Annotated in this window: 92 protein-coding genes, 1 tRNA gene and 3 pseudogenes (1 of these 96 running past the window's edge); 37 read left to right on the forward strand and 59 right to left on the reverse strand. The window is 71.6% G+C overall.

Annotated features, from left to right (window positions below):
- Positions 1-11: 11 nt before the first annotated feature.
- From ABZ386_RS16800 to ABZ386_RS16850, 11 genes are all read right to left on the reverse strand, one after another.
- The gene (locus ABZ386_RS16800; RefSeq protein WP_355723291.1) at positions 12-878 is read right to left on the reverse strand and encodes an alpha/beta hydrolase; all 867 of its coding nucleotides are present in this window, start codon (positions 876-878) and stop codon (positions 12-14) included.
- Between the two features lie 187 nt (positions 879-1,065).
- Entirely contained in the window at positions 1,066-2,250 is a 1,185-nt protein-coding gene (gene kynU / locus ABZ386_RS16805; protein WP_358964974.1) for a kynureninase, read from the reverse strand.
- The gene (locus ABZ386_RS16810; RefSeq protein ID WP_351339433.1) at positions 2,243-3,073 is read right to left on the reverse strand and encodes a tryptophan 2,3-dioxygenase family protein; all 831 of its coding nucleotides are present in this window, start codon (positions 3,071-3,073) and stop codon (positions 2,243-2,245) included. The genes kynU and ABZ386_RS16810 overlap by 8 nt, the downstream gene beginning before the upstream one ends.
- Positions 3,074-3,227: 154 nt before the next feature.
- On the reverse strand, positions 3,228-3,641 hold the full coding sequence (locus tag ABZ386_RS16815; RefSeq protein WP_114254436.1) for a DUF3151 domain-containing protein: 414 nt from the start codon (positions 3,639-3,641) through the stop codon (positions 3,228-3,230).
- A 183-nt stretch (positions 3,642-3,824) separates the two neighbouring features.
- Complete coding sequence (locus tag ABZ386_RS16820) at positions 3,825-5,291, reverse strand: MFS transporter (RefSeq protein ID WP_358964975.1); 1,467 nt, start codon at positions 5,289-5,291, stop codon at positions 3,825-3,827.
- Between the two features lie 67 nt (positions 5,292-5,358).
- Positions 5,359-6,381, reverse strand: a complete 1,023-nt coding sequence (gene fbaA, locus ABZ386_RS16825) for a class II fructose-bisphosphate aldolase (protein WP_351339427.1) — start codon at positions 6,379-6,381, stop codon at positions 5,359-5,361.
- Between the two features lie 148 nt (positions 6,382-6,529).
- Entirely contained in the window at positions 6,530-7,078 is a 549-nt protein-coding gene (gene pyrE, locus ABZ386_RS16830) for an orotate phosphoribosyltransferase (RefSeq protein WP_351339425.1), read from the reverse strand.
- 10 nt (positions 7,079-7,088) lie between these two features.
- Entirely contained in the window at positions 7,089-7,877 is a 789-nt protein-coding gene (locus tag ABZ386_RS16835; RefSeq protein WP_358964976.1) for an aldose 1-epimerase, read from the reverse strand.
- 112 nt (positions 7,878-7,989) lie between these two features.
- Positions 7,990-8,799 carry an SRPBCC domain-containing protein gene (locus ABZ386_RS16840; RefSeq protein ID WP_355723275.1) on the reverse strand — a complete coding sequence of 270 codons (810 nt, stop codon included), beginning with the start codon at positions 8,797-8,799 and terminating at the stop codon, positions 7,990-7,992.
- Positions 8,800-8,934: 135 nt separating this feature from the next.
- The gene (locus ABZ386_RS16845; protein ID WP_358964977.1) at positions 8,935-10,590 is read right to left on the reverse strand and encodes a polyamine aminopropyltransferase; all 1,656 of its coding nucleotides are present in this window, start codon (positions 10,588-10,590) and stop codon (positions 8,935-8,937) included.
- 120 nt (positions 10,591-10,710) lie between these two features.
- Positions 10,711-11,238 carry a DUF2617 family protein gene (locus tag ABZ386_RS16850; RefSeq protein WP_351339414.1) on the reverse strand — a complete coding sequence of 176 codons (528 nt, stop codon included), beginning with the start codon at positions 11,236-11,238 and terminating at the stop codon, positions 10,711-10,713.
- Between the two features lie 1,114 nt (positions 11,239-12,352).
- Here ABZ386_RS16850 and ABZ386_RS16855 point away from each other — a divergent pair.
- On the forward strand, positions 12,353-13,546 hold the full coding sequence (locus tag ABZ386_RS16855; RefSeq protein ID WP_358964978.1) for a pyridoxal phosphate-dependent aminotransferase: 1,194 nt from the start codon (positions 12,353-12,355) through the stop codon (positions 13,544-13,546).
- On the opposite strand, the gene ABZ386_RS16860 is transcribed toward ABZ386_RS16855, so the two are convergent.
- Both ABZ386_RS16860 and ABZ386_RS16865 read right to left on the reverse strand, forming a co-directional pair.
- Entirely contained in the window at positions 13,543-13,680 is a 138-nt protein-coding gene (locus ABZ386_RS16860; protein WP_358964979.1) for a DUF397 domain-containing protein, read from the reverse strand. The genes ABZ386_RS16855 and ABZ386_RS16860 overlap by 4 nt on opposite strands.
- Positions 13,637-14,551, reverse strand: coding sequence for a helix-turn-helix transcriptional regulator (locus ABZ386_RS16865; protein ID WP_351339911.1), 915 nt, complete (start codon positions 14,549-14,551; stop codon positions 13,637-13,639). Before ABZ386_RS16865 ends, ABZ386_RS16860 begins: the two co-directional genes overlap by 44 nt.
- A 176-nt stretch (positions 14,552-14,727) precedes the next feature.
- Between ABZ386_RS16865 and ABZ386_RS16870 the strand changes: the two are divergent.
- Positions 14,728-15,168: pseudogene (locus tag ABZ386_RS16870) on the forward strand (ATP-binding protein); the annotation flags it as partial.
- 45 nt (positions 15,169-15,213) lie between these two features.
- Here ABZ386_RS16870 and ABZ386_RS16875 read toward each other — a convergent pair.
- From ABZ386_RS16875 to clpB, 3 genes are all read right to left on the reverse strand, one after another.
- Entirely contained in the window at positions 15,214-16,422 is a 1,209-nt protein-coding gene (locus tag ABZ386_RS16875) for an NlpC/P60 family protein (RefSeq protein WP_358964980.1), read from the reverse strand.
- A 154-nt stretch (positions 16,423-16,576) separates the two neighbouring features.
- Complete coding sequence (locus tag ABZ386_RS16880) at positions 16,577-17,104, reverse strand: YbjN domain-containing protein (protein WP_114254409.1); 528 nt, start codon at positions 17,102-17,104, stop codon at positions 16,577-16,579.
- A 273-nt stretch (positions 17,105-17,377) separates the two neighbouring features.
- Positions 17,378-19,975, reverse strand: coding sequence for an ATP-dependent chaperone ClpB (clpB, locus tag ABZ386_RS16885; protein WP_351339403.1), 2,598 nt, complete (start codon positions 19,973-19,975; stop codon positions 17,378-17,380).
- A 103-nt stretch (positions 19,976-20,078) separates the two neighbouring features.
- Here clpB and ABZ386_RS16890 point away from each other — a divergent pair, with 103 nt between their 5' ends.
- Positions 20,079-20,495 (forward strand): TIGR03618 family F420-dependent PPOX class oxidoreductase, encoded by a 417-nt coding sequence (locus ABZ386_RS16890; RefSeq protein ID WP_114254407.1) that lies wholly within the window; start codon positions 20,079-20,081, stop codon positions 20,493-20,495.
- A gap of 177 nt (positions 20,496-20,672) precedes the next feature.
- Here ABZ386_RS16890 and ABZ386_RS16895 read toward each other — a convergent pair whose 3' ends face one another.
- Complete coding sequence (locus tag ABZ386_RS16895; RefSeq protein WP_037765134.1) at positions 20,673-21,008, reverse strand: hypothetical protein; 336 nt, start codon at positions 21,006-21,008, stop codon at positions 20,673-20,675.
- A gap of 369 nt (positions 21,009-21,377) precedes the next feature.
- Here ABZ386_RS16895 and ABZ386_RS16900 point away from each other — a divergent pair, with 369 nt between their 5' ends.
- Both ABZ386_RS16900 and ABZ386_RS16905 read left to right on the forward strand, forming a co-directional pair.
- On the forward strand, positions 21,378-22,319 hold the full coding sequence (locus ABZ386_RS16900) for a helix-turn-helix transcriptional regulator (protein WP_351339399.1): 942 nt from the start codon (positions 21,378-21,380) through the stop codon (positions 22,317-22,319).
- 17 nt (positions 22,320-22,336) lie between these two features.
- Positions 22,337-23,326 carry a helix-turn-helix transcriptional regulator gene (locus ABZ386_RS16905; protein WP_351339396.1) on the forward strand — a complete coding sequence of 330 codons (990 nt, stop codon included), beginning with the start codon at positions 22,337-22,339 and terminating at the stop codon, positions 23,324-23,326.
- On the opposite strand, the gene ABZ386_RS16910 is transcribed toward ABZ386_RS16905, so the two are convergent.
- Positions 23,289-24,326, reverse strand: a complete 1,038-nt coding sequence (locus ABZ386_RS16910) for a LuxR C-terminal-related transcriptional regulator (protein WP_351339393.1) — start codon at positions 24,324-24,326, stop codon at positions 23,289-23,291. The genes ABZ386_RS16905 and ABZ386_RS16910 overlap by 38 nt on opposite strands.
- Positions 24,327-24,560: 234 nt before the next feature.
- Between ABZ386_RS16910 and ABZ386_RS16915 the strand changes: the two genes are divergently transcribed.
- Positions 24,561-25,754 carry a DUF418 domain-containing protein gene (locus ABZ386_RS16915; protein WP_358964981.1) on the forward strand — a complete coding sequence of 398 codons (1,194 nt, stop codon included), beginning with the start codon at positions 24,561-24,563 and terminating at the stop codon, positions 25,752-25,754.
- A gap of 37 nt (positions 25,755-25,791) precedes the next feature.
- Here ABZ386_RS16915 and ABZ386_RS16920 read toward each other — a convergent pair whose 3' ends face one another.
- The 6 genes from ABZ386_RS16920 to ABZ386_RS16945 form a co-directional block, all read right to left on the reverse strand.
- Positions 25,792-26,913 carry a substrate-binding domain-containing protein gene (locus ABZ386_RS16920; protein WP_351339388.1) on the reverse strand — a complete coding sequence of 374 codons (1,122 nt, stop codon included), beginning with the start codon at positions 26,911-26,913 and terminating at the stop codon, positions 25,792-25,794.
- Between the two features lie 260 nt (positions 26,914-27,173).
- The gene (locus ABZ386_RS16925; protein WP_031116078.1) at positions 27,174-27,626 is read right to left on the reverse strand and encodes a helix-turn-helix domain-containing protein; all 453 of its coding nucleotides are present in this window, start codon (positions 27,624-27,626) and stop codon (positions 27,174-27,176) included.
- 5 nt (positions 27,627-27,631) lie between these two features.
- A complete protein-coding gene (gene dnaJ / locus ABZ386_RS16930) occupies positions 27,632-28,813 on the reverse strand; it encodes a molecular chaperone DnaJ (protein WP_114254401.1) in 1,182 nt (393 codons plus the stop codon).
- A 30-nt stretch (positions 28,814-28,843) separates the two neighbouring features.
- A complete protein-coding gene (gene grpE, locus ABZ386_RS16935) occupies positions 28,844-29,500 on the reverse strand; it encodes a nucleotide exchange factor GrpE (protein ID WP_351339384.1) in 657 nt (218 codons plus the stop codon).
- Positions 29,497-31,347: a molecular chaperone DnaK gene (gene dnaK, locus ABZ386_RS16940; protein ID WP_351339381.1), complete on the reverse strand. Its 1,851-nt coding sequence runs from the start codon at positions 31,345-31,347 to the stop codon at positions 29,497-29,499. The genes grpE and dnaK overlap by 4 nt, the downstream gene beginning before the upstream one ends.
- Positions 31,348-31,441: 94 nt before the next feature.
- Complete coding sequence (locus tag ABZ386_RS16945; protein WP_355716160.1) at positions 31,442-32,452, reverse strand: MraY family glycosyltransferase; 1,011 nt, start codon at positions 32,450-32,452, stop codon at positions 31,442-31,444.
- Between the two features lie 241 nt (positions 32,453-32,693).
- Between ABZ386_RS16945 and ABZ386_RS16950 the strand changes: the two genes are divergently transcribed.
- A complete protein-coding gene (locus tag ABZ386_RS16950) occupies positions 32,694-35,021 on the forward strand; it encodes a (Fe-S)-binding protein (RefSeq protein WP_358964982.1) in 2,328 nt (775 codons plus the stop codon).
- Between the two features lie 386 nt (positions 35,022-35,407).
- On the opposite strand, the gene ABZ386_RS16955 is transcribed toward ABZ386_RS16950, so the two are convergent.
- Positions 35,408-36,754: a hypothetical protein gene (locus ABZ386_RS16955; RefSeq protein ID WP_358964983.1), complete on the reverse strand. Its 1,347-nt coding sequence runs from the start codon at positions 36,752-36,754 to the stop codon at positions 35,408-35,410.
- A 540-nt stretch (positions 36,755-37,294) separates the two neighbouring features.
- Between ABZ386_RS16955 and ABZ386_RS16960 the strand changes: the two genes are divergently transcribed.
- The 8 genes from ABZ386_RS16960 (at position 37,295) to ABZ386_RS16995 (ending at position 47,738) form a co-directional block, all read left to right on the forward strand.
- Positions 37,295-38,554 (forward strand): nucleotide sugar dehydrogenase, encoded by a 1,260-nt coding sequence (locus ABZ386_RS16960; RefSeq protein WP_358964984.1) that lies wholly within the window; start codon positions 37,295-37,297, stop codon positions 38,552-38,554.
- 106 nt (positions 38,555-38,660) lie between these two features.
- Positions 38,661-38,834 (forward strand): hypothetical protein, encoded by a 174-nt coding sequence (locus ABZ386_RS16965; protein ID WP_351339367.1) that lies wholly within the window; start codon positions 38,661-38,663, stop codon positions 38,832-38,834.
- A complete protein-coding gene (locus ABZ386_RS16970; protein ID WP_358964985.1) occupies positions 38,831-40,195 on the forward strand; it encodes a glycosyltransferase in 1,365 nt (454 codons plus the stop codon). Before ABZ386_RS16965 ends, ABZ386_RS16970 begins: the two co-directional genes overlap by 4 nt.
- Positions 40,196-40,845: 650 nt before the next feature.
- Positions 40,846-42,249 (forward strand): FG-GAP-like repeat-containing protein, encoded by a 1,404-nt coding sequence (locus ABZ386_RS16975; RefSeq protein ID WP_358964986.1) that lies wholly within the window; start codon positions 40,846-40,848, stop codon positions 42,247-42,249.
- A gap of 35 nt (positions 42,250-42,284) precedes the next feature.
- A complete protein-coding gene (locus ABZ386_RS16980) occupies positions 42,285-43,709 on the forward strand; it encodes a hypothetical protein (protein ID WP_358964987.1) in 1,425 nt (474 codons plus the stop codon).
- A gap of 90 nt (positions 43,710-43,799) precedes the next feature.
- On the forward strand, positions 43,800-45,245 hold the full coding sequence (locus ABZ386_RS16985) for an FG-GAP-like repeat-containing protein (protein ID WP_358964988.1): 1,446 nt from the start codon (positions 43,800-43,802) through the stop codon (positions 45,243-45,245).
- A gap of 17 nt (positions 45,246-45,262) precedes the next feature.
- Positions 45,263-46,615: an FG-GAP and VCBS repeat-containing protein gene (locus ABZ386_RS16990; RefSeq protein ID WP_358964989.1), complete on the forward strand. Its 1,353-nt coding sequence runs from the start codon at positions 45,263-45,265 to the stop codon at positions 46,613-46,615.
- Positions 46,616-46,709: 94 nt separating this feature from the next.
- Positions 46,710-47,738, forward strand: coding sequence for a Yip1 family protein (locus ABZ386_RS16995; RefSeq protein ID WP_358964990.1), 1,029 nt, complete (start codon positions 46,710-46,712; stop codon positions 47,736-47,738).
- 61 nt (positions 47,739-47,799) lie between these two features.
- Here the strand turns inward: ABZ386_RS16995 and ABZ386_RS17000 are convergent, their stop codons facing one another.
- Together ABZ386_RS17000 and dcd are read right to left on the reverse strand one after the other, a co-directional pair.
- Positions 47,800-48,297, reverse strand: a complete 498-nt coding sequence (locus ABZ386_RS17000) for a phosphoribosyltransferase (RefSeq protein ID WP_356671256.1) — start codon at positions 48,295-48,297, stop codon at positions 47,800-47,802.
- An 11-nt stretch (positions 48,298-48,308) separates the two neighbouring features.
- Positions 48,309-48,884 (reverse strand): dCTP deaminase, encoded by a 576-nt coding sequence (gene dcd / locus ABZ386_RS17005; protein ID WP_114254385.1) that lies wholly within the window; start codon positions 48,882-48,884, stop codon positions 48,309-48,311.
- A gap of 539 nt (positions 48,885-49,423) precedes the next feature.
- Between dcd and ABZ386_RS17010 the strand changes: the two genes are divergently transcribed.
- A tRNA-Gly gene (locus ABZ386_RS17010) sits at positions 49,424-49,497 on the forward strand.
- 325 nt (positions 49,498-49,822) lie between these two features.
- Here the strand turns inward: ABZ386_RS17010 and ABZ386_RS17015 are convergent.
- The 3 genes and pseudogenes from ABZ386_RS17015 to ABZ386_RS17025 form a co-directional block, all read right to left on the reverse strand.
- Positions 49,823-50,263, reverse strand: a complete 441-nt coding sequence (locus ABZ386_RS17015) for a DUF5615 family PIN-like protein (RefSeq protein WP_355713460.1) — start codon at positions 50,261-50,263, stop codon at positions 49,823-49,825.
- Complete coding sequence (locus tag ABZ386_RS17020; RefSeq protein ID WP_356502838.1) at positions 50,263-50,904, reverse strand: DUF433 domain-containing protein; 642 nt, start codon at positions 50,902-50,904, stop codon at positions 50,263-50,265. The genes ABZ386_RS17015 and ABZ386_RS17020 overlap by 1 nt, the downstream gene beginning before the upstream one ends.
- Positions 50,905-51,112: 208 nt before the next feature.
- Positions 51,113-51,277: pseudogene (locus ABZ386_RS17025) on the reverse strand (site-specific integrase); the annotation flags it as partial.
- A gap of 183 nt (positions 51,278-51,460) precedes the next feature.
- Between ABZ386_RS17025 and ABZ386_RS17030 the strand changes: the two are divergent.
- Entirely contained in the window at positions 51,461-51,727 is a 267-nt protein-coding gene (locus ABZ386_RS17030; RefSeq protein WP_351339341.1) for a transposase, read from the forward strand.
- Positions 51,728-51,778: 51 nt separating this feature from the next.
- Here the strand turns inward: ABZ386_RS17030 and ABZ386_RS17035 are convergent, their stop codons facing one another.
- On the reverse strand, positions 51,779-52,612 hold the full coding sequence (locus tag ABZ386_RS17035) for an AraC family transcriptional regulator (RefSeq protein ID WP_358964991.1): 834 nt from the start codon (positions 52,610-52,612) through the stop codon (positions 51,779-51,781).
- Positions 52,613-52,661: 49 nt separating this feature from the next.
- Between ABZ386_RS17035 and ABZ386_RS17040 the strand changes: the two genes are divergently transcribed.
- Positions 52,662-53,045 (forward strand): cupin domain-containing protein, encoded by a 384-nt coding sequence (locus tag ABZ386_RS17040; protein ID WP_351339337.1) that lies wholly within the window; start codon positions 52,662-52,664, stop codon positions 53,043-53,045.
- Positions 53,046-53,549: 504 nt separating this feature from the next.
- Here the strand turns inward: ABZ386_RS17040 and ABZ386_RS17045 are convergent.
- The 3 genes and pseudogenes from ABZ386_RS17045 to ABZ386_RS17055 form a co-directional block, all read right to left on the reverse strand.
- Positions 53,550-54,926 carry a pyridoxal-dependent decarboxylase gene (locus ABZ386_RS17045; protein WP_351339334.1) on the reverse strand — a complete coding sequence of 459 codons (1,377 nt, stop codon included), beginning with the start codon at positions 54,924-54,926 and terminating at the stop codon, positions 53,550-53,552.
- 197 nt (positions 54,927-55,123) lie between these two features.
- Positions 55,124-55,267, reverse strand: coding sequence for a hypothetical protein (locus ABZ386_RS17050; protein ID WP_351339945.1), 144 nt, complete (start codon positions 55,265-55,267; stop codon positions 55,124-55,126).
- A gap of 724 nt (positions 55,268-55,991) precedes the next feature.
- Positions 55,992-56,816: pseudogene (locus tag ABZ386_RS17055) on the reverse strand (IS630 family transposase).
- Positions 56,817-57,079: 263 nt separating this feature from the next.
- On the opposite strand from ABZ386_RS17055, the gene ABZ386_RS17060 reads away from it, so the two are divergent.
- From ABZ386_RS17060 to ABZ386_RS17095, 8 genes are all read left to right on the forward strand, one after another.
- The gene (locus ABZ386_RS17060) at positions 57,080-57,625 is read left to right on the forward strand and encodes a metal transporter (protein WP_358964992.1); all 546 of its coding nucleotides are present in this window, start codon (positions 57,080-57,082) and stop codon (positions 57,623-57,625) included.
- Positions 57,626-57,754: 129 nt separating this feature from the next.
- Complete coding sequence (locus ABZ386_RS17065; RefSeq protein ID WP_356502832.1) at positions 57,755-58,888, forward strand: sensor histidine kinase; 1,134 nt, start codon at positions 57,755-57,757, stop codon at positions 58,886-58,888.
- The gene (locus ABZ386_RS17070) at positions 58,885-59,553 is read left to right on the forward strand and encodes a response regulator transcription factor (protein ID WP_351339326.1); all 669 of its coding nucleotides are present in this window, start codon (positions 58,885-58,887) and stop codon (positions 59,551-59,553) included. The genes ABZ386_RS17065 and ABZ386_RS17070 overlap by 4 nt, the downstream gene beginning before the upstream one ends.
- Positions 59,554-59,828: 275 nt before the next feature.
- Positions 59,829-60,710 carry an ABC transporter ATP-binding protein gene (locus ABZ386_RS17075; RefSeq protein ID WP_351339324.1) on the forward strand — a complete coding sequence of 294 codons (882 nt, stop codon included), beginning with the start codon at positions 59,829-59,831 and terminating at the stop codon, positions 60,708-60,710.
- Positions 60,692-61,732: an ABC transporter permease subunit gene (locus tag ABZ386_RS17080; RefSeq protein WP_351339321.1), complete on the forward strand. Its 1,041-nt coding sequence runs from the start codon at positions 60,692-60,694 to the stop codon at positions 61,730-61,732. Before ABZ386_RS17075 ends, ABZ386_RS17080 begins: the two co-directional genes overlap by 19 nt.
- Positions 61,733-62,286: 554 nt before the next feature.
- On the forward strand, positions 62,287-62,748 hold the full coding sequence (locus tag ABZ386_RS17085) for a hypothetical protein (RefSeq protein WP_358964993.1): 462 nt from the start codon (positions 62,287-62,289) through the stop codon (positions 62,746-62,748).
- Positions 62,678-63,052 (forward strand): transposase, encoded by a 375-nt coding sequence (locus tag ABZ386_RS17090; protein WP_351339904.1) that lies wholly within the window; start codon positions 62,678-62,680, stop codon positions 63,050-63,052. The genes ABZ386_RS17085 and ABZ386_RS17090 overlap by 71 nt, the downstream gene beginning before the upstream one ends.
- 34 nt (positions 63,053-63,086) lie before the next feature.
- Positions 63,087-63,353 carry a PLD nuclease N-terminal domain-containing protein gene (locus tag ABZ386_RS17095; protein WP_351339316.1) on the forward strand — a complete coding sequence of 89 codons (267 nt, stop codon included), beginning with the start codon at positions 63,087-63,089 and terminating at the stop codon, positions 63,351-63,353.
- A gap of 112 nt (positions 63,354-63,465) precedes the next feature.
- Here ABZ386_RS17095 and ABZ386_RS17100 read toward each other — a convergent pair whose 3' ends face one another.
- From ABZ386_RS17100 to ABZ386_RS17155, 12 genes are all read right to left on the reverse strand, one after another.
- On the reverse strand, positions 63,466-64,701 hold the full coding sequence (locus ABZ386_RS17100) for a histidine kinase (protein WP_355713478.1): 1,236 nt from the start codon (positions 64,699-64,701) through the stop codon (positions 63,466-63,468).
- 209 nt (positions 64,702-64,910) lie between these two features.
- Complete coding sequence (locus ABZ386_RS17105; RefSeq protein WP_358964994.1) at positions 64,911-65,915, reverse strand: YdcF family protein; 1,005 nt, start codon at positions 65,913-65,915, stop codon at positions 64,911-64,913.
- 104 nt (positions 65,916-66,019) lie between these two features.
- Complete coding sequence (locus ABZ386_RS17110; RefSeq protein WP_358964995.1) at positions 66,020-66,667, reverse strand: response regulator transcription factor; 648 nt, start codon at positions 66,665-66,667, stop codon at positions 66,020-66,022.
- Complete coding sequence (locus ABZ386_RS17115; protein ID WP_358964996.1) at positions 66,664-67,851, reverse strand: histidine kinase; 1,188 nt, start codon at positions 67,849-67,851, stop codon at positions 66,664-66,666. Before ABZ386_RS17115 ends, ABZ386_RS17110 begins: the two co-directional genes overlap by 4 nt.
- On the reverse strand, positions 67,851-68,540 hold the full coding sequence (locus ABZ386_RS17120; RefSeq protein ID WP_358964997.1) for an ABC transporter permease: 690 nt from the start codon (positions 68,538-68,540) through the stop codon (positions 67,851-67,853). The genes ABZ386_RS17115 and ABZ386_RS17120 overlap by 1 nt, the downstream gene beginning before the upstream one ends.
- A 29-nt stretch (positions 68,541-68,569) precedes the next feature.
- Positions 68,570-69,505 (reverse strand): ATP-binding cassette domain-containing protein, encoded by a 936-nt coding sequence (locus tag ABZ386_RS17125; RefSeq protein ID WP_356502819.1) that lies wholly within the window; start codon positions 69,503-69,505, stop codon positions 68,570-68,572.
- 484 nt (positions 69,506-69,989) lie between these two features.
- Entirely contained in the window at positions 69,990-70,772 is a 783-nt protein-coding gene (locus ABZ386_RS17130; RefSeq protein ID WP_351339296.1) for an NPP1 family protein, read from the reverse strand.
- Between the two features lie 359 nt (positions 70,773-71,131).
- The gene (locus ABZ386_RS17135) at positions 71,132-71,884 is read right to left on the reverse strand and encodes a hypothetical protein (protein ID WP_358964998.1); all 753 of its coding nucleotides are present in this window, start codon (positions 71,882-71,884) and stop codon (positions 71,132-71,134) included.
- 254 nt (positions 71,885-72,138) lie between these two features.
- A complete protein-coding gene (locus ABZ386_RS17140; RefSeq protein ID WP_351339291.1) occupies positions 72,139-72,537 on the reverse strand; it encodes a PIN domain-containing protein in 399 nt (132 codons plus the stop codon).
- On the reverse strand, positions 72,534-72,815 hold the full coding sequence (locus tag ABZ386_RS17145; protein ID WP_351339289.1) for a hypothetical protein: 282 nt from the start codon (positions 72,813-72,815) through the stop codon (positions 72,534-72,536). Before ABZ386_RS17145 ends, ABZ386_RS17140 begins: the two co-directional genes overlap by 4 nt.
- A 381-nt stretch (positions 72,816-73,196) precedes the next feature.
- Positions 73,197-74,333: a histidine kinase gene (locus ABZ386_RS17150; protein ID WP_351339287.1), complete on the reverse strand. Its 1,137-nt coding sequence runs from the start codon at positions 74,331-74,333 to the stop codon at positions 73,197-73,199.
- Positions 74,330-75,001, reverse strand: a complete 672-nt coding sequence (locus ABZ386_RS17155; protein WP_351339901.1) for a response regulator transcription factor — start codon at positions 74,999-75,001, stop codon at positions 74,330-74,332. The genes ABZ386_RS17150 and ABZ386_RS17155 overlap by 4 nt, the downstream gene beginning before the upstream one ends.
- Positions 75,002-75,389: 388 nt before the next feature.
- Here ABZ386_RS17155 and ABZ386_RS17160 point away from each other — a divergent pair, with 388 nt between their 5' ends.
- From ABZ386_RS17160 to ABZ386_RS17170, 3 genes are all read left to right on the forward strand, one after another.
- Complete coding sequence (locus tag ABZ386_RS17160) at positions 75,390-75,872, forward strand: hypothetical protein (protein WP_358964999.1); 483 nt, start codon at positions 75,390-75,392, stop codon at positions 75,870-75,872.
- A 142-nt stretch (positions 75,873-76,014) separates the two neighbouring features.
- The gene (locus ABZ386_RS17165; protein WP_356502811.1) at positions 76,015-77,301 is read left to right on the forward strand and encodes a DUF418 domain-containing protein; all 1,287 of its coding nucleotides are present in this window, start codon (positions 76,015-76,017) and stop codon (positions 77,299-77,301) included.
- A gap of 275 nt (positions 77,302-77,576) precedes the next feature.
- Entirely contained in the window at positions 77,577-78,944 is a 1,368-nt protein-coding gene (locus tag ABZ386_RS17170) for a cytochrome P450 (protein WP_358965000.1), read from the forward strand.
- Between the two features lie 58 nt (positions 78,945-79,002).
- Here ABZ386_RS17170 and ABZ386_RS17175 read toward each other — a convergent pair whose 3' ends face one another.
- Positions 79,003-81,492 (reverse strand): hypothetical protein, encoded by a 2,490-nt coding sequence (locus ABZ386_RS17175; protein ID WP_358965001.1) that lies wholly within the window; start codon positions 81,490-81,492, stop codon positions 79,003-79,005.
- Between the two features lie 327 nt (positions 81,493-81,819).
- Here ABZ386_RS17175 and ABZ386_RS17180 point away from each other — a divergent pair, with 327 nt between their 5' ends.
- Positions 81,820-85,578, forward strand: coding sequence for an FG-GAP-like repeat-containing protein (locus ABZ386_RS17180; protein ID WP_358965002.1), 3,759 nt, complete (start codon positions 81,820-81,822; stop codon positions 85,576-85,578).
- Here the strand turns inward: ABZ386_RS17180 and ABZ386_RS17185 are convergent.
- From ABZ386_RS17185 to ABZ386_RS17195, 3 genes are all read right to left on the reverse strand, one after another.
- Positions 85,560-86,828: an MFS transporter gene (locus ABZ386_RS17185; protein ID WP_356502805.1), complete on the reverse strand. Its 1,269-nt coding sequence runs from the start codon at positions 86,826-86,828 to the stop codon at positions 85,560-85,562. The genes ABZ386_RS17180 and ABZ386_RS17185 overlap by 19 nt on opposite strands.
- Positions 86,829-86,942: 114 nt before the next feature.
- Positions 86,943-89,324, reverse strand: a complete 2,382-nt coding sequence (locus ABZ386_RS17190; protein WP_358965003.1) for an ABC transporter permease — start codon at positions 89,322-89,324, stop codon at positions 86,943-86,945.
- The gene (locus tag ABZ386_RS17195; RefSeq protein WP_351339269.1) at positions 89,321-90,082 is read right to left on the reverse strand and encodes an ABC transporter ATP-binding protein; all 762 of its coding nucleotides are present in this window, start codon (positions 90,080-90,082) and stop codon (positions 89,321-89,323) included. The genes ABZ386_RS17190 and ABZ386_RS17195 overlap by 4 nt, the downstream gene beginning before the upstream one ends.
- A gap of 110 nt (positions 90,083-90,192) precedes the next feature.
- Here ABZ386_RS17195 and ABZ386_RS17200 point away from each other — a divergent pair, with 110 nt between their 5' ends.
- Complete coding sequence (locus tag ABZ386_RS17200; protein ID WP_355717211.1) at positions 90,193-91,383, forward strand: histidine kinase; 1,191 nt, start codon at positions 90,193-90,195, stop codon at positions 91,381-91,383.
- The gene (locus ABZ386_RS17205; RefSeq protein WP_351339265.1) at positions 91,359-92,018 is read left to right on the forward strand and encodes a response regulator transcription factor; all 660 of its coding nucleotides are present in this window, start codon (positions 91,359-91,361) and stop codon (positions 92,016-92,018) included. The genes ABZ386_RS17200 and ABZ386_RS17205 overlap by 25 nt, the downstream gene beginning before the upstream one ends.
- A 92-nt stretch (positions 92,019-92,110) precedes the next feature.
- Here the strand turns inward: ABZ386_RS17205 and ABZ386_RS17210 are convergent, their stop codons facing one another.
- Positions 92,111-92,449 (reverse strand): hypothetical protein, encoded by a 339-nt coding sequence (locus ABZ386_RS17210; RefSeq protein ID WP_114254340.1) that lies wholly within the window; start codon positions 92,447-92,449, stop codon positions 92,111-92,113.
- A 168-nt stretch (positions 92,450-92,617) separates the two neighbouring features.
- Between ABZ386_RS17210 and ABZ386_RS17215 the strand changes: the two genes are divergently transcribed.
- Together ABZ386_RS17215 and ABZ386_RS17220 are read left to right on the forward strand one after the other, a co-directional pair.
- Positions 92,618-92,773 (forward strand): DUF6131 family protein, encoded by a 156-nt coding sequence (locus ABZ386_RS17215; protein WP_351339262.1) that lies wholly within the window; start codon positions 92,618-92,620, stop codon positions 92,771-92,773.
- A 325-nt stretch (positions 92,774-93,098) separates the two neighbouring features.
- The gene (locus tag ABZ386_RS17220; RefSeq protein WP_355717206.1) at positions 93,099-94,814 is read left to right on the forward strand and encodes a SpoIIE family protein phosphatase; all 1,716 of its coding nucleotides are present in this window, start codon (positions 93,099-93,101) and stop codon (positions 94,812-94,814) included.
- 63 nt (positions 94,815-94,877) lie between these two features.
- Here the strand turns inward: ABZ386_RS17220 and ABZ386_RS17225 are convergent, their stop codons facing one another.
- A complete protein-coding gene (locus ABZ386_RS17225; protein ID WP_355717203.1) occupies positions 94,878-95,555 on the reverse strand; it encodes a hypothetical protein in 678 nt (225 codons plus the stop codon).
- Positions 95,556-96,062: 507 nt separating this feature from the next.
- On the opposite strand from ABZ386_RS17225, the gene ABZ386_RS17230 reads away from it, so the two are divergent.
- From ABZ386_RS17230 to ABZ386_RS17240, 3 genes are read left to right on the forward strand one after another with little or no spacing between them, the layout of a single operon-like run.
- Complete coding sequence (locus ABZ386_RS17230) at positions 96,063-96,575, forward strand: hypothetical protein (RefSeq protein ID WP_351339253.1); 513 nt, start codon at positions 96,063-96,065, stop codon at positions 96,573-96,575.
- 60 nt (positions 96,576-96,635) lie between these two features.
- Positions 96,636-97,277, forward strand: coding sequence for a DUF5994 family protein (locus tag ABZ386_RS17235; protein WP_356502797.1), 642 nt, complete (start codon positions 96,636-96,638; stop codon positions 97,275-97,277).
- A gap of 51 nt (positions 97,278-97,328) precedes the next feature.
- Positions 97,329-97,850 carry a DUF5994 family protein gene (locus tag ABZ386_RS17240; RefSeq protein WP_351339248.1) on the forward strand — a complete coding sequence of 174 codons (522 nt, stop codon included), beginning with the start codon at positions 97,329-97,331 and terminating at the stop codon, positions 97,848-97,850.
- Between the two features lie 48 nt (positions 97,851-97,898).
- On the opposite strand, the gene ABZ386_RS17245 is transcribed toward ABZ386_RS17240, so the two are convergent.
- The 7 genes from ABZ386_RS17245 to ABZ386_RS17275 all read right to left on the reverse strand — a co-directional run.
- Complete coding sequence (locus ABZ386_RS17245) at positions 97,899-98,642, reverse strand: alpha/beta fold hydrolase (protein WP_356619558.1); 744 nt, start codon at positions 98,640-98,642, stop codon at positions 97,899-97,901.
- Positions 98,635-100,878 (reverse strand): MMPL family transporter, encoded by a 2,244-nt coding sequence (locus tag ABZ386_RS17250; RefSeq protein WP_358965004.1) that lies wholly within the window; start codon positions 100,876-100,878, stop codon positions 98,635-98,637. Before ABZ386_RS17250 ends, ABZ386_RS17245 begins: the two co-directional genes overlap by 8 nt.
- Before the next feature lie 68 nt (positions 100,879-100,946).
- The gene (locus ABZ386_RS17255; RefSeq protein WP_351339240.1) at positions 100,947-101,759 is read right to left on the reverse strand and encodes a methyltransferase domain-containing protein; all 813 of its coding nucleotides are present in this window, start codon (positions 101,757-101,759) and stop codon (positions 100,947-100,949) included.
- 53 nt (positions 101,760-101,812) lie between these two features.
- The gene (locus ABZ386_RS17260; RefSeq protein WP_358965005.1) at positions 101,813-107,125 is read right to left on the reverse strand and encodes a MupA/Atu3671 family FMN-dependent luciferase-like monooxygenase; all 5,313 of its coding nucleotides are present in this window, start codon (positions 107,123-107,125) and stop codon (positions 101,813-101,815) included.
- Positions 107,122-110,553, reverse strand: coding sequence for an amino acid adenylation domain-containing protein (locus tag ABZ386_RS17265; RefSeq protein ID WP_358965006.1), 3,432 nt, complete (start codon positions 110,551-110,553; stop codon positions 107,122-107,124). The genes ABZ386_RS17260 and ABZ386_RS17265 overlap by 4 nt, the downstream gene beginning before the upstream one ends.
- Positions 110,550-113,999 carry a MupA/Atu3671 family FMN-dependent luciferase-like monooxygenase gene (locus ABZ386_RS17270; RefSeq protein WP_358965007.1) on the reverse strand — a complete coding sequence of 1,150 codons (3,450 nt, stop codon included), beginning with the start codon at positions 113,997-113,999 and terminating at the stop codon, positions 110,550-110,552. The genes ABZ386_RS17265 and ABZ386_RS17270 overlap by 4 nt, the downstream gene beginning before the upstream one ends.
- Positions 113,996-115,343, reverse strand: partial view of a beta-ketoacyl synthase N-terminal-like domain-containing protein gene (locus ABZ386_RS17275; protein ID WP_358965008.1) — the end only. The gene runs 3,950 nt beyond the window's last position; only the last 1,348 of its 5,298 coding nucleotides appear in the window; its start codon lies beyond the right edge, outside the window — the gene reads right to left on this strand; its stop codon occupies positions 113,996-113,998. The genes ABZ386_RS17270 and ABZ386_RS17275 overlap by 4 nt, the downstream gene beginning before the upstream one ends.

Raw genomic sequence — 115,343 nt, forward strand, 5'->3', positions numbered from 1 at the left:
CGCGAACGACCTCACCAGGCCAGCTGCGCGATCTCCTCCGCCACCACCGCGCAGGCGTCCGCCGCCGGGTCGATGAGCGGGAAGTGCCCGACGTCCTCCAGCAGCGTCACCCCCACCATCTCCCCGGCCTTCGCCGCCGCGTCCGCGTACGACTCGGCGACCGCCTGCGGCACCACGAGGTCCGCGCGGCCCTGGACGAGGGTGGTGGCGATGCCGGTGGGCAGCAGCAGCGCCGGGTCCGCGTACGGCTGCCGCTCGGCGAAGTGCTCGTCGCCGCCGAGGAGTTGGCGCACGGCACCCCCGCACACGTCCAGCTTGTCGGCGACCGCGAGGTCCGCGATCGGGGCGAGGGCGACGACGCCGCGCAGGGCCGCCGGGCCGCCGGCCCGCCAGGGCGAGTCCGCCGGCAGGACGTGCCGGGCCGCGCCCCACAGCGCGAGGTGCCCGCCCGCCGAGTGCCCGGTGAGGACCGTCCGGCGCGGGTCGGCCTGCGGCAGCAGCTCCCGGACCAGCGCCGGGAGGGCGTCCAGCGCGGCGGCGACATCGTCGAAGGTGTCGGGCCAGCGGCCCGCCACGGGGTCGTCGCCGCCACCGCGCCGGTACTCGGCACTGGCCACGGCGAACCCGCGGCGGGCGAGGAAGTCCGCGAAGGGGCTGACGTGGCGCCGGTCGTACGGCGCGCGCCAGGCACCGCCGTGCAGTACGAGGACGACCGGGGCGGGGCCGCCCGGGCCGCCCTGCCCGCGCGGGGCGTAGAAGTCGATCACCTGGTCGGGGTGGTCGCCGTAGGCCGCGGTGGCGTCGGGGTCGACGGGCGCGTGGGAGAACACCGACTTCTCCTCGGCCGCGGCCCGTGCTGCTGCGACGTCGTCCGTCATGCTCCAACCTTCCAGCGATGAACCGTACGGGGCGTACCAGTTGAGAGTTCAGCCGTTGGCCGGGACGGTATCAGGCGCGTGACATGCGGGGACACGGGGATGTCACGCTGGGTGAAGACCGGGCGGTGCGGTCGTCGACGTGCGGCGGGGCCGGGCCCGCGCTGCGGATTCCCGGCCCCGCCGGGGCTCACGCCAGCGTCCGGGCCAGCACCCGGGCCGCCCGCTCCACGTCGGCGAACCCGACGTACAGCGGGGTGAACCCGAAGCGCAGCACGTCCGGCGCCCGGAAGTCGCCGACCACACCCTGCTCGATCAGCCGTTTCATCACGTCACCGGCATCACCGCAGCGCAGCGCGATCTGGCTGCCCCGCTCCGCGTGTGCCACCGGCGTCACGCACTCGACCCGCCCCTCGGGCACGTACTCCGCGACGCACTCCAGGAAGAAGTCCGTCAGCGCGAGGGACTTGGCCCGCACGGCCGCCACCGACACCCCGTCCCACACCTGAAGGGCCGCCTCCAGGGCGAGCATGGAGAGGATGTCGGGCGTACCGACCCGGCCGCGCGGGGCACCGGAGGCCGGCTCGTAGCCGGTCCGCATGCCGAACGGCTCGGCGTGGGAGTTCCAGCCGGGCAGCGGCGAGTCGAACCGGTCCTGCAACTCCCGCCGCACATACAGGTACGCCGGTGAACCGGGCCCGCCGTTCAGGTACTTGTAGGTGCAGCCGACCGCCAGGTCCACCCCGTGCTCGTCGAGCCCGACCGGCAGCGCGCCCGCGCTGTGGCACAGGTCCCACACGACGTACGCCCCGGCCCGGTGCACGGCGGCCGTCAGCGCCGGCAGGTCGTGCAGCCGGCCGGTGCGGTAGTCGACGTGGTTGAGGAGCACGGCGGCGGTACGGTCGCCCAGCGCGGCCGGGACATCCGCCGGTGCCACGGGCCGCAGCGTGCGGCCGGTCAGCCGGGCGGCGGACTCGGCGATGTACCCGTCGGTCGGGAAGGTCGTGGCGTCGACGACGATCTCGTCGCGCCCCTCCCCGGCCATGCGCACCGCGCCCACCAGTGCCTTGAAGACGTTGACGCTGGTGGAGTCCCCGACCACGATCTGCCCGGACGCGGCCCCGACCAGCGGGGCGATCCGGTCTCCGATCCGCTCGGGCGCGGTCCACCAGCCGCTCTCCTCCCAGGACCGGATGCGCAGTTCGCCCCACTGGCGGCGGACGACGTCCTCGACCCGCCCGGGGACGATGGCCGGCAGCGCGCCGAGGGAGTTGCCGTCGAGATAGACGACGTCGTCGAGGACGAACTCGCCGCGCTTGCCGCCCAGTTCGTCGGCGGCGTCCAGCTTCTCCGCGCGCACGCTCAGCTCAGACATACGACCGCGCCGTCCACAGCTCGGGGAAGACGTTCTTCTGCGCGCGCTTCTCCAGCCAGGCCACCCCGGCGGAACCGCCCGTGCCGGCCTTGGCGCCCATCGCGCGGCGCGTGGCGACGAGATGGTCGTTGCGCCAGCGCCACACCAGCTCGGCGACATCGCTCAGCGCCTCGCCGAGGCGGGCGAGCTCGTCGCTCTCGTCACCGGAGTACACGGCCGCCCAGGCCGCCTCCACCTCCGGCGACGGCTCGTAGCGCCGGGACACGTCGCGCCGCAGCACGGCCTCCGGGATGTCGTGCCCGCGCCGTGCGAGCAGCCGCACGACCTCGTCGTACAGGCTCGGCTCGTGCAGGGCCTTCTCCAGCTCGGCGTGCACGCGCGGCGCGCCCCGGTGCGGGACGAGCATGGACGCGGACTTCTCGCCAAGCAGGAACTCCAGGCGCCGGTACATCGCCGACTGGAAGCCGGAGCCCTCGCCGAGGGCGCTGCGGTACGAGTTGAACTGGGCCGGCGTGAGCTGGGCCAGCGGCCTCCAGGAGGCGTTCAGCGCCTCCAGCTCGCGCACGGACCGCTTCAGCGCGGCGGTGGCGGTGGGCACGTCGTCGCCCCTGAGCGCGCGGGCCGCCGTCTCCCACTCGTGGACGATGACGGTGAACCACAGCTCCATCACCTGGGTCGTCACCAGGAAGACCATCTCTCCGGGGTCGTCGGAGAGGGTGTGCTGGAGGTGGGTGAGCACGTCCGCCTTGACGTAGTCCTCGTACGGCGTGGTGCCCTGGAAATCGAGATGCGGGGTCTCGGGCTCGTGAGCCTCGTGGGACATCGCTGTCTCCTGCAGATAACTCCGGGTAGCGGTCCGCCCCTGCCGATGCCGGCACGGGGGCCCCGGTCCCCAGGGGCATACTCCGCAATCGTCCCCCGAAACCGCAAGGCCCGCCCGCTCGGGACGGCCGGGCCTCACGCACACGGGCTGTTCGTCAGCCCAGGACCTGCGCCGCCGTCGGCGAGGAGTCCTTCAGGAACTGGGAGCAGCGCTCGTACTCCTCCTGCTCGCCGATCGCCTGCGCGGCACGGGCGAGGGCGTGCAGGGCACGCAGGAAGCCGCGGTTCGGCTCGTGCTCCCACGGCACGGGGCCGTGGCCCTTCCAGCCGTTGCGGCGCAGCGCGTCCAGACCGCGGTGGTAGCCCGTGCGGGCATACGCGTACGACTCCACGGCCGCGCCCCGCTCGAACGCCTCGTCGGCGAGCTGCGCCCAGGCGAGCGAGGAGGTGGGGTGAGCTGCGGCGACGTCGACGGGCGAAGCACCCGACGCGAGCATTTCCCGGGGCCCGGGGTCGTCGGGGAGATGAGTCGGGGGCGGACCCCCGAGGAGGTTCTCGTGAATGGACATGCCCCCAAGTCTGCGCCATCCCACTCACCGGCGGGCAGCCACCTGGCTGCGGGCCGCCGGTTCAGCTAGCTGCGGGCAATCGTGCCGCTGGGGCGGCACGGGTGGGCGCAGCGGCACCCCGCTCCGCCGGGTTGCGGACCCACCCAGCCTCAGCAGCAACGCCGAGCACCGGAACAACCGCCCTCACCGCAACCGCTTCCGCACCGGCTCCCCCTCCAGCGGCGGCGCCCCCACACCCCCCTGCCGAAGACACTCCGGCCGCTTGCACGCGACCGGCGGCCTCCGCACCACCGCGACAGCGACCGACGCCCCCACCACCAACACCCCCGCACACCACCCCATCGCCCGCCCGAACGCCGCGTCGAAGGCCCCCGGCGTCCGATACGCCTCCTCCCCCATCCCCGCCAGCAACGGCAACGCCGCCACCGCCACCAGCCCCGCCGCCCGCGCCGCCGCGTTGTTGATCCCACTGGCCAGCCCGGCCCGCGCCACGTCCACGGACCCCAGCACGGTCGCCGTCAGCGGCGCCACCAGCGTCACCATCCCCAGCCCGAGCACCACCAGCGCCGGCAGCACATCGGCCGGGTAGGACGCCCCCGGCCCGACCCGCAGCATCAGCAGCATCCCCGCCGCGCACAGCAGCGGCCCCACCGTCAGCGGCACCCGCGGCCCGATCCGGTCGGCCAGCTCCCCCGAGCGCGCGGACAGCAGCAGCATCAGCACGGTCGTGGGCAGCAGCGCCGTACCGGCCGCGAGGGCCGAGTAGCCGACGACGACCTGCAACTGCAACGCGGCGAGGAAGAAGAACCCGCCCAGCGCCGCGTACACGCACAAGGTCACGAGATTGACCGCCGTGAACTGCTGCGACGCGAAGATGTCCGGCGGCATCATCGGCTCGGCCCGCCGCCGCTCGACGACCACGAACGCGACGGCAGCGGCCACCCCGGCCACCGCCGAGACCACCGCCACGACACCGCCCGCCCCGGCCTCGATCAGCGCGTACGTCACCAGCGCGAGCGCCACCGCCCCCAGCACCGCCCCGAGCACGTCGAACCGCCCGTGCGCCCTGACGTCCCCGGACTCGGGCACGTGCCGCAGCGCGACCGGCACGCACAGCAGCGCCAGCGGCACGTTCAGCAGGAACACCCACCGCCAGCCCGGCCCGTCCACCAGCCAGCCCCCGACGAACGGCCCGACCGCCGCCCCGATCCCGCCGAACCCGGACCACAGGCCCACGGCCCGCCCCCGGTCGTCGGGATGGAAGGACGCCTGGATCAGCGCCAGCGACCCGGGCGTGAGCAGCGCGCCGCCCACTCCCTGCAACGCCCGCGCGGCGATCAGCACGCCGGCGTCCGGCGCGATCCCGCACAGCAGCGAGGCCACCGCGAACCACACCACGCCGACGACGAACACCTTCCGCCGCCCGAACCGGTCCCCGAGCGCCCCGCCCAGCAGGATCAGCCCGGCCAGCGTGACCATGTACGCGTTGACCGTCCACTGCAGGGCGGCCAGGTCCGCGTCGAGGTCGCGGCCGATGCGCGGCAGGGCGACGTTGACGACGGTGGAGTCCAGCAGCGCCATGCTGGAGCCGAGGACGGTGGTGAGCAGGATCCACCGGCCCTGAGGTGATGCCAGCCGGACATCGGGCATGCAGGGAGCATACGGAAGAGCCCGGCACCTGAGCAGGTGCCGGGCTCGACGCGCGGGGGACCGGGACTTACTTGATCTTGGTGCCGGTCGAGCGCAGGTTGCCGCAGGCCTCGACGACGCGCGCGGCCATGGAGGCCTCGGCGAGCTTGCCCCAGGTGCGCGGGTCGTAGGTCTTCTTGTTGCCGACCTCGCCGTCGACCTTCAGGACGCCGTCGTAGTTGCGGAACATGTGGTCCGCGACCGGGCGCGTGAAGGCGTACTGGGTGTCCGTGTCGATGTTCATCTTCACGACGCCGTTCTCCAGCGCCGTGCGGATCTCCTCCTCCGTGGAGCCGGAGCCGCCGTGGAAGACGAAGTCGAACGGCGAGGCCTTGCCGAACTTGGCGGCGACGCCCTCGTTCAGCTCCTTCAGCAGCTCGGGGCGGAGGACGACGTTGCCCGGCTTGTACACGCCGTGCACGTTGCCGAAGGAGGCGGCGAGCAGGTAGCGGCCCTTCTCGCCCAGGCCGAGGGCCTCGGCGGTGCGGATCGCGTCGTCGACCGTGGTGTAGAGGGAGTCGTTGATCTCGTGGGAGACGCCGTCCTCCTCGCCACCGGTGGGGGTGATCTCCACCTCGAGGATGATCTTCGCGGCGCGGGCCTGCTCCAGCAGCTCCTGCGCGATGGAGAGGTTGTCGGCGAGGGTCTCGGCGGAGCCGTCCCACATGTGGGACTGGAACAGCGGGGAGAGACCGGCGTCGACGCGCTTCTTGGACAGGGCCAGCAGCGGACGTACGTACCCGTCGAGCTTGTCCTTCGGGCAGTGGTCGGTGTGCAGCGCGATGTTCACCGGGTACTTCTCGGCGACGATGTGCGCGAACTCGGCCAGGGCGACCGCGCCGGTCACCATGTCCTTGTTGTACTGGCCGCCCAGGAACTCGGCGCCACCCGTGGAGATCTGGACGATGCCGTCGCTCTCCGCCTCAGCGAAACCGCGCAGGGCCGCGTGCAGGGTCTGGGTGGAGGTCACGTTGATGGCCGGGTAGGCGAACTTCCCTGCCTTCGCCCGGTCCAGCATCTCGTTGTAGACCTCGGGAGTTGCGATGGGCATGCGTCCGCTCCTTGTATCTGCGGGTTGACGTACTGCTGTGTCTAACGGCCCTGACCTAGACCTTGGGGTGCGACGTCATCGTCGGCCCCATCTTTCCAGACTTGGCCGGAAGGTCCAGGCCACCGTCCACGCCCTGGTCAGGTCCCGGTCAGTCGAGGCCCAGCTCGTCCTTGGAGAAGGCGAACAGGTACGGCACCCCGGCGCCCTCCTGGATCTTCTCGGCGGCGCCGGTCGCCCGGTCGACGATGGTCGCGACGGCGACGACCTCGGCCCCGGCCTCGCGCACGGCCTCGACGGCGGTGAGCGGGGAGCCGCCGGTGGTGGAGGTGTCCTCGACGACCAGCACGCGGCGGCCCGCGATGTCCGGGCCCTCGACGCGCCGCTGCAGTCCGTGCGCCTTGGCGGCCTTGCGTACGACGAACGCGTCCAGGCGCTGCCCGCGCGCGGCGGCCGCGTGCAGCATCGCGGCGGCGACCGGGTCGGCGCCCATGGTGAGGCCGCCGACGGCGTCGAAGTCCAGGTCGGCGGTCAGGTCGAGCAGCACCTGCCCGACCAGCGGGGCGGCCTCGCCGTCGAGGGTGATGCGGCGGAGGTCGACGTAGTAGTCGGCCTCCAGACCCGACGACAGCGTCACCTTGCCGTGCACCACGGCCTTGTCCTTGATCTGCTGCAGCAGCGCGCCGCGTGTGTCCGTCATGCCGCCCAGCTTAGAGGCGGCGCCAGCTCCAGGTGGTGGTGGCCTCCAGCGGCTCCAGGGGCGTGACCAGGCGCGGCAGGGTGTTGAGCCCGTTGGGCGGCCCGGTCTGCGGCTCCACGCACACGGCCTCCGCCTGCTCGTCGTAGACGACCACCCACTCCTCCCGGCTGGTCACCTTCAGCTCCAGCTGCCCGGGCCAGGTGAGGGTCACGTCGACGCCGCCGGGCATGCCGAAGCAGTCGTCCCAGGGGCCGGGCTTCGGGTCGAGGCGGTTGCCGGTGGGCAGGTGGTCGTCGCCGCGCTCCTCCTGCCAGGCGGGGTCGAAGTCGAGGCGGACGTCCTCGCCGCCGAGGTTCCGGTTGAACCAGGGGTGCCAGCCGATCTGCGCCGGGAAGGACGACTCGTACGTCTCGACGGACATGGTCAGCGTCAGCGCGTCCTCGGTGAGGGCGACGACCTGGGTGACGCGGCCCGGGTGGGGCCAGGGGTCGGTCAGCTCGCAGGTGAGGACGGCCTCGGCCGTGCTCGTGCGGGCGGTGCGCCAGGCACGGTCGCGGACGGTGCCGTGGATGGCGTGCGGCGGGGCGTTGAGGGGCAGCTGCCGTACGACGCCGCCGTCCAGGAAGCGCCCGTCCCGGACCCGCCCGCACCACGGCACCATCGGGAAGCAGCCGAACCGCTCGCCCTGCCGCAGCAGGTCGACGCCGCCGATCCGCAGCCCTCCGACCCGGCCGCCGTTGCCCGGCTGCACGGTCGCCTCCGCGTCGCCCGCGGTCAGCGTGATCTCTTCGTCACTCACGGGACGACCCTACTGCGGTGATCAAGAGGGCCTCACGGGTTCCGGAACGGGGCGGGGCGTCTCAGCGGCGTCTGCGCCTCAGCGATGCCTGCGCCTCGGCGATGTCTGCGCCTCAGCGACGTCTGCGCAGGGCGCGGACCGCCACGATGGCCGATGCCACGGCCAGGGCCGCGGCGGGGGCGGCCCAGCGCAGCGGGGTGGGCGGTGACACCGTCTGGGGTGCGGGGACGGGGGCGTACCGGCCGCGCGGCGGGGCGTGGTCCACCTCCTCGGCACTGCGCCCGATCATCGTCCGCCGCGCGTGCGCCGCCTCGGCGACACCCGGGGCGTCCTCGTCGTCCTCGTCGGCGGGGCCCGGGGGTTCCTCGGCGGAAGCCTCCGTCGAGCCGCCCTCTGTCCGCGCCGGGGGCGGGGGCGCGTCGTCGGCGTCCGGGGTGGTCTCGTAGTCCGTCGTGGCCCGGGGCTCGAAGTCCTGGGTGGCGAGGGGCGCGGTCGGGTCCGGGGCGGCCGCGGCGAGGTGCTCCGCGAAACGGTTCAGCAGCCGGGTGACGGCACCCTCCACCGCGTCCGGCGGGAGGTCGGTGATCCGCCCCTTCGCCGAGGCCGTCCCGTCGAACACCACGGTGCAGCCGTCGTCCGCCTCCCGCAGGGCGATCCGCACCGCGAGCGTGACCGAGCCGCTGCCGCGCGACTCCTCCGCCTCGCCCTCGACGGCGTACGCCCCGTCGTCCCGCCGGGACAGCCGCAGCGCTCCCCGGTAGGTGACGGAGTGGCTGCCGACCCGGAGCTTCAGCCGCCCGGCGACGGGCTCGGCGCCGGCGTCCTGCTGGAGCCCGGGGACCGCCCGGGCGACCCGCGCGGGGTCGTCCAGCACCTCCCTGAGCCGCTCGGCCGGAACCGGAACGAACACCTCGTGCTCCATGTCGACGGACTCTACCCAGCACAGCCCGAAACGCACCCCCGCCTGAGGGATTCGCCCCCGATCCACCCCCACCAGGCGTATCCTCCCGGCCCGCCGGTCCGGCGCCCGCTTCCTGCTGCCCTGCCGCCCTGCCGCTCAGTACCGCGGATGCACCAGCGTCGACGCCGGCAGCCCCGCGATCCGCGTCTCCCGCGCCGCCCGCGCGCCCGCCGCGAGGGACGCGTCCGTGAGGACGCGGGGGCGCGGGCCGTCCGGGTCGAGGCGCGCCCGCGGCTCGGTGCGGGCGGCCAGGACGAAGCCCCAGTCCCGGGGCGCGTCGGAGCGGTCGGCGGGCGTGCGGTCGGGGCCGACGGCGAAACCGGCGTGCCGCCCGCCCGTGCAGTACGGGGCGGTGCGGAAGCCGGCCGCGCGCACCGTCGCCTCCACCGTCCAGTACACGCGGGGGCTGGCCGCGACCGGCCCGGCGTGCACGACGAGCCGGCCGCCGGGGGCCAGCACGCGCCGCGCGAGGCCGTAGAACTCCTGCGAGTACAGCTTCGTGCTCGCCGTGATGCCCGGGTCCGGCAGGTCCGAGACGACCACGTCGTACGCCGCCGGGGGCGCCGAGCGCAGCCAGCCGAAGGCGTCGCCGGTCGTCACGTGTGCGCGGGGGTCGCCGAAGGCGTGCTGGTTCAGCGCGGACAGGGCCGGGTCGGTGCGGGCCAGCCGGACCACCTCCGCGTCGAGTTCGACGACGTCGACCCGGTCCACTCCGGGGTGGCGCAGCACCTCGCGGGCCGCGAGGCCGTCGCCGCCGCCGAGGATGAGCACGCGCGCGTGCGGCCCGTTCATCGCGGGGTGGACGAGGGCCTCGTGGTAGCGCAGTTCGTCGCGCCCGCTGACCCGCAGCCGGCCGTCGAGGAACAGGTCGAGGGGCCGGCCGGGAGTACCGCCGGTGAGGACGACTTCCTGCACGCCCGACTGGAGCGCCACCCGTACGTCCTCTCCGTACACGGCGTGCCGGGCGGCCCGTTCGAAGTCGTCGACGAGGACGGCGGCCGAGGCGAGGATCGCCAGCACGAGCGCGTTGCCGAGCAGCAGCAGCCACCGCGCGCGCCGGCTCAGGTCCCGGCGGAACAGCCCGAGCACCAGCGCGCCGCCGACGACCGCGTTGACGGCGCCGGTGAGCAGCGCGCCGGTCACCTGGCCGAGGAACGGCAGCAGCAGGAAGGGAAAGGCGAGGCCGCCGACGAGGGCGCCGACGTAGTCCGCGGCGAACAGGTCGGCCACCGCGCCGCCCGCGTCCTCGCGGCGGATGCGCTGGATCAGCTCCATCAGCAGCGGGATCTCGGCGCCGATGAGCAGCCCGGTGGCGAGGGAGAACGCGACGAGCAGGCAGCGCGGTCCGCTGGCCCACACCCCGCCCCAGTCGCCGGTCCAGGCGAAGACGGCGTACAGGGCCAGCGCGCTGCACCCGCCGACGAGGGCGAGGGTGGCCTCGACCGCGCCGAAGCCGGCCGCGGCGAGCCCGCGCAGCCGTTTCGCGGCGAGGGAGCCGATGCCCATGGCGAAGACCATGACGGAGAGCACGACGGACGCCTGGGTGACCGAGTCGCCCATCAAGTACGAGGCGAGCGCGACGAGTTCCAGTTCGTACACGAGTCCGCAGGCCGCGCAGACGAACACGCCCGCGAGGACCAGGAACCGTCCGGTGCCGGGCCGGACGGGCAGCCGCGCCGGGCCGCCGGGGCCGTCCGGGGCGCTCCAGGGCGGTGGGGAACCGGGCGGGGCGGGCACGTGCGGCTCGATCACCCTGCGACGTTACGTCACTCCTCCGCTGCGGTCCGTCACCCACACGTGTGGTGCTGGTTTACAGAGGACGGATATCGGTACGAGAAGGGGTTCGGCGACCGGCCACCGGCGATTCCCCGTTCAGGGCGCGGTGACCGCCGTCGGCACCCGGACGCCCACTCTCGTACGGGTCGCCACCAACTGGCCGTCCTGCGGGTACGCGTGCCAGGTCCGCCAGTGCACCTGCCCTTCGTGGTGCTGGGCGAGCAGGGCCGTGAAGGCGTGCGGGCTGCCGGGGAAGACGCCGGCGAGGCCGTGCGGGTGGTCGGAGACGAGGGCGAGCAACTCCTGGGCACGGCCCGCGAAGGAGCCGGGCGAGAGGACCTCGACCCGGGCCGCGAACTCGTACTCCCAGTCGCCGACCCGCTTGGCGACGCCGAGCGGCAGCGGGGTACTGCTGCCCGGGATGCACGCCACCGTCTCCGAGCAGACGCCCCGCTCCTCCTCCAGCAGCACCTGGTGGGACGCGCCGAGGAGTCGCAACTGCAGTCTGCTGCCCGCCAGTTCGAGGTCGAGCGTGGCCAGCGCGGGAAGCGGCTCGCGTCCCAGGGCCCAGGCGAGGTCGGACGCGCGCGTGTCGCTGTAGGAGGTGTTCAGGGTCGTGAGCATGGATCGGCTCCGCAAGCACACAAGGAGAGGGAGATGGGTCCGCCGCGCCCCCGGTCGCACCGGGGGGTGTCGGCCCGGGTCAGACCGGTCGGCCGGTTTCAGAGAGTGTCCGCGGGACGTCCGAGAGGCTGCGTTGGTGACTGAGAGGGAATCATGAACGGCGGCGCCGCCACAGCGTTTTTACCCAAGTTCGTAGGGTTTCCATCCCTCAGAGGGCTCCACTGCTCAACTGTTCAACCACGGCGTGCGCCGGTGCCGGGGAGGCGTGCGCCGGTGCGCCGTGGCGCGCTCCCGGAGCCGGGAGGGACGGCCCGCCCGGCATTCCGCCTGACCACCGAAGTGGCCTTGTGACCCCCGCAGTTGCCGGAGTCACCCTCGGACGCGCCACCCCTTGGGCGTAGTTGTCCTACAGACAGGAGAACTTGCCCGAATACAAGTGGAGCTGCCGGACAGAGATTCGACCCATCCCCCGGTCGAGAACCCGGGCGGGCCCCAACACAACAACGCGGGGCCCGCCCCAGGTGCGAACCCCGCGCTCGATGGATACGGCTTCCCTGCCGTGAGGGCGGACCGGTGCCAGTCAGCTGCGTCGATCGGTTAGGTCAGCCGGCTGTGTCGGTCAGTTGCGTCAGCCGGCGATGTCGGCCAGCTACGTCAGCCGGCGGTCTCGGCCAGCTACGTCAGCCGACGGTCTCGGTCAGCGGTCTCGGTCAGCTGCCTCCGCCGCCGCATCCGCCCCCGCCACCCCCGCCGCCGCAGGACGAGCTGCCTCCACAGGACGAGCCGCCGCCGCAGGAGTGCCCGCCGGACGAGCCGGAGTCTCCCCCGCCGGCCCACCAGCTGCCGCTGCTGTCGTGGCGGCCGGAGCCGGTGCCCGCCCACGCCCCGCGACGCGTCGTCCTCCGGGAACCGCCCCCGCGAGCCCTGGACACGAGCGCCCCGACCAGAACGACTCCGATCACCGCCAGGATGATGCCGACGACCATGGCGTCACCCTCCTTCCGTTTCCCCCGAAGCGGCCCCCCGTGGGCGCCTCGCACTTGCGTGACCGGGAGATGCCCACCCGCCATGCGAGCCAAAGCAGAGTTGAGGAACTCCAGAGCTTCGGCGCAGGATGGCCGGCATGACCTCCAGTGCGCGCCCTCTCCTCAACCGCCGGCTCGCCGAGTTCGGGACGACGATCTTCGCCGAGATGTCGGCCCTGGCGCTGAGCACCGGCGCCATCAACCTCGGGCAGGGCTTCCCCGACACCGACGGCCCCGAGGAGGTCAGGGAGGCGGCCGTGCGGGCGCTGCGGGACGGCCTCGGCAACCAGTACCCGCCGGGTCCCGGCATCCCCGAACTGCGCACCGCGGTCGCCGCCCACCAGCAGCGCCGCTACGGCCTGTCCTTCGACCCCCACACAGAGGTCCTGGTCACCGCCGGGGCGACGGAGGCGATCGCCGCCGCGCTGCTGGCCCTGCTGGAGCCCGGCGACGAGGTGATCGCCTTCGAGCCGTACTACGACTCGTACGCGGCGTGCATCGCGATGGCGGGTGGACGCCGGGTGCCGGTGACCCTGCGGGCGGACGAGGGCGAGGGCCGCTTCCGCCTCGACCTCGACGAGCTGCGCGACGCGGTCACCGACCGCACCCGCCTGCTGTTGATCAACACCCCGCACAACCCCACCGGCACGGTCCTCACCCGCGAGGAGCTGACCGCGATCGCCGAGCTGGCGGTGGAGCGCGACCTGCTCGTGGTGACGGACGAGGTGTACGAGCACCTGGTCTTCGACGACGCCGAGCACGTGCCGCTGGCGACGTTCCCCGGGATGCGGGAGCGCACGGTGACGATCGGCTCGGCCGGCAAGACGTACTCGTTCACCGGCTGGAAGGTCGGCTGGGTGACGGCGTCCCCGGAGCTGGTCACAGCGGTCCGCTCGGCCAAGCAGTACCTGACGTACGTCTCCGCGGGCCCGTTCCAGTACGCGGTCGCCGAGGCACTGTCACTCCCCGACGCGTACTTCACGGACTTCCGCGACGACATGCTGGCCAAGCGGAACCTGCTGTCGGCGGGCCTGGAGGAGGCGGGCTTCCGGGTCTTCCGCCCCTCGGGCACGTACTTCATCACCACCGACATCCGCCCCCTCGGCGAAACGGACGGCATCGCCTTCTGCCGCGCCCTGCCGGAACGCGCCGGCGTGGTCGCCATCCCCAACGCGGTCTTCTACGACCATCGCGAGGAGGGCGCCCCGTTCGTCCGTTTCGCGTTCTGCAAGCGCACGGAAGTCCTCCAGGAGGCCGCGAAGCGCCTCGGGGCGGCGTTCTAGGGGCGGTGGCGTTCCGCCTTCAACTCGTCTATGAACGCGGCCCAGGCGGCGGCTTCGAAGCACAGCGCCGGGCCCTGCGGGGCCTTGCTGTCACGGACCGGGACGACGGCCCGGAACCCGTCGGCCACCTCCACGCAGTCGCCCCCGGCCTGATTGCTGTAGCTGCTCTTGCGCCAGGCGGCGCCGTTCAGTTCGGGACGGGAGATTCGCGCCACGGTAGTTGCCCTCCATCGCTGACCGGATCATGTCGAGTGACATGAGCGGGGGCAGGGCTGCCGCCCGGAGCCGATCGTAAATCACCTTGTAGCGACTGACATGGGCCGGTTCTTCGCTGAGTTGGCCGTAGTCCGCGCCCTCGGTGTAGGCCATCTCCGAGCCGTCCGGCAGGGCCAGGATGGTCAGTGAGCCGCCCATCGCCTCGTGCCCGCCTTGGTCGAACGGCAGCACCTGCACGGTGGTGCGCCGCTCCGCCGCCGCGTCGAGCAGGCTCGCCAACTGCTTCCGCATCACGGCATGGCCGCCGATCGGACGCCTCAGTACCGCCTCGTCCAGGACCACCCACAGCTCGGGCCGGTCGGGCGAACTCAGCCGCTCCTGCCGTCCCATACGGGCGGTGACGCGCTCCTCCAACTGCTCCTCGCTGTCCAGCAGGGCGTCCAGGCTCAGTACCGCACGCGCGTAGTCCTCGGTCTGCAACAGGCCCGGCACGACATGGGCCGCGTACTGCCGTAGGACCACCGCCCGCTCCGCGTACTCCATGAACCTCCGCGACCAGTCCGGAAACGCCTCCCGGTACACGTACGGCCACAGCTCCACCAGCAGGTCGTCCGCGCCGAGGGCCGCGTCCAGCGCTCGGGCCAGTTCCAGCGTCGGCTTCGCTCCGGACGCCCGCTCGATCTGCGTGATCCGCGTGCTCACCACGTGCGTCAGGTCGCCCAGCTCGGCCTGGGTCAGCCCCGCCGCCGTGCGGAGCCTGCGCACCCGCGCGCCGAACAGGGCGGCCATCGACGCACTGGGGTCAATTCCGTTGGCCAAAGCGTCACTTCCGTTCCTTACGGACTGAAAAGTAAGCCTGTGTCACCTGTCGAGCGTAGGGCGATCAGACGACTCTTGAGCACGGAACGTGATGACTCGTGTGCGCGGTGAAGCGCCTCGACTGGCAGGAAAGGGACGAACGCGCCGTGCTGACAGAAACCACCGCCCCGGGAGACGAGCATGAACTCCAGTCGCTCACCCTGCAGTTCCCCTCCTCCCCGCGTGGTGCGCGGCTCGCCCGGCGGCAGGCCGTCCGGTGGCTGGAGGAACGGGGCTACGCACCGGCGTCGGACGCCTCCTGCGCGGTCGCGCTCGTCGTCGGCGAACTCGCGGCGAACGCCGTGCAGCACGGCCGGATCCCGGGCCGGGATTTCGGCCTCCGGCTCGACCTCGACCGCGCCGCCGGCCTGCTGCGCGTCGAGGTCGCGGACGCCGCCTCCGCGAAGCGGCTGCCCACGGCCGCGCCCTCGTCGTATCCCGACGGTGAGTCCGGCCGGGGGCTGGTCCTGGTGGACACCCTGGCCGTGCGCTGGGGGTCGGCACCCCGGCACCCGGTGGGCAAGACGGTGTGGGCGGAACTGGACCTCGGGGCTATCACGGCCCTGCCGCCGCGGAACCGGCCCGAGAATCCGTCACGCCGGGCGGACCGCTCCCTTGATCGTCGTCTCTCCGGCGAAGAACACCGACTCCTCACGGATGAGCGCTCCGGGCCCCGGGGCGTGGATCATCATGCCGTCGCCGCTCCAGATGCCGACGTGACCGAGGTCGTCGTGGAAGAACACCAGGTCTCCGACCTGGACGTCGGCGAGCGGAACCCGCAGCCCCGCTTCCCACTGGGCCTGGGTGGTCCGGGGGAGCGTGACACCGGCCGCCTTCCACGCGGCCTGGGCGAGACCGGGCGCGTCGTACGATCCCGGCCCGACCGCCCCCCATACGCAGGGCCGGCCGATCTGCGCCCGGGCGAAGGCGACCACCCGCTCGGCCCTGGTGCTGCGGCCGGTGTCCGGCGACAGCCATGATCCACCGTTGGCGCCAGGCGTGAAGGCGGTGGTGGAGGGGGCGGGTGCGGCGACCGGCTCGGCGGGCACTACCGGCGCAAGAGCCGCCGGGACAGGAGCCACCAGGGCAGGCGCAGACGCAGACGCAGACTCAGGGACGTCCGGCAGAGCGGTGCCGTATGCCTGAAGATCCGCCTGGAGGCCACCCGCGGTGGGGGCGGGGACGGCGGGCAGCATCACGGTGGCCTGCAGGCCGGACAGGGGGCTGGACTCCGGGGCGAGGGCCGGTGCGGATTCGGGTTCGGGCAGGGGCCACGCCGCCACCTCGGCGCCGAGGAGCGGAGGCGCCCCTTCACGCGGGACGCTCTCGTCCGGGCGGGACCCGCCGGGCAGGGCCGGTGCGGCACGCTGGGCGGGGATCTCCGGGAGGGTTCCGGTGGTCGGCACCGGAGCCGTTCCGCCGGTCAGCTCCCGCACGACACCGGCAGGTGCCTTGGGCGCTTCGAGGGCGAGGGGTGCCGCGGGACGTTCCACGGGGCGCACGGGTCGTGCCGGCTCGGGTGCGCGGTCGGAACGGACCGGCGACCTCCGCTCCGGCAGCGTCGCGGGCACGGTCGGGCCCAGCTTCGCGCGGGCGGCACCGAACCACTTCCGGGCGAAGGTCTCGACCGCGGGCTCCGAGTCCTCCTGGGACCGGCCGCGGGGAGCCGCGCTGCGCTGACGTGGGATCGAAGCGGCGCGGGTCGGGTTGAAGCGGCCCGTGTCGCTCTCGGCCCGGTCGTAGAGGCTGTTGATGTACCGCCGGACCTCGTCGGGGCTCGGCCCCTCGCTCTCATGCGCCAACGGAGTCGACCTTCTTCGTGCACATGATGAGCAACTTAGCAAACTTGTGAACCTTAAGTGAAGATCGAAGTCGCTGCGAGCGAAAAGGCAAACGGCGCGTACAGCACGTACCTGCTCGTACGCGCCGACGCGCCGTGGGGGCCCGCCCGGGGCCCTACTCGTCGTCCTCGGGCTTCTCCGCCTCGTTGATCTCCTCTTCGAGACCGAGCTGTTCGATGAGCCACTTGTCGAACTCGATCGCGGCGCGCACCCAGCTGACCGTCGAGGAGACGAAGTGCTCCAGGCTCACGCCCATGCCGATCAGCATCTGGGCCTCGCCGATCAGGCGGACCGTGCCGTCGTCGTGGGTGTGGCTGTAGACCTTGGGCCACAGGGTGCGGCGGTTCCAGTCGTCGATGGACTCCAGGATCTGCGGCTTGGCCTCGATCTCGTGGGGCCGGTCGTAGAACGTCCGCACGGAGAAGACCTGCTGGTCTCCCTCTCCCCGGAACATGAAGTAGGTGCGGAACTGCTCCCACGGCGCCGCGAGGTCTCCCTCGTCGTCGACGACGTACTTGAGCTCCATCTGGTCGAGGAGCTGCTTCACGAGGTCCTGATCCGGGACGACGGGGCCCGCCGGTCCTTGCGGCTGCGGCTCGGGCTGGCCCCCGAAGTTCGGAATCGAGGACGGGTCGATGGTCACCGTGAATTTCCCTTCGTACGGATTCCGCCATCCTCCCCCATGCGGGGAGGGGGGTGGCAAGCCCCGACAGGCCCTGTCAGCCCTCGGCTGACACGATCCGGTCAACCGCAACGTCCGACTGCCGGACAGTGGCCTGGTAACCGGGTTCCCCCAAGGGCGCAGCCGCCACGCTCCCCTGCCCCGAAAGCCAGGTGCGGGTGGAGTACGAGAACGCCGAGACCGCGCGGGTGCGCTTCTCGGCGTTCACGATGTGACCCCCGGGGCCCGGGCCGACTACAGCGTCTTGCCCGTGGCGGGGCCCACCAGGAGCCCGTCCTCGAAGCGGTCCACCCGGACCGTGTCGCCGTCCTTGATCTCCCCGGAGAGGATCTCCTTGGCGAGGCGGTCGCCGATGGCCGTCTGGACGAGCCGCCGCAGCGGCCGGGCCCCGTAGGCCGGGTCCATGCCCTCCTCGGCGAGCCAGGCCAGGGCCTCCGGCGTGATGTCGAGGGCGAGGCGCCGCTCGGCGAGCCGCTTGGCCAGGCGGTCGATCTGGAGCTTGGCGATGCGCTCCAGCTCTGGCTTGGTCAGCGCGGCGAAGACGACGAGGTCGTCCAGGCGGTTGAGGAACTCCGGCTTGAAGGAGGTCCGGACGACCTCCAGGACCTGTTCCTTCTTCTCCTCCTCGCTGGTGAGCGGGTCGACGAGGAACTGGCTGCCCAGGTTCGACGTCAGGACGAGGATCGTGTTGCGGAAGTCGACCGTGCGGCCCTGGCCGTCCGTCAGCCGGCCGTCGTCCAGCACCTGGAGCAGGATGTCGAAGACCTCGGGGTGGGCCTTCTCGACCTCGTCCAGCAACACGACCGAGTACGGCCGCCTGCGCACGGCCTCCGTGAGCTGGCCGCCCTCCTCGTAGCCGACGTAACCGGGCGGGGCGCCGACCAGCCGGGCCACGCTGTGCTTCTCGCTGTACTCCGACATGTCGATGCGGACCATCGCCCGCTCGTCGTCGAAGAGGAAGTCGGCGAGCGCCTTGGCCAGTTCGGTCTTGCCGACGCCGGTCGGGCCGAGGAAGAGGAAGGAGCCGGTGGGGCGGTCGGGGTCGGCGATGCCGGCGCGGGAACGGCGTACGGCGTCCGACACCGCGCGCACCGCTTCGGTCTGGCCGATGAGCCGCTTGCCGATCTCGTCCTCCATGCGCAGCAGCTTCTGCGTCTCGCCCTCCATCAGGCGCCCGGCGGGGATGCCGGTCCAGGAGGCGACGACGTCGGCGATGTCGTCGGCGCCGACCTCCTCCTTGACCATGGTGTCCTTGGTGACCTCCTCCTCGGCCTCGGAGGCGGCCTCCAGCTCCTTCTCCAGGGCGGGGATCTCGCCGTAGAGCAGCTTGGAGGCGGTGTCGAAGTCGCCGTCGCGCTGGGCGCGTTCGGCCTGCCCGCGCAGTTCGTCGAGGCGTTCCTTCAGCTCACCGACGCGGTTGAGGGACTGCTTCTCCTTCTCCCAGCGGGCGGTGAGGCCGCGCAGCTCCTCCTCCTTGTCGGCGAGGTCGCGGCGCAGCTTCTCCAGGCGCTCGCGGGAGGCCGCGTCGGTCTCCTTGCCGATCGCCAGCTCCTCCATCTTCAGCCGGTCGACGGCGCGCTGGAGTTCGTCGATCTCGACGGGCGAGGAGTCGATCTCCATGCGGAGGCGGGAGGCGGCCTCGTCGACGAGGTCGATGGCCTTGTCGGGGAGGAAGCGGGAGGTGATGTACCGGTCGGAGAGCGACGCGGCGGCGACGAGCGCGCTGTCGGCGATCTGGACCTTGTGGTGGGCCTCGTACCGGCCCTTGAGTCCGCGCAGGATCGCGATGGAGTCCTCGACGGTCGGCTCGGCGACCAGCACCTGCTGGAAGCGGCGCTCCAGCGCCGGGTCCTTCTCGATCCGCTCGCGGTACTCGTCGAGGGTGGTGGCGCCGACCATGCGCAGTTCGCCGCGGGCGAGCATGGGCTTGAGCATGTTGCCCGCGTCCATGGCGGAGTCGCCGCCGGCCCCGGCTCCGACGACGGTGTGCAGCTCGTCGATGAAGGTGATGATCTGCCCGTCGGAGTCCTTGATCTCGGCCAGGACGGTCTTCAGCCGCTCCTCGAACTCGCCGCGGTACTTGGCGCCCGCGACCATCGCGCCCAGGTCGAGCGCGACGAGCCGCTTGTCCTTGAGGGACTCGGGCACGTCACCCTTGACGATCCGCTGGGCGAGCCCCTCCACGACGGCGGTCTTGCCGACGCCGGGCTCACCGATCAGCACGGGGTTGTTCTTGGTGCGCCGCGACAGCACCTGCACCACGCGCCGGATCTCCTGGTCCCGGCCGATGACCGGGTCGAGCCTGCCTTCGCGCGCGGCGGCGGTGAAGTCCGTCCCGAACTTCTCCAGGGCCTTGTACTGCCCCTCGGGGTCGGCCGTCGTCACCCGGCGCTGGCCCCGGGTCTTCTGGAAGGCGGCCTGGAGCTTCTTGGCGTCGGCGCCCTGCTGGGACAGCACCTCGCCGGCCGCGCCGCCCTTCGCGGCGATGCCGATGAGCAGGTGCTCCGTGGAGAGGTACTCGTCGCCCAGCTCCTTGGCGCGGGCCTGCGCGTCGGCGACGACGGCGAGCATCTCGCGGTTGGGCTGGGGCGGCGCGACGGTCGACCCGGTGACGCTGGGCAGCCCGGCGAGCACGCGCTCGGCGCCGGAGCGCACGGCGGCCTGGTCGGCGTCGACCGCGGCGAGCAGGTCGGTGATGTTCTCGTTGTCCTGCCCCTGGAGCAGCGCGAGGAGCAGGTGGGCGGGGGTGAGGTCGGGGTGCCCCTCGGTCACGGCGCGGTTGCTGGCCGCGTTGATCGCGTCCCGGCTCCGGTTGGTCAGCTCGGCGTCCACGTTCGCGTTCTCCTCCTTGCACTGACCCGAACGACGTACATAAAGTTGAGTCTACTCCACTCAAGGGCGTCCCGGGGAGGACGCGGGAGTTAGGTTCCGGGCCATGGCGACCAAGTACTCCGTCGATCCGGGTGCCCCGGACCCGTCGTATCTCGACTTCTGGCGGGAACGGCACCTGTGCACCCTGACGACTCCCCGCCCGGACGGCACCCCGCACGTGGTGCCCGTCGGGGTGACATACGACCCCGCGGCCCGGCTCGCTCGGGTGATCACGAACGAGACGAGTGCGAAGGTGCGGCATGTGCGGGCCGCCGGGGACGAGGGGGCGGCGGTCGCCGTCTGCCAGCTGGAGGGCCGGCGCTGGGCGACGCTGGAGGGCCGGGCGTTCGTGCGCACCGAACCGGAGCGGGTGGCCGAGGCGGAGCGCCGCTACGCGGAGCGCTACGGGCGGACGCCCTCGCCGAATCCGTCGCGCGTGGTCATCGAGATAGAGCTGACGCGCGCGCTGGGGCGCGGTTGAGCGAAGTTGAGCGAAGTGAACATCCACACCGGTGATCGATTGGTTCCGGCCACCGGTGGATCAGGTGGATACCCCGAAATGTCCCCACAAACTGCAGCGGCGTCACCGTGTTCAGGTCACGGTGACGCCGCTGCGGGGGGAAGCACCTGAGCGATCTGTTACGACGGGGGAATCGCGTCAGGCACTGCGGGGGGTGGCAGAGATGGTCCTCGGGGCAGGGGAGTCGGCCTCCACCTGCTGGTGGTCCCTTTGGTCCAGGTTCACAAAGATCATTCCGTACCGTACGGCACATCGCACTGGCTGCGGCGCCCCCCGAGGCCGCCGCAGACACCGGTACGCCCGTACGTCTCCGTCCTCGTCGCGCGTGACGACGACCGGCTCCCCGAACACGGTCACCATCAGCGAGTCACCGCTGTGGGGGATGGCGGTGACCAGGTCGATGAAGTGCCAGCCGGAGCGGTAGGCCGTGGCCATCTCGCGACGGAAGGAACGGTCGTCGGGTGGAGTGGTCACGTCAGCTCCCCGCTCCATCGACCCCGGGGTTCGGCCACTGGGTGTTGGCCGGAGCCGCGTCGACGTTCACAGCCACCGCCGGCCACTGCGTGTTCGCCCGGGTTCCGCTCTCCTCATCGGAGAAGCCGCTGAGAACACCGAGGGCTACAACGGCGGAGAAGGCGGCGACAAGCACCGAGCGAAGCATTTTGTTACGCATAGTCGGCTTCGTCCTCACTTGAAGGTCCCCTTTTCCCCCGTCGAGTACGACGATGGCTCATTCGGGCACGTCATGGCCACACAATCGATGCATCATGTTCCTGCATGTTCAGGACCCTGGGGGGTGGAGATTTGGCAACGAATCCGACAAGGGAGACACATCCCCATGCGATGACCGAGTGGTGCGAGGAAGGCGGCCGTCTGTATGCCTCCGCCCTGCGTACCGGACGCATCGCCCGCGCGGAAGTGGAGTCCGCCCCTTGCCTGGTGGAGTTCGACCTCCTCCACCCCGATCCGGACGATCCCGACTGGCTGCGCCCCGTGCCGCCGGTCATCGCCCTCTCCCGGCAGCTGGGCCCGCTGGAGAACGAGATCGCCGAGCGCAGACGCGTGGCGATCAGTCTCGCGGAGACCTTCCAGCCGTTCATGGCCATGGGTACCCACACGGCGTCCAGCGACTCCATCACCGTGCTCGAGGGCGGCGAACGCATCAACGCCGCGCTCAACCTGGCCACCGCCCAGTGCCAGGCGGAACTGCTGACGGTGCAGCCCAGTGACCGTGTCTCCGAACGGAGCCTGCTGCGAAGCCTCGAACGGGACAAGCCCCTGATCGACCGCGGGGTCAAGGTCCGGAGTCTGTACCAGCACACCGCCCGGTACAACCCCGAGAAACTGGCCTACGTCGCCCGGCTCTCCGAAGGGAAGGTGGAGTACCGCACCATCGACGAACTGGTCGAGCGCCTGATCATCTGCGACGAGACGGTCGCCTTCATCCCCGCCCGCGACGACCAGCAAGTCGCCCTGGAACTGCGCCACCCCGGGCTCGTGCGCTACCTCATCAAGGTCTTCGAGTACCTCTGGGACCGTGCCGTGCCCATGAGCACCGGCGCGCCCTACGAGGCGGCGCCCGACGGCATCACCGAGATCCAGCACTCCATCGCCAAGCTCCTGGTGGAGGGCCACGTGGACGAGGCCATCGCCCGCCGCCTCGGCATGAACGTCCGCACCTGCCGGGCCCACATAGCCAAGCTGGCGTCGGCCCTGGGCAGCGGCAGCCGGGCCCAGCTCGGCTACCTCATCGCGCAGTCCGGGATCCTGCAGCAGGACCACTGAACAGGAGGACGTCCCGGGTGACTTCGGCGCCACACCCCCCGCACGCCCCGGAAGAACTGTGCCGCGCCGGCACGGAGCTGTACGAGCGTGCCCTGCGTGAGGGCCGCGTGGACACCGGCGAGGCCCACGCCACTCCCTGTCTGACGGAATTCGGCCTGCTGCAGCCCGCCGTCGACGATCCGCACCGGCTGGAGCCCGTGGCGCCGGCCGTCGCCCTGCACCGGCTGCTGCGGACCTCCGGGGAACGCATCGCCCTCGAACGGCGGCGCGAGGAACGGCTGGCCGAGACCTTCGGGGCCCTCATGGCGGTCGAAGGGCACCGCACGGCCGCCGACACCACCCCGACGCTCCGGCTCCTCAGCGGGAAGGAGACGATCAACAGGACACTCACCGAGGCCCTGACGGACGCGTCACGCGAACTGCTCACCATCCAGCCCCGCGCCGGCCTGCCCCCGGAACGGGTCGCGGCGGCCTATGCTCTGGCCCTCCGCCGCGACCAGACGCTGCTGGACCGGGGCGGACGCATCCGGACCCTCTACCAGCACACGCTGCGCCACTCCCCCACGACCGTCGCCTACCACGACCGGCTGAAGGGGGACGTCGAGGCGCGCGCACTGGACGAGATCACCGACCGGCTCATCGTCGTCGACCGGAGCGTCGCCTTCATCCCCGCCGACGGCAGCGGAGACCTCGCGCTGGAGATCCGCCATCCGGCCATCGTCCACTACCTGGCCACCACGTTCGACCGCCTCTGGCGCCTGGCCACCCCGGTGTTCCCCGAGGCCGCCCCCCAGCCCTCCCGCGACGGCATCACCCCCCGCCAGCGCGCCATAGCCACCCTCCTTGTCGAGGGCCACACCGACGCCGTCATCGCCGACCGGCTCGGCATGAACATCCGCACCGCCCGCGTCCACATCGCCAAACTCGCCGCGACGCTGGGCAGTCGGAGCCGGGCCCAACTCGGCTACCTCATCGGGCAGTCCGGGATGCTCGACGAGGAACACTGAGGGGCGCGGCCACCTGGGGCGGCCCGTCGAGTCCCACCTGGGCGATGCGCACGCCCAGTTGCGTACGGCTCGCCGCCCCCAGCGTCTCCGACAGCCGCGCGATGTGCGCCCGGCAGGTCCGCACACTGATCCCCAGCCGCTCGGCGATCACCGCGTCCTGGTGCCCCTCCGCGAGCAGGGCCGCGATCGACTGCTCCCGGTGGGAGATGCCCTCGATGCCCGTGTCGGGGAGCGGGGCCGTCAGCGGGATCGCCAGCCGCCACAGCCGTTCGAAGACCGTGACCAGGTATTCCACGATCGCCGGATGCCGCAGCTCCAGCGCCATCGTGCGGTCGGTGTTGGCGGGGATGAAGGCCACCGTCCGGTCGAAGAGGATCAGCCGGTCGATGACCTCGTCCAGCGTGCGCGCCTCCACCGCGTCGCCCATCAGCTCCAGGTAGGTCAGCAACCCCTGCCCGTGCCGGGCGACATGCGTGTACAGGTCCCGCATCCGCACGCCCCGGCCGCGCAGCGCCAGCGCCCGGTGCAGCCCCTCGGACAGCTCCGCCTCGCGGCGGATGCCGCCCGGCTGCACCGTGAGCACCTCGGTCGTGCACGCCTGGGTCGCCTCGTCCATCGCCGCCTGGATCCGGGCGAGTCCGTCCAGGACCCGGATCGCCGGGCCCTCCGCGGCCGACGCGGCGGGCTGCACCTGGCGGCCCAGCCCGGCGTACCACTCGAATGCGGCCACGGCCGAACCCACCCGCCGCTGGCTCGCGCTGACCTCGTCGTACATCCCGCGCAGCAGCCGGGTCATGACCTCCTGCGGCGGGGTCGGCACCAGCCAGTCCATGTCGTCCGGGTCCGGGTGCAGCAGGGCGAGTTCCAGCAGGCAGGGCACCGGCTCGGCGTCCCGGCGCGGCACGCGGCCCCGCCGTACGGCCCGGGAATACACGCGATCCCCGGCCTCGCACAGTCGGTCAGCACCGTGTGGATGCTCCTCCGCCCCGTGCCCGGCCATCGCCCATCCCACCCCCGGTTTCGCCGTCCTTCGCAGCGCAACTATGCGCGGCCCGGACCTGCTCCGCAACACGGCTCCCCCGCGCCCGAGTTCCTTTTTGCGCCGTTCGATCCCTGAATCCGCTCGCTCCCGACTGGCCTGTTGCCACAGCATGGGATGGCGTGTGCGCGGTCGGTGTGCGACCTTCTGTGATCACGGGCCGGGACCGGCCCGCCTGCTCCGCGAGGGGGAAACGTGAACGACCCGGGGCCGCTGCGGCTGCCCGCCGTCGACGCGCTGCGGGGCTTCGCCCTGCTGGGCATCCTGGTGGTCAACAGCGCGCAGATCATGAGCCCTTACGAGGCGGAAGGCGTCCGGGATCCCGGAGCGGCCCCGGTGGACCAGGTCGCCGCCTGGCTGGTGGCAGCGTTCGCGTCCAGCAAGTTCTACCTGCTGTTCTCGTTCCTGTTCGGCTACAGCTTCACCCTCCAGGCCGCCGCCGCCGAACGCGACGGGCGCGGCGTCACCGCGCGCTTCCTGCGCCGCTCCCTGGGCCTGGTGCTGCTCGGCCTGGCGCACGCCGTGCTGCTGTACACCGGCGACATCCTCCTGACCTACGGCGTCCTGGGCCTGGTCCTGCTGTGGGCACGGCGGATCAGGCCGGCCACCGCCGTGAAGGCCGCCGCCTGGATCTACGGGGTGTTCGGCGCCGTCCTCACCGGACTGGGGGCGCTGGCCACCGCGGTCGACGACGAGGAACCCGTCCCGCAGCAGGCGATCGCGCAGGCCGTGGCCGCCTACCGCGGCAGTGCGGGCACGGTCGTGCGGGAGAACCTGGACCGGCTGCCCCTCGCCCTCCTCGGCGTCCTCCTCATGGCCCCGGGCGTGCTCGCCGCGTTCTTCCTCGGCCTGGCCGCGGGGCGGCGGCGCCTGCTCGCCCCGGGCGGGACCGACCGCTCCCGGCTGGTGCGCGGCACGGTCGCCGGGCTGGCCGTCGGGGTCCCGGGGGCCGTCTTCTTCGCCTCCGCCGCACAGGGACCGCTGGGCGACCGCTGGCAGCTCCTGGGCATCGGCGTGGGCATGCTGACGGCGCCCGCCCTGTCGGCCGCGTACGCCTGCGTGCTGCTGCTCCTGCTGGACTCGCCCCGGGGCGAGCGGGTCCGGCGGCTGTTCGCCCCGGCGGGCCGCCTCGCGCTCACGAACTACCTCGGGCAGTCCGTGATCATGACGTTCCTCGCCACGGCGTACGGCCTGTCCCTCTACGGGCACGTGGGAGCGGCCGGCGTGCTGCTGCTCGCGGCCGCCGTGTACGCGCTCCAGCTCGCCCTCAGCACGGCCTGGACCCGGCGCTTCCGGCACGGGCCCGCCGAGTGGCTGCTGCGGGCGGTCACCCTGGCCGGACGCCCCGGGAGGGCCGGCAGGAGGAGCGCGCCCGAACCGGCTGCTTGAGGCCGAGGGACTGGCCGCTTTGGGGCCGAGGGACCGGCTACTTGAGGCCGAGGGACTGGCAGGCCGCCCGGTACTTCGCCGTGCAGATGTCCGACACCTGGTAGATGTCGTCGGCGACGACCGTGTCCTTGATGTTCTCCCGGGTCAGCGCGACCACGGGCACGAGCTGTGCCGGGATGCCCTTGTGGGTGGGGCTGTCGACCTTGTCGCGGGTGAGGGCGGCGAACTGGATGTCCCGGCCCTGGACCTTCGCGACCGCCATCTCCGCGGCGCTCTCCGCCTCCTGCGGGTACGACTTGTACACGCTCATGTACTGGTCACCGCTGATGATGCGCTGCACCGCGGGGAGTTCCGCGTCCTGCCCGGTGATCGGCGGCAGGTCGGTCACGCCGGCGGCCTCCAGCGCCTTGACGATGCCGCCCGCCATGCCGTCGTTGGCGGAGTACACCGCCGCGATGTCGTCCGCGCCGATCTTCTCGATCGCCTTGGCCATGTTGGCCTCGGCGTTCTCCGGCTTCCAGTCCTTGGTGTCGAAGGACGCGGCGATCGTCACCTTGCCGTTCAGCTCGGACATCGCGCCCGCCTTGAACTGCTTGGCGTTCGGGTCCGTCGGCGAGCCGTTCATCATGACGATCTTGTCGGAGAGGCTCGCCTTCTCGCCGATGGCCTCCAGCAGGGAACGGCCCTGGACCTCGCCGACCAGTTCGTTGTCGAAGGAGATGTACGCGTCGATCGGGCCCTCGGCCAGCCGGTCGTAGGCGATGACCGGGATGCCGGCGTCCTTGGCCTTCTTCACGCCGCTCGCGATGGCCTGCGAGTCGACCGCGTCCAGCAGGATCACGTCGACCCGGTCGTCGATCATCTGCTGCAGCTGGCTCGCCTGCTTGTCGGCGCTCGCCTCGGCGTTGGCGTACTCGACGCGGCCCTGGTCGTTCGTGAGGGACTCGACCTTCTGCTTGATGATGGGGTAGTCGAAGTTCTCGTACCGCGTGTTCGCCTTCTCCGGCAGCAGCAGGCCCACCGTGATGTCGTTGCCCTTCGTCGGGCTGGCGTCGTCGCTGCTCCCGGTCGCGTTGAGCACGCCGCAGCCGGCGAGCGTGACGGACATCGCGGCCGCGGCCACGGATATGGAGATACGACGACGCATGCGGGGGCTCACTTCACGTGTGATTCGGACGTGGGCACAGCTTTGTGGCCCATGTGACTGAAAAGCCAACGCGGACGCGGCCCCCAGCGTCAAGCGGAACCACTTAACGAGATGACAACACCACGCTCCGCAGCAGTTGTGAAGACTCTGCGGAATCGCATCCAAGTGACTTGCACCATCCGGTCATCCACCGGAGGCCCAGCGAAAACGCCCCAAGGCATACGAAAAGGGCCGGGAGTGTTCTCCCGGCCCTTTTCGCAGTCGTACGCGCGTCAGTCCGCCTGCTGCTGGCGCTTCGGCCGCCACACCACCAGCGCGCTGGTCTGCTGCACCTCCTGGTACGGCACCAGGTCGCGGCGGTACGACGCGTGCACCGCCGCCTCGCGCTGGCGCATCGCCGCCGCGGCGCCGTCCAGCGCGTCCTCCAGCTCGGCCACGCGGGCCTGGAGCGCGGCGACCTGGTTCTCCAGTTCGATGATGCGCTTGATGCCCGCCAGGTTGATGCCCTCGTCCTGCGACAACTGCTGCACCTGGCGGAGCAGTTCGATGTCACGGGCCGAGTAGCGGCGGCCCCGGCCGGCCGTGCGGTCCGGGGACACCAGGCCCAGACGGTCGTACTGGCGCAGGGTCTGCGGGTGCAGGCCGGACAGCTGGGCCGCCACCGAGATGACGTAGACCGGGGTTTCCTCGGTCAGTTCATACGGGTTGCGTCGACGACCGTCCATCTGACTCATGCTCCCTTCGCGGCCTGGAACAGATCCGCCCGCGGATCCTCGCCCGCGGTCGCCTCGCGATACGCCTCCAGTGCGTCACGAGCCTTCCCCGTCACGTCCTTCGGGACACTCACCTCGACGGTGACCAGGAGGTCGCCGCGGGTGCCGTCCTTGCGGACCGCGCCCTTGCCCCGGGCGCGCATCGTACGGCCGTTCGGCGTGCCGGGCGGCAGCTTCAGCGTGACGGGCGGGCCGCCCAGCGTCGGCACCCGGACCTCGCCGCCGAGGGCCGCCTCGGCGAACGTCACCGGCACGGTGACGGTGAGGTTGTCGTCCTTGCGGCCGAACACCGGGTGGGAGTCGACGTGCACGACCACGTACAGGTCGCCCGCGGGGCCGCCGCGCTCGCCCGGCGCTCCCTTGCCGCGCAGCCGGATCCGCTGGCCGTCGCTGACGCCCGCGGGGATGCGCACCTGCATGGTCCGCGAGGACTTGGCCCGGCCGCTGCCCTTGCAGATCTCGCAGGGGTTCTCCGCGATCAGGCCGCGGCCCTTGCAGTCCGGGCAGGGGTCGGTGAGGGAGAAGCCGCCGCCGCTGCCCCGGGCGACCTGCCCGGTGCCGACGCAGGTCGGGCACACGCGCGGCGTGCCGTTCTTGTCGCCGGTGCCCGAACAGGCCTTGCAGGGCGACTGCGAGGACATCCGCAGCGGGACCGTCGCGCCCTCGATGGCCTCGGTGAAGCTGAGCGTCACCTCGGACTCGATGTCCTGGCCGCGCCGGGGCTGCGTACGCGTCCCCGGTCCGGCGCCGCCGCGGTTGAACAGGCCCCCGAAGACGTCACCGAGTCCGCCGCCGAAGCCGCCGGCCCCGCCCTGGCCCTGGGCGCCGCCTCCGAAGAGGTCGCCCAGGTCGAAGTTGAAGGAGCCGCCCGCGCCACCGGGCCCCGGGCGGAAGCCGCCGTTGCCGAAGAGGGCGCGCGCCTCGTCGTACTCCTTGCGCTTCTTGGGGTCGCCGAGGATGTCGTTGGCCTCGGAGATCTCCTTGAAGCGCTCCTCCGCCTTGACGTTGCCCTTGTTGGCGTCCGGGTGGTACTCGCGGGCGAGCTTCCGGTACGCCTTCTTGATCTCGGCCTCGGTGGCGTCCTTGGGGACGCCGAGGACCTTGTAGTAGTCCTTCTCGATGAAGTCCTTGGTGCTCATCCTCGACGCCCCTCCTTCCCTTCGTCTGCGTCAGCCCTCGTCCGGGCCACCGCTCTCCTTGTCGTCGGCGTCGGCGGACTCCTCCGCCTTGACCGTCTGCGCCCCCGGCTGGGGCTCGGCCACCGCCACCCGCGCGGGGCGGATGGTGCGCTCGCCGATCCGGTACCCGGGCTGCAGGATCGCGACGCACGTCGTCTCGGTGACGTCCGGCGCGTAGCTGTGCATCAGGGCTTCGTGGATCGTCGGGTCGAAGGGCTCGCCCTCCTTGCCGAACTGCTGCAGGCCCATCTTCGCGGCGGTGCTCTCCAGCGACTCGGCGACGGACTTGAAGCCGCCCACCAGTTCGCCGTGTTCGCGTGCGCGGCCGATGTCGTCGAGCACGGGCAGGAGCTCGGTCAGGAGGTTCGCGATGGCGATCTCCTTGACCGCGATCCGGTCGCGCTCGACCCGGCGGCGGTAGTTCTGGTACTCGGCCTGGAGGCGCTGGAGGTCCGCGGTGCGCTCACCGAGCGCGGTGCGCACCTGGTCCAGCTGGGCCACCAGACCCGCGTCCTGGCCCGTGTCCCCGGCCGGGGCCGCCCCCTCCTCGGAGGAGGGGGAGGCGGCCTTCGGCTCGGCGTCGTCGGAGGTGGCGCCGGAAGGGACGTCGGGCTGCTGCTCTTCGAAGCCCGGGGTCTCCTCCGTCACGCGGCACCGTCCTTCCGGTCCTCGTCGACGATCTCGGCGTCGACGACGTCGTCGTCAGCGGCCTTGGCACCACCCGCGGCGGCACCCTCGGGCCCGCCGGCGGCCTGCGCGGCGCCCGCGTCCGCGTACATGGCCTGGCCGAGCTTCTGGGAGACGGCCGCGACCTTCTCCGTGGCCGTGCGGATCTCGGCCGTGTCCTCGCCCTTGAGCTTCTCCTTCAGCTCGGCGACGGCCTCCTCGACCTCGGTCTTGATCTCGCCCGGGACCTTGTCCTCGTTGTCCTTGAGGAACTTCTCGGTCTGGTAGACGAGCTGCTCGCCCTGGTTGCGGGACTCGGCGGCCTCGCGGCGCTTGTGGTCCTCCTCCGCGTAGCGCTCGGCCTCCTCGCGCATGCGGTCGACCTCGTCCTTCGGCAGCGAGGAGCCGCCGGTGACGGTCATCTTCTGCTCCTTGCCCGTGCCCAGGTCCTTGGCGGTCACGTGCATGATGCCGTTGGCGTCGATGTCGAAGGACACCTCGATCTGCGGGACGCCGCGGGGCGCCGGGGGCAGACCGGTCAGCTCGAACATCCCGAGCTTCTTGTTGTACGCCGCGATCTCGCGCTCGCCCTGGTAGACCTGGATCTGCACGGACGGCTGGTTGTCCTCGGCGGTGGTGAAGATCTCGGACCGCTTGGTCGGGATCGTCGTGTTCCGCTCGATGAGCTTGGTCATGATGCCGCCCTTGGTCTCGATGCCGAGGGACAGCGGGGTGACGTCGAGGAGCAGGACGTCCTTGACCTCGCCCTTGAGGACACCGGCCTGGAGCGAGGCGCCGATGGCGACGACCTCGTCCGGGTTCACACCCTTGTTGGCCTCCTTGCCGCCGGTCAGCTCCTTGACGAGCTCGGCGACGGCGGGCATACGGGTGGAGCCACCGACCAGGACGACGTGGTCGATCTCGCTGATGGAGATGCCGGCGTCCTTGATGACGTTGTGGAAGGGCGTCTTGCAGCGCTCCAGGAGGTCCGCGGTCAGCTGCTGGAACTGGGCGCGGGTGAGCTTCTCGTCGAGGTGCAGGGGGCCCTCGGCGGAGGCGGTGATGTAGGGCAGGTTGATCGAGGTCTCGGTGGACGAGGACAGCTCGATCTTGGCCTTCTCGGCGGCCTCGCGCAGACGCTGCAGGGCCATCTTGTCCTTGCCCAGGTCCACGCCGTGGCCGGACTGGAACTGCTGGACCAGGTAGTCGACGATGCGCTGGTCCCAGTCGTCACCACCGAGGTGGTTGTCACCGTTGGTGGCCTTCACCTCGACGACGCCGTCGCCGATCTCCAGCAGCGAGACGTCGAACGTACCGCCACCGAGGTCGAAGACCAGGATGGTCTGGTCGTCCTTGTCGAGGCCGTACGCCAGGGCGGCGGCGGTCGGCTCGTTGACGATGCGCAGCACGTTCAGACCGGCGATCTCACCGGCCTCCTTCGTGGCCTGGCGCTCGGCGTCGTTGAAGTACGCCGGGACGGTGATGACCGCGTCGGTCACCTTCTCGCCCAGGTAGGCCTCGGCGTCCCGCTTCAGCTTCTGCAGCACGAAGGCGCTGATCTGCTGCGGGTTGAAGGGCTTCCCGTCGAGCTCGATCTTCCAGTCCGTGCCCATGTGGCGCTTGACGGACCGGATGGTCCGGTCCACGTTCGTGACCGCCTGGCGCTTGGCGACCTCGCCGACGAGCACCTCACCGTTCTTCGCGAAGGCGACGACGGACGGCGTGGTCCTGGCGCCCTCGGCGTTGGTGATGACGGTGGGCTCGCCGCCCTCCAGAACGCTGACGACGGAGTTAGTCGTGCCCAGGTCGATGCCGACCGCACGTGCCATGGTTGATTCCTCCAGCTGACTTGAGTGGAACGGACTCAAGTGTGCACGACGGCTCCCGACCGGTCAACAGAGCTGAGTCGAGCGGGCTCAACTCTTATCCGCTCCTTACACGCAATGGCGCGCTGACCTGCGGCGATACTGTGCGTCGAGCGGCGTACACCGGCACACGGGAGAGGGCGAACACCACCACGAGAGCCACGCCGGGCACCCACCACAGGGCGTCGGCCCCGACCCAGCCGGCGTGCGCGAGTACCCCGACGAGCACGCCGGAGAACGCCCCGACACCCAGCAGCAGAGTGACGCCCGGCACGGTCAGCCCGAGCCGCCGCAGCCGGTGCGCGAGATGGTCGGGCCCGCTGCGGACGACGGGCCGCCCGCTCAACCGCCGGGCCAGCAGGACGAGTACGGCGTCGGCGCTCCCCAGGGCCGTCAGCGCGAAGAGCACCCCCGCGCTCTCCCCGAGCCCGAACCCGGCCCGGACGTGCACCAGAGCGACGGCGATCACGAACCCCGCCGACATCGACCCGCAGCTCCCCAGCGCCACGCGCGCGGGGTGCCAGTTGTGCAGCAGGAAGCCGGTCAGCACCGCGGCCAGCACGCTCATCAGCACGGCGATCCCGTCCAGCACGTCGATCGCCGCGCAGGCCGCCACCCCGAAGGCGGTGACGACCCCGACCGTCCCCGCGAGCCCGTCGGCGTGGTCCAGCCCCCGGAAGGCGAAGGTCACCCCGACGACCCACACCACGCCGAGCAGCCCGGTACCCACGCCCGTCTCCCCGTACGGCACGACACACGCGGCCGCCACGCCCGTACCGCCGGCCAGCACCCGCCGCCGCAGCCGCCACACGTCGTCGACGAGCCCGAGCAGGGCGACCACGCCGCCGGCGACGAGCAGCCCGTCGATCCCGCTCCCGGCCGCGCCCCACTCCTTGACGCCGACCACCGCCCCGGTGACGACCACGACGGCGACACCCCCGGACAGCGGCACCTCCCGCTGCCGCCGCCGCTCGACCAGACGCAGCCGCAGGGCGGGCAGCCGCAGGACCGCCGCGAGGAGGGCGGTGAGCAGGAGGGCGGTGGCGGCGGCGGTGATCCCGTAGAGCACGGATATAAGTTAGGCGTCACTATGACAATTCGGTACGAATAACACGACGGGATCCGGGTCGAATCCGGAGGGGTTCCTGAGGCAACCCTGAGCGATTCAGATCACTGCCCACCCGGCTACAGTGCGGCGGAAGATAGGGGTAGTCTCAGACGGACTGCATAAGTTACCGCTTAGTAATTTCGGGGAACCCTCATCGCGACAGGTCACCCCGACAAAACCCTCGCAGGCCCGAGGAGCCCCCATGCAACTCGCCGCGATCATCGTGTCGCTGGTACTGACCGTGGTCGGCGTCGCGCTGCTCGCACGCGCGATCGGCCAGTTCGTCCGGTACTTCAAGCTGGGCCAGCCCGTGCCCGCCGGTACCCGGACCGACAACCCCTACCAGCGCAGCGTGACCCTGGTGAAGGAGTTCCTCGGCCACACGCGCATGAACCGGTGGGGCATCGTCGGCATCGCCCACTGGTTCGTCGCGATCGGCTTCCTGACGCTGCCGCCGACGATCATCACCGCGTACGGCCAGTTGTTCCAGGCCGACTGGACGCTGCCGGTGCTCGGCGGCTTCCTCCCGTACGAGCTCTACATCGAGTTCATCGCGGCCATGACGACCCTCGGCATCGCCACGCTGATGGTGATCCGCCTGCTGAACCTGCCGTCGCGCCCGGGCCGCAAGTCCCGCTTCGCCGGCTCGAAGATGGGCCAGGCGTACTTCGTCGAGTACGTCATCCTCACCATCGGCCTGGCCATCTACGTGCTGCGGGGCCTGGAGGGCGCGCTGCACCACGTGGACGGCTACGAGGCCGCGTACTTCGCCTCGTACCCGCTGGTCCTGGCCTTCAAGGGCCTGAGCGTCGCGACGCTGCAGAACCTCGTCTACTTCTTCGCCATGATCAAGCTGGGCACGACCATGATCTGGATGATCACGGTCAGCCTGAACACCAACATGGGTGTGGCCTGGCACCGCTTCCTGGCGTTCCCGAACATCTGGTTCAAGCGCGAGGCGACGGGTGGGACGGCGCTGGGCGCGCTCCAGCCGATGACGTCCGGCGGCAAGCCGATCGACTTCACCGACCCCGGTGACGACGACGTCTTCGGTGTCTCCCAGGTCGAGCAGTTCTCCTGGAAGGGCCTGCTGGACTTCTCCACCTGCACCGAGTGCGGCCGCTGCCAGTCGCAGTGCCCCGCCTGGAACACGGGCAAGCCGCTCTCCCCGAAGCTGCTGATCATGTCCCTGCGGGACCACGCGCACGCCAAGGCGCCGTACCTGCTGGCGGGCGGCGGCAAGACGATGGAGGGCGAGGAGAAGGGGTCTCCCGAGGCCCTGAAGGACGTCCCCGCGTCGGCGCTGGCCGAGGCCGAGCGCCCCCTGATCGGCACGCTGGAGGACAACGGCGTCATCGACCCGGACGTCCTGTGGTCCTGCACCACCTGCGGTGCCTGCGTCGAGCAGTGCCCCGTCGACATCGAGCACGTCGACCACATCGTCGACATGCGCCGCTACCAGGTGATGATCGAGTCGTCCTTCCCGTCCGAGGCGGGCACGATGCTCAAGAACCTGGAGAAGAAGGGCAACCCCTGGGGCCTGGCGAAGAAGCAGCGCCTGGAGTGGCTCAAGGAGGTCGACTTCGAGGTCCCGGTCGTCGGCAAGGACATCGAGGACCTGTCCGAGGTCGAGTACCTGTACTGGGTCGGCTGCGCCGGTGCCCTGGAGGACCGCGCCAAGAAGACCACGAAGGCCTTCGCGGAGCTGCTGCACATCGCGGGCGTGAAGTTCGCGATCATGGGCGGCGACGAGAAGTGCACCGGCGACTCCGCCCGCCGCCTCGGCAACGAGCCCCTGTTCCAGGAGCTCGGCATGGAGAACGTCATGGCGCTGAACATGGCGTTCGGCGAGGAGATGGACGAGGACGGCAAGGTCACGCCGGAGTCGGCGAAGCCCAAGTCTTCCAAGAAGATCGTCGCGACCTGCCCCCACTGCCTCAACACGCTCGGCAACGAGTACCCGCAGCTCGGCGGCGACTACGAGGTCATCCACCACACGCAGCTGCTCCAGCACCTGGTGGACGAGGGCAAGCTGATCCCGGTCACGCCGGTCGAGGGCATCATCACGTACCACGACCCGTGCTACCTGGGCCGCCACAACAAGATCTACACGCCGCCGCGCGAGATCATCGCCGCCGTCCCCGGCGTCCGCAACGAGGAGATGCACCGCCACAAGGAGCGGGGCTTCTGCTGCGGCGCGGGCGGCGCGCGGATGTGGATGGAGGAGCGGATCGGCAAGCGCATCAACAACGAGCGCGTGGACGAGGCCCTGTCGGTCAACCCCGACATCGTCTCGACGGCCTGCCCGTTCTGCCTGGTCATGCTGACCGACTCCGTCAACGGCAAGAAGAACGACGGCAAGGCGAAGGAGTCCATCACGGTCGTGGACGTCGCCCAGCTCCTCCTGGACTCGGTGAAGACGCCGGTCCCGGCGGAGGGCGACGGCGACGACGGTGACGACGACGGCGGGGAGCCCCCGGCGGGTACGGCGGACTCGACGAGCACGCCGGAGCCGGAGCCGGTGAAGTAGGCGGTTCTTCGAGGCTTGTCATTGACGCCCCCTGCCCGGGGTCACCGGGCGGGGGGCGTCGGCGTTGCGCGGCGGCTACAGCGGCGGAAGCGCGGGACGTAGCGGAGTTGAGGCTCGGAGGCCTAGGCCTCGCCGAGTGCAGTCCGGCGCCGCCTGCAGTGAAGGCCGTTGTCAGTGCCTGCCGCCACGGTCTCAAACGCGCGGTCGGCTTCCGGGGGTTCCAGCTCTGTAGGGAATGGTTGCATCCCCGGCCTGTCTGGGGGCGGCCCGGAGACCCGTCCGGGATCTAAACCGACGGTCGGGCTTCGTCGATGGCCAGGAGGTGACCTGCCAGCGCCGACCGCGCACTAACGAGGTGGCTGCCTCCCGGCCTCAGCCGTGGGGTGTCAGCGCCCCACCCTCACCACCTCCGACACAGCCCCACGGAACGACTCCGTCGCCTCGAACCGGGCGCGGAAGTAGCCGCGGCGGGCTTCGGTGATGTCCGTCGAGAAGGCGTGGCCCTCGCCCGACCAGTTCGCGTCCGTCGTGCGGAGGGTCGTCCAGCGCTTGCCGTCTCGGGAGTGCTGGATGTGGACCGGGATGACGCCGGGCGTCCAGCCGTCGGGGAAGTCCATCGCGCCCTCGACGTGGACGCCGCCCTCCTGGGCGCGGGTCGCGGAGAAGGAGGTGAACGTCGAGGCACGCAGGACCGTGATCTCCGGGCTGTTACTGGAGGCCGGGGCGATGAACGGGTCGTCGCTGTGGGACGCCACGCGGAAGGTGCCGGTCTCCCACGGGGTGTGGGTGAAGCTGGCCTTGCCGTCCGCGCCCGTGGTGAAGTAGCCGACGCTGGCGAACTGACCGCCGGAGGACGGCTCGTACAGCACCCCGCCGCTCTGGCCCTCGAAGGGCACCCACCCCTGCGGCGTCTCGCGCTCCAGCGTCGCCGTGATCGTGACCTCCTGGCCGAAGTCGATCGTCCGGGGCGCCGCAGGGGTCTCGATCGTCCAGCGCGTGGCCACCTGGCGGATGCCGATCCGCGTGGGCTCGGACTCGCCGTAGAGGACGTGGGGGTGCGTGGTGTCGTGGCGGTAGACGGCCTGCACCGGAACCGCGTCGTTCACGGTGACCGTGCCCGAGAAGCGTCCCTGCGCGTCCGTGCGGACGGTGTTCTCCGTCCAGTAGTCCACGTCGAGGTCCACCGGGTGGTCCGCCAGCGGCTTCAGCTCGCGGGTCCCCGGCCAGCGTCCCTTCAGCGTGCCGTCGACCCGCACTTCGCGGTGGTCGGTGTCGATCTCCGTGCGGTCGGGGCGCACGTCCTCGAACACGGCCGCGACGTAGTAGGCGAGCGAGCCGGCGGAGTTGTCGACGGTACGGTCGCCGTCCGCGTCCGTGGCCTCGATGCGGACGTCGTAGCTGCCGAGCGCGGGCAGGTCGAGGGGCTGCTTCGTGCGCCACACGCCGTCGTCCGCCGTGCCGGAGGCCAGGGTGAACGCGTCGTTCTCCACGACGGCGACCTCCTGCTGGGTGGCCGCCGAGACGAGGTGGGCCCTGATGCCCGTGATGGCGCTGTCGGAGCTGATGCCGACTTGCAGGGTGCCGAGGTCGCTCGAGACGCTGTTCGCCCAGCGGACGTCCGGCGCCTGACCCTCCGCCCCTGCCGCCTCCGCCGCGTGCGCCGTCGGCACGCCGGTCAGCAGGAGCGCGGCGGCCGTACCGATGGCAGCCCAGGCCGCCCGTGTTCTGAACAAGGTTCCCCCCACAAGGTCCCCCACAGGGATGTGTCGAGAGCCGCACCAGCAGCGGGTACGGCCGAACGGCCTTTCTATCCCACGGTTCTGACAACCGTCCCCCGAGTTACCGCACCAGCAGCGGGCACGGCCCAAGGGGTGGTGCGCGGGGCGCACTCGAGGGGCGCGTTTGATTCGCGACTGCACTGGGCCACCCTCCTCGCGTATGAGTCGCGTCACCGGGAGTTGTGAAGATTCATCCGGCAAACCGCACTTGACGTGCCCTCACTCCTCAACGGCACCCAGCCGCCCCACCCTTGGCAGATTGCGAATCAGTAAAAGGGGTTCCGTTCAGCGAATAGTTGTTTAACTATGAAGGTCCACAGATGAGGGGGATTTGTGAAGATCGCCGGTTGCGCTTCGCGCACGGTCGGGCAGGGGGCCCGGGCGAACCGGTGACGCGGTGCTGGTGCCGTTCCCACACCGCTTCTCACGCAGTACCACGCCACGGCCACCTGCCTCAGGAACAGGGGGCCGTACTTCAGGGGTGAGGAAACCACCATGCACATATGTGTGCTGGGGCAGGGCTATGTCGGCCTGCCCCTGGCCGTGAGGGCCGCCGAGGTCGGGCACACCGTCACCGGCTACGAGCCCGACCGGACGCGCTGCGCGGCGCTGGCCGCCGGGTCGTCGTACGTCGAGGACATCGGCGACAGCCGGCTCGGGGCGGTGCTGGACTCGGGCGCGTACCGCGCCAGTTCCGACCCGCAGGACCTCAAGGGGTTCGACGTCGCCGTCATCACCGTGCCGACCCCGCTCACCGACCGCGCGCCGGACCTGAGTTGCGTACGGGACGCCGGTCGCGTGCTCGCGGAGTGGATCGAGCCGGGCGCCACCGTCGTCCTCGAGTCGACCACCCACCCCGGCACCACCCGTGACGTGCTCATACCGTTGCTGGAGGAGGGTTCCGGCCTCGTCGCCGGGCGGGACTTCCACGTCGGTTTCAGCCCCGAGCGCATCGACCCGGGCAACGCCGACTGGCGGCTGGAGAACACGCCGAAGATCGTCGCCGGGCTGACCGAAGGCTGTCTGCGGCGCGTGAAGGGCTTCTACGACACCGTCACCGAGGTCACCGTGCCCGCCTCGGGGCTCGAAGAGGCCGAGCTGGCCAAGGTGTTCGAGAACACCTACCGGCACGTCAACATCGCCTTGGTCAACGAGCTCTCCCGGATGGCCCACACCCTCGGCGTGGACGTCTGGCACACGCTGGAGCTGGCCTCGACCAAGCCCTTCGGGTTCACCAAGTTCCAGCCCGGGCCCGGTGTCGGCGGGCACTGCCTGCCCATCGATCCGGTCTACCTCAGCCACCACGTCAAGGCCCGGCACGGGCAGACGTTCCGGCTCATCGAACTGGCCCAGGACATCAACGAGAGCCAGCCGGACTACGTGGTGCGCCGGCTGCAGGACGCCCTGAGCCGCCGCTTCCGGCGGAGCGTGCACGGTGCGCGCGTCCTCGCCCTGGGCGCCGCCTACAAGCCGGGCACCTCGGACGCCCGCCAGTCGCCGGCCGTCGAAGTCACCGACCGGCTGCGGGCGATGGGGGCGGACGTCACCGTCGTGGACCCCTATCTGCCGGACACGGACGGCGGTCGCCGCGACATCCCCTTCGGCGCAGGAACGGACACCGTCGGCGGCTTCGACGCGGTCGTCCTGCTCACCCCGCACGCCGAGTTCGACCTCGGCCGGCTCGCCGCCGAGGCCGCCTACGTGCTCGACACCCGCGGCGTCATGCCCGCCGCACCCCACATCGAACGCCTCTAGAGAGCCACGACAGGAAGCGGCTCCGGAGAGCCAGGTCAGGAAACGGCTCCGGAGAACCACGTCAGGAAACGGCTCCGAAGAGCCACGACAGGAAGAGGGAAAAACCATGTACGGACAGAACGGTGTGGGCGCCGCCATCGGGACCGCCACCGGCGGAGCCGCCCTGGCCGCCACCGGCGGCACGGCGCTCGGCTGGATCGTGCTGGGCGCGATGCTCCTGGTCATCGGCGGCGTCGCGGTCTTCCGCACGGCCACCCGCGGCAAGCGAGCGACCGCTTGAACGCCTCGCACACCTCGCACACGTCGTACGCCTCGTACGCCCGCCCCTCCCGGGTGCGGTTCACCGTCGTGACCGCCGTGGTGGTGGCGGCCCTCGCCGCCGCCACCGTGGTGGTGCATCTGCAGTCGAAGAGCCCGGTCCTCACCTTCTACTGGTGGCTGGGCATGACGGTGATCGTGCTCTGCCTGGTCTCGTTCCTGAAGGGCCGGTCCTTCACCCACCTGCCGGTGGCGCCCGGCCGCACGGTGGCGATCATCCCGGCCTTCGAGGAACCGTCGGAGAACCTGCACCGCACCGTGCGGTCCCTGCTGGCCCAGACCCACCCGATCGACGAGATCCACGTCATCGACGACGGCTCACGGCAGCACCCCGTGGAGCCCTTCGACCACCCCCGTGTCTTCTGGCACCGCCAGGAGAACAAGGGCAAGCGCGGGGCCCAGGTCACCGTGCTGCGGCACCTCCAGGAGCAGGACAAGCACTTCGACCACGTCCTCACCATCGACTCGGACGGCGAGCCCTTCCCGGACGCGCTCGAACAGCAGCTGCGGGCCATGAGCAACCCGCGGATCCAGGCCACCACCGGCATGATCTACGTCCGCAACTTCGAGGAGAGCTGGGTCTCCCGGGCCGCGGACATCGACATCGGCACCTCGTGCGTGATGATGCGGTCCTCGCGCTCCATGCTCGGCGCGCTGGAGACCACCTCCGGCGCCCTGGCCCTCTACCGGGCCGAGCTGCTCTACGACCACCTGGACGCCTACGAGGTCGAGTGCGGCACGGGCGACGACCGCTGGCTGGCGCTGCGGGCGCTGATGCGCGGCGAGGTCGTCGCCGTCAACGAGGCCGGAGTCGTCACCGACATGCCGACGACACTGCAGAAGACGTACCGCCAGCGGCTGCGCTGGGCCCGGTCCTGGTGGTGGATGCTGCCGTTCGTGTACGAGCGGCTGTCGCTGAAGCAGCTCATCTCGCCGACGTTCGGCCTGCTGCAGCTGGTCATCACGCCGGTGATGCTGGCCTGGACTGTCGTCATGACGCTCCTGACCCTGGGCGGCCGGTACCACAACCCGGGCATCGCGCTGGTGTACCTCGGCGTGTACCTGGTGGTCCGGTACGGCCAGTCGGGGCTGTACGTGCTGATGCGGCCGGACATGACCGCGCGTCAGCGCTGGCGCTCCTGGCTGGTCGGCACCCCGGCGGCCGTGTTCATGAACATCGTGCTGCTGTGCCCCACCCGCTACTGGGCCCTGTTCAAGCTCCGCGACAACGCCTGGCAGTCGCGGGGACTGACGGCGAAGACGGCACTGCCCCAGGGCGGCGGCCGTCACCGTGCCGGACCGAAGAACCTGCAGAAGGTGTGAGGAAAGCGGGCAGCGGTCCGCGATGAGTTCCGGGCGCCGGGGTGGCCGCGGGCGACGTCGGGGTGACCGCGGGCGACGTCGGCGGGCAGGTGTTCGCGCTCGGGCCGGTCGACGAGGTGGCACCACCCGCAGGGCGCCCGCCCCGCTCCCGGGGTGACCTCCCTGGCCGCGAGGTCGCCGAGGCGCTCCGCATCGCGCGGGACGCCGTCGGCGGCCCCCGCCTGCCGGCCGGTGCCCGCCGAGTGACACCGACTCCTTCCCGGCCGGTGCCCGCTGGCTGACACCGACCCCCTCCCGCCGATGCCCGCCAACCCTCACCGCCCCCGCGCCCCGGCCGTCTCGGAAATTAACCGAACTCACGTACAACCCTTACGTCCCCACATGGGTCTCCTGATCGCCGACCACCCGTGAACACCCGGACAACCCCCGGCGAACACGGCCGGTCCCGGCACCTCATCGACGGTGGATGCCCGCCAGGCATCCCGCATGCCGCAGGAGACCCCGCATGCCCCAGCACGAGCGACGCGCCCCCGGGCGCCCGCAGCCGCGCCCCGCACCACCTCGGGACTCCGCCCCCACGCCCCAGGCCGGCCCCGGCTCACCCGCCGCCGCCTGAGCCCCGCCCTTCCCTCTCTCCCCGGAGCCCCGTCTTGCGCAAGCGCACCCTCATCCTGGCCGCGGCCCTCACCACCGGCCTCCTCACCGCCACCCCGGCCTCGGCCGCCCCCTCCGGCCTGACCGGGGACTTCAACGGCGACGGATACCGCGACGTCGCGGCCGGCGCCCCCTGCGCCGACGTCGGCTCGGCCTCCTGCGCCGGCGCGGTCGTCGTGCTGTACGGCTCGGCGTCCGGTGTCTCGGCCGCCCGCAGGGCCGTCATCACGCAGAACTCCGCGGGCGTGCCCGGCACCGCCGAGTCCGGCGACCTGTTCGGCACCGCCCTGGCCGCCGGCGACCTCGACCGGGACGGCTACTCCGACCTCGTCGTCGGCGCCTCCAACGAGAGCATCGGCGACCGGGACGGCGTCGGCTCCGGCACCGTCCTGTGGGGCGGGAAGTCGGGCCTGACCAGCGGCAAGGGCCTGCCGCAGCCGTCGACGCTCGCCGAGTACGGCAACTTCTCCCGGGGCATCGCGACCGGCGACTTCGACGGGGACGGCGACCTGGACGTCACACTCACCGGCCAGAGCCACACCCGCATCTACAACGGCCCCTTCACCCGCACCGGCGGCCCGCTGAACAACCTGCGCGTCGGCGAGGTCGGCACCACGTTCGAGGTGTTCGCGGGTGACATGACCGGCGACGGCGCGGCCGAGCGCGTCTACCCGTTCAACGTGGACGGCGACACCGGCGGCCAGATCAACTACTTCCGCTGGACCGGCACGGCGTACAAGATGACCGACCTGTCCAGCGCCGACGGCTACCCCGGCTCCATCGGCGACATCAACCGCGACGGCTACGGCGACCTCGTCCTCGGGGACCACACCGACCCCTACGACCTCAAGCCCGGCGGCCACAAGGGCGGGCAGATCACCGTCTGGTACGGCGGCCCCACCGGCCCCGACCCGGCGCAGACGCCGACCGTGATCCACCAGGACACCGCGGGCGTGCCCGGCGCGGGCGAGGCCGAGGACGGTTTCGGCAGGGCCGTGAGCACCGGCGACATCAACGGCGACGGGTACGCCGACGTCGTGGTCTCCGCCCCGGGCGAGGACCTCGGCACGGCGAAGGACGCGGGCTCGGTGACCGTGTTGTTCGGCTCCGCCGCCGGTCTGAGCACCACCGGCGTGACGTCGTACACCCAGGACACCGCCGGGGTGCCCGGCTCCGCCGAGTCCTGGGACCGCTTCGGTTCCGCGGTCGCCCTGACGGACGTGACCAAGGACGGCAGGGCGGACCTGGTCGTCGGCGTCGACGGCGAGAACTCCACGGGCGGCCTGTGGACCCTGCGCGGCTCCGCCTCCGGCCTGACCACGAGCGGCGCACAGGGCATCACCACCACCGCCGTCGCCCTGAAGAGCGGCCACGGCCTCGGCTCCGCCCTCGCCCAGTGACGCCCCGCCGAACCCCCAGTGAGGCACGTACCGCCATGCGCACCCGTATCACCGCCGCCGTCCTCGCCGCGGCCCTGACCCCGCTCGCCCTCACCCTCTCCGCCCCGGCCGCGCACGCCGCGACCGCCGCCGCCCCCTACGACTTCAACGGCGACGGCCGCACCGACCTCGCGATCGGCGCGCCGGGCGCCACGGTCGCCGGGCAGGCCAGGGCGGGCGCGGTGTCGGTCGTCTACGGCAGCGCGAGCGGGCCGAAGACCGCCACGCGCACGCTCCTCACCCAGAACACGGCCGGGATGCCCGGCGCCGCCGAGGCCGACGACGCCTTCGGCACCGCCCTCACCTCCGCCGACCTGAACACCGACGGCTACGCCGACCTGCTGGTCGGCACGCCCGGCGAGGACGGCAGCGACACCAACGACGGCACGGTCACCGTCGTCTGGGGCTCGGCCTCCGGCCTGTCCGGCGCCCGCTCGCTGTTCAGCTTCTTCAGCACCGACTACGACCGGTACGGCCAGGCCCTGGCCGCGGGCGACCTCGACGACGACGGCGACGTGGACGTCGCCGTGGGCTCCACCGGCCCGGTCACGCTCTCCCTGGTGAACGGCCCGATCACCCGGACGAGCGCGTCCAACGGCGGTTCGGGCTCCCGCAACGACTGGTGGTCCTCCTCGTACGGCGTGAAGTACCTCTCCTCGGGCGACGTCACCGGCGACGGCCACCCCCGGGTGGTCCTGCACGGCCGCGCCGCGCACAACAGCGACGCCGCCACCGCCCTCGCCGACATGGAGATCAGCAACTACACCGACTGGCTGCGGAACCTGCCCGCCGGGTACGTCTCCGCCGTCGGCGACATCGACGGCAACGGCCACGCCGACATCGCCGTGGGCAACGACCGCGAGACCTCCGCCGACCCGGCGGGCGCCAAGGGCGGCAAGGTCACCGTCGTCTACGGCGGACCCGACGGCCGCGACCCGGGCCGCGCCCCGCTCGTCCTCACCCAGGACACCGCCGGCGTGCCCGGCGCCGCCGAGACCGGCGACCGCTTCGGCAGCGGCGTCTCGCTCGGCGACGTCGACGGCGACGGGTACGCCGACCTGGCCGTCGGCGCCGCGGGCGAGAACGCCGCCGCCGGTGCCGTCACCGTGCTGCGCGGCTCGGCGTCCGGCCTGACCACCAAGGGCGCGACGTCGTACTCCCAGAACACCGCGGGTGTCCCCGGCGGTTCCGAGAAGGGCGACCGCTTCGGCGAGCGCGTCACCCTCACCGACCACACCGGCGACGGCCGCGCCGACCTGTCCGTCTCCGCGCCGGGCGAGAACGCCGGCGACGGCGCGGTCTGGTGCCTGCGCTCCACGGCGACGGGCCCGACGGCCGCCGGCGCGACGACCTTCGGCCCCACCACGACAGGCATCTCCACGACCGGCACCCCCGGCTACGGCACCGCCCTCACCTCCTGACACCACATCCGCCGGCTACCGGCACCGCACGCCCCTCCTGACACCGCCCTCCTCCTCATCAGCAGCACCTCCGACCCGACAGGGATCCCCATGCGCAAGCGCACCCTCCTCCTGGCCACGGCCCTCACCACCGGCCTGCTCACGGCCCTGCCCGCGACGGCGGCCACCGCCGCCCCGGCCACCGGCCCGACCGCCGACTTCAACGGCGACGGCTACGGCGACATCGCCTTCGCCGCCCCGTACGCCAAGGTCGACGGCCAGGGCATGGCCGGCTACGTCGCCGTCGTCTACGGCGGCGCCACCGGCCTCGACCCGGCCAAGCGGACGGTGGTCAGCCAGAACACCGCCGGTGTGCCCGGCGCCGCCGAGGCCGAGGACACCTTCGGCGAGGCCCTCGCCCTGGGCGACCTCAACGGCGACGGCTACACCGACCTCGCGGTCGGCTCCCCCGGCGAGGACGTCGGCGAGGACGTCGACGGCGGCTCCGTCACCCTCCTGTGGGGCTCGGCGAGCGGCCTGAAGAACGGCACCACCGTGAAGGACCCGGCCGTCTCCGCGCACGACCACTGGGGCAACCTGCTGACCGCCGGCGACTTCGACGGCGACGGCAGGACGGACCTGGCCGCGAGCGCCTACGCGGACCCGTACGTCATCCGCGGCGGCTTCACGACGACCGGCACCACCGGCGCCGTCCGGCGGATCGCCACGCCCGAGATGTCGTACAGCGTCGACGCCATGGCGGCGGGCGACACCAACGCCGACGGCAGGTCCGACCTGGTCCTCACCTACCGCGTACGCCTGAACGAGGACGAGACCGGCAGCTGGTCCAAGGGCGTCGCCTACCTCGGCTCCCCCACCGGCCCGGACACCTCCGTCCCCCGCCCGCTGAACGGCGGCACCTCCCTCGCCCTCGGCGACATCGACGGCGACGGCTACGACGAGATCGCCCTCGGCAACGTCTTCTCCAAGGAGGACGACCACAGCGGCAGCCTCGGCGGCCGGGTCGTCGTCATCCGCGGCTCCGAGGGCGGCCCGGTCAACGGCGACGCGCCCATGGCGGAGCTCACCCAGGACTCCGAGGGCGTGCCCGGCGGCGACGAGGCGGGCGACGGCTTCGGCAGCGCGGTCTCCATCGGCGACGCCGACGGCGACGGCTACGGCGACCTCGCCATCGGCGTCGTCTTCGAGGACGTCGGCACCACCGAGGACACCGGCGCCACCGTCCTGATGAACGGCTCGGCCTCCGGCGTCTCGCGCACCGGCGCCCGCACCTTCACCCAGGCCACCGCCGGCGTCCCGGGCTCGGCCGAGGCCACGGACTACTTCGGCTCCGACATCCTGCTGGCCGACGTCACCAAGGACGGCCGCGCCGAGTTCACCGTCACGGCCGGCTTCGAGGACGAGGGCATCGGCGCGATCACCAGCCTGCGCGGCTCGGCCACCGGCCCCGTCACCGACGGCGCCCGCTCCTTCGGCCCGGGCAGCCTCGGCCAGACCCGCTCGTACGGCGCCTTCGGCTCCGGCCTCATCGGCTGACGGACCAGGGAGACACCATGCGCAGAACCACCACGACCGCCCTGGCCGCCGCCCTGCTGGCGACCGGCATCAGCCCCGTGCTCCTCACCGCACCCGCCGCCGCGGCGGTTGCCAGGCACTACGACGACTTCAACGGCGACGGCCGCCGCGACCTGGCCTACGGCGGCTACGACGACGTCGACCGCGAGGGCGGCACCGTCACCGTCCTCTACGGCACCGCCACCGGCCCCGACACCTCCCGCGTCCAGCGCATCCACCAGGACAGCGCGGGCATCCCCGGATCCGGCGAGGAGGACGACCAGTTCGGCGAGTCCCTCGCGAGCGCCGACCTCAACAAGGACGGCTACGCGGACCTCGTCGTCGGCAACCCGACCGAGCACGTGGGCGGCGACGACTACCGCGGCACGGTCACCGTCGTCTGGGGCTCCGAGTCCGGCCTGTCCGGCGGCACCAACCTCACCCCGGTCGGCGGCGCGACCGGCCACTTCGGCCGCGACCTGGCCACCGGCGACTTCACCGGTGACGGCTCCCCCGACCTGGCCGTGATCGGCGGCGAGGAGGCCTGGCTCTACCGCGGCCCCTTCACCAAGTCGGGCACGACCGGCAAGGTCAGCAAGATCGACAAGGGGTCCGCGGGCTGGTACTCCTCCGCCCTCGCGGCCGGCAAGGTCGACGGCGACGGCCGGACGGACCTGGTGGTCATCGGCACCGAGATCACCGGCAGCGACATCCGCGAGCGCGCCTGGTTCCTGAAGGGCACGTCCACCGGCCTCGCCTCGGGCGCCTCCAGGACCCTCAGCGACCGGCAGCAGGGCCTCTACCCGAGCCCGGTCATCGGCGACTTCGACAAGAACGGCTACGGCGACATCGCCCTCGGCCTGCCCGACAAGGACGGCGGCAAGGGCGCGGTCACGATCTGGCGCGGCACGTCGTCCGGCCCGAGCGGCTCCGTCACCTTCACCCAGGCCACGGCGGGCGTCTCGGGCAGCCCGGAGGCCGACGACGGCTTCGGCTACGCGATCTCGGCCGCGGACGCCAACGGCGACGGCTACGCCGACCTCGCGGTCGGCGTGCCCCACGAGGACGTCGACGGCCGGGAGGACCAGGGCGGCGTCCACCTGTTCCGCGGCGGCTCCGGCGGCCTCACCGGCGCCCGCTCCTCCTGGATCGCCCAGACGGTGCTCGGCCCGGCCGACTCCCACACCTCCTTCGGCTACACCCTGCGCCTGCGCGACCTGACCGCCGACGGCAGGGCGGACCTGGCCGTGGGAGCGGCGGGCAGCTCACTGCTGATGCGGGGCACCGCCACGGTGCCGACCACGACCGGCGCGATCACCCTGCCGGAACTGGGCGGCTCGCTGCCGGACTGACACCGCCGGCCCGCCACCGCGCGAGGCCGGGGCGATGCCCGTACGGCCGAACCCTGACACCCCACCGAGGCCCAAGGCCCGTACCCCTTAAGGGATGTCACAGCTCGGCCGCAAAGCCGGGCCCGGAAGCCCGGGCCCGGCACACCACCGCCGGGGACCAGGTACGTTCGAAGACGTGGCTGGATTCAGGATCGGACGCGGCCGGAACAACGGCGCTCCTCAGACGCGACCGCACAACTCTCCGAACGGGCAGCAGACGCCGCAGGGGCCGTCGTACGGCTACCCGCCGGCGCCGCAGCCGTACCCGCAGCAGCCGCCGTACGGGGGCGGCGGCGGCCCCACCTGGCCGCAGCCGAACGCCGGACCCGGCGTCGGCTACGGCGGCCAGGGCGGCCACGGCGGCCACGGCGAGCCGGAGTACTTCGGCGACGGCGCGTACCCGCCCGGTCCGCAGGGCCCGCACGACCCGTACGCGGCGAACAACCCGGGCCACACCCAGGCCTTCTCGGTCGGCGAGGACCCCTACACCCAGGGCGACACCTACCGCGCCGGCTCGGCCGCCCCGCCGCCCGGTCCGATCGGCCCGCGCCTGCACTGGAAGGCCCTGCTGGGGGGGATCGTCCTCGCCCCGAACCAGACGTTCCTCCAGATGCGGGACTACACGATGTGGGGCCCGGCCCTGATCGTCACGTTCCTCTACGGCCTGCTCGCCGTGTTCGGCTTCGACGGCGCCCGCAAGGATGCGATAAACGCCACACTGTCGAACGCGATCCCGATCGTCCTGACGACGGCCGTCGCGATGGTGCTGAGCGCGTTCGTCCTGGGCGTGGTCACCCACACCCTGGCCCGCCAGCTCGGCGGCGACGGGGCCTGGCAGCCCACGGTCGGCCTCTCCATGCTGATCATGTCCCTCACGGACGCGCCGCGCCTGGTCTTCGCGATGTTCGCGGGCGGCGACGCGACGTTCGTGCAGCTGCTCGGCTGGGCCACCTGGGTCGCGGGCGGCGTACTGCTCACCCTCATGGTCAGCCGCTCCCACGACCTGCCCTGGCCGAAGGCGCTCGGCGCGTCGGCGATCCAGCTGATCGCGCTGCTGTCGATCGTGAAGCTGGGCACGGTCTGAGGCTCTGCCGGACACAGAAGGGGCTCCCCGGGGGGAGCCCCTTCTGTGTCTCTCGTCCTGGTCAGGCGTCGAGCACCTGGCCGCTGCGCCGCACCACGGGCGGCTCCACGGACCACGGGAAGTTGATCCACTCGTCGGTCCGCTTCCACACGTACTCGCACTTCACCAGCGACTGGGACTTCTCGTAGATCACGGCGCTGCGCACCTCGGCGACGGTGTCGAGGCAGAAGTCGCGCACCAGCTTGAGCGTCTTGCCGGTGTCGGCGACGTCGTCGGTGATCAGCACCTTCTTGTCGGAGAAGTCGATGACGTTGGGAACGGGCGCGAGCATCACGGGCATCTCGAGGGTCGTCCCCACGCCCGTGTAGAACTCCACATTCACCAGATGGATGTTCTTGCAGTCGAGGGCGTAGGCGAGCCCGCCGGCCACGAAGACACCGCCGCGGGCGATGCTCAGCACGACGTCGGGTTCGTACCCGTCGTCGGCGATGACCTGCGCGAGCTCGCGCACGGCGGCCCCGAACTGCTCGTAGGAAAGGTTCTCCCGCACCGCGCTTATGCCTTTGTCGCTCACACCTGGGTCCGATGGAAGTTGAGGAAGGACCGGGAGGCGGTCGGCCCGCGCTGCCCCTGGTACCGGGAGCCGTACCGCTCGCTCCCGTACGGGAAGTCGGCCGGCGAACTGAGCCGGAACATGCACAGCTGCCCGATCTTCATCCCCGGCCACAGCTTGATCGGCAGGGTGGCCAGGTTCGACAGCTCCAGGGTGACGTGACCGCTGAACCCGGGGTCGATGAACCCGGCCGTCGAATGCGTCACCAGCCCCAGCCGCCCCAGCGAGCTCTTCCCCTCCAGCCGGGAGGCAAGATCGTCGGGCAGCGTGATGACCTCGTAGGTGCTGGCGAGGACGAACTCCCCGGGGTGCAGGATGAACGGCTCGTCCCCCTCCGGCTCCACGAGCCGGGTCAGATCGCTCTGCTCGATGGCGGGGTCGATGTGGGGGTACCGGTGATTCTCGAACACCCGGAAGTAGCGGTCCAGCCGCACATCGATGCTCGACGGCTGCACCATCGCGTCGTCATAGGGATCGATCCGCACCCGCCCGGCGTCGATCTCGGCCCGGATGTCCTTGTCTGAGAGAAGCACGCCCCGAGGATACGCAAGGCGCGCGGAGCGCCCACAACCGGACGACTCCGCGCGCCTGCGCGCCTTGCGCTGCTTGCTGCTGTCGCTGTGCCTGCTCGCTCTGTCCGCTACCGCTTCTGGTAGCTCACGGGCACCACGCTCCTCAGCCGCGCACAGCGCGGACACCGAAGAAGCCGGCCGGGGCCGAGCCGCTCGGCCTGCTGCATCGGGAACGAAGCGGTGGTGAACACGTGCCCATCCGCACAGCGGACGACGGTGCGCTCCATCAAGTCCAAGAGTCCCTTCCCCAAGAGCCGCGTCTGGCTGCTGCTTGCCTGACGACAAAAGCCACAGTACGGGATCAAAGGGACGGCCCTCCAGGCGGCACTCCGGTCCCGCCCGGACCCTCCTCGACGCCCACACCGTACGCCCCAACTCCGTTCCCCCGCAGCCGCATCCCACCCCTGAAACACCCTCAGGCCCCGCGGCGCGAACACCGGGGGCCTGGCATGAGGTAGAGTGGGCGAGCATTCGGACACCGACTCCGGTCGGCGTCTTACGCGGGTGTAGTTTAATGGTAGAACATCAGCTTCCCAAGCTGAGAGCGCGAGTTCGATTCTCGTCACCCGCTCCAATATGAACCCCCTGGTCGTGGACCCGGGGGTTGGTTATTGTCTAGACCATTTCGGAGGCTTCGCGCCCTCCGCGTGCCCTAAGTCGGGGCCAGGCGCCCCGCCGGGGCCCTTCGAGCGCCAGTTCCGGAACCGCAACACCCAAGATGTCTCGAATCGCGAGACGCATTTTCGGTGACCTGCGTCACATCCTGTGCAAATTGCGGCCAAGTCGCGTACGCAAAGGACGAGTTCGCGATGGTCTCACTGAGTGCGCTGCCCAGTGGAGGGAGTCTCCCCGCGCCGCAGCTGACAGCCAGGACGTTCGAGCAGGGCCTCCGGACGTGACTACCGCGGCCAGTAGCGAGGCGGTTCCTTGAGGGGGTCAACCAGATCGAACCGCTGCTTGTTGCCGGGGTTCAGCCCTTTGATGTGAACGAGCTGCTGGCCTTCCGCCGTGTCGAGTTCACGGACGATCAGAGGCATTGCGGCGATCACAGCGCCCATGGCCAGGCCCAGGCCCGCCATACCCTTGTGACCGTGGCTGAACCGGATGTGGTGCATGCCGGACTTCTTGATGGCGGCCGTCTCCGACGGGTCCTCCAGCTGGCGCCCGTCTTTGGTGAGGAAGGCTTCAAAACCTCTCTTCGCGGCGTCGGGAAGGAGGGCGAGATCCTTCTTCCCTGTCCACTTGATCTCGCTGACGTGGCGTACTTCGTGACCAGGCAGCAACCGCCTGAGCATTTCCAGCACCTGTACCGGGACGTTCTCGTCGATAAGGATTCGCATCAGGCAGCGCGCGGTCCAGGGCTGTAGCTGTCCACGTACAGGGCGAAGGAAACCGCATCGCGGGCGGCTTCCGCTGTCACGCCGGGGTAGTAGTCGGCGATCTTCTCAGGAGGGATGCCGTCCTCCACCAGCTCCGCGACGGCGTCGAACGGGACACGAGTGCCGGTGATAACCGGCTGCCCCCCCTGCGTATCCGGGTCCACACTGACGTGTTGCTTGGGCCGCAGAAGGTGTGGGACCACGACGCCGGCGCGGGGCGCAAACTCCTGGAGGATGTCGGCCATGGTGGCGATGACCCGCTGCCCGGGGTGCTTGACGAGGTCCGTGGCGTGGTCGTCGGTGTTGTCACCCACAAGGACGATGGAGTCACCCTCAGCGACCAGGGAGTAGCTGGACAGGTGCTCGACCTCACCGAACCGCTTCAGTGTGGCCAGAGCCTTGCGGATCTTTTGCAGCGATACGTCTTGCCGGAGGATCGCGAACGCGCGTAGCGCCAGCACATCCCGGAAGGAGTACAGAGCAGGCTTGGCCGCAAGCTCAGGGCGGAGGATGGGCCCATGGCCTCGATCTTGGCGCCATGAGCGCAGTTGCCCGGTGGTGGCCCCGGAGAGAGCCGCAGCCATACGAGTCGAGTACGCCATGGTCTACTCCCTCCAGCCCTCGCGACATCTTTCTACCCGCAAGCATCCCAGCTCTGCGCCTCAGGACGCTACCGGATGTACGGGGAGGCAGAACCGACAACGGCCCCACGACTGCTGAGACATACGAATGGGCGTTGACCCAGGCGACACGCTCACGCCAGCTCGGGGGCCTGCTGAAAAGCAGCCCCGACACAAGGACGGGAGAGGCTTATGCCTCGCGGGTACCTCGCTGCGCGCCTGGCGGGGTTTCGCGGAGCCTCGCGCGTACCTCGGCGTCGATGCCCTGCGTCAGCGTCCGCTGGTGCTTCGCCGTCGAGTGCTGGTAGATCAGCTGGGCCCGCTCCGAGGACTGACCGGCGCGGACCATGAGGTCGCCTCCACCAGCTGGCAGACGAAGGACGGCAGTGGCTTCACACAGGCCGACTTCACCATCGACTGGGACAAGCGCCGGGTGACCTGCTCCGAGGCAAGACCACCGGAGACTGGCGGGAAGATTATTCCCAGCAGGGGACTCCGGTTGTCCGGGCACGGTTTCCGATGACAGCCTGTCGGCCTTGTGAGGTCAGGGCGCAATGCACCCGAGCCAGAGCGAAATGAGAGACGGGCCGCCGGCCACCGGGCCGGTGTCGAAGTCACGATCTCCCACGGAGTCCGAGCCTTCAGACTGCGGCGATGCCGATATCGCGGCCTGGCGAATGCCCGGCTCCAGCACCAGCTCACGGCCACCGCGATGAACTTCCACCGCCTCAAAGCCTGGTGGACCGACATCCCACGGACAGGCACTCGGACGTCCCGCCTGGCAGCCCTCCGGCCGGCTGAGTAGCACTCAGGTTGTCCGCGGCGGTGTCGCGCCGTTGCGCTGGGGACCGGGGAGTCACTGGTCATGGCTGCGTCCTGCGAGGTAGCGCCCGGGTGGAACACCCAGGTGGCGCTTGAAGTGCCGGTTCAGGTGTGCCTGGTCGTGGAAGCCGACGGCCATGGCGACGTCGACGGGCCGTTGCCCTGTGAGCAGCAGCAGCCGTGCCCGCTCCACGCGCCGTCCGGTGAGGTAGGTATGCGGCGGTAGCCCGTACGTCTGCCGGAAGCAGCGGATCAGGTGGGTGGGGTGGGCGTGCAGGAGAGAGGCCGCCTCATCCAGGGTCATGCCCGTACGGAGGCTGGAGTCCAGGAGCTCACGCAGGGTGGCGGCTAGCCGCCCCGCCTCGCGTCCCGAAGTCCTGGCCCGTGGTGATGCGCCAAGGTGGGCCAAGAGCCGTTCGCGGACGAACGCCAACCGGGACTCCGCCTCGAACGCGTCGCCCGCGGCGTTGAGTGCGTTGTGCAGCTGGTGGAGGCGCTGGTGTAACGCCGCGTCCGCGTGGACCGGGACGTCGACCGCGGCCCCGGCGAGTCGGCCGGGCAGCACTTGGGCGTCGAGGTACAGCACCCGCTTGCGGAACCCCGAGGCGTTGACCGTCCTGCCGTCGTGAGGCACTCCGGGCGGCAGTAAGACGACCGTGCCGGAGCCGGCGGCGCCGTGCCGCCGCCGGTCGACGGCGAAGTCCACGCAACCGTCGTCGAGAATCATCAAGTCCCAGGTGTCGTGGGTGTGCATCGGGTAGGCGTGGTCGGTGAAGTGGGCGTGGAAGACCTCGGTGATCCCTGCGACCGCGGGACGCCAGGCACTGATCCGCGTTCGGGGCCGCTGGTTCGCCGTACCGCTGCTCATGCCAGGAACGTACAAGACGGGACGTGTCCCGCGCGGGCACGCTCGTGGCATGAGCAATATGAGCAGGCCGACCGCGGCCATCAACCTGACTCACAAGCTCTCGCTGTTCAGCGAGCTGTGGACACAGAAGAAGATCGCCGACCTGAACGACTACGAAGTCAAGCTCGCCAAGCTGAAGGGCGAGTTCGTCTGGCACAGCCACGAGGACACCGACGAGCTGTTCCTCGTCCTCAGCGGGCGCCTCACCATCCAGCTCAGGGAAACCAACGACGTCGTGCTGGTGCCGGGTGAGCTGTTCGTGGTGCCTCGCGGGGTCGAACACTGCCCGGTGGCCGAGGAGGAAACGGCCATCCTGCTGCTCGAACCGACAGGAGTTTTGAACACCGGTGACACGGGCGGGCCCATGACCAAACCGGCTGAACTTCTGGAATGAGCCAGCACGGCGGCGACCGGAATGCCGTCTACCCGGCCGGATCAGCCCTCGGTCGCCTCCGCGTTACACAGATGGGTGAGCAGCCGTCGCGGCCTCACGGCTAATGGGGATCGTTGCGGAAGCCCAGCTCTGCCTGGAGAAGGACTGGCGGCCAGGTCTCGTTCGTTCTCATGAGCATGGAGCCCGGCCGAGCGGGTGACTCCCAAGGACCTGAACAACCGCTGCCGGCAAGTCGTGAACACAACCACTGCCCGCGCGCTCCAGGAGCATGTCCCTGCTGGTTCGGTAAGCGTGAGCGAGCGACGTTTGTCGACGGTTTTGGGCAGCACTTGGCGATCAGACAGCTCGGGAATGGCGATGAGAACTGACAACGCCGGAGACGCTGAGCCGTTCCCCGGTGCCGGTATTGACGGACGCTTGTGGCAGGTCAGCCACAAGCGTCCGTCCCGATCGTCTCCGTGTGTCAGCGTGGTGCGTGACTTGGCCCAATGAGTGCCGCCAGGCTTATGACGCCCGCGCCAGCCGCACGATCGCGTCAATCGACTGGTCAACGTCGGCCTCTGTCGTGGCGTGGCCGGAGACCGAGATGCGCATCAGACGCCGGCCGCGCCAGGTGGTGGCGCCCATCCAGCAGGTGCCGTCAGTCTGTACTGCCTGCACGACGTGGTCGGTGCGGGCGTCGTCGCCGAAGCTGACGAGGACTTGGTTGAGCGCGACGTCGTTGACCACCTCGAAGCCCGCCGCGGTCAGGCCGTCGGCGAAGCGGCGGGCGTGGGAGCAGCAGCGGTCCACGAGTTCGGCGACGCCGTCACGGCCGAGTTCGCGCAGCGCTGCCCAGGTGGCGAAGCCGCGTGCGCGGCGGGAGGACTCGGCGGTGTAGTCGGCGCCGCCGGCCGGAGTGCCGTCGGCGCGGGTGAGGTAGGAGGCGGTGTACGACAGGGCGCCGGCGTGGACGGCGGGACGGGAGCAGAAGGCGTAACCGCAGTCGTAGGGCACGTTCAGCCATTTGTGGCCGTCGCAGGCCCAGGAGTCGGCCAGCTCGACGCCGTCGAGGAGGTGGCGGGTCGCCGGGCTCGCGGCCGCCCACAGGCCGAAGGCGCCGTCGACGTGCACCCAGCCGCCGTGGGCGTGGGTGAGATCGCAGGCGGTACGCAGGTCGTCGCAGGCGCCGGTGTTCACGTTGCCGGCCTGGGTGCAGACGATCGTCGGCGTGCCAGGGGCGGATGCCAGCACGCGACGCAGGTCGTCGGTGTCGAGGGCGCCGTCTTGATCGGTGCGGACCGTCTCGAGGCAGTCGGTGCCCAGGCCGAGCAACCGCAGCGAGCGGTCGATGGTGGCGTGGCGCTCCTCGCCCGCGACCACCCGCAGGCGAGGAGCGCCGCCCAGCCCCTTTCGCCCGACGTCCCAGCCGGCCTCGGTGAGTAAGTGCTGCCGGGCTGCCGCGAGCCCTGCCGTGTTGGCCGCCTGTCCGCCGGTGACGAATCCAGTGGATGCCGTGGCGGGGATACCGAGCAGATCCTTCAGCCAGCCGCCCGCCGCCTCCTCCGCGGCGAGGGCGGCGGGCGAGAGCGCGGCGTTGAAGGCGTTCTGGTCCCACCCGGCTGCGAGGATCTCCGCGGCGGTGGCCGCGGGCAGCGCCCCGCCGACGACGAACCCGAAGAACCGCGGACCCGCGGTGGCAACGAGTCCGGTCTCCGCGGCGGCCACCAACTCGTCGACCACCGTGATCGGGTCGACGGACGAGCGGTCCAGCGGGCGGGAGAACGCGGCGCGCAGGGCTGCGTAGTCGACGGGCCGCGCCACCGCCCGCTCGGACAGCGAGCTGCGGTAAGCGGCGGCGTGTTCGGCGGCGTGATGAAAGATCCTGGTCAGCTCGTCCATGGCCGGACCGTAACCGCCCGTCCGAGCGGCCGGGAAGGGCCAATGGGGGAAGATTGGACTGCCCTCCGATTCCTCAGCCCCGGCGGCGGAAGCTCGACGGCCTGCGCCAGCACCGCACAAGAGCAGGGGCTGGCCCATGACGGGAGCGGCCTCGACCGGTCGGGTGTCGTCAGCCGGGTGGAAGGGGCCAGGAGTGCTCAGCTTGCGGCAGTTGCTCGGGCGGCCCTGATGCTGGCCAGCCGGTAGCACTCGGTGCCGGTCTCGATGATGTTCCCGCCGAAGGTGAGACGGTCAACGATGGCCGCGCAGAGCCGCGGATCCTTGGACTTCGGCGGCGTCATCGCAGCTTCATCTCGCAGAGCACTTCGATGCTCCCACCGCAAGCCCTCAAGTGTTGCCGGAGCTCACAGACATCGCCCTCCGGCGAAACGAGGCGTTCTCAGGCCTGAGCGACAAGTGGTGTCGGTTTCCGTCAGCAAGACCACCCTGCCCAGTAGCCGCGCTCGTCCGGTACCCGAAACAGGGGCTCGCCAGGGAAACGTCGGTGTCCGCTCCCACTCAGCGGGGCGGATTGGCCAACAGTGTCGCCCCTCTGCCGGGGGCGGGGAGCGGTCGTCGCTTGCGAGTGGGCTGCCTCCTCCCCTCGGACAGCAGGGCCCTCACCATGAGGGCTGAAGTCTTTGCCTGTAGGTAAATCGATCGATATCAAGTAGCGGTATCGCGTCGCGCCCACCGCCTTGAGCACCAGGCTGCCCGTCGTGGAGATCAACGCCTGCAGTACAAAACCGGCATTTTGCGATCTGTGGACCAAAGCGGGGACCAGCATCCATGTGCAGTCGAGACGCCCCCTCAGTCGACCTACGCGTCGACAAATCCCAAGCACGGAGAAGACGACGCAGGCACGACACTCACCCACCTCCCTGCGTCGTGCTCATGGCGTGCCCTTCGGACCGGAGAACCACGGTCAACAGCGGTGCCACCAAGCGCTCACGCCTGCGGCGGTACCACGAATCCGTGCACATCAGCAGCCATGTGGGTGCCTATTGATCCGAAACTCAAAGGGCTCTATTCGAGGATGTAGCCGACGTGCGGGCCGCCGAAGCAGACGCGGACGATGTGTGGCTGGCGTTGGCGTCGGTGGAAGACCGGCGGGTCTCGGCGGCGAGTTGGGCCCTGGTCGCGGGCCCAGCTGTGCATCGGAAGGCTCCGTTTGAGGTCGGCCTTGACCAGCTCGTCGGGTTCAGCTCCGGCGGGTACGACGGCAGGAAGTGCAACTCGATCCGGTCCGGGTGATCGGCGAGCAAGGTGCGGACCTTGCGGGAGCGGTGGGCGGAGTGGCCGTCCACGACGAGGTGGACCTTGTGGTCGAAGTGGCCTGCGAGCCGGTCCAGGAAGCGGCACATCACGTCGGCGTCGAAGGTCTGAGTGAAGACCATGAAGTGCATGCGGCCCTTGGTGCTGATCGCGGGCATCGCGTTGGCGGAGAACCGGTTGCCCGTGCGGCGCACGACGGGGGTACACCCCTTGGCGCCCCAGGTGCGGCCGGTGACCTGGTCGGAGCGGATGCCGACCTGGTCGAAGAGCACCTCGCCGCCCCCGGCCTTCGCTCTGGCCCGGATCGCCGGCCAGGCCTCCTCCCGCCAGACGCGGACCCCCTCCTGGTTCTGCTCCACGGCCCGCTTGCCCGGCGCGCGTCCACAGCTGCCCCGCCAGCCCCAGGTCACAGGGTCGGTGATCCAGCACGGCCTGCCGGACCGCCCGCTGCTCGACCGCGTCGAGAACCCGATGTTCGCCGACCCGGCGTTCACGCGGCTGGGCCACGAGCGCCTCGCGTCCGCAGCCGAAGAGCCTCCTGCGCCGACGGCAACAACTGCCGTGCTTTCCCACCAGTTCACTCACCCAGGGATCAACGACTCAGAACATCTACCCCTTCGCTGTCGTCGTGGTCTGTGGGCTGGCCCGGTGGGAAGGGCGCGCACCACATCCGCACCATCGGCTTTCGGACTGCCCCGCGTGGAAAGAGGTGCGGCGACGTCAGCGACCACTCGCGCTGTCCGAGGAACGAGAACCGGCCCAAAGCACGGCTCCGTCAACGCTCTTCCGTACTTTCGGCCGGTACGCGACGCGTGCATCGGCTTTCTAGCCTGAGCAGCGTGAATACAGGGGAGCGGCCGACAAGGCCAGGTGGAAGGACGTTCGACCTCGCGCTGGGCGTCGTGTACGCCCTGGGTATCGTCTTCACGGCGTTCATGTTCATGAGCAGTTGGGGCGGCACCTCCTGGGTGTTCGGCTCCGCCGTCTCCACCGTCGTGAGCGGCACCGCACTGATGCGCGAGCGGCACAAGTTGCTGACCACGGTCGCGGGCCTGGTTGTGACGGCCGCCGCCGTCACGGTCTCCCTGAAGGCGGGGGACGATCTGCCACAAGAGCCCGCGCCCATCACCGCGCTCGCTCTGTCGGTGCTCGTCGGCTCCGCGATCAGGACGCTGCCGGCGGGGCAGGCCGCCGGAATCGCCGTGACCGGCGTCGTGGTGACCGCGGTCGTCTGGTCCGACGGGTGGAGCGGCGTGACGAGCCTGGCCACGATGGGGATGATCGCCGCCCTGGTGATGGGGCTGCTGCTGCGCGGGCTCGACAACCGGGCCTCGGTCGGCGCCCCGGCACCGCAGGAGTCCCGGGCCAACCCGCCGCAGTCGTAGCGCTGCGGAGACCTGAACGCGATGAGCGCCGACCAACCCGCCGCCAGTACCGCGGAGCCGCCCGGCACCCCACCAGCGGCCCCGCTGAGCAGCGCGGACCGCGGGCACAGAATCGGTAATCTGATCAGCGTGACCATTCCGAACCCGTGGGCCAAGGTCTTCTCGACCGTCGGGCTCGGGGTCACGTTCCTCGCGGCGATCGCCATTCAGGCCGTCGCCCTCGCGCAGACGTGGGGAGCCGCGTACTGGGTACCCGGCGCCGTCGCCGCCGTGGTGGTGTGCGGGCTCGCGATGATGCGCCAGCGGGAGCGGACCTGGACAGCGGTCGCGGGCCTTGTGGTGGCCGCGGTGGCGGTGCTCGTCCCGCTGCTGCCGGGCACCGGGCTTCCCGCCGGGCTCGGACCCTCCATCGCCCTGGGCCTGGCGGTACTTGTCGGATCCGCGGTCAGGGCGCTGCCGACGGTGCGGGCCGCGACCATCGCGGGCGCCGGTCTGCTCCTGGTCGCCACCCAGTTCGCCGCCCGGCCGGCGACGGCCGTCTCGGCCATCGCCGCAGCGGGCTGGCTGGCCGCCCTCGGGGTCGGGCTCTCGCTGCGCAGGATCGACGACCGGGCGACGGCCACCGCCGAGCGGGTGCGCCGCGCCGAACGGCTGGACCTCGCCCGGGAACTGCACGACATCGTGGCCCACCACATCACGGGGATGCTGATCCAGGCGCAGGCCGCCCAGGTCGTCGCGCGGCGGAACCCGCAGAACGTGTCGGACTCGCTGACCGAGATCGAAGCCGCCGGGTTGGAAGCCATGTCCGCGATGCGCCGCGTCGTGGGGCTGCTGCGCGACACCGACGACGCGGCCCCCGCCTCGCTCGGGCGGGAGGGGCTCAGCACACTGGTCGAACGCTTCAGCCGCCAGGGCCCGCAGGTGCGCCTGCACGCGCCCGACGACGACACGGAGTGGCCACCGGAGGTGACCAGCACCGTCTACCGCATCGTCCAGGAGGCGCTGACGAACGTGCTGCGGCACGCGCGCCACGCCCGTTCCGTCGATGTCGTCGTCAGCCGCGACGCCGAGGCCGTCACGGTCGAGGTCGCCGACGACGCCCCGCCGAACTCCGTTCGGCCCCACCATCGTGGGGGGTACGGTTTGATCGGCATGCGCGAACGCGTCGAAACGCTCGGCGGCTCGCTGTGCGCGGGCCCTCGGCCCGGCGCCGGCTGGTCCGTGCGGGCCACCCTGCCCGTTCCCACCGGGGAGCCCGGATGACCATCGAGGTCCTGCTCGCCGACGACCAGGCGATGATCCGCCGCGGCCTGCGGCTGATTCTGGAGGACCAGCCCGACATCTCCGTCGTGGGAGAGGCCGAGGACGGCGCCGAGGCGATCGCGATGGCCAGGCGGCTACGGCCGGATGTGTGCCTGGTGGACATCAGGATGCCCAAGCTCGATGGCATCGATGTCACCCGTGCGCTGGCCGGCCGGGGAGTGACCGATCCGATACCGGTCATCGTGATCACCACGTTCGACCTCGACGAATACGTGTACGGGGCGCTGCGCGGCGGCGCGGCGGGGTTCGTCCTCAAGGACGCCGGGCCCGCCCTGCTCATCGAGGCCGTCCGCGCCGCCCACAACGGCGAGGCGCTGGTCTCGCCGTCGGTCACGCTGCGGCTGCTGAAGCAGTTGACCGCGAGCGAGGCGGTGCCCCGAGGCCGTGCCCAGCAGTCGCCACAGCTGTCCGGACGCGCGCTGGAGGTCGTGAAGGCCGTCGCGCGCGGCCGCACCAACCAGGAGATCGCCGCCGAGCTGTTCATCTCCCTCAGCACGGTCAAGAGCCACCTGTCGGGAATCCAGACCAAGCTCGGGGTGCGCAACCGGACCGAAATCGCCGTCTGGGCCTGGGAGAACCGGATCGTCGAGAGCACCAACGAGTAGTTCCCCTGCTCAGGACGACCGCCGGTTCCCGCACGGGTCGGGGGGAGGCGAAGCTCACCCGGGTGCGGTGACGGCAGGCCTAGTTCGCGCATCAACGACGCCGTCCCCCAAGCGGCGTTTTACCCTTCCCCAGCAGATCAAGAGTGTCCGACCGGCCGAAAGTACGGCCGCCGGCAACGGGAACCGTGCTTTGGACTGATGCTGGCCAGGACGGGGAATTCGAAGATCAGGGCATGCCACATACAGACTGCCCTCCCGCACTTCACGCACGGGGCTTGACCAAGAAATACGGCCGCGGCCGCAAGCTGGCCCTGAGCGACGTGAACCTCACCGTCCCCGCCGGCCGTGTCATCGGTTTGGTCGGACCGAACGGGGCCGGCAAATCCACACTGCTGCACCTGGCCTGCGGGCTGACCGAGCCGACCTCCGGATCCCTGACCGTGCTGGGGTCTCCTCCGGCGGCCGACGCGTCGCATCTGGCCCGGGTGGGGTTCGTCGCGCAGAACACGCCGGTGTACGCCTCGTTCACCGTGGCCGAGCACCTGAAGCTCGGCGCGAAGATGAATCCGGGCTGGGACCCGGTCCTGGCCGAGCGCCGTATCAGCCAGGTGGGACTGGACCCCGCACAGAAGGCGGGACAGCTCTCGGGTGGCCAGCGAGCGCAGCTGGCACTGACGATCGCGGCGGCCAAACGGCCCGAGCTGCTGATCTTCGACGAGCCGGCAGCGGCCCTGGACCCCTTGGCCCGCAAGGGGTTTCTGCACAACCTGATGGAGTTCGTCCTGGAGCTCGGCGCCAGCGCCGTACTCTCCTCACACCTCCTCGGTGACATCGAACAGGTCTGCGACTACATCATCGTGCTGTGCGACTCACGGGTACAGGTCGCCGGCGACACCCGTGACCTGCTGTCCGGGCATGGCCGACTGGTCCTGCCGCGCGGCGACTTCGACCAGCCACCCGCCGGAGTCGAGGTGATCTCGATCGAGCACAGCGGCAGGCACAGCAGCGCGGTCGTCCACACCGCCACCGCGCCCGAGGCGCTGCCTCACCCGACAGAGCCCGTGACGCTGGAGGAACTCGTTCTCGCCTACATGACCAGGGCAGCCGCCGCACCCGCCGCCCGGGCTGGGGCCGCAGCATGGAGGGCCGCACGATGATGTGGCTGAGCTGGCGCCAGTTCCGCGTCCAGGCACTGTTCGCCGCCTGCGCGCTCGCTGTCATCGCCGTGTACATGGGGTACCTCGGCTCTGAGATCCGCGACGCCTACGACGCCTACCGGGCGAACTGTGCGAACTCGTCCGATTGTGCCCAGGCGAGGAGCCAGTTCCGCAGCGCCTACCAGAACACCCTGTTGTTCCTGGCGACCGGGCTCGCCCTGATCCCCGCGCTCATCGGGACCTTCTGGGGCGCTCCCCTGGTCGCCCGGGAACTTGAGAACGGCACCCACCGGCTGGTGTGGAACCAGAGCGTCACCCGACCGCGCTGGCTCCTCGGCAAGATGCTACTCATGGGCTTGGCCGCCGTACTCGTGACCGGCGCGGCAGCCGCACTGTTGACCTGGGTGGCCCGCCCCTTCGACGAGGTGGTCAAGGAGCAGTTCGACACCTTCGTGTTCGGCGCACGCAACATCGCCCCGATCGGCTACGCCGCGATGGCCTTCACCTGCGGCACCGTCGTCGGGCTCCTGCTGCGCCGGACCTTGCCGGCGATGGCTGTGACGCTCGTCGTCTTCCTCGCCTTCCAGTTCTTCTTCCCCAACGTGGTGCGGCCCAGCCTCCTGCCGCCGGAGAAGGCCACGTTGTCGATGACGGCCGAAGCCATCAACCAGGCACAGAACCTCGGCAGCCTCGGCGGTGGATCCGTCATCGGCGGGGTGAAGATTCCGAGCGCGCCCGACGCGTGGATCGCCGAGACGAGCCCTCTGCGCACCGCGGACGGCAAGACCCTCAGCGGGGCCAAGTTCAACGCCTGCCTCGACAACCCGCACAAGACCGGGGCGGGCGACACGTTCGGCGACACGGCAGTGTGCCTCGCCGAGCACAAACTCCATGTCGACGTTCTCTACCATCCCAGCAGCCGCTACTGGGCGTTCCAATGGCTGGAGACCGCGTCCTACCTGGCACTCAGCGGGATCCTCACAGCGTTCGGCCTCCGGCGGGTCCGGCGCCGGGTGAGTTGACTCCCGTCTCATCCGCCCTTTCCTGGGGCCGTGCCTCCGCAGCCCACGGTTACGCACCACGGCCCCTGGGAAGCAACCGCCGGACCCATCGTCACCCGCCCCACGCACCGCACTGGCGTTCTACAGCGCGGTGCGCTGCCGACCGCACTCATCGTTCTCAGGGTGAGCTTCCGCACGGCACCGGACTTCGAGTGCGTCGCTCCGTTACCGGACAGGCACTCCAAAGGCGAGAGGCAGCGGCGGACACGGGGCGGTCGGCGCTCGGACCGTTGAAGCTGTGTACCCGCGAAGGCTCTCCCGCACTGGACGGCAACGGCCGGAGCCGAGCGCGATGCCCGTATGCACGCACTCAGCCACCAGCCTTCGAAGCCCGTGCCCACAGCGTGCCCGTAAGAGCGGACTACCACGGTCAACAACGGTGCCCCGGACCCTCACACCTGCCGCAGTGCCACGCGTCTGACCAGGTCAGAGGCTTCCGGCCACGCGAGCGCCGTCGCTAGTTATGGCGCCGCGACTTCAGCCATGCTCATGAGGTCCTCGACCCTGGCTTCGTCGTGTGCCAGGCACGACCGGACGGCAGCGACTCGGAAGGAACGAAGGGCCCCGCGCGACTGCTTCCCGAGATCGAGCAGGCCATGGCGGCGTTTGGCGACATCTCCATCACCGTAGACGTCGGGCCGATCATCCAGAGCGACCTGATCGCGGCAAGGTGGACGATGCGCGCCCGTTACACAGGTGGCCTTGACCACGCCACGGCGCCGCTCGGTACCGCCATCGCCTTCAGCGGCCACGACATCCTGCGGGTTTCCGGCGCAAGTTCGTCGAGTACTGGACCTGCACCGACGTGCTGGCCGGTCTCGCCCAGCTCGGCGCCATCTCTGGGCCCAATAACCCGGCCTGGCCGTGACAGCAGGCACATGGTCGAGTGTTACGGCGCCATGAACTATCCGATGCGAGTGGGAGTTCGTCCGGCCGTTGCTGCTCGCGTCGCTGCTGGGCCGCAAGCGGTTGCATAACCGATGGGTCCTGAATGGGATCGTGTGGAAGTTCCGCACCGGCACGGCCTGGCGGGACGTGCCCGAGCGGTATGGCTCCTGGGCCACCCTGCATACCCGGTTTCGGAGGTGGGCCAAGGACTGCACCTTCGAGCGAATGCATTGCGGCCCTGCACCGCGGATTGGCGCTGCCTCGGTGACGTGTGGGCGCTCCTCATGGGGCAGCAGGCCGCCTGTGTACCACTTCTGGATTACCTCGGCAAGATCAAAAGTAGGACGCCGTCAGCCTCCCGCAGCAGCCACTATCGCTGCACCTGATCGGTGAAACCCGATCATCCCCACCTTGAGAGGAACGCAGGATGCAGACGCAGCTTGTACACCACATGACCCTCGCCGCCACCAGCGAAGAAGTGGCCGGCGCGGCGGTAACTCTTGCGTTCATTCTCTGTAGCTTTGCCGCCATTGTGTTGTTCATCAGCGCACTGGTCAGCATCCTCAGGTCCCGCCTTACCGGGGGGATGAAGCTGGTCTGGATCGTTTTCGCCTTCGCGGCCCCCTTCATCGGCTCCCTGTGCTGGTTCGTCATCGGCCGTAAGGACTCCCGGCGCCGGCCAGGCGTCGTCTGACACCGAGAGCGGGCGCGAGGGGCGCTCGCCGAGCAGCCCTCGCGCTCACCGCGCACCGTACTCGCGGACCTCGTCGCAGCCGTCCGTCACGGTGCGGGCACAGTGGCTCGGATCAGCTGTAAGCAATGCGGACACCGGCGGCGCCGACGCCCGCGCCGGGGTCGGCCTCAAGCGCTGGATCGCCCGCTGCGGCAGGGAGTACGGCGGTGACCTGCCAGCCTCGGTCGGGGCGGGGCCCGGTGCGCAGTTCGCCGCCGAGGGCGGTGACGCGTTCGGTCAGGCCGACCAGGCCGAAGCCGCCGCCGCGGGCCGCGGCCGGCAGCGCCGTGCCGCCCTTGCCGTTGTCGAGAACGGCCACCTCCAGGGCCCGGCCGTCGTGGGCGAGGTGGACGGCGACTTCCGTGGCGTCGGCAGCGTGGCGGCGGATGTTGGTGAGGGCCTCCTGCACGACGCGGTAGGCGGCAACCTGAATGTCATAGGGAAGGTCGTCGGGAACCGACTCGTCGCGGTGGAGCACCGCTTGCGGGCCTATGGGGCCGCCGAAGCCTTGGACGAGTTCGGGGAGGGACGCCAGAGTGCCGATGCGGCGATCGGCGGCCGCCTTTCCCTCGGCCGTCTCCTCAAGGCTGTCGCGCAGGAAGCCGACGGTGCGGCGCATGGAGGCGAGCGTTTCCGTAGCGCCGTGCACGACACCCTCCAGGAGCGTCTCCAACTGCTCCGGATCGGTGGTCCGGACCATCTGTGCCATCCGGGCCTGCATCAGGATGCCGGTGACGTGGTGGGCCACGAAGTCGTGCAGGTCCGCCGCCATCGCCAAACGCTCGGCGCGCTGGGTCGCGGCGACGGCGGCACGGCGGCGTTTGGCCAGGGCGCGCAGATAACCGCCGAGTGCCGCCATGCCGGCGCCCTGGAAGACGCCGAAGGGGCCGGACTGTGCGAGGAGCGCGACGCCGACGAGGAGGGAGCACCCGACCACCCACCGGGGACGGCAGTCGCGGACCGCGATCAGCTGCAGACCCGACAGGGCGCCGGACACCGCGAAGGACGAATCGTCTCCATGCACGACATCGGTCATCCGCAGGACCGAGATGATCAAGGCTAGGCCGGCGGGCACGGCGGTGCGCAGTTCGGCGGTGAACCAGGCCGGCCGCTTGGCGACCGGCCACGCGAGGGCGACCAGACAGACCGGCAGCACGAGCAGGTCCCACCACAGGCTGACGTGGTAGTACGGGTTCGCCGTCTGCTCCCAGTAGGCCGCGAACACCAGCATGGCGACCACGGTGGCTCTCAGGATGCCGCGCCCGCGGATGGGGCGGGCGGCGAGGTCCTCGGCAGGGGGCTGCGTCATCACACGTCACCTCGGTGCACGGTGGGCAGGTCCGCCGGAGCGGTGGCGGCCGGCCCCGGACCCGGCCGTCGGCCGGACGGCGCGCATTATGCCCGACCGTGTCCGATGGGTGATGACCTGGATCACCATGTGGCGATCGTGCGGGTATCCATGCAGGTCAGGCAGCGTCCGGGGTTTTCGCCCGCGACTCCGCCGCACGTGGGACCGGTTCACAGGGCGAGCAGCACGCCTACGGCGGTCAGCAACGCGCAGATGCCGAGATTCAGCACCCGGTGGGCCAGGAAGACGGCCACGAATTCGCGGATCGTCGCGCTCGGCCAGAAGTAGCGGGCCGTCGGTGAGCCGATGACCTGTGCCATGGCCTTCTCCCTGCGTGCGATCTGTGCGGCGCGCATGACGTGGAAGTTGTTGGTCACCACCAGGGCCCGGTAGTCGGCTTTGCGGTCCTGCATCAGTGCCTTGCTGAACCGCAGGTTCTCCTGGGTGGTGCGGGACTTGTCCTCGACCAGGATCCGGTCGGCCGGCACGCCGGCCGCGATGAGGTAGTCGGCCATCGCCCGTGCTTCGGGGAGGTCCTCGTCGGGCCCCTGGCCGCCGGACGTCAGCAGCAGCGGATCCCGGCCCTTGGCGCGTTCTGCGTCGAAGGCGGCACGTGCCCGCTCCAGCCTGCCGGCCAGCAGCGGCGGGACGCGTGAACCTCCGATCAGCCCGGAACCGAGGACCACGATGAAGTCGACGGCACCCCGGTGCCGGATCCTGCCGTAGACGAACGAGTAGAGCAGGAAGCACACGAAGAGCAGCGAAACGTAAGCGAGGACGTAGCCCACCACACTCAATGCGATGGCCAGCGGTTTCCATCGGGTGTAGTTGGCGAGCACCCGCAGCCCGATGAACAGGAGGATGCCGGCACCTGCCGCCAGCGACAGCAGGTTGGCAAGCCGCCTGCCCTCCCGGCGCAGCATCGTCACTCCGTTGGCGATCAGGAAGACCGCGAGTACGAACGGCATCAGGACCAGGAGGACCAGGACCGCCACGACCAGGATTTTGGCCGCCGTCTCGGACACCGACTCCAGGGACACCAGCAGCGCCGGGGCCAGGAACAGCAACGCGAGGAACAGGTAGACGCCGTTGCGTATGAGTCTTCGGTCGTACAGGAAACTGCAGGCGAACATCACGACGAACACGCCTGCGGGAGCAAAGACAAGCAAGTGCATGTACTGGTCCCTTGTACGTCATGAACGTGCCGGCGCGTGTCCGGCCGAATCAAGGAGAGGGAGGAGGGGGGCGCTCAGCGGTTGCGGGGCGAGGGCCATGCGGGTCAGGCTTCGCCCGCCTGGTGGACGAGGATGGCGATCTGGGTGCGGTTCTCCAGGTCCAGCTTGGTGATGATCCGGCTGATGTGGACCTTCACGGTGGCCTCGCTCATGTGGAGCGTGCGGGCGATCTCCGCGTTGGCGGCTCCGGTGGCCACGGCGGCGGCCACCTCGCGTTCCCGGCCGGTGAGCCGGGACAGCTTCCCCTTGGCCTCGGAGGCTTTGCTGCCGGCCCCCGTGGCGAACCGGGTGAGCAGCCGTTTGGTGACGGCCGGGGCGAGGATCGCCTCGCCCTTGGCCACGATCTCGACGGCCCGGGCGATCTCGTGCGGCGGGGCGTCCTTGAGGAGGAACCCGGCGGCGCCGGCCTGCAGGGCCAGGTACACGTATTCCTCGAGGTCGAAGGTGGTCAGCACCAACACCTCGGGCGCGGACGCCAGCGCGCGCACCCGGCGGGTGACTTCCAGGCCGTCCACGACGGGCATGCGGATGTCGGTCAGCAGCACGTCCGGCCGGTGCGCCTGCACGAGTTCGACCGCGCGGGTGCCGTCGGCGTCCTCCGCGACGACCTCGGCGGTCCCGGTGCTCTGCAGGATCATCCGCAGCCCGGCACGTACCAGCGGCTCGTCGTCCAGCAGTACGACTCGGATCATGACGGGTACCTCGGCAGGCTCGCGGTGACCAGAAAGCCTCCCCCGGGCCGGGGGCCGGCCGTCATCCTTCCACCCGCCAGCTCCACCCGCTCGCGCAGCCCCAGCAGTCCGAAACCGGTTCCGGCCGTGGTCGCCGACGGGCACACCGCGGGTGAGCTGCGTACCGAGACGGTGACCTGATCGTCCGACACCCCGAGGGTCACGTCGACCTCTGCGCCGGGCGCGTGCTTCTCCGCGTTGGCCAGGGACTCCTCCACCAGCCGGTACAGGGCGCGCTCGGTCGTGCCGGGAAGCTCGGGGAGTTCGCCGGGCAGGCCGACGCGTATCCGGCGGCCCGAGCGGGACGCGTCCTCGACCAGGCGGCGTACCCCCTGAACGGTCGGTACGGGGTGCAGCGGCACGTCCTCGTCTCCCTTGCCGAGCACGCCGACGAGCTTGCGCAGCTCCTTCAGCGCCGTCGCTCCGGCGGTCCGTATCGCGGTCGCGGCCTCTAGTGCGGCGGCGTCGCCGGAGGTCATCTCCAAGGCGCCCGCGAGCAGGGTCATCTGACTGATCCGGTGGGCCACCACGTCGTTCAACTCCCGTGCGATACGGGCGCGTTCCTCGCAGACCGCCCGCGCGGCCAGCAGCCTGCGCTCGCGCTCGGCCTGCTCGGCACGCTCGCGCAGCGAGGCGAGGAGTTGCGCGCGTTGCCGCAGCCACAGTCCGAGCACGACCGGGGCACCGACCGCGGTGACCGCGACGCCCGCCATGACCGGCAGGCCCAGTCCCAGGGGCCAGGTGCTCCAGGGCGCGACGACCACCACAGCGCTGACGACGGCGGTCACCCAGGTCACGGCGGAGGACCCGTACCGTCTCGCCACCGTCCAGCAGGCCACGGGCACCGCACACAAGGTGCCCACGAGCACCCAGCCAAGCAGCGCGGCCGACGCCGCGGCGAGGGGCAGCCGGCGCCGCAGGACGATCACACACGCCACGGCGAGAGGCACCACGGTCCGTCCGCCGGACAGCAGCCCGAACCCCGAGCCGCGGGCCATCGCCACGCCGAGGGCCCCCACGACCGCCCCCGCTGCCCCGTCCCCGAGCCACAGCGGCAGGGAGTCCCCGCCCCACCTGGGGCGGGGTGTCCCGTCGCCGCGGCTCGCCGCGATCGCGGCGCCCTGGGGCTGTCCGGCGAACGGCATCACACATCCCGTCGCGCCAGCACCGTACCCGCACCGACGGCGACCAGCACGGCCAGCGCCGTCAGGGGCAGCGGCGACTGCCACTTGAAGGTGTCCACCAGCGACGCGGCGGAGAAGAACGGCGCCATCCACCACTCTTTCAGCCACTTCGACAGGAGGCCCTCCACCACGATCGGCACGGCGAGCATCACGATCATGGCCACGGTCGCGTTGCGGGTCAGCGCCGCGAGGCCGAGCCCGACGAGGAAACTCAGCACCCCGTAGACGACCACCGCGGCCAGCACCTGCCCGATGCGCGCCCAGTCGTCCGGCGCGCCACCCCGCAGCACCTGGGCCAGCAACGTCACCAGCACCAGCAGGACGCCGGTGACAGCGGCGAGGAGAGCAGCGATCACGGCCTTCGACGCCATCACCACCGGGCGGGACCTCAGCGTCAGGATCGTGGTCGTGATGGTCCGGTAGCGGTACTCGTGACCGAACGCACCCACCACGATCGCCATCGGGAACAGCAGGACCAGGGGCAGCGTCGTGTTGAACGAGCCGACGAAACGCCAGAGCCGAGTCTGGTCGCTGTGGCCGGCCGTCATGTAGGCCACGACGAACTGCACGGCCGCAGCGGCGGCCAGGAGTATCCAGGTGGAGCGGATCGTCCGCATCCGGATCAGTTCGTAACGAAGCGCGTTGAGCATGAGGATTCTCTCTTCCAGGTCCGTGACGGTCAGTTGCTGCCCTGCGGTGCGTGCGCCTTGTACGCGGCCACGTCGGAGGTGGCCTGGAAGAACGCCTCTTCCAAGTCGGCGCGTACCGCGGAGAGTTCGAGCAAGGTCACGCCGGCGCTCCTGGCGGCGGCGGCCACGTCGTCGGTGGCGGCGTTCACGACGGTGATCCGGCCGTCCTGCCCCTGCGACGCCTCGAACCCGGCCGCCCACAGCGTCCGCAGCAACTCCTCGGGCCGGTCGGCGCGGGTGATCACCTCCTTGCGGGAGTGACGGGCGATGAAGTCGTCGGCCGACTCGGCGGCGATCAGCCTGCCCCCGCCCAGCACGATCAGGGAGTCGGCGAGCACCGCCATCTCGTTGAGCAGATGGGAGGAGACCAGCACCGCCCGGCCCTCCGCGGCGAAGACCTTCAGCAGGTCACGCAGCCAACGGATGCCCTCGGGATCCAGCCCGTTCGCGGGCTCGTCCAGCATGATCGCCGCCGGGTCGCCGAGCAGGGCGGCGGCAAGCCCGAGCCGCTGCCGCATCCCGAGCGAGAAGCCCCCGGCCCGCCGGTTCGCGGCCGATCCCAGGCCGACCATCTCCAGCACCTCGTCCACCCGCCGCCGCGGCAGACCCGCTCCCGCGGCGATCATCCGCAGATGCGCCCGCGCCGTCCGCCCGGGGTGCACCGCCCCCGCGTCCAGCAGCACACCGACCGTCCGCACCGGCTGCTCCAACTCCGCGTAGGTGCGGCCGTCGAACGTGGTGCGGCCCTCTCCCCGGTCGAGGCCCAGCATGAGCCGCATCGTGGTCGACTTGCCCGCACCGTTCGGCCCCAGGAACCCGGTCACCACACCCGGCTCCACCGTGAACGACACGTCGTCGACGGCTGTCACCTGCCCGTACCGCCTGGTCAACCCCTGCGCGACGATCATCCTGATCTGTCCCCTCACGAATCCCGGCACCACCTCGGCACCGGCAGGGCACCAGACTCGTCACAGCCGGCCGGTCAACCGTCCGCCATCCGGCCAAAGCCGCATACACCAAAGGATGTACGTCCTCAGCAGCCGGCCGCCGCACGGCAGCCATGAAGTTGATCCGTGGCTCACGGACGTGGCTTCAGGGGGGCACTCGGCGATACTGAGAACTACCGTCAGCCACATCACGGCATGCGGGTCTCGATCGGCGGCTACCACGACCCGAACCCCTTGGCCCTGCCCCCTTGGCTCTGGTGTCGCTCGTCCGCGAACTGGGCTCCCTCCTCGCGGAGCTGCGCAGCCGGGTACCAGGGCGTGGGCGGGGCAACCCTGGAGAGAACGTCCACCAGCGGCTGCGGCAGCTTCAGGTCAGCGGACAGACGGCCGACGGGCGCACGGAGAGCCCCCGGCGGGACAGGGGGGTGTCCTCGCCGGGGGCGGTTCTGGGTGGGGCGGTGCGTCAGGAGAACGCGGGGACGGCGGCGGGCCGGGCCTTGTTGATGTTGCTGACGAGGTTGTTGGTCAGCGGGAAGTTGGCCAGGCCCCACTTGGAGTTCCAGAGGGCGTCGCGCGGCGTCTTGGCCATGTTCTCCATGGTGACCAGGGCGGGCGTGTCCCACTTGCCGGTGCCCCAGGCCACCGGCCTCTCGCCCCACTTGGCGAAGCGGAAGGCGTGCGTGCTGGGTCCGTCCTTGTGGTAGACGATCTTGACGTGGTTGCCGTCCATCGGCACCTCGTTGATCGGGTGGGTGCTGTAGCCGCCGTGCCGTGAGGCGGCGAGGTAGCGGGGCCGCTCCTCGCCCTGCTTCTGGAAGACCACGACGGACTCCCAGTCGTGGCGGTGCCCGCACTCGGTGATGCTCGTGGGGTCGCACTGGTCCTTCTCGAAGTACAGCGCGTAGACGTACGCGCACCAGCCGTGCTGGCACTTGGACTGCGCGTAGGTGTTGGCCTTGCCGAGGTGGTTGCTGCGGCACATGCCGGTGAGCGAGCCGGACGGGTTGAGGCCGCCGTTGAGCCTTCCGCTCGCGTCGACGGCCGCCGCCGGGAAGCAGCTGTCGGAGTCGTAGTCGAACTGCGGCATGTACTTGCTCTGGAAGGTGCTGGCGTTCCACCCCAGCGGGTTCAGAACAGCGGCGTCGGCACTGCCCGCCAGTCCGGCGGTCAGCGCGGTGACGCTGCCGAGGACGACGGCCGCCTGGGCGAGACGGGACCTTCTGCGGGGCTTGGACGGCTGGGCCATGCGGGGCTCTCCAGTTGCTCGGTTGCCGGCACCCCCTCGGCACCGGCGGGGCACCAGACTCGTCAAGGCGGGATGGTCAACCGTCCGCCATCCGGCCAAAGCCGTGTACACCAAAGGATGTACGTCCTCAGCAGCCGGCCGCCGCACGGCAGTCACGAAGTCCAGCCACATCACGGCATACGCGTCTCGATCGGCGGCTACCACGGCCCGAACCCCTTGGCTCTGGTGTCGCGACTACATGCCCGGGGAGGATCCGAAGCACGAGCTGCTCGGCCTGTGCTCCGTCAACCAGTCCTCGGCTGGACTGGCCGCCTCCGCGGGGCACGGCCTGCGCCGCCCTGGGGCTCACTGCGTGAGGGTCAGGCGATCTTCACCAGCCTCCACTGCTGGTTGGTGCCGCCGTTGTCAGTCCACTGGATGATCGGCGTGCCGTTAGCGTGCCGCCTGTGGAGGCGCCGAGGGCCTTGCCGCTCCTGATGCTGATGATCTTGTAGGTGCCGGAGAGGTCGGGGACGGTTCCGGGAGTGATGGACAGGTTGGATTACTGGACGGGGTAGTACCCGGCGGTGCCGAGGCCGGCCGGGCCGCCGCTGAAGCTGTTGTGCCAGGAGTTCGTTCCTGGGGCGGGCACGGTGCCGTCGGCCAGGGTGGTCCAGACCCACGACCCGGCCGAGGATCTCGGCGGCGCTGCCGCTCTTCTCCAGCAGCACGTCGGAACTGACCGTGTAGTTGCTCCAGCCCAGCTCGCCCATGATCGTGTAGGGCTGGGTGCTGTTCTCATGGGTCCACTTGATCGGCTGGACCTCTGCCATCTGGCGCAGGCACTGGCCACTGCGGCCGTCGGCGCAGGAGGCCGACTCGAACGCGCCGTTCATGGTGGCGAAGTACCTGGCCTCGCGTCCGGCGCTGTAGCCGGCGAAGCTGTCCGAGTACGGCAGCGCAAGCTGACTGCGCCGGGGGGAGGTGGCGGTGCCGGGGGCCTGCCCGCTGGTGGTGGTCACCGTGTAGACACGACCGGGTTGCAGGGTGAGCGCGTACGTCCCGTTGGTCGCCGTCAGGTCGGAGCCTCGCACCACGTTCGGCGTGTCCAGACCGCTGAGCGGGGTGCGCACCACCGCCGCACCACCGCAAGACCGATGCCACCGACTTGGCGGAGCGACTGGATCGACCTGCCCGATCTCCTTGGCCGCCATTACACGTGCTGGGAGACGCCTGGGGAGCACGGCGGTGTCTTCCTGCTGCCCCGGAGGCCAGGGCCACTTCGTCCTCGGGCCTCATCACCTCAGCCGACGCCGGCGTGGTCGTACGCAGGAACCGGCGCTGGAACCTCCACTCAGCGAGGGTCGTCTCCGTAAGGCGCCTCAGCTCAAACCTTCTCCGCACTCACGCGTGGATGCTCGGCAGTGAGCAGCCCGATGTCTTCCACATCGGAACTCAGGATCGTCACCCGGCCGGGATGTTGTAGGGCGGTCGCGCACAGCATGGCGTCGATGGCGTACTTGTGGCCGTGCAGCCCCGCTGCGCGCAGCAGCGCGGCAGCGGACTGCGCGACGGCCTGGGTCACCGGCTCGACACTCAGGCGGGACAGGGTCCACTTCAATGCGGCGTCGTTGATCTTCGGGTGGATCACCTCAACCAGCACCGCAGCCGAGGTGACCACGGGCAGGTCCGCGTCGCGAGCCGCCGTCAGCCACTCGTGGATCTCCCGATCACGCTGTACGGCCTTGGCCAGGCCCTCACTGTCCAGGACCAGGGCACCGCTCACGCGGCCGCCCCGGCACTCGAAGCGCCGCCGGTCAGCCGGGCACGCTTGGCCGCCACGGCCTCGGGGTCGGCCGGACCGTGCACCTTGTCGAAGTCCGCGATCAGCTCATCCAGGTTGTCCCGCTCGATCTGCCGCTGGGCCGCCTTCTCCAGGTACGCCGAGACGCCCCGCTTGCCGACCCGCTGACGGATCGCTTGCAGGGTTCCGGCGGTCAGGGTGACAGAGATACCGCTGGTGGGCCCGTCACCGGGCGGGAAGTCCACGTCGTCATCAGTCACGCTTCGAGTATGCCATTGAATATGGCATAGCGGGTGGCGGCGCGGGATTCCACCTGGATGGCTGGGCCGCCCGTGCGCAGTTGTCTCCCGGTGGCGCCGACCTCCCCCTTCTGAGATTCCGTGCCCTCCGCGTGCCCGTAAGGGCGGAAAATCACGGTCGACAGCGGTGTGATCCGACGCTCACGACCACCCCCAGGTTTAGGTATCCGTGCTGGTCAGGGCCATGGAGCCTGTGCAGGCGCCGTCGCTTCCCAAGCTGAGGGCGCGAGTTCGATTCTCGTCATCCGCTCCGGAGAGAAACCCCAGGTCAGTGGCCTGGGGTTTGTTTGTTGTCCAGTCCGATGCGAATCCGTGGCGTCGAGCTGCGTCGGGCGGGTTGTTTCAGGCGGGCCGGGTGGGGGCCCGTAGTTCGGTTTTGTATCCGCCCTGGGGGGTGGGTTCGGCGGTGAGGGTGCCGTCGAGCAGTTCGGCGCGTTCTTTCAGGCCGATCAGGCCGTGCCGGGCGCTGGGCAGGGCGACGGAGGGGCGGGTGGGGGCGGTGTTGGTGATCGTGACGCCGAAGTGGTGTGCGTCGTGCCACAGGTGGACGTCGGCGCTGGCGCCGGGGGCGTGCTTGCGTACGTTCGTGAGGGCTTCCTGGACCGTGCGGTAGACGGTGCGCTGCGCGGTCGTGCTGATGCCGGGCGGGAGCCCGCCGGTCAGGGTGGTCTCGATGCCGCTGTTGGCGATCAGCTGCTGGAGGTCGGCGAGGGTGGGCTGGGGGGTGAGTTCGGTTTCCTTGCCGCCGGAGGCGCGCAGCAGGGTGACCATGTGGCGGAGTTCGTCGAGGGTGTTCACGCTCAGGGTGCGGATGGTGCGGGCGGCGTCGCGGGCGTCGGGGTCCTTGGCGGCGACCTGCAGGGCTCCGGCCTGTACGGCGATGAGGCTGACCTGGTGGGAGACGACGTCGTGCATCTCGCGGGCCAGTTGGGCGCGCTCGCGGGCGAGGACGGTCTGGGCGTACAGGGCGCGTTCGTGCTCGCGGGCCACTTCGACCTCGACGAGCTGGCGGGCCACGTCGTGTCTGGCCTGCACGAGCTGGCCGAACAGGATGGGGACGAAGGCCGTGGCCAGCGTGTAGACGAAATCGATGAGGGTCCAGGTCCGGTCACCGGGGAACCCGTCGCCGGAGAACGTGCCGGACAGGGGCCAGGCGAGGGTGCCCGCCGTCGCGTTCAGCAGGGCGCAGCCGGCCAGCAGCAGGCGGTTGCGGGTGCGCGTGGCCAGTGTGTACAGGGCGGCCATCGGCGCGACTGCCACGTCCATGAACAGGGTCATGGGCAGTGACAGCAGGAACACGGCCAGGGGAAAGCGCCTGCGCAGGAACAGTACGGCGCAGCCGAGGGCGGCGCAGGCCCACATGAACGGTGTCGCCTCGCCGTAGAGGTTGATCCAGGCGTCGAGCGCGGCGAGCACGACGAGGCCCGCGTCGACGGCCCAGGGCGGCACCCGCCGCCACCGTGCCTGGCCCGTGCTCATCGCCCGTTGCCCCGTGCCGGGTCGGCGCCGTCGTCGCTGAGCAGTCCGGCCCGCTCCGCGAGGAGCGCCGCCTGGACGCGGCCGGCGACCCGGAGCTTGGTCAGGATCGAGCTGACGTGGTCCTTGACGGTGCCCGCGCTCAGATGGATGCGGGTGCCGATGTCGGCGTTGGACAGTCCTTCCGCGATCAGGACGAGGACGTCACGTTCGCGGTCGGTGAGCAGGTTCACGCGCGCCACGTCCTCCGCGACCTGGGGCGCGTCCGCCCCAGGATGGCCGCGCAGCAGAGCCCGCGATGCCTTCGGGGACATCACCACCCCGCCCGCGGCCAGGGTGCGTACGAGTTGGGCGAGTTGTTCGGGCTCGGTGTCCTTGAGGAGGAAGCCCGCGGCTCCCGAGTGCAGCGCGGTCAGGATGTACTCGTCGGTGTCGAAGGTGGTCAGCATGGCCGCCGTCGGCGGTTCGGGCAGCGCCTGGATCTCCCTCAGGACGGTCAGGCCGTCCACGTCCGGCATACGGATGTCGAGGAGCACGACGTCCGGCTGCTCGCGCCGGATCACGTCGACGGCCTGCGTTCCTTCCGCGGTCGCCACGACCTGGATGCCGTCGGAGGCGTTCAGGATCAGCTCGAACCCGGACCGCACCAGCGCCTCGTCGTCCACCACCACTACCCGGATCACCGGTGTTCCGCCTCACACTCGTCTGCTCTGTCCAGCTTCTCGGCGACCAGTACACCCCAGCATCGGGGCGGCCACGTTCTCGTAGTTCTCGTAGTTCTCGTACGGTGATCGCCTGGTGTCGACAGTACGTGCGGCAGGGCGCGCGGCGGTGCGGCCACCGTGGACACCCGCCACCCGGCAGGCCGGTTCCAGCCGCTCGGGGGGAGCGCTCCGGCCCGTCGGCGGGCGGGTGGGCGAGGCCCGGCGGATGGTGTCGGCGGTACTCGTCCGGTGGGATCGGTCCGTGGACCCGCCCGAGTCTGCGGGCCGCAGTCGATTTCCGTACCGTTCGAGGATCGCCCAGCCATGCCCCGCTCGTACCTGTGCCAGCCTGTCCGTGCTCTGCGCCGCTGTGCGGCGCGGCGGGGGCGTGTACGGGGCGGTACTGGCCAGCTCCATGGTGGCCGCCCTGACGGAGCAGGGTGAGACGGCGCCCGCCGACCGGTTCAGCTGCGCCCAGTGGCTCCTGGTCACGGCCGTCGCCTCGGCCTTGGCGCACGGGTACGCCCATCTGATCGCCCTGCGCGGCGACCGGACCCATCACGGTGTGCGTGCCGGGGTGCGGCTGTTGGTGTCCGAGTGGCCGTTGGTGGTGGCGACGGTGCCGACGCTGGTCCTGCTGCTCGGCGCGGGCTGGGGGTGGTGGCCCTCGGCGGGCATCGAGTACGTGGCCTTCGCCGTGAACGTGGTGCTGCTGTTCGCCTGGGGCCTGCTCGCGGCCCGTGCTGCCGGTCGCACGTGGGGCTCCGCCTTGAAGATCGGCATGGTGGACACGTTGCTCGGGCTGGCGGTCGTGGTGGCCAACGCCCTCATCAAGTAGGGCAGTCGACCGTCCAGGGACCGCCGACCGGCCCACGCGGTGCTGTTCCGCCGGTCGGCGGGGCGGTCCCGGCCGGTCGGCGGGGGTGTTACCGAAGCCTGCCGGATGGTTCGCCTCCTGACGGCCCCGAAGCATCTTCCGTATGACACAGATACAGCCGCCGCAGGAAACGTCCGCTCCGCAGGAGAACTCGCCTCCACGGTCCGCGACCTCGCCCGGATCCGGCGGGAAGGCCACCGGCGGTCCCTCGATGGGACGTCTGGTCGGGGTGGATCTGGCCCGCGCGCTGGCCGTGTTCGGCATGTACGTCGTGCACATCGGTCCGATGCTGGAGAGCACGAGCGGCGTCGGTACATGGGTCCGGTTCCTGGCCGACGGCCACTCGTCGGTCCTGTTCGCCACCCTCGCCGGTTTCTCACTGATGCTGATCGCAGGCCGCTTCGAGCCGAGGACCGGCCTCGCCGGCCGCCGGGCGAAGGCCCGGATCGCGATCCGCGCCGTGATCCTGCTGGTGCTCGGCAGCGTGCTGGCGATCGAGTACGGGGACGTCATCATCCTCGGCTTCTACGGCGTCTACTTCCTCCTCGCCCTGCCCCTGCTGCGGCTGTCCGCCAGGACACTGGCGATCATCGCTGCGGGGCTCGCGCTCGTCACGCCGCAGCTGGCGTTCGTCCTGAGGATGTGGCTGAGCGGGTCCGTCCTGCAGAGCATCAACGCCTACGACCCGCTTGAGAAGCTCAACGACGTGGGGGTCGTCGATCTGCTGCTCACGGGCCTCTATCCGACGATCACCTGGATGCCGTTCCTGATCGCCGGGATGGCGCTGGCCCGCCTCGACCTGTCCGCCCGCGCCGTCCAGCGGCGCCTTGCCGTACTCGGCGCCGCCCTCACCGTGGCTGCGTACGGCCTGTCCCTGCTGCTTGCGGGCAAGGACGCGGTGTTCGCCGGGACCGGGGGGTCGCCCAGCGGCTCCGGGTCCTGGTCGGGCGGTTCCGGTTCGTGGTCCGGTGGCCCGGGGGCGGGATCGGGTGGCGGCGGGGGCGGCGAGCAGCTCGTGTCGTCGGCCTCGGACCTGCTGGGTGCCGGGCCGCACACCGGCACCACGTTCGACATCATCGGCAGCGTGGGCGTCGCGATCCTCGTGACCGTGGGCGCGACGGTGCTGATGGACCGCCTGCCGCGACTGCGCCGCCTGGCGAAACCGGTCATCGCCGTGGGCACCATGTCGCTGACGGCCTACGTCGGCCACTTCCTCGCACAGTCCGCGTGGCCCGCTTCCGGCGCCGGCACCACGAAGTCCTGGGTGCCCGTGCTCCTGTACATCCTCGGGGCGATCGTGTTCGCCGCGATCTGGTCCCGCTTCTTCCGCCGCGGCCCCCTGGAGTATCTGCTCAACACGGCCACCAGGCCCGCCAAGTACATCCGGTGAGGTCCGGTCGGGGCGGCTCGGCTTCATGTCCCACCCCGGCCTGGACGGCCTGCCCGGCCCGCAAGGGGATCGCCCTTGCGGGCTTCGGCTGTGGTCCTGGCCGACTGGCAGGCGGTCTCGGTGAGGATGCGCCGGCTCAACGACAACACCGGCAACGTCACCGTCGGCCTCAACCGCCTCGACAGGTGTCGCAGGACACGTTCATGACAGGATTGCGCTGGGGAAAGGTCAGGGAAGTCATAGGGGTGCCCCAGATTGACGTGAAGGGATGACCCGTGACGTCCACTGCGCCTCCCCCCATACCTCGGGCCGCAGGATCGTTTCCGTTCATCGGCCACGCTCTGAAAATGCGCGACAACCTCGGCTTCATCGACTCGCTGCGCGAGACGCGGGAGCCACTGGTCGAGATCGTCCTGCAACCGGGGACGCGCACCGTCGTCGTCCAGGACCCGGCCCTGATCCACCAGATGCTCAAAGCCCTGGCGCCCACCCTCGACAAGGGCCGGCTCTACGACAAGCTGGGCCAACTGCTGGGCGACAGTGTCGTCACCGCCACCGGCCGGACTCACGTACGCAAACGTCGCCAGGTGCAACCGGCGTTCGCCCACGCCGAGATCAGCCGGTACGTCGACATCATGCGCGCCGAGGTGACGGCCACGGTCGCCGGCTGGGAACCCGGGCGGGCCCTCGACGTACGCGAGGCGATGGTCGGGCTGAGCCTCGACATGCTGGCCAAGACGGTGTTCTCCGGCAGCCTCGACGACGCCGTCTTCCGCCGACTGCGCAGCGACCTGTCGGTGGTGATGAACGACGTCGGCGTGCGCATGATGCTGCCCGACTGGGCCGAGCGCCTGCCGCTGCCCTTCAACCGCCGCTTCGACCGGGCCCGGGCCGGCGTACGCGCCACCGTCAACAACGCCGTCGACGAACTGCAGGCCTCCGGGCACGACACCGGGGACATGCTCTCCATGCTGCTGCGCGCCGTCGACGAGGAGACCGGCGAGCCGTTGACCGGGGATCAGATCTGCTCCGAGATCCTCACCCTGGCCGTGGCGGGCACCGAGACCACCGCGTCGGTGCTGTCCTGGACCCTGTACGAACTCGCCCGCCACCCCGGCATCGAGGCCCGGGTCCTGGCCGAGCTGGACGAGGTCCTCGGCGAACGGCCGGTCACCTTCGACGACGTGCCCCGGCTGCCGTACCTGAACCGGGTGATCACCGAGACCCTGCGGCTGCACCACCCCGGCTGGCTGGTCACCCGCCGTACCACCGAGGAGACCCGGCTCGGCGCGTGGACGCTGCCCGCCGGCACCGAACTGGCCTACTGTCAGCACGCCCTGCACCGCGACCCCGAGCGCTTCCCCCATCCGCTCACCTTCGACCCGGACCGGTGGAACGACCCCGCGCAGGAGCCTCCGCCGGGCGCGTTCCTGCCCTTCGGGGAGGGCAAGCACAAGTGCATGGGGGACCGTTTCGCCCGCACCGAGATGGTCACGGCGGTCGCGACGATGCTGCGTTCGGTACGGCTGGAACTCGCCGAGGGACAGCTCGTCCGCCAGGTCGCCCGGCTCACCGTGCGGCCGCGCGAACTGCGGATGACCATCCGCCCCCGCAACCGCCCCCGAGCCGGGGCCGGCCTTTAGCACTCCAGTTGCAGTTCGCTATCGCCGCTGGGCAGGGGCTGGTTTCGGGTCGGCGCGGTCAGCGGACGTCGACGTAGTCGCCCGAGGCGGTGGCGGGTGCGGTGGTGGACGAGCCGGCGAAGGTGTAACGCCAGTAGCCGTCCGTAGACGCCTTCGCCGTGGTCTTCAGGTTTCCGGAGCTGTCGGTGGTGATCGTCTTCACGGTCGTGTACGTGGACGTCCCCTTCTTGCGGAACTGCAGCTTCACCTTCTGACCGGCGTAGCCGTGGTAGCCGCCGCGCGTCTCCCAGTCCACGCGGGAGAGCTTGCCGGTGATGGTGAGGGTCTTGCCCTTGGCGACCGGCTCGGGAGCGGCGTTGGCCGTCAGCGTCGCGTCGCGCAGGACGGGCGCCGACTTGGCGGTGCGCAGGTCGACATGGCCCGTACCGTCCGCGGACTCGGCCCAGGCAGCCAGCTTCCAGGTGCCGGCGAGGGAGTTCCGGCCGAGGGTCCAGCGCGGCTCGACGTAGGCGAAGTGCGCCTCGCAGGTGGACGTGGTCGCGTTGGCCTCGGTGCAGGCCGCCGGCCAGGTCCCGTAGAGGACGGCGTCGGGGGTGTCGTACGAACCCTTGTAGAGGTACATGTCTCCGTTCGCGATCCCCGACGGGTCCGTGGCGGTGAACTTCGCCTTGAACTCCTGCAGCGGCTCGTCGGTCAGCTCCACCGGCTTGCCCCCGTTGACCACGACGTTCGAGATGCGGGTCGCTCCCACCGTCTCGTCGCCCCGTGGCGCCGGGCCGGCGAACGCCCGCTCGATGGTGCGGCGGAGGCTGCCTCCCCGGTCGTCGGCGGCGGTGACGCGCAGGGAGACGAAGGAGGCGGTGGCGGGCACGTCGAGAGTGGCCGAGCCGTCGGACGCGACGGGCAGATCCGTCCAGGTCGTCCCGTCGTCCGTGGAGTAGGCGAGCCCGGTGATCCTGGTGTTCGCCTGAGCCGCGTCCGTGTTGCGGGTGGTCGCGCTCGCCTGGACCCGGACCGGGCCGGCGGCCGCGCGGCCGTACCCGTCGAGCCCCGGAACGCTCAACCGGGCGTCGATCAGCGGGAGTTCCTGGCCTTCCGCGTAGTCCGAGCGGAACGTCCACTCGTTGCGTACGTCCGTGGAGAGCCGGGAGTACGGGACACGGCGGTGGACGGTCTGGTCGAGGGTGTACGTCCGCTGCAGCGACGGCAGGCTGGACGACGTCAGTGTGTCGTACGCGTCGAGGCCGTCGGCCTGGGCGTAGGTGACGCCGTCGGAGGAGGTGAGCTTGTACGAGTACGTCGCGCGGCCGTCGGTGCCCGCGTGCCCGTTCGTGTCGCCGAAGGCGTGCGGCTCGTAGAGCCAGATCTTCCCGGAGTTCCGCTGCGAACCGCCCCACTCCCGGCGGAGCGGCTGCAGCGGGGCCGCGCCCAGGGTCTCACCGGTGCCGGTCCCGGCGGGCAACGTGCGGTCCGGGAGGTTCAGGGTCAGGTCGCCGGTGCCGTAGGACAGCAGTCGGCTGTAGGTGACGCCCGGGGTGGCGTACTCGGTGACCGAACCGGCAACCGGCACCGCGGCGCCGATGTAGACGCCCGTCTGCTCGCCGAAGGACGGGACGCTCTGCAGGGCGGCCGTCGTCCGCGTACCCGGGGCGCCCACCTTCGTGACGGTCTTCGCCAGGGCCGACGTACGGACCGTCGCGACGGGTGAGGCGGGCACGGTGGTGGTGAAGCTGTGCGTGAGGTCGTAGCGGTAGGGGCTGGGCACGCTCGCCGAGGCGCCCTTCTTGCCGAGCACCTCGTGCAGGCGCAGGGAGACGCCGCTCACCGAGAACGGAGTGACGTACACCTTGTCGGCCCCCGAGCCGGCGAAGCCCGCCAGGCCGCCGCCCGGGACGCTGATCCACACGGCGGACGCGTCCCGGGTGGCGGTGGTGTCGTCGGTGCGGATCGCGGTCTCCTTGGCCGCCCGCTGGTCGAAGGTCACCGTCTTGGCGGCCGAACCGACCGAGAAGGTACGGGTGAGCAGGTAGCTCGGCTGCTGCCAGTCGTTGTGCAGCGCGACCGAGAAGTAGTCACCCGGCGGCAGCTTCACGGTCGACGAGGCGCCGGCGGTGTCGCTGTCGACGGCGTACGACGTCCACGTGCGGCGGTCCCAGACATAGAACAGCTTCGACCGGACGTCGGCGTTCGTGATGGTCAGCTTGACCGCGTACGTCGACGCGGCGGCGCTCATCGTCGTGGGAACGCTCTGCGTGCTTCTGGGTCGCGCCGTCAGCGGAAGTTTCGCGGTGGTGCGGTCTGCCGCGGACGTCCCGGTCGGCCGCACGGACACCGTGCCGTTCACCGACGCGACCGAGTAGCGGGTTGCGTGGGCCGCGCCTTGCGCGTCCGCCGTCACCCGGACGTCACGTCCGTCGATGAGCTCGAGGCGCCCGTCGTGCCCCAGCGCGACGCTCCTGGCGCCGAGGGCCACGTCCGTCGCCGACGAGACCGCCCCCACCGTGGCCGGTCCGCTGTCCGACGCGGTCGCCGCGGGCGCGAGCAGCATCGAGGCGGTCAGTGCTGCTCCGCACAGCCCCGCCGCGGCGCATCTTCGAACCCGCCCTGTGCGCAAAACGAACATCAATTGCCCCCCCTGCCTGTTTCCCCTGAGACCGCCCCCGGCGCATCTGCCGCAGGGGAGATCGGCTCACTCTAAAGGGCGTTCCGGAGATCGCCAGCTTGATTGTCATGCACACCAAGCGCCACGCCCGTACCTCAAGAGGCACACCTGTGCGATCATTCGCCTGATTTCGCCGTGCGCCGCCCTCGACCCGCGGTCACCTGGGCCCCGGCATTCACCTGCGTCGCTCGACGCCGTCCTGGGGGGAACGCCATGCCCTACCGTCTGCGCGTACGCGGCAGATCCGCGGCGTACACCGCGCTCCTGTTCGCACTCACCCTGTCGGTCCTGCTGACGGCCCTTCTCCCGGTCGGCGCCGCGCAGGCGTCCGACGGCGGCAGTACCGCGTCGTCCGCCTCGGCCCCGGCCCCGTCGCCGGCCCCGGCCTCCGCCGCCTCCTCCTCCGCCACCGCCGAGGACTGCGCCACCCTTCCGCTCGCCCCCTTCGGCGACCCGGGTTCCGCGGTGGGCAAGGCGACGGTCGCCGCCGACGGCAGCGCCTGCTTCACCTTCACCGCCGAGCGGCCCGGCCTGCACCGCGTGCTGACGGAGAGGACCGCGACGACCGCCGAGGTCTTCGACGGCGAGACCCCGTTGGACTGCTACGACTTCACGTGGGGCGACGGCTGGTGCGAGCTGCCTCGCGCCGGTGCCTTCACCCTGAAGCTGACCAACACCAGCTGGGGGACCGGGAGTCGCGAGATCCCCGTGACCGTCACCCCGCTGGCCACCACCGCGGGCTGTGCGCGGGAGACCGGCACCTCGTGGGACCTGCCCCCGGTCACCGGCTCCGCGGTCTCTCCGTACGGCCTCGTGTGCCATCCCTTCACGGGAAAGCCCGGCGAGCGGATCACGGTCGACTTCGGCACCGACACGCACGGCGAGAGCGTCAACTGGATCACCGACGAGACGGGTGCCCATATCTGCCCGCACTTCAACGAGGACGACAGCGACGGGTGTGTGCTGCCCGGCGACGGGCCGTACCGGGTGCTGGGGCACGTCCGCCAGGCCGAGCGCGGCTTCCCCGCCCCGTACACCCTGAAGATCCGCCGGTTGTCCGACCCCGCGGGTTGTGCGCGTGTCCCGGTGAACGCGTACAACTCCGCCCCCACCACGGTGGATCCGGCCACCGGCTGCAAGGTCTTCACCGCCGCGCGGGCCGGACGGTACAGCGTGTACGAGGTGACGGACGGGGCCCGTTCCTCTCTCCCCGTGTACGACCGTGGGGGGAAGACCGTGTGCGCCGGCTGCGGCATCCCCGCCGGTGACTACACCGTCCTCACCGGCCACCCCACCCTCATCCTCGACCGCGCCGGCACCGCCGGCTGCGAGCCCGTCGAACTCGGCACTCACCAGGGCACCTTCGCCACGGCGGGCGAGACCGACTGCCTGACACTGCCGCTGCCCGGGGGCGCCCGGATGGCCGCGCTGACGCCCCTGAGCGGTCCTGCTCCGCAGCCGGAGGTCGTGGTCGTCGACGCCGACGGCGTCCAGCGGTGCAACGGGGAGTCCCTCGGCGCGGGCACCTGCGCGCTGACCGGGGCCGCCCCGTTCCGCGCCCTGGTGTCCACCGACGACGACAACACGGCGACCGGCTCGTACCGCCTCGCCCTGCACCGCACCGACGCGGCGAGCGGCTGCCCGGCCATCACCGCGGGCGACTTCACGGCCGTCGGCGCCACGGCCCGGTTCGGCACCGGCGACGGCGTCTTCTCCCACTGCCTGTCCATCCCGGCGGACGACCACAGCGCGAGGGAGAACCTCCAGCTGCGGGCCGTCTCCGGCGGCTCCACCGCCGAGTTCTCGGTGCTGGACGCCGACGGCAAGCAGGTCTGTGACGTCTGGCCCTCCCTGTCCACCTGGAGCACCTGTGCCCTCGCCCCGGGCGTCGCGCACACGGTGCTGGTCACCGGCCGCGACACCGCCGCCGAGTACACCCTCGCCCGGCGTGACGTCACCGCCACCGCCCGGGGCTGCGCGGCGAACCCGGCGACCGCGGTGGGCGGCCCGTCCACGGGCGGCACTCCGGCCGCACCCGGCCTGCTGCTCTGCCGTCAGGTGACCACCGCCGACGCCGGCGACACCCTGCACCTCGATGTCCGCGACCCGCTGGGCACCGCCAACATCCTGGTGTACGACGCGGAGGGCGAGGCCGTCTGCTCGTACCGCAACAAGGCGTGCGCGGTCACCGGCTCCACCAGCTACCAGGTCCTCGTCACCGTCCCGGCGAACCTGAAGGCCGCCGCGTCCTACCGGTTCGACGCGCTGCGCATCGCGACCCCCGCCGGACCGGCCGCCGAGTGCGCCAAGGCCCCGAACGTCAGCTACGGGTACGGGCCGGTCACCGGCACCCTGGACGAGCAGCACAGCGCGGTCTGCGCGGCGCTGCCCACCGCGTACAGCGACCGCTTCGACTTCGTGGCCGGCGACACCGCGGGCGGCACCCAGACGGCCGTGCCCGCGCTGTACGACGCCAGCCTGGACAACACCTGCACGCAGTACATCCCGACCGGCTACAAGTGCTCGGTGAATGAGCCGTACACGACGGGGGTCACCCCGAGCATCCTGGTCGTCGGGCTGCCCGAGAAGGCCTCGCAGACCGCCTACCGGGCGGAACTCGTCTGCACGTCCTCACTCTGCGGCACCGAGAAGATCACCGTCGGCACGGTCACCCCGGCCGGCGGCGTCAGCGGCGCCAGGACCACGGTGACCGTGACGGGCACCGCCCTGCACGAGGACGACAAGGTACGGATCAGCAAGTCCGGCAGGACGGTCGAGTCCACCACCACCTCGGTGGCGACCGACCGGAAGTCCCTGACGGCCGTTCTGGACCTGACCGGACTCACCCCGGGCGACTGGAACCTCAGCGTCATCACCCACAACGGCTGGGAGTACCCGCGTGGCTCCTTCACGGTCAGCCCGGCCCCGCTGAAGAACACCACGGCCCCGGCCGTCACCGGCACCGCCCGGGTCGGCTCCAGGCTCACTGCCGCGCCCGGCTCCTGGACGCCGGCCCCGGACTCGTACACCTACCAGTGGAAGGCCGACGGCCAGGTGATCTCGGGGGCCACCGCCGCCACGTACCTGGTGCCCGCCTCGCTGCGCGGCAAGAAGGTGACCGTCGCCGTCACCGCACGCAAGAGCGGCTGGCAGAGCACGACCGCCGAGTCCTCCGCACGCGTCATCACGGCGGCGCCCAGGGACCACGCGGGTACCGGTTCGGTGCCGGACGGCGTCGGGGACCTGCTGACGCTGAACTCCAGCGGCTCGCTCACCTTCCACCACGGTTCCGGTACGGGTGTCTTCTCGGGCAAGACCAGCGGCTCGGGCTGGCCGGCATCGGTCAGGGCGATCCCGTTCGGGGACGTGAACGGTGACCGGTGCAATGACGTGCTGGTGCGGATGGCCGACGGCTCCGTGCGGGCGTACCGGCCGGGCTGCGGGAAGGCGGTCACGCCGTCGACGTCGTACGTGTCACTGGGCACGGGCTGGAACCAGTACGACGTGCTGACCTCGCCGGGGGACATCACCGGTGACGGGCGGGCGGATCTGATCACCCGCAGCTCCTCCACCGGGGCGATGTACCTGCACAAGGGCACCAGCGACGGGAAGTTGGCGACGCGGGTGAAGCTGTACGACAACTGGAAGGGCTACAAGAAGGTCGTCGGGGTCGGGGATCTGAACGGCGACGGCCACGGGGATCTGGTGGCGCAGGACGCCTCGAACGAGCTGTGGCGCTACAACGGCACGGGCACGGCGAAGTTCGCCTCCCGGACGAAGGTGTTCGACGACTGGGGTGCGGCGTACAACGTCGTCGTCGGCGTCGGGGACATCACCCGTGACGGGAAGGCGGACCTCGTCTCCCGGGACACCTCCGGCAACCTGTGGCGCAACAGCGGCAACGGCAGCGGCTCGTTCTCCGGCCGGGTGAAGATCGCCACCGGATGGCAGGGCTACAAGGCACTCTTCTGAGTCGGCGCCGTGCGCCCGGCGGCGGGTCGTGCGGCGAGGAGGAGTCCGGCCAGGGCGACGCCCATCCAGGCGGTGAGGTAGCAGAAGGCGGCCGTCGGTGAGGCGACGCTCCACAGGATGCCCGCGATGCCACTGGCGACGAGGTTGCCCAGGGACTGGACGGTGGCGAGCAGCCCGAAGGCGGAGCCGCGCAGTTCCTCGGGGGCGAGGGCGGCGACGGCGGAGTGCTGGGCGGTCTCGACCGCGCCGATGCCCACGCCGGCCAGGAGGAACGGAACGGCCAGGACGGCGACGGCGGTCATGTCGAGGGCGAACAGGCCGTAGGAGAGGCCGAAGGCGGCGACGCCTCCGGCCAGGACGAGGACAGGGCCACGGGCGCCGAGTCTGTCGGAGAGCCGTCCGGCGGGAACGGAGGCGATCGTCGCAGCGACGTTGTAGGCGGTGTACAGACCGAGCGCGATCGTGGTCGCGGTCTTCGTCCCGTGCTCCGGCGCCAGCAGCTCCGAGGCCCGCAGAATCAGCAGCGTGGCGGCGACGTTGCCGACCTCGAAAGCCGCGACCGCGCCCAGCAGCCTGCCCAGGTCCCCGGACAGCACGGGCCTGACGCGGATCTTCAGCGGCACTCGGTCACGGCTGGTGGGGCGCGGTGTCCTGCGGATCGCGTAGACGATCGCCGCGGCGGCGAGCAGACCGGGGATGACGGACAGGCCGATCGCCCACTGCACGCCGAGCCAGGCGACCAGGCCGAGGGCGAGGAGGGGGCCGAAGACGGCGCCGAGATTGTCCATCATCCGCTCGAACCCGTACGCCCGGCCGTACGCCTCGGCCGGGACGATGTCGGCCAGCAGCGCGTTGCGGGCCGGAACCCGGAGCCCGCGGGCCGTCCAGGCCGCCGCTCGCAGTACGCCGACCTGCCACACCGCCGTCGCCCCTGCCGTGGCGGCACCGAGTACGGCGGTGGTCGCGTACCCGCCCACCGCGACCTTGCGGCGTCGGCCCGGATCGTCCGCCAGCACACCGCCGCCGAAGCGAGCGGCCCCCGCGAGCGCGTCGGAGACGCCCTCGATGGCACCCAGGGCTGCCGCCGGAGCACCGAGCGTGGACGTGAGCAGGCTGGGCAGCAAGGCGGTGGGGATCTCATGGCCGACGTCAGCGAGGAAACTGGCGGAGCCGATCCCGCGGACACCCGGTGTCAGCCACCGCTCCTCGGTGGAGGCAGTGGGCTGAGTGGGGGGTGAGGTCTCCGTCATGGCAGGAAGTCTGCCGGTTGGCGGAAGCGGCCGACGTGTCCACCGGGCCCAGGTCAGCGACCTGGGCCCTGCTGTTGTCCGTCGGGATCAGTCGTCGCGTGCCGGGCGGTCCGCTCACGCCCGTCGCATACGCCGCAGGGCGACGTGGGCCGGGAGGACGGTGGCCGCCGTGCCGAGCAGGAGGCAGCCTGTCACCGCGCCCGTGAGCCAGGGCCAGGCCAGTGACAGCTCCACCGGCAGGCCCAGCTCCTCGCGAAGGCCGTGGGCCGTGCCGAAGAGGGCCGGTGCGGCCGCCGTCAGTCCCAGGGCTGCGCCCAGGGTGACGACACAGCAGGTTTCGGCGGTGAGGGCCAGCAGCACCTGGCGGGGCGTCGCACCGGACAGGCGCAGTACGCGGAAGTCGCGTACCCGGCCCGCGGTGGCCGTCAGCAAGGTGGAGGCGACGGCGATCGCCGTGTAGCCCGCCGATACGGCGACGAGCATCAGGGTGAAGATCCACACCAGCCGGTCCTCCTCGGCGTCGTCCGAGGCCGCGTACGCCTTCACGGAGATCTCATCGGCTCCGAGCCCGGCCGGGAGGCGAGTGGGGGCCGAGGTGGTGCGGTAGGCGACGTCCGCCAGGGCGGAGGGGTCGTGGTCGCGTACCAGGTCGCGCGGGAGGAGGACCTGGTACGGCATCGGGTCGTCCACCACGGCCGTCACGTGCAACTGCCGCGTGCGGCCGTCCTCGAGGGTGAGCGAGGCCGCATGGTCCTTCCGCCAGCCGTGCGCGGCCGCCACTGCCGCCGTGACGACGACCGTCTCGCCGCGGGGGGCGGGCACGGCGTACACCTGCTCGAAACCGGACGACACCCCGGCCGCGTACAGGGCCGCTCCGCCCTCACCGCCGTACACGGTCGTCGACAGCAGCGACGTGCCCTCGACCCGGGCCACCGCCGCGTCCGACAGGCCCGGCGTCCCCCTGGGCACCACCGCCGCCTCAGCCCGTACGGCCGCGGCCTGCCGGGCGGTGTCGGCACTCTGGGTCATCTGCACGGCGCTGGTGATCAGTACGGCGAAGGCGACGGTCGCCAGTACCGGGGCGACGGTGGCGGAGGTTCGGCGCACCGCGGTGATCATGTTCTCGCGTACGAGCACAGCCGTCGCACCGGGACGCCGGGCGAGCGGCCGGGTGAGCGTCCGGATCACGGGCCCGACCAGCACCGGTGCGAGGAGGGTCAGGCCGACTGTCAGGCTCATCGCCGTCCCGAGGGTCAGCAGCACGATGCCGTCGGCCCCCGCGAAGGCCGTGCCCACCGAGCAGACCGCGCCCGCGCCCGTCGCCGCCAGCCCGGCGACCCGGCGGCGCCGCGTCATCGGCCGGTTGTCCACGGCCGCCTCCCGCATCGCCTCCAGCGGTTTCACCCGGGACGCCCGGCGCGACGCGGCCCCCACGCCGACGAGGGCCACCACCACGCCCGAGGCGAAGGCCGCAACCGGTACCCACCACCGCAGGCGCACCTCGAAGCCCGCCGGCTGGAAGCCCGCGTCGATCAGCAGCCCGGTCATCGTGGGCGCGAGCACCACGCCGAGCAGTGCCCCCGCCGCCGCTGCGACAGCGCCCACCGCCAGGGCCTCGCCGTGCACCAGCCGCTTCAGCTGCCGCGGTGTGGCACCGATCGTCCGCAGCAGGCCGAACTCACGGCGTCGCTGCGCGACGGCGAACGCGAACGTCGAGGAGACGATGAAAACCGTGACGAAGGCGGACAGCAGCGCCATGGCGGTGAGTACCTGGCCGCCGATCCAGCGGGTCATCTCGTCCTGCTTCGGCGCCAGCGCGTCGCGGGAGGCACCGGCCAGGACCGTGCCGTCGCCGCCGACGACGCGCCGCGCGGCCGCCACGGCGCGGGTGGCGTCGGTTCCCGGCTCCAGGAGCAGCCCGATGGTCCGGACTCCGCCGGCCAGTTCGGAGGCCCGCCGGTCGGTGACGTAGTAACCGGGGCCGTTCATCGTCCCGGACACCGAGAACCGTTGCGGCCCGCGAGCCGTCAGCACCGTGACCGGCTCGCCCGGCGCGAACCCGAGGGACCGGTCCAGGACGATCTCGCCCGCGGTGGCAGGCGGCCTGCCCTCGCTCAAGTCGTACGCGGCGAGCGCCGCGGCCGACCAGGGGTGGCCCTGTCGCTCTCCCCCGCGCTGTTCGGTGCCCGCCGCCTGCGCGTAGAACGACCGGTCCGCCACCGCCTCGGCGACTCCCGGCAGCTCGGCCAGCTTCCGTCGTAGTTCCTCGGCGCGCTGCGGTGCCCACGGCGGGTTCTCCACGAACACTCCACCGGTCTGCGTCCCCGCCGGGCTCTGCACCAACACCGGTGCCCCCGCGAGCCGTTGGGGCACCTTCGTGCCGTCCGACAGCAGCACCAGCCCGCTCATCGCCACCACCGCGACGCCCAGCGCCACGGCCACGAAGCACCCCAGGAAGGAGCTCCAGCGTTCCCTTGCCGTCGCCAGGCTGATCACGGACCCACCTCCAGCGCGGCGGTCCGCGCCGCGATCGCCTCGGCACCGGCGGCGCCCGGCAGTTCGTCCACGAGCCGGCCGTCCGCCAGAAGCAGCACGCGATCCGCGTACGCCGCGGCGGCAGGGTCGTGCGTCACCATCACGACCGTCTGGCCCTGGCTGCCCACGAGGTCCCGCAACAGCCGCAGCACCATCCGCGACGCCCGGGTGTCCAGCGCGCCGGTCGGCTCGTCGGCGAAGAGGACGGCGGGCCTCGCGATCATCGCCCGCGCGATCGCGACTCGCTGCTGCTGGCCTCCCGACAGTTCGCTCGGCCGGTGTCCGAGGCGGTCCCCGAGCCCGACAGCGGAGAGCACCGCCCGCACCTCGGCTGCCGCAGGACGCCGCCCGGCCAGTCTCAACGGCAGTTCGACGTTCTGCGCGGCGGTCAGCGCCGACACGAGGTTGAACTCCTGGAAGACGAAACCCACCCGCTCCCGGCGCAGCACCGTCAGCGCGTCCTCGTCCAGTCCGCCCAGATCCGTGCCGCCGATCAGCACCTGCCCGGCGGTCGGCCGGTCGAGACCCGCCGCGCAGTGGAGCAAGGTGGATTTGCCGGAACCGGAGGGGCCCATGACGGCGGTCATCGTGCCCGCCGCGAAGTGCGTGGACACGTCGTCCAGAGCCGTGACGGCCTGCTCCCCGGTGCCGTGGCGCTTCGTCACCGAGCACAGCTCGACGGGCCGTGCGGTCGCCGAAGTGGCGTGTGTCGTGGTCATGTTGCAAGGGAACGGCAGGCGAACCGCCCGGCACATTCCCGCCCGGGCGAGAGGTGATACTCCAGCTGGCACTACTGCCTTCGGGTACCGGCGCCGCTACGTTCGACCGCGTGACCCCTCGAACTGTCCTGGAGGCCCTCGCCCGCAGCCCGTTGGGATATCTCCGCACCGTGTGGCCGTGGCGCGCACTGGGGTTCCTGTTGTCCGGCGGGGTGTTCGCGACGGCCGCGTACCTCGGTGTCGGCGGGCTGTTCACCGCGTCCCTCGGCACATGGGCCACGGCGCTCTGCGCGGTGGCCCTCGTGGTCTTCGCCGGTGCCCTCGCGGGCCCGCTCGAGCGACGCCGCCTCGCGCTCGTCGACCGGGGCGACCGCGGTGGCCGCGGTGACCGGCCCGAACCGCGCAACGGCCTGCCGGTCGCCGGCTACGGCGCCGTGTCCGTCCTGGCGGTGGGCTGGATGGACCTGGCCGTCGTCCTGGTCTCGCTCGGCATCCCGGGCTTCCTCCTCCTCGCGCCACTCCAGCCCACGGCCTCCGCCTGGCAGACCGTGGCCGGCCCCGTCGCGGGTGCCCTGCTCCTGCCCGTGTCCGCGTACCCCATCGGTGCCTGGGCGGGCGTCCGGGCCGCGGTGACCCGTGCTGTCCTCTTCCCGAAGGACCACGAACTGCGCGAGGTCGTGCGCTCCCGAGCGCGCCTCGTCGACGCCTTCGAGACCGAACGCCGCCGCATCGAACGCGACCTTCACGACGGCGCCCAGCAGCGCCTTGTCGCCCTCACCATGAAGCTGGGCCTCGCCGCCCTCGACCTGCCGCCCGGCAGCGCCGCGGCGAGGGAGGTCGCACAGGCCCACGCCCTGGCCAAGGAAGCGCTCACCGAGCTGCGGGAGCTGATCCGGGGCATCCATCCCCAGGTTCTGACCGAGCGCGGGGTGCCCGCCGCCGTGCGGGACATCGCCGGGCGGTGCCCGGTCCCCGTGCACCTGGACATCGGTCTCTCCGGCCGGCTTCCGGCGAACGTCGAGCAGACCGCGTACTTCGTGACCGCCGAGGCGCTCACCAACATCGCCAGACACAGCGGTGCCGACCACTGTCGCATCACTGCCCGCTGCCAGGACGGACTGCTCCGCCTCGACATCGAGGACAACGGTTCGGGCAACGCCGACCCCGCTCGCGGTACGGGCCTCATCGGCCTCGCCGACAGGATCGCCGCGGCCGACGGCAGAATGCTCCTGTCCAGCCCGCCAGGCGGGCCCACCCTGCTGAGAGCGGAGATCCCGTGCGGCCGTCCCTCCGCATCGTGATCGCGGAGGACGCCGTCCTCCTGCGCGAAGGTCTCGTCCACCTCCTCCAGCGCTTCGGCCATCAGGTCCTCGCCGCCGTGGGCGACGGCCCCTCCCTGCTCGCCGCGGCCCGGGAGCACCGACCGCACCTGGTCATCACCGACGTCCGTATGCCACCCGGCCAGACGGACGAAGGGCTGCGGGCTGCCCGCCGGCTCCAGTCCGAGCAGCCCGGACTCGCCGTCCTCGTCCTCAGCCAGTACGTCGAGCAGACGTTCGCCGAGGAACTGCTGGACGACCGCCGCGGCAGCGTCGGAACGGGCTACCTGCTCAAGGAACGCATCGGCGACGTCGAGGAGTTCGCCGACGCCGTCACCCGGGTCGCCGCCGGATCCACGGTCGTCGACCCCGAGGTCGTACGCCAGCTGCTCGCCCGCCGCCGCGATCCGCTGGAGCGGCTCACACCGCGCGAACGCGAGGTCCTGGCGCTCATGGCCGAGGGCCGCTCCAACGCGGCGATCGCCCGCCGGCTCGTCGTCACCGAGGCCGCCGTCGCCAAGCACATCGCGAGCATCCTCCTGAAGCTCGACCTCCCGCCCGCGGCCCCCGACGACCACCGTCGGGTCCTGGCGGTACTGGCGTATCTGCGTGCCTGAACCCACCTGCCGGGCGCGGGCCCACGGAACGGGCCTCGCCCCGGCCGGCCACCGCACCACCTGATTCAGCAGGCGACAACGCCCGGACAGCTCTAGGAAGCGCCGGCCTGCGCCTGCTCCAGGACATGGAGTTCGCGCTCGATGGTCGACCGGAAGGACTGCATGGGGGTCACTTCCCAGGTGACGTCGTGCCAGAAGGGCAGGCTGCTCAGCAGTTGCCCGACCTCCTCACCCGACTCGGCCTCCAGGAAGAAGGCTCCGACCCGCTGACCCGCGAAGATGCCGCCGGCCTTGACCGTCTCGCCCTTCTCCTCCCACTGTGCCAGCGTTTCGAGAGCCGGAAGGACCCGATCGTTGATGAGGGTGGGCATCCGGTCCTCGGGCAGCAGCGTGCCGGGTTCCGTGTACTTGCCGATCACGAGGAACTGCATCGGTGTGCTCCTTCAGCAGGTGCTCCAACCGGACTCTCTCAGCGTCTCTCGGTCGTTGCGCCGCCGCACCTGGAGCATCGCAGGGCGTAACGGGTGACGGGTCCCCCCTTCCCTCCCGGCTCCTCGCGGTTCACAGTGGAACCGGAACTACTCCCCAGGGGAGGCGTCATGATCGTCCTGGGCATCATTCTGCTCGTCGTCGGCTTCGTCACCGGCGTATCCATCCTGTGGACCATCGGGATCGTCCTGGTGGCCGTCGGAGCGATCCTGTGGGTCCTCGGGGCGATGGGACACGCCGTCGCCGGACGACGTCACTACTGGTGACACGGCAGGGGCCGCAGGCCCCGCCCCGAGGGAACGCACGGCCTTCCTGTGACAGGGCCGGGCGCCGCCGCGCCCGGCCCCGCGACTGGCGCGGGTGCCACCCGGACCGGCACCGCCCACCCCGGAGCGGGTCGTAGCCGAATGCGGCCGTACGCCGCCGACCGGCCCGGCGCCGCCCCCTACCCGGGCCTGTCCGTACACCATGGGCAGGAGGCAAGGTCGCGGAGTGATCGAGCCAGGTCGGGGAACCGTCGATCGACCGGGGTCTCGGCCTGCCGACGCGTCCGCGGTCTTCGGCGAGGGTTCCCATGACTGGAGGGGCAGCGTGGTGGAGGGTGTGGGAGACGAGGGGTGGCGGTGTCCGGCCGCGCCGGGTTTCTGGCAGCGGGTCGTCGGGCAGCTGGGCACGGCCCTGATCGTGGTGGACCCCGCCGGACGGATTCTCGCGGTCAACCCGGCCGCCGAGCGGCTGCTGGGCCGCGCCGCCGCGGCGATGGTCGAGGAGGACGCACACGACCTGCTGCACCGGGACGCGCACGGCGGCAGGATCCCCCGGGAGCAGTGCCCGCTGCTGCGGGCCGGGGCCGAGAGGGCCGAGGCGCGGGGGGAGGGCGACATCTGTGTGCGCGGTGACGGTGGCCTGATCGCGATCTCCTGGTCCGCTTCTCCCCTGACGGACGACGGCGCCTTCATGGGCATGGCCGTGCTGTTCACCGACGCCGCCGGCGACCGCAGCGCGCGCCGGGAGCGTGCGGCCTATACGCATGCTCTGGAGGACCTCACCGAGCGGCTGACGCTGGTCGCGGAGATCACCGACGTGCTCGGTCAGACGCTGGAGACCGATGAGGCGCTCGCCCGGCTGGGCCGCCTGCTGGTTCCCCGCCTCGCCGACTGGGCGGCGGTGGACCTCCGGGTCGGTTCCGGACAGGTCCACCGTGTGGCGGTGACGGGTCCCGGGGGCCGGGACGCCGCACAGGAGAACTGGCGCGAGCGCCTTCCCGAGGCCGGGGAGGAGGCCCGCTCCCCTCTGGTCCAGGTGCTGCACGGCGGTGATCCCGTCCTGCAGCGCGAGGCGGACGTCGCCGCGCCGACCGCCTCCGCCCTGTCCGCCGTCCACGGCGGCTTCCTGCGGGCCGCCGGCGCGACGTCCGCCGTCACGGTGCCGCTGGGCTCCCGGCGGCAGATCACCGGCGCCCTGACGCTGGTGCGCACGGACCCGGCGCACCCCTTCGACGCCGACGACCTGACAGTGGTGAGCGACATCGGCCGCCGGGTCGGCCTGGTCATCGACAACGCCCGCCGCTTCGGCCGTCAGCGCGCCGTCGCCGAGGCCATGCAGCGCAACCTGCTCGCCCCGCTGCCCCAGCCCGGCCGGCTGCGGCTGGCCGCCCGCTACCAGCCCGCCCCGGCCGGCTCCCAGGTCGGTGGCGACTGGTACGACGCGTTCGAGCGGAAGGACGGCACGCTCGCGCTGGTCATCGGCGACGTCGTGGGCCACGACCTGACCGCGGCGGCCGGCATGGCACAGCTGCACGGCATCCTGCGCTCACTGGCCTGGGACCACACCGGCCCGCCCGGCGCCGTCGTCGACCGCCTCGACGACGCCATGCCCGCCATCACCACCGTCCCCATGGCCACCCTCGTCCTCGCCCTGCTCGAAGGCGACCCGGACACCGGCCCGTGGACGCTGCGGTGGACCAGCGCGGGGCATCCGCCGCCCCTCCTGCTGACCCGGGACGGACAGGCGCGGTACCTCGAAGCGGGCCAGGGACTCCTCCTCGGCGCCGCTCCGGGCAGCGGCAACAGCCGGCCGAGCGCCGCGCAGTCCCTGCCGCCGGGTTCCACCCTGCTGCTCTACACCGACGGCCTGATCGAGATCCCCGGCAGCGACCTGGACACCGGCCTCGCCCGGCTGCGCCGCCACGCCCTCGCTCTCGCCCACGAACCGCTGGACACGCTGTGCGACCAGCTGCCCGCCCGCATGCCGCCCGGCAGCACCGACGACGTGGCCCTCCTGGCCCTGCGCCTGCCGTCGCCGTGAGAGCCGGGGACCGCGGGGAGGCGGGACGTGGTGCTCAGGGGCTCAGGTCTCAGGTCTCAGGTCTCAGCTCTCGAGGACCAGGACGCGGAACGGGCCGAGCGGGGCCGTCCGAAGTGTGTCGCCTTCGATGTACCGCCACCCCCAGGACCGCAGCGCCTCGACGGTCCTGTGGTCGGAGCGGTTCACCAGCGTGACGGCGACGGCGGCGCCGTGGTCGGTGAGCAGCCGTTTCTGCAGGCGCCGGGCGAGGTTCCAGGCACGGTCCTGGTTCTGCCTGCGTACGCGGGACGGAACGTGGATCCCGCAGATCACGAAGAGGCGTCCGGAGGCGGCGAGCCGGAGCAGCCTCCCCGGCAGGTATCCGTCGAAGCCCTCCCACCCGGGGCCGTCGTCGCGTACGGGGAAACCGTAGGCGCATCCGGTCAGCACGGTGGTCTCCGCGACCAGCAACTCGAATCCCGGCCGCCGTACGTCGGCCGCCAGCCGCCGCAGGAAGGCGCCGCGGGCCTGGTTCCACGCCCAGGGGCCGCCGCCGGACGTCTCCGCGTACAGATCGCCCAGTTCCTGCAGATGGTCCTCGATCTGACGCCGGGTCAGCGGACGGACGCGTTGCCCCTCCCGGGGCGAGGAGCCTCGTTCCGGCCGTGACGGGCCGGGCTTCCGCGCACCGTGCCGGTCCGGGCCGACGGGCCGCCCAAGGAGCTCTGTGGTCGTCGGCGGAACCGGCACGTTCACGGTCATGACGCAAGCCCTGCCCCGGGCACGGGCGGATCCGGCCCGGCGTCGTCGGTCGCCGAGAACGGCACCGGTGCAGGAACCGGCGCACGACATGCCCTCGGTGTCTTCCACCGTACTCCCCGGGCCGCGCCCCCCTTGTGGGCCGACGGTGGCCGGGAACGCCGAGGCGGGTACGGCGGCGCCGTCCGCTCCCCGTCGGTCGGGGGCGCGCGGGAGTACGGTGGAGGTACCGAGGGCATGTCGCACACCGGCTCCCGCGCCGGTCTCGTCCTCGGCGAGACACTTCACCGGAGGCCCCGCGCAGCGCAGCGGCTTCCGGAGACAGGTCAGCGCGATGGCCTCGGCCTTCGATACGTTCCCCGCCGCCGACGCGTGGCCGGAGCCCGACCCGCGCAGGGCCGTACTGGTGCTCTTCACCAGCGGCACCACTGCACCACGGGCACCACGCGCCCGTGGGGCGGCGGGTCCGCTTCCCCCGAGCGCTTCTCGCGTTCGACCGACCGTCAGGCCGTGACCGCCATGGACATCGCCCTCATCATCGCCGCGTTCCTCGTGCTCATCGCCGGCGGCGTGTACATGATCCACCGGCTCAACTCGGCGCACGCCGAAAGGATCGCCTCGTATTCCTACAGCCGCTTCCTTCCGGGCCGCCCCGCCGCCGGGACCGGACCACGCACAGCCAGCGGAATGCCGCAGGGCGTCGAGACCGAGACTCCCCACAGCACAGACGAAGATCCGCCGACGTACGAGGCCGCGGACGGTGATCCCCCCGTGGTCGGACTCGCGGAGGTCCGCATCATCGCCGCCGACCCCGACACCGCCCAACGGGTGGCGCAGTTGCTGCGCCGGAACTTCCGCTGCGACGAGCCACGCAGCTATCCCGCGGGCGCCGACGGGCAGGGCACCCTGCTCCATCTCACGGTCGACACCGGGCACGTCATCGAAGAGCCCTCCGCCGAGTCGCCCTGGCTGACCACGAGCCACACCCAGGCGGGACGCACCCACACCGACGAGCCGGGCTGACCCCGGCCCACCGCGGCACCGGCCACCGCACGACGACCGCCCGAGGACAGGAACCGCGACATGAACCCACCCACCGGCACAGGCCCGCCGCCCAGGGCCGTTGAACGCGCCCCGGCCCGCCCGGAACGCACCTCCGCGGGCCCTGTCCGGCTCGCCCTGCGCCCGCCGACCTTCCCGCCCGGTCCCGTGTGCGGCGCCTGGTGGCCCCGTACCGACGACCTGATGGCCGAACTTCCCGCGCTCACCGAGGCGTTCGACGCGACGCGAGGACGCGTGTCGCGCATGGCGTCCCACCGCGACACCTGGCCGGCGGCACCCTGCGACCTGCCCGTGACCGGGCACACGGTGAAGGCCGCGTGGTTCGCGTCCGGTTTCGACCCGCACATGATCCGGCTCTTCTCGTACGGCGTCGGCCGCTGGGACCTGCTCGTCGTCCCGCCCCGGACCGAGACCGCCACGGCCGCGCGGCTCATGGCCGCGGCGGCCGACCCCGCGCTCCACCTCACCGCGAGCGAACTCCTGGCGGCCGAGCGACGCCGCCACGTCGAGGACCAGGTCGTACGCGAGCAGGGGCAGATGGAGCAGTGGGAAGACGAGGGCGGAGCACCGAGGCGTCCCTCGGCCCCGCTCTCCCCTCCCGCAGACACCACCGAGGAGGCGGCCGGGCCGATCATGACCGCCGCGCTCGGCGACCGCGCCTGACCCGGCAGGAGTAGCGTGGACGGCAGGGCCCTGAACAGGCAGGTGAGCACGATGCCCGATCCCGATTCCCCGCCTCCGGCAGGACTTCTGGCAGACGGTGTGCACGAATCCATACGTCCCGGAACGGCACTTCTGCGGCTCACCACCACGCACGAACGCCGGGGCATCCTCGACGGTGCGTGGTGGCCCCGTTCCAGGAATCTCACCGTCGAACTGCCCGGCCTGATCAGCGCGCTGACCGAGCGCCTCGGGCCGGTCACACGGATCGGCCTGGACTCCGCGGCCTGGGACGAGATGCCGACGCGGATGACCGTCGACGACCGTGTGGTGCACATCGACGTCTTCGCCGTGGGCGACGACACCGCGCTCGTGACCCGAGGGGACCAGGACCACTTCTCCCTGCTCGTGGTCCCACCGGACACGCCCCCCGAGGCGGCGCGAGCCGCCATGACCGAAGCGGTCCGTACCGGCAACCCGAGGCAGGCCCAGCAGATCCTGATCGACACCGGCACGGATCCCAACCGTCCGGCCGGCCCGGTCACTGCGGACGGCCGCCGGCGGGAGGACCGGTGACTCCGGCTGAGCCGCCGGCGGCCGCAGCACACGTTCGCCCAGCTCGTCCTACGGTCGCTCCGTGAGCAGGGGTACGACGTCGGGGAGCCGCGTGCGGAAATAGAAGTGGCCGCCTGGCTGGACGTGGAGCCGGAACCGGCCCTTCGTGCACTGTTCCCAGGGCCGGGCCGCGTGCACCGGGACCGAGGGATCGGCGTCACCGACGACGGCCGTGAGGTCGCAGCGGAGGGGAACGGGCCGGGCCGTGTACCTCTGCAGCAGCCGGTAGTCGTTGCGCACGATCGGGAGGATGACCGCCCGCACGTCCGGGGCGTCCAGCAGCCTCGGGTCCGTACCGCCCTCACCGGCGAGGTCCGCCCGCAGCTCCTCGTCGGTCAGCGAACCGGTGCGGGAGGCCTGGCCGGCTGGGGTGCCGGGCGCCGACCGGCCCGAGACGACGAGATGTTCGAGGCGCTCCCCGAAGTCGTCCTCCAGCAGCCGCGCGACCTCGTAGGCGACGGACGCGCCCATGCTGTGGCCGACGAACGTCGTGGGCAGCGCGGGCCCGGACGCCCCGGCGACCGCGTCGGCCACCGCCCCCGCGAGGGTCGCCATGTCGGGGACGAGCGGCTCCGCCATGCGGTGCTCCCGCCCGGGGTACTGCACGATCCGCAGCTCCACGTGCGGGGGGAGGTGCGCGGCCCAGGCGCGGTAGTAGTTCGCCCCGCCGCCCGCGTGCGGGAAGAGGAGCATCCGGCGCCGGGCGTCCGGGCGCGGACGGGGCACCACGAACCAGGCATCCGGGTCAGCCATCGCCGCCGCCGCGCTTGCTGTCCGAGGCGGAGACGAGCGACGTCCCCTCGTCCCCTCCCCCACCCGGTGCGGACGGCTGCGTTGCCTCCTCGCGGATCCGGAAGCGCTGGAGCGACTTCGGGGCCCACCAGATGGCGCGGCCGAAGATCGCCATGAGGGCGGGCACCAGCAGGCACCGCACCAGGGTGGCGTCCACCAGGATGGCCAGGGCGACGCCCAGGCCCAGCATCTTGGTGAGGGTGATCTGCGAGGTGCCGATGGCCACCATCACGATGGTGAGCAGCACCGCGGCGGCGGTGATCACCCCTCCGGTCTGGGCGATGCCGGAGCGCACGGCCTCGCGGTGGTCGCCGTGCCGGTCGTAGTTCTCCTTGATCCGCGACAGGATGAACAGGGAGTAGTCCATCGACAGACCGAAGGTCAGGCAGAACATCAGCACGGGCAGCGAGGTCTCGATGAACCCGGTGGCCGTGAAGCCGAGCAGCCCACTGAGGTGGCCCTCCTGGAACACCCAGACGGCGGCCCCGAACATCGCGGTGAGGCTGAGCGCGTTGAGCACGACCGCCAGGAACGGGAGCACCAGCGAACCGGTCATGAGGAAGATCATGACGAGGGTGACCAGGACGATGAACAGCAGCGCGTACGGCAGGAGTTCACCGATGACGGCCCGGCTGTCCACCAGCATGGCGGCCTGCCCGCCGACCCTCACCGAGGACGAGGGCGGCTCCTCGACGGCCCGGACGCGCTTGACGAGGTCCTGGCTCTCGACGGAGATGTCCTCGATGGTGGGGACGGGCCAGACGGTCAGGTAGCCGGTGCCCGACACCGCGCGGGTCGCGTTCGCCGCGGTGGGCGGCTGGACCAGCTGTCCGTCCTGGTAGGTGCCGGTCGGGCTGTCCACGCGGGCCACGCCCTTCAGCGCGGACAGCTTCTCGGCGTAGGCACCGATGTCCCGCCGCTCCCCGTCCTGGGCCAGTACGTCGATGCCGCCGGTCGGACTGACGGGGAAGGACTCGCGCAGGGTGTTGTGGACGATCCGGGCCTCGGCCTTCTCACCGAGCGTCCGGTCGTCCACCGTGCCGAACTCGACCTTCAGGAAGGGGAGGCCGACCAGGATCAGAACCGCGGTGACGAGCACAGTGACCAGCGGCGCACGGCGCATCGTCCCCCCGGCGAGGGCACGCCAGCGGCGTTGCGCGGCGGCCTCCCGCTCCTGGCTGCCCTTGCGGCGCAGTCGCAGCGCGTCCACCCGGTGGCCGAGGAGCAGCAGCAGGGCGGGCAGCACGATGAGCGCGGCGAGCGCGGCGAGCGCCACCACGGTGATGCCGGCGTACGCGAACGAGCGCAGGAAGTACATGGGGAAGATCAGCATCGCGGCGAGCGACACGGCCACGACGAAGGCCGAGAACAGGACCGTCCGGCCGGCGCTGTGCATCGTGGCGCTGAGGGCCCGCGCGGTGTCAGGGTCGCGCTTCAGCTCCTCCCGGTAGCGCCGGACGATGAGGAGCGCGTAGTCGATCGCCAGGCCGAACCCGAGTGCCGTCGTCAGGTTCTGCGCGAAGACCGACACGTCGGTCAGGTGCGTGATCCCCGTCAGGACCGCGTTGGTCCCCAGGATGGCGATCACGCCGATCCCGAGCGGCAGCAGCGCGGAGACGACGCTGCCGAAGGCCAGCAGCAGGATGAGGAGCACCAGCGGAAAGGCGATCAGCTCGGACTTCACCAGGTCGTCGGCGGTCTGCTGCTGTGACTCGTTGCGCACGGCGACGGTGCCGCCGAGGGACACCTCCAGGTCACCGATGGTGCCCCGGTAGTCGTCCTCGATGCGCTCGAAGACCTTGCCCGCGTCGGTCTCGTTGCCTTTGATGTGGGCGACGATCAGCGCGTACCGGCCGTCCTTCGCGCGCAGTCCGGGGTCACCGGTCTGCCAGTAGTCGAGGACACCGGTGATGCCCTGCTCCCGGGCCAGCCGCTGTGCCAGCGCGGTGCCCTCCCGCTTCGTGGTGGGGGCGTCGGCCTCCGCCTTCACGAGCAGGACGAGATTGGGCCTGCTGGCCGGGAACTTGGCGTCCATCGTCTCGGCCGCCAGGCTGGACTCCGCGGCCGGGTCCTCGGTGCCGCCGAGTTGGAGCCGGTCGGTGAGACCGCCGCCCACGAGTACCGCGCCCACCAGCAGCGCGACGACACAGGACAGCAGCAGCCTGGGCCGTCCTGCGATTCGAAGTAAAGCTGACATGCTTACCGCCGATTCTTCCTCAGAGGGACGCGTCCGGATGTCCGACTGCGACGTGAACGCATCCTGGGTTATGCCTCGGGCTTGGTGACCGCGAACGCGAACACCGAGCCAAACTTAATCAAGCGGTAGTTGGTGAATCCCACCTTCTCCAGCTGCCCGGGCAGCTGCTTCAGGTCCGTGCGACGGATTCCGGTCATCCTGACCCCGATGCGGCTGCTGACGAGATCGTTGACCGCGAAGGTGCTGGCCACGTAGACGCCACCGGGCTTCAGGAGCCGGAACACCGCCTCGTAGGCGCCGACCGGGTCGGCGTACAGGTGCAGCGATCCGGGGTTGTTCACGCCGTCGAAAACACCCTCCTTGAAGGGCAGTCGACGCACGTCCCCGCGGACCAGGTGAACGTTGCGACGGCCAACGGTCTCCTGCACCGCCTTGTGCAGCATCGCCTCGGAGATGTCCAGGCCGACCACGGTCGCCTCGGGCACCGCACCCGCGAGCTGGTCGGTGAAATACCCCGCGCCGCAGGAAAGATCGAGCCACGTGCCGGTGTTCTCCTCGTCGAGCTTCAACCATTTCCGGTAGATCTCGAACTCTTCGGCGTAGTCCGGAATGTGATTGCCGAACCCGGCGAAGAGCCTCGAGAAGAACGGGCGCATGACGGCCTCGTACAGCCGGACGAACGCGGTGCTCTCCATCAGCTTCTGCGCGGTGGTCGGCGCGGCCGGGTCGGGTTTGCCCGGCTCCCGGACCATGTCGATGAAGGCAGGGGTGACCGGGGCGCCTCGGCCGCAGGAGGAGCACTTCAGCTCGGTGGGCGCGGTCTGCGTGACGTCCGCCGAGCAGGACGGGCAGGCCAGTAGGTCGAGCACCTGGGTCAGCATCGGTTGCCTCTCTTGGGTAGCTTTGTCACGTACTGCGGATCGGAGTGCGAGGTTCACAGCCCGAGGTGCTCGCCGATCAGCTTGGCGAGCTGACCCACGTTCGGGCCGGTGAGCATGGAGAGGTGGTCGCCCGGCGTCTCGCACACCTCGACGGGGCCGGCGGTGAACCGTCCCCAGCCGCGCGCTTCGTCGTCCAGGATCCAGGCCAGCTCGTCCGGGGGGACGTTGTCCGGGTGCAGCTCGGCGGCCCGGAAGAACGTCAGGGTTCCCTCGTACGGCACGTCGGGGACGTACAGGCTGTGCTGGTCGGCGATGTAGGCGCGGACGAAGCCGCGCAGCCGGGTGTCGTCGTCGAACTCGGGCGGCAGCACGCTCTGTTCGCGCAGGGTGTCGCGGAACGCGGCCAGCTGGGACGCCTCGTCGAGTTCCCGGAGCCGCTCGTGCGTGATGTCGAGCCGGCAGCCGAAGATCCGCTCGAAGACCCGGGCCAGGGCCACCAGCCAGTCGACGTGGCCCCAGTGCGCCGTCGCGTGCCGCCGCTCGGGCAGTGGCGCGGCGGTGTCCAGCATCCCGAGCAGCCGGACCTCGTGACCGGCCGCGCGCAGCCGGGTGGCGAGCTCCAGGGCGATGTGCCCGCCGAAGGAGTGCCCGACCAGGTGGTACGGGCCCTGGGGCGCGGCGGAGAGCACCAGGGGAAGGTACTGCTCGGCGAGTTCCTCGACCAGCGTCTGCGAGGTCGTGTCCTCGGTGAAGAGCGGCTGGAGGCCGTACAGCATGAGCTGTTCGGGGAGGTGGGCGGCGAGGTCGCTGAAGTACACGAGGTTGCCGCCCGCGCCCGGCAGGAGGAACAGCGGCACCTCACCGCCGGGGCGCAGTCGGACCAGCGACTGCCGGTCGGTGTCGGCGGTACCGCTGTGGAGGGCCACGGCCATCTGGGCGACGGTGGGCCCCTGGAAGAGCACGGACAGCGGCAGCCGCCGCCCGAACTGCCGCTCCACCTCGGCCAGCAGCACCACGGCGAGCACGGAGTTGCCGCCCAGGTGGAAGAAGTTGTCGCGCACGCCGACCGAGCGCTCCCCGAGGATCTCCTGCCACAGCAGCGCCAGCCGCATCTCGGTGAGCCCCCGGGGGGCGAGCCGGCCGGCCCGGTCGGTGCCGGACGCGGTGGGCTCGGGCAGAGCGCGGCGGTCGATCTTGCCGTTGGGGGTGTAAGGCAGCTCGTCGAGCAGTTGGAGGGAGGCCGGGATCATGTAGCCGGGCAGCCGCGTGTCCAGGTGGGCGCGGAGCGACGTCTCCGTCAGCCGGCTGCCGGGCAGGGGCACGGCGTAACCGTCGATACGGCGCGCCACTCCGGTGCCGTGCGTGGTCGCCGCGGCCTGCGCGACATCCGGGTGGGAGAGCAGCGCCGCCTCGATCTCGCCGAGTTCGATGCGGAAGCCGCGCACCTTGACCTGGTGGTCGGTGCGGCCGATGAACTCCAGGGTGCCCTCCGGACGCAGGCGCACCAGGTCGCCGGTGCGGTACATGCGCGCGCCGGGCTCCGCGGCGAAAGGGTCGGGCAGGAAGCGCTCCTCGGTCAGCTCCGGGCGCCCGAGGTAGCCGCGGCTCACCCCGTCGCCGGCGATGTGGAGTTCGCCGGGCGCCCCCGGCGGCACCGGCGTGCCCTGCGCGTCCAGTACGTACATGCGGGTGTTGGCGACGGGGCGGCCGATCAGCGCCTTCCCGTCGGGGTCCACGCGATGGGTGCTGGACCAGATCGTCGTCTCCGTCGGCCCGTACATGTTCTGGATACGGGCCGAGGTCAGCCGGGTCAGCCGCTCGGCGAGGGCGGCGGGCAGTTCCTCGCCGCCCAGCAGCAGCAGGCTCAGCCCGGCCAGCGCTTCGGGCCCGCCGGGCTCCGCCAGGATCATCGCCGCCTGGGAGGGGGTGCACTGGAGCCGGGTGACCTGGTGGCGCCGGATGAGCTCGGGGAGGGCGGGCTCGGCCTCGGCGGGGCGCGCGGCGTGCAGTTCGCGGGCCCGCGCCAGCAGCGGCAGGGAGTCGAGGACGGCATCCTCGTCCATGCCGAAGTCGATGAGCGCCGCCACCTCGTCGACGCCGGTGTCGGCGATGGCGTCGAGCAGGGTCACGGCCTGGTCGACGGTGCCGAAGAGCGCGGCCGTGCCGTAGAAGCGGTCGAAGGCGTGGTCGAGCAGGGTGTTCAGGTCGTCGTCGGGCAGCGCGGAGAGGTCGTCGCCCAGCCCCATCGAACGGGCGAGGCCGGCGAGCAGCCCCAGGGACGAGGCCAGATAGTCGCGGAACGGCCCGCGCACCGCCTCGCGCACCGCCTCGGGGTCCTCGCCGAGGAAGGTGTGCACCATCAGCGTGACCCGTCCCGGTCCCCGGTGTCCTGCCTCCTGCCGGGCCCGGCGGTAGACGGCGACCTTTTCCGCGAGCTGGTCGAGGTCCTGGCCGAGGAGATGGGTGAGGACGTTGCAGCCCGACTCCCCCGCCGCGCGGAAGGTGTCGGGGCTGCCCGCGGCGGTGACCCACAGCGGCAGCTCGTCCTGCACCGGGCGCGGCAGGGTCCGCACGGCGGTGGTCCTGCCGTGGCCGTTGGGGCGCTCGACGGGGCCGCCCGACCACAGGGTGCGCAGGGTGGCGATGCCGTCCAGCATGACCTGCTTGCGCTCCGCGTAGTTGCCGGGGGCGAGCACGAAGTCGTCGGCCTGCCAGCCCGAGGCGACGGAGATCCCGGCGCGGCCCCCCGAGAGGTTGTCCACGACCGACCACTCCTCCACGACCCGGACCGGATCGTGGAGCGGCAGCACGACGCTGCCCGCGCGGATCGCTATCCGTTCGGTGGCGGTGGCCAGGGCCGCGCCGATGACGGACGGGTTGGGGAAGATGCCGCCGAAGGCGTGGAAGTGCCGCTCGGGGGTCCAGACGGCCTCGAAGCCGTGCCGGTCGGCGAATCGGGCGCCTTCGAGCAGCAGCCGGTAGGCCTCGCCGCTCGCGGTGCCCTCGGTGCCGGAGGCGCTGGCGAAGTAGAAGAGGCTGAGGTCGGCGGTCCTGCCCGGGGCGCGCCCGTCGGCCGGGCCGGGGTCGGCCTGGAGGACGACGGTGGAACCGTGCGTCAGCGTCCACACCAGCTCCAGGACCGAGATGTCGAAGGAGACCGTGGTGACGCCCAGCCAGGTCCCGGCGCTGTCGGCACCGAACTCCTCGGTCATGGCGGCGCAGAAGTTCACCACGTTGCGGTGCTCCACCATGACCCCCTTGGGCCTGCCGGTGGAGCCCGAGGTGTAGATGACGTACGCCAGGTCGTCGGGGCCCGCCTCAGGGGCTGCGGGGTCGTCGGGGCGGGGCGCGGCGTCGAGGGCGTCGAGCGTGTCCAGGCAGAGGGACTCGACGCCGTCCGGGCAGTCGAGGGCGGGCAGCAGCGCCGAGTCGGTCAGCAGCAGCCGGACGCCCGCGTCGCGCAGGATGTACGCGGTGCGCTCGGGCGGTGCCGTGGGGTCCAGCGGCAGGTAGGCGGCGCCGGACTTGAGCACCGCCAGCAGCGCGGTCACCAGCGCGGGGGTGCGCGGCAGGCAGAGCGCGACCACCGTGTCGCGGCCCGCACCGCGGGCGCGCAGTGTCCGGGCGAGCCGGTCCGCCTCCGCGTCGAGGGCGGCGTAGGTGAGGCAGGTGTCGCCCTGGACCACCGCCGGCCGGTCGGGAGTGGCGGCGACCTGCCGTTCGACCAGGGTGTGGACGGGGACGGCGGGGAACTCGACGGCGGGGCCACGGCCCGCCTCGACGAGGGCGCCGCGCTCCTCCTCGGTCAGCAGCGGCAGGGCGGAGAGCCGGGTGGCGGGGGCGGACACCGCGTGGCGCAGCAGCGTCTGCCAGATGCCCAGGAATCGGCGGGCGGTGTCGGCGTCGTACAGGTCGGTGGCGTACTCCAGGGAGCCGCGCAGCCCGTCGGGCGCCTCCTCGACGAGGAGCGTCGTGTCGAACTTCGCGGTGCCGGTGTGCACTTCCTCCATACGGCACTCCAGACCCGGCAGGCGCGGGGCCTCGGAGGTGGCGTTCTGGAGGATGAACATGTGCTGGAACAGGGGGCTGTGGCTGAGGGTGCGCGGCGGCTGGAGGACCTCCACCAGCTGCTCGAAGGGCAGCTCCTGGTGATCGAAGGCATCCAGCGCGGTGGTCCGTACCCGCGCCAGCAGCTCGTCGAATGCGGGGTCGCCGGCGGCGTCGACGCGCAGCACCAGGGTGTTGACGAAGAAGCCGATCAGCGGCTCCACCTCGGGGCGCAGCCGTCCGGCCACCGGAGTGCCGACCGCCAGGTCGGACGCGCCGCTCAGCCGCGACAGCACCGCCGACCAGGAGGCCAGCAGCACCATGAAGGGGGTGCAGCCGTGGGCGCGCGCCAGCTCCTGCACCGCGTCGCGGAGAGCCGCGTCCAGGTGGAAGGGGACGGCAGCGCCACGGTAGGACTGCGCGGCGGGGCGGGGCCGGTCGGCGGGCAGCTCCAGCAGTTCGGGCAGCCCGTCGAGGCGGCGCTTCCAGTGCCCGGCCTCGTCGCCCAGCGCCTGGGGGGTGAGGTGGGCGCGCTGCCAGGCGGCGTAGTCGGCGTACTGGACGGGGAGTTCGGGCAGCCCGCCCGTGACGTCACCGTGGCCGGTCGCGCCCTGCTCGCTGTCGAGGCAGGCGCGGTACAGGGCGAACAGCTCGCGGTAGAGGACGCCGAGCGACCAGGCGTCGGCGCTGATGTGGTGGACCGACAGCAGCAGATGGGCCCGCGCGGGGGTCTCGCGCAGCAGTACGGCCCGCAGCAGCGGGGCCGCACCGAGGTCGAACGGACGCCGGGCCTCGGCGGCGGCTAGCTCCTCGACCGACTCGCCCTCGGCGAGGACGCGTTCGGGCAGCGCCACCTCGGGCACGTCGACCACCCGGGCCACCGGCTGCTCGTGGGCGACGGAGATGACGGTGCGCAGGGCCTCGTGGCGCCGGACCAGTTCGGTCAGGGCCCGGCGCAGCGCGCTGACGCGGGTGTCGTCGAGCTCACCGTCGAGGGTGACCCGGCCGGCGAGCACGTACGCCGCTGCACCGCTGTCCGGCAGCATCTCGGCCATCACCCACATGCGCTGCTGCCCGAAGGAGAGCGGCAGCGGACCGGCGTCCCGGTCCAGGGGCGTGACCGGTGGAAGCGTGCGCGAGCCGTCGCCGCGCGCCTCCCGCAGCAGGCCGATCAGGGCGTCACGCCGGGCGGACAGCCGGGCGCGCAGCTCCTCGTCCAGAGCGCCGGGCGGGGCGCTGAACCGGATCCGTCCCTCCTCCTCCCAGACGCGGATGTCACGGGAGCGCAGCTCCGCGAGGAGTTCAACCGCTGATGTCACAGCTCTCCCTCTTCCCTCTCCGCCGTGGTACCGGGCGAGTCCGGGTTGCGTGCCGCGGATCCGGCCGCCGCCCACAGCAGGGTCTCCAGGCTCTCCGCGACTCCGGCCACGGTCGGCCGGGCGAACACGACCTGGGCGGTGAGGCCGACGCCGTGCTCCTCGCTGAGCCGCAGCGCGGCGCGGGTCACCGCGAGTGAATGGCCGCCCAGCCGGAAGAAGTCGTCGTCACGTCCGACCGAGGCGACGCCCAGTACCTCGGCGAAGACGGCGGCGACGGACTTCTCCATCGGGGTGCTCGGCTCCGCCCCACCGGTGCCCTCCGCCACGGGCGCCGGCAGGCGCTTGCGCTCGACCTTGCCCGCGACGGTCAGCGGCAGCGCGTCGAGCGTGACGTACCGGGTGGGCACCATGTACTCGGGCAGCCGGTCCGCGCAGTGCCGCCGCAGCCCGTGCGGCGTCAGGTCCTGCCCGGCGGTCACCACCCAGGCGACCAGGGCCTGTTCGGCGCCCTGGCCACGCGCCGCGACCACGGCCTCGCGGACGCCGGGGTGGCTCAGCAGGGCGGCCTCGACCTCGCCGGGCTCCACCCGGAAGCCGCGCACCTTGACCTGGTGGTCGATGCGGCCCAGGTATTCGATCGCGCCGTCACCGCGATAGCGCGCCAGGTCGCCGGTGCGGTACATCCGTTCCCCGGGCCGGTGCGGGTCCGGTACGAAGTGCGCGGCCGTCAGTTCGTCCTGTCCCAGGTAGCCGAGGGCCAGACACGGCCCGGAGACGCACACCTCGGCGGCGACGCCCTGCGGTACCGGCTCGCCGTGCCGGTCGAGGAGGACGACGCGCACGTTGTCCACGGGCCGTCCCACCGGAGGCACCGGCTCCCACTGGTCGGGCGCGCCGGTCAGGGTGTGCGAGGTGATCACATGGGCCTCGGAGGGACCGTACTGGTTGTGCAGGACGGCTTCCGTGCGGGTGAAGAAGGTGCGCAGTTCCGACGTGATGTGGAGCTGCTCGCCGGCGGAGAAGACCTCCCGCAGCGCGGTCGGCCACTGCTCGCGCACGGCGGCCACCTCGGCGAGTTGCTGGAGCGCGACGTACGGCAGGAAGAGCCGGGTGATGCCTCGCTCCACCAGCCAGGGCAGCAACTGCAGCGCGTCCCGGCGGGTTTCGGCATCGACCAGGACGACCGTGCCGCCGGCCGCCCACGTCCCGAAGGTCTCCATCATGCAGATGTCGAAGTGCAGGGGGCTGAACTGGAGCGTCCGGTCGTCGGCCGCGAAGGGGAAGGCCGCCGTCTGCCAGGCCAGCAGGTTGGCGAGGGCACCGTGCCGCATCACGATGCCCTTGGGGCGGCCGGTCGAGCCGGAGGTGTAGATGGTGTAGATCGGGTCGTCGCGCCCGGTGAAGGTGGCGAGTTCGGCCCCGTCGCGGTCCGACCAGTCCAGCTCGTCGAGCCGCAGCAGGCGGGTGCCGTCGGGCGTGTCCAGCGGCGCGTCGCTCAGCAGCAGCGGGCAGTGGGCGTCGTCGAGGGTTCCCGCGGTGCGGTCGGCGGGGTGGTCCGGGTCCAGGGGGAGGAACGCCGCACCCGTCTTCAGGATCGCCAGCATGGCGACGATCTGCCGGATGGAGCGGCGGGCGTACAGCCCGACCAGAGTGGACCGGCCGACGCCCTCCTCGGCCAGCAGCCGGGCGAGCCGGTTGCTCTCCGCCTCCAGCCCGGCGTACGTCCACGACTCGGTGCCGTGCTCGATGGCGGTCGCGTCCGGGCTCCGCGCCGCCCGCTCGGAGAGGTACCGGTGCACGGGCCGGTCGAGATCCACCTCGCGGTGCGCGCCGTTGCGGCCGTGCACCAGGTGGTCGCGCTGGTCGGCGGTGAGCAGGGCGAGCCGGGACACCTCGGTGCCGGGGTTCTCGGCGGCGGACGCGGCGAGTTGCCGGAAGGCCGCGGCCAGCCGCTCGGCGGTGTCCCGGTCGAAGAGGTCCGTCGCGTATTCGAGCGAGCACGCGAGTCGGTCTCCCTGGTCCTCCACGAAGAGGGTGAGGTCGAACTTGGCGGTGCCGTTGTGCACGTCCTCGCGGCGGGCGGTGAGCTCCCCGGCCCGGATGTCGCCGAGCGGGGTCTCGTAGTACGTGAGCATGTTCTGGAAGACCGGGGCGTGGCTCGGCGACCGGTCGGGCCGCAGTGCGGCGACGATCCGCTGGAAGGGCACCTGCCGGTTCTCGAAGCCCTCCAGGAAGGTGCGCTGGACCCGCCGCAGCAGCTCGGTGACATCGGGATCGCCGGACAGGTCGATGCGCAGCGGCAGCGTGCCGACGAAGAAGCCGACGAGGTTGGCCACCTCGGGGCGCTCCCGGTTGCTGACCGGAGTGCCGATCACCACGTCGTCGGTGCGCGCGTGCCGGCCGAGCAGCACCGCCCACAGGGCGAGCACCGCGACATACGGGGTGACCTGCGCCCCGGCGGCCATCTCGCGCAGCCGGGCCGTCGTCTCGGGGTCCAGGACGAAGGGCACGGTGTCGCCGCGGTACGACTGGCTGACCGGCCTGGGGCGGTCCGTGGGCAGCTCCAGGAGCGGCGGCGCGCCGTCGAGCCTCTCCTTCCAGTACGCCAGTTGTTCGGCCTCGGTCACCGGGGAGAGCGCGGCGCGCTGCCACTCCGTCGCGTCGACGGCCTGGACGGAGAGCGGGGGAAGGGCGCTCGTGTCCGCCGCGTACAGCGTGAACAGTTCGTCGAAGAGGACGCCGAGGGAGGCCGCGTCGGCGGCGATGTGGTGCACGGCCAGGAAGAGGTACGCCCGCTGTGGCGCGGTGGTCGCGAGGACGGCGCGCAGCAGGTTGCCGCCCGCCAGGTCGAAGGGCTCGCGGGCGACCCCTTCGGCGAGGCGGGCCAGGGCGGCGTCCCGCTCCTGGTCGGTGAGGCCGCTCAGGTCCTCGTGGACCAGCGGCAGCGGGGCCGGCGGACACAGGGTCTGCTCGGGCGCTCCGTCGGCGCCGGCCCGGAACGCCGTGCGCAGCGACTCGTGGCGCCGGACGAGGTGGCTGAGGCAGTCGGTGAGGCGCTCGACGCGCACCGGTCCCGTCAGGCGGACCTTGCCGCTGAGGACGTACGTGGGCTGGTGGCCCTCCATCTGGTCCAGCAGCCACAGCGCTTCCTGCGCCGGTGACAGGGGGAAGGCCCGGCCGTCGCGCGGCAGCGGCCGGACCGGCTGTTCCGCGGCGGCCTCGGCCCGCAGATGGCTGAGCAGCCCCTCCTTGTGCGCCCTCAGCTCCTCCCGCAGCTCGGCGGTGAGGGCCCCCTTGGCCGCGGAGACCCGCAGCTGGTCGCCCTCGACGCGTAACCGGACGCGTGCGCGACGCAGTTCCCCGAGCAGCTCCGCGAGCCGCTCGGGTCCTTCCGCGGTGTCCGCCGTCCTGACGAGGTCCCCGTTCACAGCGTGATCTCCTCTCGTTCCTCGTCGCCGTCCAGTGCTGCGAGCACCTCGGTGAGCAGGCCCAGCACGTGGTCCGTGAGCTGCTCCACGCTGGGCCCTTCCAGCAGCCGCACCATCGGCACCACGACACCCAGGTCGGCCTTGACGCGGACGCGCAGTTCGAGGGCCATCAGCGAGTCCAGGCCCATCTCCACGACGGGCACCTGCGGGTCGATGTCCCCCGCCCCGGTCTGGAGCACCGCGGCGAGCCGCTCGGTGAGGTAGTCGCCGACGATCTCCCGCTGCTCCTGCGGTCCGGCCTGCGCGCAGCGCTCCAGCAGTTGCGGGGAGCCGCCGGTGCCGCCGAACTCGTCGAGGAACGCGGCGAACTGGCCGGTGGCGCGGGCGGAGGGCACGGCGGTGAAGACCTCGGGCCAGTCGAGGCGGGCCACCGTGACCTGGGCGGGCCGGCGCGCCAGCACACGGCCGAAGACGTCGAGGGCCTCAGCCGGTGCCATGCTGCCCACGCCGAGGCGGGACAACTGGTCGAGGCCGCCCTCGCGCACGGCGAGACCGATCCCGTTCCAGGGGCCGTAGCCGAGCGCGACGGCGTCCGTGTCCAGGCCACGCCGGTGGTGGGCGAGCGCGTCCAGGAAGGCGTTGGCGGCGGCGTAGTTGGCGGCACCGACGCCGACCGGCCCGAAGACCGCGGGCAGCGCCGACACGAGCAGGAACAGCGAGGCGTCCCCGAACACCCGGTGCAGGTTCCACGCCCCGGCGACCTTGGGCTCGGCCACCTCGCGCAGCAGCTCGACGTCCAGTCCCGCGAGCATGGCGCCGCGGGCGATGCCCGCCAGGTGCGCCACCCCCACGACCGGGGGCAGGCCCTCGCGCTCCAGTTCCGCGCGGAGCGCCGCGACGTCGTCGGCCCGCGCCACGTCCGCCGCCGCGATGTGCACGCGGACACCCCGGCCGGTCAGTCCGTCCACGGCCACGCGCTGAGCGTCGTCGCTCACGCCGCGCCTGCCGACCAGGACGAGGTGGCGCGCCCCGCGCTCGGCCAGCCACCCGGCCAGGGCCAGTCCGAGGTCCCCGAGGCCGCCGGTGAGCAGATAGGTGCCGTCCGGGTCGATGTCCGGCGCGGCGGGGGCCGGGGCCGCCATCTCCTCGGCCCGGACCAGGCGGGCTGCGAGCAAACCGCCGTCGCGTACGGCGAGTTGGTCGTCGACCGGGGTTCCCTCGTCGGGGCGCACGCCGGTGAGGACGGCGCTCAGCAGCGTGGCGGTCGCCGCCTCGTCGGGCGCCGTCCGCGCGTCCAGGTCGATCAGGCCGCCCCACAGCTCCGGGTGTTCGGCGGCCAGGACCCGGCCCAGTCCCCAGACCGGGGCCTGGAGGACACCCGCGGCGGTCACGGCCGTTCCTCCCGCCGGCTGGGCGCCCCGGGTCAGCAGCCACAGGCGCCCGCAGCGGGTGGGGACATCCACGTCGAGGCAGGCGCGCACCAGGGCGAGCGCGGCCTCGGCGCCGCTCTGCTGTGCGGCACGGACCTGGTCGGTGGTGGCGTCCGGGAGGTCCGGCGCGTCCAGCGGCCGGGCCAGCACCACGCCCTTGAGCGGTCCGTCCGCGAGGGCGCCGTAGAGGGCCTGGCGGATGCGGGCGGCATCGCAGGCGGCGTCGGCCGGTACGACGTCGACGTGGTCGCCCGCTTCCCGCAGGGCCCTGGCGAGCGCCTCGCCGGTGCCCGCCCTGTCGGCGAGGACCAGCCAGCGCCCGGACTCGGTGTCCGTCGCGGGCGCGGCGGACACCGCGCTCCAGTCGGTGCGGTAGCACAGGTCGCGGCCGGGGTCCCCGCCGCCGTCCTCGGGGTCCACCAGGCGCATCCGCAGCCCCTGCGCGTATGCGACGGTCCCCTCGGCGTCGAAGAGCCGTACGTCGGCGAGGAGTTCGTCGCCCGTCTCGGCGGCCGGGGTGCGCACCACATGGGAGTAGACCTCGCCCACCGGCTGCCGGTACGGCTCCAGCGTGCCGACGCCGACGGGGAGCGTGAGCGCCCCGCTGCCGCTGAGGGCGCCGGGTGCGAGCGCCCCGAGCAGCAGAAAGGCGTTGTCGAGGAGGGCCGGGTGGAAGACATAGCCCTCCTCGGCCCACTGGGCGGGCAGAGTCAGCCGGCCCAGGACCTCGCCGTCGCCGACCCACATCTCTTCCAGGCATCGCATCCGGGGGCCGTAGGCGGCACCCGCCCGCTCGACGTGCTCGAAGAACTCCCGCACCTCGACGGTGTGACCGCACCGGGCCTTGACCGCCTCCGGGTCGTCCTCCCAGGCGGGCGGCGAGGGGGAGGCGGCCGGAGTGCGCGCCACCGCGCTCGCGGGCGCCGGCAGCGTCCGGTCCACCGCGGCCTCACGAACCTGCGGGTCCTGCTCCGCGAGCCGGCGGAGCCGGTCGAGGTGGGGCAGCCCGTCGAGCACCTGCGCCGTGGTGGGGCCGAAGTCCAGCAGGCAGGCGACCTCGTCCACGAACGGGGCCAGCCGGCGCACCAGCGGCAGGCAGGACTCGGGCGAGCCGATCAGCGAGCGGGAGGAGGCGAACCGGTCGTACAGGAAGCCTGCGAACTGGGTCAGCTCCGCCTCCGGCAGGGCCTCGATGTCCGTGGCGGAATCCCGGCCACGGCTGCTCGCGAGCCCCTTGAGCAGGCCCATGTTCCCCTTCAGATAGGCGCAGTAGGGGTCTCGGGCCAGCGCGGTCGCGGTCTCGGCGTCGGCGCCCACGAAGCTGTGCAGCATGACGGTGACCCGGCCCGAGGCGGGGTCGAAACCCGCGTCGGCCCGGGCCTTGCGGTAGACCTCGACGTTCTCGGCGAGCGCGTCCACGCCCTGGTCGAGCAGGTGGGTGAGGAGATTCGCCCCGGTCCGCCCGGCCCGGGCGAAGCTCGCGGGCGAGCTGGCCGCCGTCAGCCACAGCGGCAGCTCCCGCTGGACGGGACGCGGGTAGGTGCGCAGGCTGACGGGTTCGCCGGTGCCGCTGGTCGCGCTGACCGCCTCGCCCCGCCACAGCGCGCGCAGCTGCTCCATGCCCTCCTCGAGGTGGCGGGCGCGCTCGGCGTACCGCTCGGGGAAGTAGGCGAAGTCGTTCGGGTTCCAGCCGGAGGCGAGGGAGATCCCGGCCCGGCCGCCGGACAGGTTGTCCACGACGGCCCACTCCTCGGCCACCCGCAGCGGGCTGTGCAGGGGCAGCACCACGCTGCCCGCGCGCAGCCCGATCCGGCTGGTCTCGCGCGCCAGGGCGGCGTGCAGCAGGGCCGGGTTCGGGTAGAGCGAGCCGAGCGGGGTGAAGTGCCGCTCGGGGACCCAGACGTTCTCGAAGCCGTGCGCGTCACCGAACCTGGCGCTCTCCAGCAGCATGTCGTACCGGGCGTCTTCAGCCAGCGCGTTCTCGTCACTGGCGAAGAACATCAGGCTGAATTTCATGACGCGCTCTCCCCGTTCTCCGCGCTCTTCGCGTTGTCCGCGTTCTCCGCGTTGTCCGCGCTCTTCGCGCTCTCCCCGTTCGCCGCGCTCTCCCCGTGCTGCCCGTGCTGCCCGTTCCCCGCGTGCCGGACGGGCACCAGGCGGGCCGAGGCGTGCTGGGTCCACTTCGTGGCGGTGTCGCCCTCGGCCTTGCTGTGCACGGTGAAGGCCAGTGCTCCGTCGGAGCCGTCCCGCAGTCCGACCTGGACGATCCGCGCGCCGTCCGGCGGGATGCTCAGCACGCTGTGGTAAGCGACGTCCTGGAGCCGGTACGGCACGCCCGGCGCCAGCTCGCGGGCGGCGGCGAGCGCCATGTCGATGTAGCTGGTGCCCGGCGCGACGACCCGGCCCTGGATGACATGGTCGTCCAGGACCGCGACCTGGTCGCGGGCGAGCGACCGCTGCCACGCATGCCGGCCGGGATCGGCCGCCACACCCTCCATGCGCCGCCCCAGCAGAGGGTGACGGCCGGACTCCCCGGCGAGGGCGGCGCCGTCGGCGGGCGCTGCCTCCAGAGTGTCGGGCAGCCAGAACCTGCGGCGCTGGAAGGGGTAGCCGGGCAGCGCGGTCGGCCGCCCCGAGTGCACCCGCGCCCAGTCCACGGCCACGCCTGCCGCCCAGGCGGCGCCCAGCGCGTCCAGCAGCGCGCGCTGTTCGGGCCTCCCGGAGCGCAGCGAGGCCAGCCACACCGAACCCGGCTGTCCCTGCCTCTTCGCCGACTCGCGCCGCGTCGCGCGCCGGGCCAGCGGAGCGAGCACCGCGTCCGGCCCGACCTCGATGCCCGCCGTGCACCCCTCCTGGCTCAGGGTGGCGATCGTGTCCGCGTACCGGACGGTGCCGCGCAGCTGCTCCACCCAGTAGTCCGGGGTCGCCATGCGGCGTCCGATCAGCTGGCCGGTCAGCGAGGAGACCACCGGGTGCTGGGGAGCGCGCATCCGCACCCCTTCCGCCGCGGCACGGAACTCCTCCAGCACGGGGTCCATGAGCGGCGAGTGGAAGGCGTGCGACGTTCGGATCTGCTGCGCGACGACGCCCGTCTGCGCCAGCTCGTCCACGGCCTTGGCGACCGCGGGGGCGGCGCCGGAGAGCACGACCTCGCCCGGTCCGTTCACGGCGGCCAGCGCCACCTCGTCGGCGTACGGGGCGAGGGCCGCGAGCGCGCGCTCCTCGCTCACCCGCACGGCGTACATCACGCCGCCCGGCGGGAGGCCCTGCATCAGCCGGGCGCGGGTGCCGAGCAGGGTCAGCGCGTCCTCCACCGCGAACACCCCGGCGAGGGTGGCCGCGACGAACTCGCCGACGCTG

The organism is Streptomyces sp. NPDC006140, from assembly GCF_040628815.1.
Taxonomy (GTDB): Bacteria; Actinomycetota; Actinomycetes; order Streptomycetales; family Streptomycetaceae; genus Streptomyces.

Bases quoted from the DNA above. Each gene is read 5' to 3' on its own strand.
- ABZ386_RS16800 (WP_355723291.1), bottom strand. From the start codon at position 878: ATGACGGACGACGTCGCAGCAGCACGGGCCGCGGCCGAGGAGAAGTCG.
- kynU (WP_358964974.1), bottom strand. From the start codon at position 2,250: ATGTCTGAGCTGAGCGTGCGCGCGGAGAAGCTGGACGCCGCCGACGAA.
- ABZ386_RS16810 (WP_351339433.1), bottom strand. From the start codon at position 3,073: ATGTCCCACGAGGCTCACGAGCCCGAGACCCCGCATCTCGATTTCCAG.
- ABZ386_RS16815 (WP_114254436.1), bottom strand. From the start codon at position 3,641: ATGTCCATTCACGAGAACCTCCTCGGGGGTCCGCCCCCGACTCATCTC.
- ABZ386_RS16820 (WP_358964975.1), bottom strand. From the start codon at position 5,291: ATGCCCGATGTCCGGCTGGCATCACCTCAGGGCCGGTGGATCCTGCTC.
- fbaA (WP_351339427.1), bottom strand. From the start codon at position 6,381: ATGCCCATCGCAACTCCCGAGGTCTACAACGAGATGCTGGACCGGGCG.
- pyrE (WP_351339425.1), bottom strand. From the start codon at position 7,078: ATGACGGACACACGCGGCGCGCTGCTGCAGCAGATCAAGGACAAGGCC.
- ABZ386_RS16840 (WP_355723275.1), bottom strand. From the start codon at position 8,799: ATGGAGCACGAGGTGTTCGTTCCGGTTCCGGCCGAGCGGCTCAGGGAG.
- ABZ386_RS16850 (WP_351339414.1), bottom strand. From the start codon at position 11,238: ATGCTCACGACCCTGAACACCTCCTACAGCGACACGCGCGCGTCCGAC.
- ABZ386_RS16855 (WP_358964978.1), top strand. From the start codon at position 12,353: ATGGCCGGCATGACCTCCAGTGCGCGCCCTCTCCTCAACCGCCGGCTC.
- ABZ386_RS16865 (WP_351339911.1), bottom strand. From the start codon at position 14,551: ATGGCCGCCCTGTTCGGCGCGCGGGTGCGCAGGCTCCGCACGGCGGCG.
- ABZ386_RS16890 (WP_114254407.1), top strand. From the start codon at position 20,079: ATGGCGACCAAGTACTCCGTCGATCCGGGTGCCCCGGACCCGTCGTAT.
- ABZ386_RS16900 (WP_351339399.1), top strand. From the start codon at position 21,378: ATGACCGAGTGGTGCGAGGAAGGCGGCCGTCTGTATGCCTCCGCCCTG.
- ABZ386_RS16910 (WP_351339393.1), bottom strand. From the start codon at position 24,326: ATGGCCGGGCACGGGGCGGAGGAGCATCCACACGGTGCTGACCGACTG.
- ABZ386_RS16925 (WP_031116078.1), bottom strand. From the start codon at position 27,626: ATGGACGGTCGTCGACGCAACCCGTATGAACTGACCGAGGAAACCCCG.
- dnaJ (WP_114254401.1), bottom strand. From the start codon at position 28,813: ATGAGCACCAAGGACTTCATCGAGAAGGACTACTACAAGGTCCTCGGC.
- dnaK (WP_351339381.1), bottom strand. From the start codon at position 31,347: ATGGCACGTGCGGTCGGCATCGACCTGGGCACGACTAACTCCGTCGTC.
- ABZ386_RS16950 (WP_358964982.1), top strand. From the start codon at position 32,694: ATGCAACTCGCCGCGATCATCGTGTCGCTGGTACTGACCGTGGTCGGC.
- ABZ386_RS16960 (WP_358964984.1), top strand. From the start codon at position 37,295: ATGCACATATGTGTGCTGGGGCAGGGCTATGTCGGCCTGCCCCTGGCC.
- ABZ386_RS16965 (WP_351339367.1), top strand. From the start codon at position 38,661: ATGTACGGACAGAACGGTGTGGGCGCCGCCATCGGGACCGCCACCGGC.
- ABZ386_RS16980 (WP_358964987.1), top strand. From the start codon at position 42,285: ATGCGCACCCGTATCACCGCCGCCGTCCTCGCCGCGGCCCTGACCCCG.
- ABZ386_RS16985 (WP_358964988.1), top strand. From the start codon at position 43,800: ATGCGCAAGCGCACCCTCCTCCTGGCCACGGCCCTCACCACCGGCCTG.
- ABZ386_RS16990 (WP_358964989.1), top strand. From the start codon at position 45,263: ATGCGCAGAACCACCACGACCGCCCTGGCCGCCGCCCTGCTGGCGACC.
- ABZ386_RS16995 (WP_358964990.1), top strand. From the start codon at position 46,710: ATGTCACAGCTCGGCCGCAAAGCCGGGCCCGGAAGCCCGGGCCCGGCA.
- ABZ386_RS17015 (WP_355713460.1), bottom strand. From the start codon at position 50,263: ATGCGAATCCTTATCGACGAGAACGTCCCGGTACAGGTGCTGGAAATG.
- ABZ386_RS17020 (WP_356502838.1), bottom strand. From the start codon at position 50,904: ATGGCGTACTCGACTCGTATGGCTGCGGCTCTCTCCGGGGCCACCACC.
- ABZ386_RS17035 (WP_358964991.1), bottom strand. From the start codon at position 52,612: ATGAGCAGCGGTACGGCGAACCAGCGGCCCCGAACGCGGATCAGTGCC.
- ABZ386_RS17040 (WP_351339337.1), top strand. From the start codon at position 52,662: ATGAGCAATATGAGCAGGCCGACCGCGGCCATCAACCTGACTCACAAG.
- ABZ386_RS17045 (WP_351339334.1), bottom strand. From the start codon at position 54,926: ATGGACGAGCTGACCAGGATCTTTCATCACGCCGCCGAACACGCCGCC.
- ABZ386_RS17050 (WP_351339945.1), bottom strand. From the start codon at position 55,267: ATGACGCCGCCGAAGTCCAAGGATCCGCGGCTCTGCGCGGCCATCGTT.
- ABZ386_RS17070 (WP_351339326.1), top strand. From the start codon at position 58,885: ATGACCATCGAGGTCCTGCTCGCCGACGACCAGGCGATGATCCGCCGC.
- ABZ386_RS17080 (WP_351339321.1), top strand. From the start codon at position 60,692: ATGGAGGGCCGCACGATGATGTGGCTGAGCTGGCGCCAGTTCCGCGTC.
- ABZ386_RS17095 (WP_351339316.1), top strand. From the start codon at position 63,087: ATGCAGACGCAGCTTGTACACCACATGACCCTCGCCGCCACCAGCGAA.
- ABZ386_RS17100 (WP_355713478.1), bottom strand. From the start codon at position 64,701: ATGACGCAGCCCCCTGCCGAGGACCTCGCCGCCCGCCCCATCCGCGGG.
- ABZ386_RS17105 (WP_358964994.1), bottom strand. From the start codon at position 65,915: ATGCACTTGCTTGTCTTTGCTCCCGCAGGCGTGTTCGTCGTGATGTTC.
- ABZ386_RS17110 (WP_358964995.1), bottom strand. From the start codon at position 66,667: ATGATCCGAGTCGTACTGCTGGACGACGAGCCGCTGGTACGTGCCGGG.
- ABZ386_RS17115 (WP_358964996.1), bottom strand. From the start codon at position 67,851: ATGCCGTTCGCCGGACAGCCCCAGGGCGCCGCGATCGCGGCGAGCCGC.
- ABZ386_RS17120 (WP_358964997.1), bottom strand. From the start codon at position 68,540: ATGCTCAACGCGCTTCGTTACGAACTGATCCGGATGCGGACGATCCGC.
- ABZ386_RS17130 (WP_351339296.1), bottom strand. From the start codon at position 70,772: ATGGCCCAGCCGTCCAAGCCCCGCAGAAGGTCCCGTCTCGCCCAGGCG.
- ABZ386_RS17150 (WP_351339287.1), bottom strand. From the start codon at position 74,333: ATGAGCACGGGCCAGGCACGGTGGCGGCGGGTGCCGCCCTGGGCCGTC.
- ABZ386_RS17165 (WP_356502811.1), top strand. From the start codon at position 76,015: ATGACACAGATACAGCCGCCGCAGGAAACGTCCGCTCCGCAGGAGAAC.
- ABZ386_RS17175 (WP_358965001.1), bottom strand. From the start codon at position 81,492: ATGCTGCTCGCGCCCGCGGCGACCGCGTCGGACAGCGGACCGGCCACG.
- ABZ386_RS17180 (WP_358965002.1), top strand. From the start codon at position 81,820: ATGCCCTACCGTCTGCGCGTACGCGGCAGATCCGCGGCGTACACCGCG.
- ABZ386_RS17185 (WP_356502805.1), bottom strand. From the start codon at position 86,828: ATGACGGAGACCTCACCCCCCACTCAGCCCACTGCCTCCACCGAGGAG.
- ABZ386_RS17195 (WP_351339269.1), bottom strand. From the start codon at position 90,082: ATGACCACGACACACGCCACTTCGGCGACCGCACGGCCCGTCGAGCTG.
- ABZ386_RS17210 (WP_114254340.1), bottom strand. From the start codon at position 92,449: ATGCAGTTCCTCGTGATCGGCAAGTACACGGAACCCGGCACGCTGCTG.
- ABZ386_RS17215 (WP_351339262.1), top strand. From the start codon at position 92,618: ATGATCGTCCTGGGCATCATTCTGCTCGTCGTCGGCTTCGTCACCGGC.
- ABZ386_RS17225 (WP_355717203.1), bottom strand. From the start codon at position 95,555: ATGACCGTGAACGTGCCGGTTCCGCCGACGACCACAGAGCTCCTTGGG.
- ABZ386_RS17235 (WP_356502797.1), top strand. From the start codon at position 96,636: ATGAACCCACCCACCGGCACAGGCCCGCCGCCCAGGGCCGTTGAACGC.
- ABZ386_RS17240 (WP_351339248.1), top strand. From the start codon at position 97,329: ATGCCCGATCCCGATTCCCCGCCTCCGGCAGGACTTCTGGCAGACGGT.
- ABZ386_RS17245 (WP_356619558.1), bottom strand. From the start codon at position 98,642: ATGGCTGACCCGGATGCCTGGTTCGTGGTGCCCCGTCCGCGCCCGGAC.
- ABZ386_RS17250 (WP_358965004.1), bottom strand. From the start codon at position 100,878: ATGTCAGCTTTACTTCGAATCGCAGGACGGCCCAGGCTGCTGCTGTCC.
- ABZ386_RS17255 (WP_351339240.1), bottom strand. From the start codon at position 101,759: ATGCTGACCCAGGTGCTCGACCTACTGGCCTGCCCGTCCTGCTCGGCG.
- ABZ386_RS17270 (WP_358965007.1), bottom strand. From the start codon at position 113,999: ATGAAATTCAGCCTGATGTTCTTCGCCAGTGACGAGAACGCGCTGGCT.